The organism is Pseudomonas syringae group sp. J254-4, assembly GCF_032586855.1.
GTDB classification, from domain to species: Bacteria; Pseudomonadota; Gammaproteobacteria; order Pseudomonadales; family Pseudomonadaceae; genus Aquipseudomonas; species Aquipseudomonas amygdali.
In genome coordinates this window covers 1-115,343 of the sequence record NZ_JAWHOO010000002.1, presented here as the reverse complement: position 1 = coordinate 115,343, position 115,343 = coordinate 1, and the positions used below count along the sequence as shown (strand labels likewise).

General features: G+C 58.7%; 105 protein-coding genes (2 of these 105 only partly in view). 61 read left to right on the top strand and 44 right to left on the bottom strand.

Going from position 1 to position 115,343, the window contains the following annotated elements:
• Positions 1–13 carry the 3' end of an amino acid ABC transporter permease gene (locus tag RYB09_RS03720; protein WP_032074436.1) on the top strand. It extends 638 nt beyond the left edge of the window, so 13 of the gene's 651 nt are visible here — the last part of the coding sequence; its start codon lies off the left edge, out of view; it ends in the stop codon at positions 11–13.
• A protein-coding gene (locus RYB09_RS03715) for an amino acid ABC transporter ATP-binding protein (protein WP_003317352.1) crosses the window boundary here: on the top strand, positions 1–734 show its 3' portion. Its footprint begins 1 nt before the window's first position; 734 of the gene's 735 nt are visible here — the last part of the coding sequence; its start codon straddles the left edge of the window (only 2 of its three bases are visible, at positions 1–2); it ends in the stop codon at positions 732–734. Before RYB09_RS03720 ends, RYB09_RS03715 begins: the two co-directional genes overlap by 14 nt.
• A 645-nt stretch (positions 735–1,379) precedes the next feature.
• Positions 1,380–2,882: an exopolyphosphatase gene (gene ppx, locus RYB09_RS03710; RefSeq protein WP_005731673.1), complete on the top strand. Its 1,503-nt coding sequence runs from the start codon at positions 1,380–1,382 to the stop codon at positions 2,880–2,882.
• Here ppx and ppk1 read toward each other — a convergent pair.
• Both ppk1 and hemB read right to left on the bottom strand, forming a co-directional pair.
• On the bottom strand, positions 2,869–5,079 hold the full coding sequence (gene ppk1, locus RYB09_RS03705; RefSeq protein WP_058408235.1) for a polyphosphate kinase 1: 2,211 nt from the start codon (positions 5,077–5,079) through the stop codon (positions 2,869–2,871). The genes ppx and ppk1 overlap by 14 nt on opposite strands.
• A gap of 16 nt (positions 5,080–5,095) precedes the next feature.
• Complete coding sequence (gene hemB / locus RYB09_RS03700; RefSeq protein WP_122281541.1) at positions 5,096–6,106, bottom strand: porphobilinogen synthase; 1,011 nt, start codon at positions 6,104–6,106, stop codon at positions 5,096–5,098.
• A gap of 231 nt (positions 6,107–6,337) precedes the next feature.
• On the opposite strand from hemB, the gene RYB09_RS03695 reads away from it, so the two are divergent.
• The 5 genes from RYB09_RS03695 (at position 6,338) to RYB09_RS03675 (ending at position 11,641) form a co-directional block, all read left to right on the top strand.
• Positions 6,338–7,000 carry a DedA family protein gene (locus RYB09_RS03695; protein ID WP_004655204.1) on the top strand — a complete coding sequence of 221 codons (663 nt, stop codon included), beginning with the start codon at positions 6,338–6,340 and terminating at the stop codon, positions 6,998–7,000.
• A 207-nt stretch (positions 7,001–7,207) separates the two neighbouring features.
• Positions 7,208–7,876 carry an isoprenoid biosynthesis glyoxalase ElbB gene (elbB, locus tag RYB09_RS03690; protein ID WP_122281540.1) on the top strand — a complete coding sequence of 223 codons (669 nt, stop codon included), beginning with the start codon at positions 7,208–7,210 and terminating at the stop codon, positions 7,874–7,876.
• A 123-nt stretch (positions 7,877–7,999) separates the two neighbouring features.
• Complete coding sequence (locus RYB09_RS03685; protein WP_002551548.1) at positions 8,000–9,058, top strand: PA0069 family radical SAM protein; 1,059 nt, start codon at positions 8,000–8,002, stop codon at positions 9,056–9,058.
• A gap of 205 nt (positions 9,059–9,263) precedes the next feature.
• A complete protein-coding gene (locus RYB09_RS03680; RefSeq protein ID WP_003432243.1) occupies positions 9,264–10,004 on the top strand; it encodes a carbonic anhydrase in 741 nt (246 codons plus the stop codon).
• Positions 10,005–10,108: 104 nt separating this feature from the next.
• Positions 10,109–11,641 (top strand): SulP family inorganic anion transporter, encoded by a 1,533-nt coding sequence (locus RYB09_RS03675; RefSeq protein WP_003403858.1) that lies wholly within the window; start codon positions 10,109–10,111, stop codon positions 11,639–11,641.
• 118 nt (positions 11,642–11,759) lie between these two features.
• Here RYB09_RS03675 and RYB09_RS03670 read toward each other — a convergent pair whose 3' ends face one another.
• Positions 11,760–12,410, bottom strand: coding sequence for a hypothetical protein (locus RYB09_RS03670; RefSeq protein ID WP_002551545.1), 651 nt, complete (start codon positions 12,408–12,410; stop codon positions 11,760–11,762).
• 269 nt (positions 12,411–12,679) lie between these two features.
• Between RYB09_RS03670 and RYB09_RS03665 the strand changes: the two genes are divergently transcribed.
• Together RYB09_RS03665 and RYB09_RS03660 are read left to right on the top strand one after the other, a co-directional pair.
• Entirely contained in the window at positions 12,680–13,168 is a 489-nt protein-coding gene (locus RYB09_RS03665; protein WP_316887548.1) for a cytochrome c oxidase assembly protein, read from the top strand.
• 63 nt (positions 13,169–13,231) lie between these two features.
• On the top strand, positions 13,232–13,864 hold the full coding sequence (locus RYB09_RS03660) for an SCO family protein (RefSeq protein ID WP_316887615.1): 633 nt from the start codon (positions 13,232–13,234) through the stop codon (positions 13,862–13,864).
• 234 nt (positions 13,865–14,098) lie between these two features.
• Here the strand turns inward: RYB09_RS03660 and RYB09_RS03655 are convergent, their stop codons facing one another.
• Genes RYB09_RS03655 through RYB09_RS03645 form a run of 3 tightly spaced genes read right to left on the bottom strand, consistent with a single transcriptional unit; the run spans position 14,099 to position 16,603 of the window.
• Positions 14,099–14,872: a MetQ/NlpA family ABC transporter substrate-binding protein gene (locus RYB09_RS03655; RefSeq protein WP_002551542.1), complete on the bottom strand. Its 774-nt coding sequence runs from the start codon at positions 14,870–14,872 to the stop codon at positions 14,099–14,101.
• A gap of 49 nt (positions 14,873–14,921) precedes the next feature.
• Positions 14,922–15,596, bottom strand: a complete 675-nt coding sequence (locus RYB09_RS03650) for a methionine ABC transporter permease (protein WP_004666537.1) — start codon at positions 15,594–15,596, stop codon at positions 14,922–14,924.
• Positions 15,596–16,603, bottom strand: a complete 1,008-nt coding sequence (locus RYB09_RS03645; RefSeq protein WP_002551540.1) for a methionine ABC transporter ATP-binding protein — start codon at positions 16,601–16,603, stop codon at positions 15,596–15,598. The genes RYB09_RS03650 and RYB09_RS03645 overlap by 1 nt, the downstream gene beginning before the upstream one ends.
• 306 nt (positions 16,604–16,909) lie before the next feature.
• On the opposite strand from RYB09_RS03645, the gene katE reads away from it, so the two are divergent.
• Entirely contained in the window at positions 16,910–19,060 is a 2,151-nt protein-coding gene (gene katE / locus RYB09_RS03640; RefSeq protein ID WP_316887546.1) for a catalase HPII, read from the top strand.
• Positions 19,061–19,212: 152 nt separating this feature from the next.
• Here the strand turns inward: katE and RYB09_RS03635 are convergent, their stop codons facing one another.
• The 4 genes from RYB09_RS03635 to RYB09_RS03620 are packed head-to-tail and all read right to left on the bottom strand — an operon-like array spanning position 19,213 to position 22,028.
• Entirely contained in the window at positions 19,213–19,929 is a 717-nt protein-coding gene (locus RYB09_RS03635; protein ID WP_058402758.1) for a PA5502 family lipoprotein, read from the bottom strand.
• 38 nt (positions 19,930–19,967) lie between these two features.
• Positions 19,968–20,756 carry a zinc ABC transporter permease subunit ZnuB gene (gene znuB, locus RYB09_RS03630; protein ID WP_058402757.1) on the bottom strand — a complete coding sequence of 263 codons (789 nt, stop codon included), beginning with the start codon at positions 20,754–20,756 and terminating at the stop codon, positions 19,968–19,970.
• The gene (gene znuC, locus RYB09_RS03625; protein WP_122258906.1) at positions 20,749–21,546 is read right to left on the bottom strand and encodes a zinc ABC transporter ATP-binding protein ZnuC; all 798 of its coding nucleotides are present in this window, start codon (positions 21,544–21,546) and stop codon (positions 20,749–20,751) included. The genes znuB and znuC overlap by 8 nt, the downstream gene beginning before the upstream one ends.
• Positions 21,546–22,028, bottom strand: coding sequence for a Fur family transcriptional regulator (locus RYB09_RS03620; protein WP_002551451.1), 483 nt, complete (start codon positions 22,026–22,028; stop codon positions 21,546–21,548). Before RYB09_RS03620 ends, znuC begins: the two co-directional genes overlap by 1 nt.
• A 67-nt stretch (positions 22,029–22,095) precedes the next feature.
• Between RYB09_RS03620 and znuA the strand changes: the two genes are divergently transcribed.
• Positions 22,096–23,037, top strand: a complete 942-nt coding sequence (znuA, locus tag RYB09_RS03615; RefSeq protein WP_122281537.1) for a zinc ABC transporter substrate-binding protein ZnuA — start codon at positions 22,096–22,098, stop codon at positions 23,035–23,037.
• A 249-nt stretch (positions 23,038–23,286) separates the two neighbouring features.
• Here znuA and RYB09_RS03610 read toward each other — a convergent pair whose 3' ends face one another.
• Together RYB09_RS03610 and RYB09_RS03605 are read right to left on the bottom strand one after the other, a co-directional pair.
• A complete protein-coding gene (locus RYB09_RS03610) occupies positions 23,287–24,237 on the bottom strand; it encodes a homoserine kinase (protein ID WP_316887543.1) in 951 nt (316 codons plus the stop codon).
• 36 nt (positions 24,238–24,273) lie between these two features.
• Entirely contained in the window at positions 24,274–24,561 is a 288-nt protein-coding gene (locus tag RYB09_RS03605; protein ID WP_058402755.1) for a DUF2782 domain-containing protein, read from the bottom strand.
• Between the two features lie 74 nt (positions 24,562–24,635).
• On the opposite strand from RYB09_RS03605, the gene polA reads away from it, so the two are divergent.
• Complete coding sequence (gene polA / locus RYB09_RS03600) at positions 24,636–27,401, top strand: DNA polymerase I (RefSeq protein ID WP_316887542.1); 2,766 nt, start codon at positions 24,636–24,638, stop codon at positions 27,399–27,401.
• A gap of 241 nt (positions 27,402–27,642) precedes the next feature.
• Here polA and yihA read toward each other — a convergent pair whose 3' ends face one another.
• The gene (gene yihA / locus RYB09_RS03595) at positions 27,643–28,278 is read right to left on the bottom strand and encodes a ribosome biogenesis GTP-binding protein YihA/YsxC (protein ID WP_005731658.1); all 636 of its coding nucleotides are present in this window, start codon (positions 28,276–28,278) and stop codon (positions 27,643–27,645) included.
• A 294-nt stretch (positions 28,279–28,572) separates the two neighbouring features.
• Between yihA and RYB09_RS03590 the strand changes: the two genes are divergently transcribed.
• The 4 genes from RYB09_RS03590 to RYB09_RS03575 all read left to right on the top strand — a co-directional run bounded on the left by RYB09_RS03590 (position 28,573) and on the right by RYB09_RS03575 (position 33,034).
• Entirely contained in the window at positions 28,573–29,217 is a 645-nt protein-coding gene (locus tag RYB09_RS03590) for a thiol:disulfide interchange protein DsbA/DsbL (protein ID WP_316887541.1), read from the top strand.
• 9 nt (positions 29,218–29,226) lie between these two features.
• The gene (locus tag RYB09_RS03585; protein WP_122258911.1) at positions 29,227–30,102 is read left to right on the top strand and encodes an endonuclease/exonuclease/phosphatase family protein; all 876 of its coding nucleotides are present in this window, start codon (positions 29,227–29,229) and stop codon (positions 30,100–30,102) included.
• The gene (locus tag RYB09_RS03580; protein ID WP_122258912.1) at positions 30,099–32,159 is read left to right on the top strand and encodes a GGDEF domain-containing protein; all 2,061 of its coding nucleotides are present in this window, start codon (positions 30,099–30,101) and stop codon (positions 32,157–32,159) included. The genes RYB09_RS03585 and RYB09_RS03580 overlap by 4 nt, the downstream gene beginning before the upstream one ends.
• A 95-nt stretch (positions 32,160–32,254) precedes the next feature.
• Positions 32,255–33,034 (top strand): N-acetylmuramoyl-L-alanine amidase, encoded by a 780-nt coding sequence (locus RYB09_RS03575; protein WP_122281535.1) that lies wholly within the window; start codon positions 32,255–32,257, stop codon positions 33,032–33,034.
• A gap of 68 nt (positions 33,035–33,102) precedes the next feature.
• Here RYB09_RS03575 and RYB09_RS03570 read toward each other — a convergent pair whose 3' ends face one another.
• Both RYB09_RS03570 and algB read right to left on the bottom strand, forming a co-directional pair.
• Positions 33,103–34,890 (bottom strand): KinB sensor domain-containing domain, encoded by a 1,788-nt coding sequence (locus RYB09_RS03570; protein ID WP_122258914.1) that lies wholly within the window; start codon positions 34,888–34,890, stop codon positions 33,103–33,105.
• 10 nt (positions 34,891–34,900) lie between these two features.
• Positions 34,901–36,247 (bottom strand): sigma-54-dependent response regulator transcription factor AlgB, encoded by a 1,347-nt coding sequence (gene algB / locus RYB09_RS03565; protein WP_005744816.1) that lies wholly within the window; start codon positions 36,245–36,247, stop codon positions 34,901–34,903.
• Between the two features lie 197 nt (positions 36,248–36,444).
• Between algB and RYB09_RS03560 the strand changes: the two genes are divergently transcribed.
• From RYB09_RS03560 to RYB09_RS03545, 4 genes are all read left to right on the top strand, one after another.
• Positions 36,445–37,284: a BON domain-containing protein gene (locus RYB09_RS03560; RefSeq protein ID WP_005731654.1), complete on the top strand. Its 840-nt coding sequence runs from the start codon at positions 36,445–36,447 to the stop codon at positions 37,282–37,284.
• A gap of 228 nt (positions 37,285–37,512) precedes the next feature.
• Positions 37,513–37,800, top strand: a complete 288-nt coding sequence (locus tag RYB09_RS03555; RefSeq protein ID WP_002555680.1) for a hypothetical protein — start codon at positions 37,513–37,515, stop codon at positions 37,798–37,800.
• A 57-nt stretch (positions 37,801–37,857) separates the two neighbouring features.
• The gene (locus RYB09_RS03550; protein ID WP_002555679.1) at positions 37,858–38,022 is read left to right on the top strand and encodes a DUF1328 domain-containing protein; all 165 of its coding nucleotides are present in this window, start codon (positions 37,858–37,860) and stop codon (positions 38,020–38,022) included.
• 2 nt (positions 38,023–38,024) lie between these two features.
• Complete coding sequence (locus tag RYB09_RS03545) at positions 38,025–38,492, top strand: inhibitor of vertebrate lysozyme family protein (RefSeq protein ID WP_044319611.1); 468 nt, start codon at positions 38,025–38,027, stop codon at positions 38,490–38,492.
• A gap of 244 nt (positions 38,493–38,736) precedes the next feature.
• On the opposite strand, the gene RYB09_RS03540 is transcribed toward RYB09_RS03545, so the two are convergent.
• Both RYB09_RS03540 and ompR read right to left on the bottom strand, forming a co-directional pair.
• Positions 38,737–40,047, bottom strand: coding sequence for an ATP-binding protein (locus tag RYB09_RS03540; protein ID WP_004655259.1), 1,311 nt, complete (start codon positions 40,045–40,047; stop codon positions 38,737–38,739).
• 163 nt (positions 40,048–40,210) lie between these two features.
• Entirely contained in the window at positions 40,211–40,951 is a 741-nt protein-coding gene (gene ompR, locus RYB09_RS03535) for a two-component system response regulator OmpR (RefSeq protein ID WP_002555676.1), read from the bottom strand.
• Between the two features lie 299 nt (positions 40,952–41,250).
• Between ompR and RYB09_RS03530 the strand changes: the two genes are divergently transcribed.
• From RYB09_RS03530 to gshA, 3 genes are all read left to right on the top strand, one after another.
• A complete protein-coding gene (locus RYB09_RS03530) occupies positions 41,251–43,572 on the top strand; it encodes a Tex family protein (RefSeq protein WP_316887536.1) in 2,322 nt (773 codons plus the stop codon).
• Complete coding sequence (locus tag RYB09_RS03525; protein ID WP_005731649.1) at positions 43,572–43,955, top strand: PaaI family thioesterase; 384 nt, start codon at positions 43,572–43,574, stop codon at positions 43,953–43,955. The genes RYB09_RS03530 and RYB09_RS03525 overlap by 1 nt, the downstream gene beginning before the upstream one ends.
• 242 nt (positions 43,956–44,197) lie before the next feature.
• Positions 44,198–45,790, top strand: a complete 1,593-nt coding sequence (gene gshA / locus RYB09_RS03520) for a glutamate--cysteine ligase (protein WP_058402747.1) — start codon at positions 44,198–44,200, stop codon at positions 45,788–45,790.
• Between the two features lie 266 nt (positions 45,791–46,056).
• Here the strand turns inward: gshA and argA are convergent, their stop codons facing one another.
• Both argA and argE read right to left on the bottom strand, forming a co-directional pair.
• Positions 46,057–47,355 carry an amino-acid N-acetyltransferase gene (gene argA, locus RYB09_RS03515; RefSeq protein WP_002555672.1) on the bottom strand — a complete coding sequence of 433 codons (1,299 nt, stop codon included), beginning with the start codon at positions 47,353–47,355 and terminating at the stop codon, positions 46,057–46,059.
• A 126-nt stretch (positions 47,356–47,481) separates the two neighbouring features.
• The gene (argE, locus tag RYB09_RS03510; RefSeq protein ID WP_058408226.1) at positions 47,482–48,630 is read right to left on the bottom strand and encodes an acetylornithine deacetylase; all 1,149 of its coding nucleotides are present in this window, start codon (positions 48,628–48,630) and stop codon (positions 47,482–47,484) included.
• A 163-nt stretch (positions 48,631–48,793) separates the two neighbouring features.
• Between argE and RYB09_RS03505 the strand changes: the two genes are divergently transcribed.
• Positions 48,794–50,161, top strand: coding sequence for an inorganic triphosphatase (locus RYB09_RS03505; protein WP_058402828.1), 1,368 nt, complete (start codon positions 48,794–48,796; stop codon positions 50,159–50,161).
• 467 nt (positions 50,162–50,628) lie between these two features.
• Here RYB09_RS03505 and RYB09_RS03500 read toward each other — a convergent pair whose 3' ends face one another.
• Positions 50,629–51,108, bottom strand: coding sequence for an Lrp/AsnC family transcriptional regulator (locus RYB09_RS03500; RefSeq protein WP_053481053.1), 480 nt, complete (start codon positions 51,106–51,108; stop codon positions 50,629–50,631).
• 124 nt (positions 51,109–51,232) lie between these two features.
• On the opposite strand from RYB09_RS03500, the gene RYB09_RS03495 reads away from it, so the two are divergent.
• From RYB09_RS03495 to RYB09_RS03485, 3 genes are all read left to right on the top strand, one after another.
• On the top strand, positions 51,233–51,580 hold the full coding sequence (locus RYB09_RS03495) for a hypothetical protein (protein ID WP_316887534.1): 348 nt from the start codon (positions 51,233–51,235) through the stop codon (positions 51,578–51,580).
• 110 nt (positions 51,581–51,690) lie between these two features.
• Positions 51,691–53,475 (top strand): GspE/PulE family protein, encoded by a 1,785-nt coding sequence (locus RYB09_RS03490; protein WP_058402743.1) that lies wholly within the window; start codon positions 51,691–51,693, stop codon positions 53,473–53,475.
• Positions 53,476–53,617: 142 nt separating this feature from the next.
• Complete coding sequence (locus tag RYB09_RS03485) at positions 53,618–53,938, top strand: DUF2388 domain-containing protein (RefSeq protein WP_002551535.1); 321 nt, start codon at positions 53,618–53,620, stop codon at positions 53,936–53,938.
• A gap of 69 nt (positions 53,939–54,007) precedes the next feature.
• Here RYB09_RS03485 and gcvH read toward each other — a convergent pair whose 3' ends face one another.
• From gcvH to RYB09_RS03460, 5 genes are all read right to left on the bottom strand, one after another.
• Positions 54,008–54,394, bottom strand: coding sequence for a glycine cleavage system protein GcvH (gene gcvH, locus RYB09_RS03480; protein WP_316887533.1), 387 nt, complete (start codon positions 54,392–54,394; stop codon positions 54,008–54,010).
• Positions 54,395–54,437: 43 nt separating this feature from the next.
• Positions 54,438–55,520 carry a glycine cleavage system aminomethyltransferase GcvT gene (gene gcvT / locus RYB09_RS03475; RefSeq protein ID WP_122302920.1) on the bottom strand — a complete coding sequence of 361 codons (1,083 nt, stop codon included), beginning with the start codon at positions 55,518–55,520 and terminating at the stop codon, positions 54,438–54,440.
• A 152-nt stretch (positions 55,521–55,672) separates the two neighbouring features.
• Entirely contained in the window at positions 55,673–57,289 is a 1,617-nt protein-coding gene (locus tag RYB09_RS03470) for an iron ABC transporter permease (RefSeq protein WP_316887531.1), read from the bottom strand.
• Between the two features lie 261 nt (positions 57,290–57,550).
• Positions 57,551–58,552, bottom strand: a complete 1,002-nt coding sequence (locus tag RYB09_RS03465; protein ID WP_058402827.1) for an extracellular solute-binding protein — start codon at positions 58,550–58,552, stop codon at positions 57,551–57,553.
• A 109-nt stretch (positions 58,553–58,661) separates the two neighbouring features.
• A complete protein-coding gene (locus RYB09_RS03460; RefSeq protein WP_002551530.1) occupies positions 58,662–59,369 on the bottom strand; it encodes a Crp/Fnr family transcriptional regulator in 708 nt (235 codons plus the stop codon).
• Between the two features lie 81 nt (positions 59,370–59,450).
• Between RYB09_RS03460 and RYB09_RS03455 the strand changes: the two genes are divergently transcribed.
• The gene (locus tag RYB09_RS03455) at positions 59,451–59,975 is read left to right on the top strand and encodes a DUF962 domain-containing protein (protein ID WP_316887528.1); all 525 of its coding nucleotides are present in this window, start codon (positions 59,451–59,453) and stop codon (positions 59,973–59,975) included.
• 27 nt (positions 59,976–60,002) lie between these two features.
• Here RYB09_RS03455 and RYB09_RS03450 read toward each other — a convergent pair whose 3' ends face one another.
• From RYB09_RS03450 to dadA, 6 genes are all read right to left on the bottom strand, one after another.
• On the bottom strand, positions 60,003–61,943 hold the full coding sequence (locus RYB09_RS03450; RefSeq protein ID WP_316887525.1) for an acetyl-CoA hydrolase/transferase C-terminal domain-containing protein: 1,941 nt from the start codon (positions 61,941–61,943) through the stop codon (positions 60,003–60,005).
• Between the two features lie 114 nt (positions 61,944–62,057).
• Positions 62,058–62,381 (bottom strand): c-type cytochrome, encoded by a 324-nt coding sequence (locus RYB09_RS03445; protein WP_122258923.1) that lies wholly within the window; start codon positions 62,379–62,381, stop codon positions 62,058–62,060.
• A gap of 24 nt (positions 62,382–62,405) precedes the next feature.
• Positions 62,406–62,954, bottom strand: coding sequence for a cupin domain-containing protein (locus tag RYB09_RS03440; protein WP_004655316.1), 549 nt, complete (start codon positions 62,952–62,954; stop codon positions 62,406–62,408).
• Between the two features lie 124 nt (positions 62,955–63,078).
• Entirely contained in the window at positions 63,079–64,152 is a 1,074-nt protein-coding gene (gene alr / locus RYB09_RS03435) for an alanine racemase (protein ID WP_316887522.1), read from the bottom strand.
• A gap of 87 nt (positions 64,153–64,239) precedes the next feature.
• A complete protein-coding gene (locus RYB09_RS03430) occupies positions 64,240–64,593 on the bottom strand; it encodes a RidA family protein (protein ID WP_058402734.1) in 354 nt (117 codons plus the stop codon).
• A complete protein-coding gene (gene dadA, locus RYB09_RS03425; protein WP_316887519.1) occupies positions 64,565–65,866 on the bottom strand; it encodes a D-amino acid dehydrogenase in 1,302 nt (433 codons plus the stop codon). The genes RYB09_RS03430 and dadA overlap by 29 nt, the downstream gene beginning before the upstream one ends.
• Positions 65,867–66,023: 157 nt before the next feature.
• On the opposite strand from dadA, the gene RYB09_RS03420 reads away from it, so the two are divergent.
• On the top strand, positions 66,024–66,512 hold the full coding sequence (locus tag RYB09_RS03420) for an Lrp/AsnC ligand binding domain-containing protein (RefSeq protein ID WP_004655323.1): 489 nt from the start codon (positions 66,024–66,026) through the stop codon (positions 66,510–66,512).
• A 5-nt stretch (positions 66,513–66,517) separates the two neighbouring features.
• On the opposite strand, the gene RYB09_RS03415 is transcribed toward RYB09_RS03420, so the two are convergent.
• On the bottom strand, positions 66,518–66,871 hold the full coding sequence (locus RYB09_RS03415; protein WP_316887517.1) for a YkgJ family cysteine cluster protein: 354 nt from the start codon (positions 66,869–66,871) through the stop codon (positions 66,518–66,520).
• Positions 66,872–66,976: 105 nt separating this feature from the next.
• Here RYB09_RS03415 and RYB09_RS03410 point away from each other — a divergent pair, with 105 nt between their 5' ends.
• Positions 66,977–68,293: an FAD-binding oxidoreductase gene (locus RYB09_RS03410; RefSeq protein WP_316887515.1), complete on the top strand. Its 1,317-nt coding sequence runs from the start codon at positions 66,977–66,979 to the stop codon at positions 68,291–68,293.
• Between the two features lie 5 nt (positions 68,294–68,298).
• On the opposite strand, the gene RYB09_RS03405 is transcribed toward RYB09_RS03410, so the two are convergent.
• On the bottom strand, positions 68,299–68,550 hold the full coding sequence (locus tag RYB09_RS03405) for a DUF1127 domain-containing protein (protein ID WP_004655331.1): 252 nt from the start codon (positions 68,548–68,550) through the stop codon (positions 68,299–68,301).
• Positions 68,551–68,725: 175 nt separating this feature from the next.
• On the opposite strand from RYB09_RS03405, the gene RYB09_RS03400 reads away from it, so the two are divergent.
• Both RYB09_RS03400 and RYB09_RS03395 read left to right on the top strand, forming a co-directional pair.
• The gene (locus RYB09_RS03400) at positions 68,726–70,147 is read left to right on the top strand and encodes a PLP-dependent aminotransferase family protein (RefSeq protein WP_002551520.1); all 1,422 of its coding nucleotides are present in this window, start codon (positions 68,726–68,728) and stop codon (positions 70,145–70,147) included.
• 72 nt (positions 70,148–70,219) lie between these two features.
• Positions 70,220–71,800, top strand: coding sequence for a phospholipase D family protein (locus RYB09_RS03395; protein WP_122258925.1), 1,581 nt, complete (start codon positions 70,220–70,222; stop codon positions 71,798–71,800).
• On the opposite strand, the gene RYB09_RS03390 is transcribed toward RYB09_RS03395, so the two are convergent.
• The gene (locus RYB09_RS03390; RefSeq protein WP_316887510.1) at positions 71,797–72,945 is read right to left on the bottom strand and encodes an MFS transporter; all 1,149 of its coding nucleotides are present in this window, start codon (positions 72,943–72,945) and stop codon (positions 71,797–71,799) included. The two genes, RYB09_RS03395 and RYB09_RS03390, sit on opposite strands and share 4 nt — an antisense overlap.
• A 238-nt stretch (positions 72,946–73,183) precedes the next feature.
• Positions 73,184–74,677, bottom strand: a complete 1,494-nt coding sequence (locus RYB09_RS03385) for an aldehyde dehydrogenase (protein WP_316887508.1) — start codon at positions 74,675–74,677, stop codon at positions 73,184–73,186.
• Between the two features lie 239 nt (positions 74,678–74,916).
• On the opposite strand from RYB09_RS03385, the gene RYB09_RS03380 reads away from it, so the two are divergent.
• Positions 74,917–75,285, top strand: coding sequence for a cupin domain-containing protein (locus RYB09_RS03380; RefSeq protein WP_004666557.1), 369 nt, complete (start codon positions 74,917–74,919; stop codon positions 75,283–75,285).
• Between the two features lie 81 nt (positions 75,286–75,366).
• On the opposite strand, the gene rpmG is transcribed toward RYB09_RS03380, so the two are convergent.
• Both rpmG and rpmB read right to left on the bottom strand, forming a co-directional pair.
• Entirely contained in the window at positions 75,367–75,522 is a 156-nt protein-coding gene (gene rpmG / locus RYB09_RS03375) for a 50S ribosomal protein L33 (protein WP_002551515.1), read from the bottom strand.
• A gap of 11 nt (positions 75,523–75,533) precedes the next feature.
• Positions 75,534–75,767, bottom strand: a complete 234-nt coding sequence (gene rpmB / locus RYB09_RS03370; protein WP_002551514.1) for a 50S ribosomal protein L28 — start codon at positions 75,765–75,767, stop codon at positions 75,534–75,536.
• 364 nt (positions 75,768–76,131) lie between these two features.
• On the opposite strand from rpmB, the gene RYB09_RS03365 reads away from it, so the two are divergent.
• On the top strand, positions 76,132–77,718 hold the full coding sequence (locus RYB09_RS03365) for an ABC transporter substrate-binding protein (RefSeq protein ID WP_005778508.1): 1,587 nt from the start codon (positions 76,132–76,134) through the stop codon (positions 77,716–77,718).
• A gap of 155 nt (positions 77,719–77,873) precedes the next feature.
• Here RYB09_RS03365 and radC read toward each other — a convergent pair whose 3' ends face one another.
• Complete coding sequence (gene radC / locus RYB09_RS03360; protein ID WP_002551512.1) at positions 77,874–78,548, bottom strand: RadC family protein; 675 nt, start codon at positions 78,546–78,548, stop codon at positions 77,874–77,876.
• A gap of 135 nt (positions 78,549–78,683) precedes the next feature.
• On the opposite strand from radC, the gene coaBC reads away from it, so the two are divergent.
• From coaBC to argB, 4 genes are read left to right on the top strand one after another with little or no spacing between them, the layout of a single operon-like run.
• Positions 78,684–79,892: a bifunctional phosphopantothenoylcysteine decarboxylase/phosphopantothenate--cysteine ligase CoaBC gene (gene coaBC / locus RYB09_RS03355; RefSeq protein ID WP_316887614.1), complete on the top strand. Its 1,209-nt coding sequence runs from the start codon at positions 78,684–78,686 to the stop codon at positions 79,890–79,892.
• Positions 79,893–79,898: 6 nt separating this feature from the next.
• Positions 79,899–80,354, top strand: a complete 456-nt coding sequence (gene dut / locus RYB09_RS03350) for a dUTP diphosphatase (RefSeq protein ID WP_316887506.1) — start codon at positions 79,899–79,901, stop codon at positions 80,352–80,354.
• Between the two features lie 51 nt (positions 80,355–80,405).
• Positions 80,406–82,991 (top strand): phosphomannomutase/phosphoglucomutase, encoded by a 2,586-nt coding sequence (locus tag RYB09_RS03345; RefSeq protein ID WP_316887504.1) that lies wholly within the window; start codon positions 80,406–80,408, stop codon positions 82,989–82,991.
• Positions 82,992–83,019: 28 nt separating this feature from the next.
• Positions 83,020–83,925: an acetylglutamate kinase gene (gene argB, locus RYB09_RS03340; RefSeq protein WP_002551508.1), complete on the top strand. Its 906-nt coding sequence runs from the start codon at positions 83,020–83,022 to the stop codon at positions 83,923–83,925.
• Positions 83,926–84,136: 211 nt separating this feature from the next.
• Here the strand turns inward: argB and RYB09_RS03335 are convergent, their stop codons facing one another.
• Positions 84,137–84,769, bottom strand: coding sequence for a DUF4124 domain-containing protein (locus tag RYB09_RS03335; protein ID WP_316887502.1), 633 nt, complete (start codon positions 84,767–84,769; stop codon positions 84,137–84,139).
• Between the two features lie 10 nt (positions 84,770–84,779).
• Positions 84,780–85,421, bottom strand: coding sequence for an orotate phosphoribosyltransferase (pyrE, locus tag RYB09_RS03330; RefSeq protein WP_316887500.1), 642 nt, complete (start codon positions 85,419–85,421; stop codon positions 84,780–84,782).
• Between the two features lie 82 nt (positions 85,422–85,503).
• On the opposite strand from pyrE, the gene RYB09_RS03325 reads away from it, so the two are divergent.
• A complete protein-coding gene (locus RYB09_RS03325) occupies positions 85,504–86,283 on the top strand; it encodes an exodeoxyribonuclease III (RefSeq protein WP_002551505.1) in 780 nt (259 codons plus the stop codon).
• A gap of 69 nt (positions 86,284–86,352) precedes the next feature.
• Here the strand turns inward: RYB09_RS03325 and RYB09_RS03320 are convergent, their stop codons facing one another.
• Both RYB09_RS03320 and rph read right to left on the bottom strand, forming a co-directional pair.
• Positions 86,353–86,721 (bottom strand): DUF4870 domain-containing protein, encoded by a 369-nt coding sequence (locus tag RYB09_RS03320; protein ID WP_044344530.1) that lies wholly within the window; start codon positions 86,719–86,721, stop codon positions 86,353–86,355.
• 20 nt (positions 86,722–86,741) lie between these two features.
• Positions 86,742–87,464 (bottom strand): ribonuclease PH, encoded by a 723-nt coding sequence (gene rph, locus RYB09_RS03315; RefSeq protein ID WP_002551503.1) that lies wholly within the window; start codon positions 87,462–87,464, stop codon positions 86,742–86,744.
• 310 nt (positions 87,465–87,774) lie between these two features.
• Here rph and RYB09_RS03310 point away from each other — a divergent pair, with 310 nt between their 5' ends.
• The 6 genes from RYB09_RS03310 to RYB09_RS03285 all read left to right on the top strand — a co-directional run bounded on the left by RYB09_RS03310 (position 87,775) and on the right by RYB09_RS03285 (position 93,070).
• Entirely contained in the window at positions 87,775–88,638 is an 864-nt protein-coding gene (locus RYB09_RS03310) for a YicC/YloC family endoribonuclease (RefSeq protein WP_002551502.1), read from the top strand.
• A 13-nt stretch (positions 88,639–88,651) separates the two neighbouring features.
• The gene (gene gmk / locus RYB09_RS03305; RefSeq protein WP_002551501.1) at positions 88,652–89,296 is read left to right on the top strand and encodes a guanylate kinase; all 645 of its coding nucleotides are present in this window, start codon (positions 88,652–88,654) and stop codon (positions 89,294–89,296) included.
• Positions 89,297–89,443: 147 nt separating this feature from the next.
• Positions 89,444–89,707, top strand: coding sequence for a DNA-directed RNA polymerase subunit omega (rpoZ, locus tag RYB09_RS03300; RefSeq protein ID WP_002551500.1), 264 nt, complete (start codon positions 89,444–89,446; stop codon positions 89,705–89,707).
• 60 nt (positions 89,708–89,767) lie between these two features.
• A complete protein-coding gene (gene spoT / locus RYB09_RS03295) occupies positions 89,768–91,873 on the top strand; it encodes a bifunctional GTP diphosphokinase/guanosine-3',5'-bis pyrophosphate 3'-pyrophosphohydrolase (protein ID WP_002551499.1) in 2,106 nt (701 codons plus the stop codon).
• Between the two features lie 24 nt (positions 91,874–91,897).
• Positions 91,898–92,278 carry a RidA family protein gene (locus tag RYB09_RS03290; RefSeq protein ID WP_044319282.1) on the top strand — a complete coding sequence of 127 codons (381 nt, stop codon included), beginning with the start codon at positions 91,898–91,900 and terminating at the stop codon, positions 92,276–92,278.
• Between the two features lie 54 nt (positions 92,279–92,332).
• Positions 92,333–93,070, top strand: a complete 738-nt coding sequence (locus RYB09_RS03285) for a hypothetical protein (protein WP_057402761.1) — start codon at positions 92,333–92,335, stop codon at positions 93,068–93,070.
• A 51-nt stretch (positions 93,071–93,121) separates the two neighbouring features.
• Here RYB09_RS03285 and RYB09_RS03280 read toward each other — a convergent pair whose 3' ends face one another.
• Positions 93,122–93,967, bottom strand: a complete 846-nt coding sequence (locus RYB09_RS03280; protein WP_058402722.1) for an SDR family oxidoreductase — start codon at positions 93,965–93,967, stop codon at positions 93,122–93,124.
• Positions 93,968–94,176: 209 nt separating this feature from the next.
• On the opposite strand from RYB09_RS03280, the gene exbB reads away from it, so the two are divergent.
• From exbB to RYB09_RS03215, 13 genes are all read left to right on the top strand, one after another.
• Entirely contained in the window at positions 94,177–95,130 is a 954-nt protein-coding gene (gene exbB, locus RYB09_RS03275; protein WP_005731620.1) for a tonB-system energizer ExbB, read from the top strand.
• Between the two features lie 3 nt (positions 95,131–95,133).
• Complete coding sequence (gene exbD / locus RYB09_RS03270) at positions 95,134–95,559, top strand: TonB system transport protein ExbD (protein WP_002551495.1); 426 nt, start codon at positions 95,134–95,136, stop codon at positions 95,557–95,559.
• On the top strand, positions 95,556–96,302 hold the full coding sequence (locus RYB09_RS03265) for an energy transducer TonB (protein WP_058402720.1): 747 nt from the start codon (positions 95,556–95,558) through the stop codon (positions 96,300–96,302). The genes exbD and RYB09_RS03265 overlap by 4 nt, the downstream gene beginning before the upstream one ends.
• A gap of 92 nt (positions 96,303–96,394) precedes the next feature.
• Positions 96,395–97,318: a hydrogen peroxide-inducible genes activator gene (locus tag RYB09_RS03260; RefSeq protein WP_002551493.1), complete on the top strand. Its 924-nt coding sequence runs from the start codon at positions 96,395–96,397 to the stop codon at positions 97,316–97,318.
• 11 nt (positions 97,319–97,329) lie between these two features.
• On the top strand, positions 97,330–99,405 hold the full coding sequence (recG, locus tag RYB09_RS03255) for an ATP-dependent DNA helicase RecG (protein ID WP_219170746.1): 2,076 nt from the start codon (positions 97,330–97,332) through the stop codon (positions 99,403–99,405).
• Between the two features lie 86 nt (positions 99,406–99,491).
• Complete coding sequence (locus RYB09_RS03250) at positions 99,492–100,889, top strand: aminoacyl-tRNA deacylase and HDOD domain-containing protein (RefSeq protein WP_044324611.1); 1,398 nt, start codon at positions 99,492–99,494, stop codon at positions 100,887–100,889.
• A 423-nt stretch (positions 100,890–101,312) separates the two neighbouring features.
• Positions 101,313–102,620: a CitMHS family transporter gene (locus tag RYB09_RS03245; RefSeq protein WP_057402756.1), complete on the top strand. Its 1,308-nt coding sequence runs from the start codon at positions 101,313–101,315 to the stop codon at positions 102,618–102,620.
• Between the two features lie 677 nt (positions 102,621–103,297).
• Positions 103,298–104,461, top strand: coding sequence for an acetyl-CoA carboxylase biotin carboxylase subunit family protein (locus RYB09_RS03240; RefSeq protein WP_058402718.1), 1,164 nt, complete (start codon positions 103,298–103,300; stop codon positions 104,459–104,461).
• Positions 104,462–104,487: 26 nt separating this feature from the next.
• Positions 104,488–105,573 (top strand): cupin domain-containing protein, encoded by a 1,086-nt coding sequence (locus RYB09_RS03235; protein WP_058402717.1) that lies wholly within the window; start codon positions 104,488–104,490, stop codon positions 105,571–105,573.
• A gap of 5 nt (positions 105,574–105,578) precedes the next feature.
• Complete coding sequence (locus tag RYB09_RS03230; protein ID WP_316887491.1) at positions 105,579–108,947, top strand: ATP-binding cassette domain-containing protein; 3,369 nt, start codon at positions 105,579–105,581, stop codon at positions 108,945–108,947.
• 37 nt (positions 108,948–108,984) lie between these two features.
• Positions 108,985–109,920 carry a hypothetical protein gene (locus RYB09_RS03225; protein WP_057402752.1) on the top strand — a complete coding sequence of 312 codons (936 nt, stop codon included), beginning with the start codon at positions 108,985–108,987 and terminating at the stop codon, positions 109,918–109,920.
• Between the two features lie 12 nt (positions 109,921–109,932).
• Positions 109,933–110,820 (top strand): hypothetical protein, encoded by an 888-nt coding sequence (locus RYB09_RS03220; protein WP_058409290.1) that lies wholly within the window; start codon positions 109,933–109,935, stop codon positions 110,818–110,820.
• 48 nt (positions 110,821–110,868) lie between these two features.
• Entirely contained in the window at positions 110,869–111,717 is an 849-nt protein-coding gene (locus tag RYB09_RS03215; protein ID WP_316887489.1) for an aminotransferase class IV, read from the top strand.
• A gap of 60 nt (positions 111,718–111,777) precedes the next feature.
• Here RYB09_RS03215 and RYB09_RS03210 read toward each other — a convergent pair whose 3' ends face one another.
• On the bottom strand, positions 111,778–113,271 hold the full coding sequence (locus tag RYB09_RS03210) for a YifB family Mg chelatase-like AAA ATPase (RefSeq protein WP_316887487.1): 1,494 nt from the start codon (positions 113,269–113,271) through the stop codon (positions 111,778–111,780).
• Between the two features lie 177 nt (positions 113,272–113,448).
• On the opposite strand from RYB09_RS03210, the gene RYB09_RS03205 reads away from it, so the two are divergent.
• Entirely contained in the window at positions 113,449–113,991 is a 543-nt protein-coding gene (locus tag RYB09_RS03205; protein ID WP_058409293.1) for a GNAT family N-acetyltransferase, read from the top strand.
• A gap of 322 nt (positions 113,992–114,313) precedes the next feature.
• The coding region (locus RYB09_RS03200; protein ID WP_316887485.1) for a toxin VasX at positions 114,314–115,343 on the top strand (1,030 nt) is incomplete at its 3' end.

Sequence of the window (115,343 nt, the reverse complement as noted above, 5' to 3'; positions counted from 1 at the left end):
TGCCTCTGCTTAGAATTTCCGCCCTGCATAAATACTATGGCGATCATCACGTGCTCAAAGGCATCGATCTGTCGGTCGAGGAAGGCCAGGTCGTGGCGATCATCGGTCGCAGCGGCTCGGGCAAAAGCACCCTGTTGCGCACGCTCAACGGCCTGGAGTCGATCAACGATGGCGTGATCGAGGTCGATGGCGAATACCTGGACGCCGCACGCGCCGATCTGCGCACCCTGCGCCAGAAGGTCGGCATGGTGTTTCAGCAGTTCAACCTGTTCCCGCATCTGAGCGTGGGCGAGAACGTAATGCTCGCGCCGCAGGTCGTGCAGAAAGTGCCGAAGGCCGAAGCCGCGAAGCTGGCGAGAAAGATGCTGGAGCGTGTCGGGCTGGGCGAGAAGTTCGACGCCTTCCCGGATCGCCTGTCCGGTGGCCAGCAGCAACGCGTAGCGATTGCCCGCGCACTGGCGATGTCGCCCAAGGTGTTGCTGTGCGACGAAATCACCTCGGCGCTGGACCCGGAGCTGGTCAACGAAGTGCTCAGCGTGGTGCGCCAGCTGGCCGCCGACGGCATGACCCTGATCATGGTGACTCACGAAATGCGCTTCGCCCGTGAAGTGGGCGACAAGCTGGTGTTCATGCACCAGGGCAAGGTGCATGAAGTGGGCGACCCGAAAGTACTCTTCGCCAACCCGAAAACCCCGGAACTGGCGAACTTCATCGGCACCGTAGAGCACGCGTGACAAGAGCGAACGCAGAGCGTCCAGAACTGCATGCGACGCGGAGCGTCGCACGATAGTTGAGGTTATCGTTCCGCACGCTCCAGCGTGAGAATGCCGTTCGTGACGCTCCGCGTCACAAATCTGCGCCGCGCCACGCCCTCAAGACAGGACGCAGAGCTCCCAGAACTGCATGCGACGCGGAGCGTCGCACGATAGTCGGGGCCATCGTTCCGCACGCTCCAGTGGGAATGCCGTTCGTGGCGCTCCGCGTCACAGCTCTGCGCCGCGCCGCAACCTCAAGACCGGACGCAGAGCGTCCAGAGCTGCATGCGACGCGGAGCGTCGCACGATAGTTGAGGTTATCGTTCCGCACGCTCCAGCGTGGGAATGCCGTTCGTGACGCTCCGCGTCACAGATCTGCGCCGCGCCGCGCCCTCAAGACAGGACGCAGAGCTCCCAGAACTGCATGCGACGCGGAGCACCGCACGATAGTTGGGATTATCGTTCCGCACGCTCCAGCGTGGAATGCCTAGCAATGTTGATCAGATAGCTATGCGCCACGTTCAAGAGTAATACCGGGTATTTCCGCTGCCTGGACAGCTTCGCGTTGGCGGCAGGCATGGATCGTGGCACGATGGTCCGGTTATCGAACTGGATTTCCTGACCATGCCGCACTCAACACCCAAGAATTTTTCACTGATCGCCGCCATCGACCTGGGCTCCAACAGTTTTCATATGGTTGTGGCGAAAGCCAATCAGGGCGAAATTCGCATTCTTGAGCGCCTGGGCGAGAAGGTGCAGTTGGCCGCTGGCATCGACGAAGAACGCCAGTTGACCGAAGAATCCATGCAGCGCGGTCTCGACTGCCTGAAACGCTTTGCCCAGCTGATCAATGGTCTACCGCCCGGTGCCGTACGCATCGTGGGCACCAATGCGCTGCGCGAAGCCCGCAACCGCAACGACTTCATTCATCGCGCCGAAGAAATTCTCGGCCATCCGGTGGAAGTGATCTCCGGCCGTGAAGAGGCGCGCCTCATTTATCTGGGCGTCTCGCACACACTGGCCGACACCCCCGGCAAGCGTCTGGTCGCCGACATCGGCGGCGGCAGTACCGAATTCATCATCGGCCAGCGCTTTGAGCCGCTGCTGCGTGAAAGCCTGCAGATGGGCTGCGTGAGTTTTACTCAGCGCTACTTCCGCGACGGCAAGGTGACACCCGCGCGTTACGCACAGGCCTACACCGCCGCCCGTTTGGAAATCATGAGCATCGAACATGCGCTGCATCGCCTGAAGTGGGATGAAGCCATTGGTTCGTCAGGCACCATTCGCGCTATCGGCCTGGCGCTCAAAGCCAATGGTTACGGCGCTGGCGAGGTCAATGCCGAAGGGCTGGCCTGGCTCAAGCGCAAGCTGTTCAAGCTGGGTGACGTCGAAAAGATCGACTTCGACGGCATCAAGCCAGACCGTCGCGCGATTTTCCCCGCAGGCCTGGCGATTCTGGAAGCGATCTTCGATGCGCTTGAGCTCAAGCGCATGGATCACTGCGAAGGCGCCCTGCGTGAAGGCGTGCTGTATGACCTGATGGGCCGTCATCATCATGAAGACGTGCGTGAGCGCACGCTCAGCTCGCTGATGGAGCGCTACCATGTTGATCTGGAACAGGCCGCACGCGTCGAAGCCAAGGCGCTGCATGCGCTGGAGCAAGTCGCCGAGAGCTGGGAATTGCAGCACGAGAGCTACGCCGAACTGCTGAGCTGGGCGGCCAAGGTGCATGAGATCGGCCTGGACATTGCTCACTATCACTACCACAAGCACGGCGCGTACCTGATCGAGCATTCTGACCTTGCCGGTTTCTCACGCGAAGATCAGCAAATGCTCGCTCTGCTGGTGCGCGGTCATCGCCGCAATATTCCCAAGGACAAGTTCGCCGATTTCGGCGCAGAAGGCATCAAGCTGATTCGCCTGTGCGTGTTGTTGCGCTTTGCGATTCTGTTTCACCACATTCGTGGCACCCAAGAGATGCCACGTGTGATCCTGCGTGCCGACGGCCCGAATCTGGACGCCGAGTTCCCCACAGGCTGGCTGGAAAACAACCAGCTGACTCAGGCCGACTTCGCGCTGGAAGCGGAGTGGCTGACCCGAGTCGGCATCGTCTTCAGCGTACGCTGAGAACCGGGTTGCTCAGGCGCTCCAGCAGGGTCGCCTGGGCGCTTCGGGCGTTCTGATTGCCGGTCGGCGTGCTGCGCACGTAACGCCCGTCTGGCTGCAACAGCCAGCTGTGGGTGTTGTCGGTCAGGTAGCTTTCCAGCTCCTTCTTCACACGCAGAATCAACTTCTTGCCTTCCACCGGGAAGCAGGTCTCGACACGCTTGTCGAGGTTGCGCTCCATCCAGTCGGCACTCGACAGGAACATCTGCTCGTCGCCGCCGTTGAGGAAGTAGAACACGCGCGTGTGCTCCAGGAATCGGCCGATGATCGAGCGCACATGGATGTTGTGCGAAACCCCGGCGATGCCCGGACGCAGGCAGCACATGCCGCGCACCACCAGATCGATGCGCACACCGGACTGACTGGCCTTGTACAACGCGCGAATGATCTTCGGATCGGTCAGCGAGTTGAACTTGGCGATGATGTGCGCTGGCTTGCCATCGAGCGCAAACTGCGTCTCGCGGGCAATCATGTCGAGCATGCCTTTCTTGAGCGTGAACGGCGCATGCAGCAGTTTCTTCATGCGCAGCGTCTTGCCCATGCCGATCAACTGGCTGAACAGTTTGCCGACGTCTTCGCACAACGCATCGTCAGAGGTCAGCAGGCTGTAGTCGGTGTAAAGACGCGCGTTACCGGCGTGATAGTTACCGGTACCTAGGTGTGCATAACGCACGATCTCGCCAGCTTCGCGACGCAGGATCAGCATCATCTTGGCGTGGGTCTTGAAGCCGACCACACCGTAGATCACCACCGCACCGGCAGCCTGAAGACGGCTGGCCAGTTGCAGGTTGGACTCTTCGTCAAAACGGGCGCGCAGTTCGATCACCGCGGTGACCTCTTTGCCGTTACGCGCCGCATCGACCAGCGCATCGACGATTTCCGAGTTCGCACCGCTGCGGTACAGCGTCTGGCGCACAGCCAGAACGTGTGGATCCTTTGCCGCCTGACGCAGCAGGTCGACAACCGGCGTGAACGACTCGAAAGGATGCAGCAGCAGAATGTCCTGCTTGCTGATCACGCTGAAAATGTTTTCGCTGTTCTGCAGCAGTTTGGGGATCGCTGGCGTGAACGGCGGGTATTGCAATTCAGGGTGGCTGTCCAGGCCAGTAATGCTGAACAGGCGCGTCAGGTTGACCGGCCCGTTGACCTGATACAGCTCGGACTCGTTCAGGTTGAACTGCTTGAGCAGGTAGTCCGACAAATGTTTAGGGCAGGTATCCGCCACTTCCAGACGTACCGCATCGCCGTAGCGACGCGAGAACAGCTCACCGCGCAGGGCACGTGCCAGGTCTTCCACGTCTTCCGAGTCCAGCGCCAGATCGGCGTTTCGGGTCAGACGGAACTGGTAGCAGCCCTTGACCTTCATGCCCTGAAACAGGTCGTCGGCGTGAGCGTGGATCATCGACGACAGGAACACGAAGTTGTCGCCTGGGCCACAAACCTCTTCCGGCACCTTGATGACACGCGGCAGCAAACGCGGTGCCGGGATGATCGCAAGACCCGAGTCGCGACCGAAGGCGTCGATACCTTCAAGCTCGACAATGAAGTTCAGGCTCTTGTTGACCAGCAACGGGAACGGGTGCGTCGGGTCCAAACCGATCGGGGTGATGATCGGCGCGATCTCGTCACGGAAGTAGCGACGTACCCAGGCCTTGAGCTTGGCCGTCCAGTGACGGCGACGAATGAAGCGGACCTGATGCTTTTCCAGCTCCGGGAGCAGAATGTCGTTGAGGATCGCGTACTGGCGATCAACGTGACCATGCACCAGCTCGCTGATTCTGGCCAGCGCCTGATGCGGCTGCAAACCGTCGGCACCGGCCTGTTCACGGGCAAAGGTGATCTGTTTTTTCAGACCTGCGACACGAATCTCGAAGAACTCATCGAGGTTGCTCGAGAAGATCAGCAGAAACTTCAGCCGCTCCAGCAACGGGTAGGACTCATCGAGCGCCTGTTCCAGTACCCGAATGTTGAACTGCAATTGCGACAGTTCACGGTGGATATACAGGCTGCTGTCGTCCAGGTTCGGAGCGACGATAGCGGGCACCGCAGCGGCAGGCGCCTCAATGGCCGGGATTACTTCGATGTCAGGTTCAACCGCGGGCGTCGCCTGCGGCACATCGACTTGAACAGCGGCTTCGATGAGTGCTTCGGTATTCATGAATGATCCTGTGAGGCTATTGCCCCTTCAACAGTTGAGCGGCGCGAACAGCGAAGTAGGTAAGGATGCCGTCGGCACCGGCGCGTTTGAAGGCTGTGAGGGACTCGAGAATAACCCCTTCACTCAGCCAACCATTCTGGATTGCTGCCATGTGCATCGCGTATTCACCACTGACCTGATAGACAAAGGTCGGCACTTTGAACTCATCCTTGACCCTGTGCAGGATGTCCAGATAAGGCATGCCTGGCTTGACCATCACCATGTCGGCACCTTCAGCCAGGTCAGCTGCAACTTCGTGCAGTGCCTCGTTGCTGTTGGCCGGGTCCATCTGATAGGACGCCTTGTTGGCCTTGCCCAGATTCAGCGAAGAACCCACCGCGTCACGGAACGGCCCGTAATAGGCACTGGCGTATTTGGCCGAGTAGGCCATGATCCGCACGTTGACGTGCCCGGCCAGTTCCAGCGACTCACGGATGGCCTGGATGCGACCGTCCATCATGTCCGACGGCGCGATCACCTGAGCACCCGCATCGGCGTGCGACAAGGCCTGCTTCACCAGTGCGTCGACAGTGATGTCGTTCTGCACATAGCCCTCTTCGTCGAGGATGCCGTCCTGACCATGGGTGGTAAACGGGTCCAGTGCCACATCAGTGATGACGCCCAGCTCCGGGAAACGGTCACGCAGGGCGCGGGTGGCGCGTTGCGCAATGCCATCCGGGTTCCAGGCTTCAGCACCGTCCAGAGATTTTTTCTCGGTCGGCGTCACCGGGAACAAGGCCAGTGCAGGAATGCCCAGCGCAACCCAGTGCTCGGCTTCCTCAAGCAACAGATCGACACTGAGACGCTCGACGCCAGGCATCGAGGCGATGGATTCACGACGGTTTTCACCATCGAGGACAAATACGGGGAGAATCAGATCATCAACGGTGACAACGTTTTCACGCACCAGCCTACGGGAAAAGTCGTCGCGGCGATTACGGCGCAGACGAGTGAGAGGAAACAGGCGGTTTGCGGGGGTAAAGCTCACGGCGAGACTCCTGAGCCCGCTTACGCGGGCAAGCGCGACAGTTATAAGCCGCCATTATGACCAATGTGTGACAGTCATGGTTCGACCTGCGACTGCACGTCGCGGTCATGGCCCTTATGAGGATCCGACCATTGTGGTTGCAAGAATCTTTAACGTCGAGACACATATCGACACTTTCATCATTGCCTTGGGCGCGTTAGGCTGCGCGTTCATTTCGCCAGCATCCAGACAATGCTCCAGAATTTCTTGAACGAATTCGGCTACTTTGCCCTGTTCCTCGGCACCTTTTTTGAAGGCGAGACCATTCTGGTTCTCGCCGGCTTTCTGGCGTTTCGCGGATACATGGACCTCAATATCGTCATCCTCGTTGCCTTCTGCGGCAGCTATGCGGGCGACCAGTTGTGGTATTTCATGGGGCGCAAACACGGCCGCAAGCTCCTGGCTCGCAAGCCCCGCTGGCAACTCATGGGCGACAAGGCCCTGCGGCTGGTGCGCAAGCACCCGGACATATGGGTACTGAGCTTCCGCTTCGTGTATGGCCTGCGAACGGTCATGCCGGTGGCCATCGGCCTGTCAGGCTACCCACCGGGGCGTTACCTGCTGCTCAACGGTATCGGTGCGGCTGTCTGGGCGGCAGCGCTGGGTTCGGCGGCCTACCATTTCGGCGCGGTTCTCGAGGGCTTGCTGGGCAACGTCAAGAAATACGAACTCTGGGTGCTCGGTGCGCTGATACTGCTCGGCCTTGGTCTGTGGCTGCGCCGACGCATCAAGAACGCGCGTATTGCCCGTGAAGAGCGTGAAGAAAAGAGCCGCTTCTGTGCATCTGCAGCGGCGTCCGATCTGGATACACCTGTCCCCGTGCCCGTCGACCTGACGAAAAAATCAGACGAGTAATTTCTCCGTTTCCTTCCCCGAGTGCAGGCTGACAGGCCTCACTCGGCGGCAGCGCGCAGCCGCTGCCTGACCTCGCAAGCACCGCCCTTCCCCACGCATTTTTGCGTAGCCTGTAAAGCGTGAACTGAACACTCGGCCTGTAAAGCGATCAATTAATGGACGAATTAAAAGAAGCCTTAGATTGCTCAAGTACAAGGAGCCGAATCGATGCAGAAAAAAGTGGCTGTAATCCTGTCCGGCTGTGGCGTCTATGACGGTGCCGAAATCCATGAAAGCGTCCTCACCCTGCTTCGTCTGGATCAACGTGGTGCGCAGGTCCAGTGCTTTGCGCCGAACATCGCCCAGCATCACGTCATCAATCACCTGACTGGCGAGGAAATGCCCGAGTCGCGCAATGTCCTGATCGAATCTGCGCGCATTGCACGGGGCGAAGTGAAAGACATCCGCGAAGCAAATGCAGAAGACTTTGACGCCCTGATCATCCCGGGCGGTTTCGGCTCGGCGAAGAACCTTTCCGACCTTGCCCTGCAAGGCTCTGCCTGCCAGGTGGAAGCCGGGCTGCTGGAACTCGCAGAGGCGTTCGCAGAAGCAGGCAAACCGGTCGGGCTGATCTGCATCACCCCGGCACTGGCGGCCAAGATCTACGGTCCCGGCGTTACCTGCACCATCGGCAACGACCCGGATACCGCTGCGGCCATTACCAAAATGGGCGGTAGCCACGCGCCATGCGCTGTCGATGACATCGTCGAAGACGAAGCACGAAAACTGGTCAGCACGCCCGCCTATATGGTTGCCAAAAGCATCAGTGAGGCTGCATCGGGCATCAACAAGCTGGTTGACCGCGTGCTGGAGCTGACGCACGAGGGCGATGCCTGACCTGCCGCCGGACGAACCCAATGCACCGCCCGTCAGACGAGCGGTGTTTTACAAGCCAGCCATAGTGATCCATCACGGCCTTATGCTTTACTGTATGTATAAACAGTATTTGAGTAATGCCAGATGTCCAGCCCCTATCCGGTTCGTGGCCGCGGTACTGCCAGCAATCCGCATAACCGCTTTGCACCCAGCCAGTCCGTGGCCGAAGACGACGGCTGGTATCAGGAAGTGCCACTTACCCAAGGCACTCAGGTCACCAGCGAAACCGCCAAAAGCATCATTACCCGCAACAGCTCGCCGGATATCCCCTTTGATCGTTCGATCAACCCTTACCGGGGCTGCGAGCACGGCTGCATTTATTGTTTCGCCAGGCCCAGCCATGCCTACTGGGACATGTCGCCGGGCCTTGATTTCGAAACAAAGCTGATCGCCAAGACAAACGCCGCAGCGCTGCTGGAGCAACAGCTCTCCAAGCCAGGCTACCGCTGCGCGCCCATCACGCTGGGAGCCAATACCGACCCGTATCAGCCTATCGAACGTGAATACCGCATCACTCGCGCCACGCTTGAGGTGCTGCTGCGCTATCGGCACCCGGTCAGCATCATTACCAAGGGCTCGCTGATCCTCCGCGACCTGGACCTGCTCGCAGAGATGGCCAGACTTCGGCTGGTGTCAGTCTTCATCAGCCTGACTACACTGGATGACGAGCTCAAATGCATCCTTGAACCCAGGGCAGCAGCGCCCAAGGCTCGCTTGCGGGCCATTCGGGTGTTGCGTCAGGCGGGCGTACCCGTCGGGGTGCTGTGCGCACCCATGATTCCGATGATCAATGACAGCGAACTGGAGGCGCTGCTGAGCGAGGCGAAAGCTGCAGGCGCGCTAAGCGCAAGTTACGTGATGCTGCGCCTGCCGCTGGAGGTCGCGCCGCTGTTCGACGAATGGCTGAAGACGCACTACCCGCAACGTGCCGAACATGTGATGAGCCTGATTCGTCAAAGCCGCGGCGGAGCGCTGTACGACAGTCAGTTTGGCTCAAGGATGCGCGGTGAAGGACCGTTTGCCGATCTACTGGCTCAACGCTATGCCCTGGCAATCAAACGGCTTGGATTGAACAAACGTGGCGGTTTCGCACTCGATTGCGATGCTTTTTGTCCGCCAGGAGGACAAATGTCACTGCTGTGACGAACTTGGTACTATCGTGCAAACCCGCGTCCCAGAGCCATCGCATTCAGTTTCGCTTAAGCTTGGGCGATTAGTCTGTAACTCGGAGTGTCACCAGCGATAGCGCTCAAGGGATTTGTTCGTGATGCCATTTACAGGGATCACATCCGGCTCTGGTCAAACAGGCATGAAGAATCCATATCAATCCGTCAGAGAGGATGAAGACATGACAGACATCGGTAAACAGCATTCGGCTACGTCGTCCAGCACATCAAGCCATTCAGACAGCGCCGACGTAGCGTTGAAACACATCGTCGATGGCTTTGTACATTTTCGTAACGAGGTCTTCCCCCAGCAGGAAGAACTGTTCAAGAAGCTGGCGACTGCCCAATCGCCACGGGCCATGTTCATCACCTGCGCCGACTCGCGCATCGTGCCCGAATTGATCACCCAAAGTTCGCCTGGCGACCTGTTCGTCACGCGTAACGTCGGCAACGTCGTCCCGCCGTATGGCCAGATGAACGGCGGCGTGTCCACCGCTCTGGAATACGCAGTGGTTGCACTGGGCGTGCAGCACATCATCGTTTGCGGACACTCTGACTGCGGCGCCATGCGCGCAGTGCTCAACCCTGACAGCCTGGACAAGATGCCTACGGTAAAAGCCTGGTTGCGTCATGCCGAGGTTGCCCGCACGGTAGTCGAGCAGAACTGCAGCTGCAGCGGCGAACTGGAAACCATGCAGGTCCTGACTCAGGAAAACGTGATTTCCCAGTTGCAACACCTGCGCACCCACCCTTCGGTCGCAGCAAAAATGGCCAGCGGCCAATTGTTCATTCACGGCTGGGTCTACAGCATCGAAACCAGCGAAATCCTGGCTTATGACGCCGAACTCGATCGTTTCATACCGCTCGACGGTTCGGGACCGACGCCGATGGCTTCACCGAAAGCACGCTTTTCAGCCGACTGATCACCAGTCCGACTGACGGCAAGCCCTTCTTTATCAGCTGATGGCGGCTGCGCAGGATGCGCGTCGCCCGTCTTGCCTCGTCTGAAGAATTCCGGAGAAGCGTCATGGGTATTACAGCATTGAAAACCGCTTTACCACGGGAGCTGCTCGCTTCCGTGGTCGTGTTCCTGGTCGCCCTGCCGCTGTGCATGGGGATCGCCATCGCATCCGGCATGCCTCCGGCCAAAGGTCTGATCACCGGCATCGTGGGCGGGCTGATAGTCGGCTGGATAGCCGGTTCTCCGTTGCAGGTCAGCGGACCCGCAGCCGGTCTGGCAGTACTGGTTTTTGAAGTGGTACGCGAGCACGGCATGGCCATGCTGGGTCCTATTCTGGTACTCGCCGGGTTACTTCAGCTGCTGGCAGGTCGATTCAAGCTTGGCTGCTGGTTCCGGGTCACGGCGCCTGCGGTGGTCTATGGCATGCTCGCCGGTATCGGCGTGTTGATCGTACTGTCACAGGCACACGTGATGTTCGACAGCGGTCCCAAACCTTCCGGGCTGGACAATCTTATCGCCTTCCCTTCCACACTGATCCAGGCATTCGGACCAGGCACCGGCATGCAAGCCGGTATGCTCGGTCTGGGCACCATGCTGATCATGTGGGGCTGGGAAAAACTTCGTCCGCAGTCTTTGCGCTTCGTACCCGGCGCGCTGCTGGGCGTGGGTATCGCCACCGGCATCAGCCTGTTCATGGCCTTGCAGGTCAAGCGTGTCGAAGTGCCTGACAACCTGGCCGACGCCATCGACTGGCTTCGCCCGGCCGACCTGATGAACCTGGCCGACCCGGCCATTCTGGTTGCCGCTATCGTTGTGGCGTTCATTGCCAGTGCCGAAACGCTGCTCTCTGCCTCGGCGGTTGACCGCATGCACAGTGGCCAGCGTTCGGACTTCGACAAGGAACTCAGCGCTCAAGGCGTGGGCAACATGCTCTGCGGCGTGCTCGGTGCGTTGCCGATGACCGGCGTTATCGTGCGCAGCTCGGCCAATGTTCAGGCCGGTGCCACCACGCGCTTCTCGACGATCTTCCACGGTCTGTGGCTGCTGGCGTTCGTGTTGCTGCTGTCGAGCGTACTGCAGAGTATTCCGGTCGCGAGTCTGGCTGGCGTGCTGGTTTATACCGGTCTGAAGCTGGTCGACCTGAAGGCGTTTCGTGGTCTGGGTCGCTATGGCCGGATGCCGATGTTTACCTATGCGGCGACTGCCGTGGCGATCATCTTCACCGACCTGCTGACCGGTGTACTGGTCGGTTTTGGTCTGACCCTGGTGAAGCTGGCGTTCAAGGCTTCGCGCCTGAAGATCAATGTGGTCGAACTGGCGGGCGAGAAGGAATTCGAGCTGCGCCTGGTCGGTGCCGCAACGTTCCTCAAGGTGCCGGCGCTGACTCAGGCTCTGGGCACTATCCCGCAGGGCAGCACCGTGCATGTGCCTCTGGGCAATCTGTCCTACATAGACCACTCGTGCCTGGAGCTGCTGGAAGAGTGGGGACGTTCCAATGCCGCGCATGGCACCCGACTGCTCATTGAGCCGCGCGGGTTGAAGCGTCGTCTTGAAGGGCGGATCTACACAACAACGGGGATAGGCTCGGGCGCGGCCTGATAGTCAAAGCCTTGGGCTACAGCCTGGAATGATGGGAGCCGGATGGGTCTTCGCGTAGCAGCGGAGCGATATCCGGCTCCTTCCATTGCGGGCGAAGACATTGATTCGGGCCTCTGAATCAGATGACGGAGCGTTCCAGCTCCAGGCCGATACCCAATTGTCGTGACAGGCTCGGCCAGCGCTTCCACGCTGCACCTGTATCAGGACTGGTCAGTTTTTCGCGGTAAGCCTCGACGGAGTCCAGCGCGAAACTTTCATCATCAAGCAGCTTGTCGACGGCATGGTGAACCGCCTCGTCCAGCTGGTTGGCAAATTGCTCGCCGATCAACTGGTGGGCAATCACGCTGGCAACCGTGGTATTTGACGGTATCAGCGGCTGACCAAAATGCTTGATGTACAGATCGTTCACCTCCTCGACCAGTCTGTGTGCCAGATAGGCCTCGTCCAGCAGGCTTTCCAGCCCTTCATGTCCGTCCATGATGGAAGGGGGTGCTGCGAAAAAATGCTCTGCGATTTTCAGTACCGGTTTAATCTGCCCTTCGATACCGGCTTCTACGGCGACCTCGTGAGCAGCGTCCAGCAGGTCGGGGACCAAGTCGATGTAAGCAGTGACGAAACGCGTCAACACGTCCTTCGCGTCGACATCCGGGAGGTGAATGGCAGGATGAAGATGTGGGAGCTTCTGTTCCAACTGTTGCAGCAAGTGGCCGGTCTCGGCTTCATGTTGATGGGCTAGTTGTATCTGCTCGCGCAATGCGGCGGTGTTCATGGCAGTGGGGACTCCTGAGGGCATTAAACCCCGTGGTTTGGTTATGGAGAGTCATACGTTAGCTCGGTTAACTAAATGCCTAAGACATTTTTGCTATAACCGAAACGCATTTATATGCATTGGCTATATCAAGGCGTTTTTTGCTCAGTTTCTGACCATTTGCCTACAGTGGCGCATAAATACGGCACCTTGCGCTGATGTAAGCAGGCTACTCTGAAGCCGCCCGCAGACCTTTCGACACGCTGTCTGACATAAAAAGTGAGCCCGGCATGACTCAGCCTCTTTTATCCAAGCGGCTTGCTCTGCGTTTGATCTGTTTGCTGGTGATCATGTTCATCTGCGGATTTGCATTGCCGTCGCTCTATGGTTTGCTGACCGGGCATAACGGAAACCGCGATCAGGACGCTTCGCGGCAGATCGAGGTGCAGTTCACCGCGACAAACTCTGCGGGGATGGTCTGGGCGTTCTACCCGCGCGCCAGCCAGATGCAAATCAACCCTGGTGCCCTCAACGAAATGATTTTCGTGGCGCAGAACCCTACTGACAAACCGATGAAGGCCCAGGCTGTACCGGGTATTTCGCCGGGGAAGGCGGCAGAGTGGTTTCACAAGACCGAATGTTTCTGCTTCACCCAGCAGACCTTACAGCCGGGTGAGCGTGTCGAGATGCCCGTGCGCTTCATTGTCGACCGCGACTTGCCCAAAGAGGTGAAACGCCTGACGCTGGCCTATACGCTGTTCGATGTCACTGCGCCCTAGGCGCTCGAAGCCATATAGGCCATCATCCCCAGCCGCATGCCGATCACTACCCGCGTTGATGCCATGACCCGTATCCAGAAAACCGTTTTTATCGCTGCCGCCATTGTTGCCCTCGTTCTGGGCCTGATCCTCAGCCAGTTGCTGCCGGGCAGCGGGTCTGAGGATCAGGCGGCACTTAACGATGCAGGTATTGTGCTGCTACCGAAAAGTCGCCAGTTGCCAGCCTTGAGCATGTCGGACCAGAACGGCGCAGCGGTGGCCCTTGATGACTTGAAAGGCAAATGGACGCTGATGTTCTTCGGCTACACCTTCTGCCCGGACATCTGCCCCACTACCCTGGCGCACATAAAGCAGATCAGTACCGAGCTGCCTGAAAAGGTGGTCGAGCGCATGCGTGTGGTGCTGGTCAGCGTCGACCCTGACCGCGACACGCCGCAGCAGCTCAAGCAATATCTGGGTTATTTCGACAAGCAGTACATTGGTCTCACGGCACCTGTCGCAGATATCCAGAAGCTGGCCAACGCAGTGAGCATCCCGTTCATTCCGGCCGATACCAGCAAACCGAACTACTTTGTCGACCACAGCGGCAACCTGGCTTTAATCGGGCCGGACGGCACCCAGCGAGGCTTTATCCGCGCGCCGCTGAACAACCAGAAGCTGGTGAAGCAATTGCCGGGGCTGCTGGAAAGGGATTAGGGCCTGTGAGATTACTGCGGGAGTGACCGGGGCGGCGATCCGCATTGCTCACGAAGACTTGGTCCAAACGCTCTATTTTCTGGAGGCTTTACCGGCCTCTTCGCGAGCAAGCTCGCTCCCACGACGCGCCTGTATAACTATGAGCACAGAGCGTGGGAGCGATAAGTTGTTCCCGACGCTCTGCGTCACAAGGGACGCAGAGCATCGGCACGAGAACCACAAGGTGCGATCAGATCAGAACGCCGGAACCACAGCGCCTTTGTATTTCTCGGCCAGGAAGGTTTTCACTTCAGGACTCTGCAGGGCCGCTACCAGCTTTTTCATCGCGTCTGAATCCTTGTTGTCCGGGCGGGCAACCAGAATGTTCGCGTAGGGCGAATCGGCACCTTCGATGATCAGTGCGTCCTTGGTCGGCTCAAGCTTGGCGCTCAAGGCATAATTAGTGTTGATCAGCGCCAGATCGACCTGAGTCAGTACGCGCGGCAACGTAGCTGCTTCCAGCTCACGGAACTTGAGGTCTTTCGGGTTATTCACGACATCCGAAGGCTTGGACAGGATATTGGTCGGATCCTTCAAGGTAATCAGACCTGCCTTGGCCAGCAGCAGCAAGGCACGGCCTTCATTGGTGGCGTCGTTTGGCAGGGCGACGTTGGCACCGTTGGGCAGTTCTTCCAGCTTCTTGAACTTGTCCGAGTACGCGCCGAACGGCTCTACGTGAACCTTGGCTACGGCCACCAGATCTGTGCCCTTGCCCTTGTTGAACTCATCCAGATACGGCTGGTGCTGGAAGAAGTTCGCGTCCATACGGTTCTGCGACACCTGTACGTTCGGCTGGATGTAGTCGTTGAACACCTTGATGTTCAAGTCCACGCCCTCTTTGGCCAGCGTCGGTTTGACGAACTCGAGAATCTCGGCGTGCGGCACGGCAGAGGCCGCGACGGTCAGGGTTTCGTTGGCCTGCGCGGACAAGGCAGTAACAGCGGCAAATATGGCCAATAGTTTTTTCATGCAACAACTCCTTTGGGCCCGCACAGGCGGGCCGATACCAACGGTTCGATCAACGATGTGTGAAATGCGCGACCAGTCTGTCGCCGATGGTTTGCAGAATCTGCACCAGCACCAGCAACAATACGACCGTCACGAACATCACATCGTTCTGGAAGCGTTGATAACCATATCGGATGGCCAGATCGCCCAGCCCGCCAGCACCCACGGCACCGGCCATGGCGGTGAACGACACCAGCGCAATGGCGGTAACGGTGATTGCAGCCAGAATGCCGGGGCGAGCTTCAGGCAGCAGCGCCTTGACGATGATCTGCCGAGTCGTCGCGCCCATGGCCTGCGTGGCTTCGATGATGCCGCGATCCACTTCGCGCAATGCTGTCTCTACCAGACGCGCAAAGAACGGCGTGGCGCCAGCGATCAGCGGCGGCAACGTGCCGAGAATGCCCAGTGACGTGCCGGTAATGATTTCGGTGAGCGGCATCATCACGATCAGCAGGATGATGAACGGCAACGCACGCAGCATGTTCACAATCAACCCGACCGTGGCGTACAGCTGCTTGTGTTCCAGCAACTGCCGCGGCGAAGTGAGGAACATCAGCACACCCAGCGGCAGGCCAAGCAGGATGGTGAAGCCCAGCGAAACACCGAGCATGATCAACGTGTCGCCGGTGGCGACCCAGATCTCGTACCAGTCGACATTGGAAAACAGGTTCAGAAAAGCGTCCATCAGCGCAGCACCTCCATATGAACGTCGGCGGCGGTGAAGCGCGCAAAAGCAGCGTCCATATCGCCGCCGGTGATGGCCAGCGTCAACTGCCCGTAAGGGGTGTCCTTGATGCGGTCGATGCGTCCGGCAAGGATGCTGTAGTCGACGCCGGTTTCGCGGGCCACGGTGCCCAGCAGAGGCGCATACGTCGCATCGCCCTGAAAGGTCAGGCGCACGATACGGCCTTGAACATGAGCGAAATCGTCACGCTGTTCATTTTCATCGATCTGGTCATCTTCCTGCACAAAACGCTTGGTCGTCGGGTGCTGCGGATGCAGAAACACATCGGCGACCTTGCCTTGCTCGACAATCACGCCAGCGTCCATGACCGCCACCTGGTCACAGACGCGACGAATCACGTCCATTTCATGGGTGATGAGCACGATGGTCAGCTTCAGTTCGCGATTGATCTCGGCCAACAATTGCAAAACCGACGCAGTGGTCTGCGGGTCCAGCGCGCTGGTGGCTTCATCGCACAGCAGGATTTTCGGCTTGGTGGCCAGGGCGCGGGCGATGCCGACGCGCTGCTTCTGGCCGCCGGACAATTGCGCCGGGTATTTTTTCGCATGATCGGACAATCCAACCCGCTCCAGCAGCTCAGCCACGCGCTGGTCGATCTGCTTGCGGGGCATGTCACCCGCCAGCGTCAGCGGCATCGCAACATTGTCGGCCACGGTTTTGGAGGCCAGCAGATTGAAGTGCTGGAAGATCATCCCGACTTGTTGGCGGAAGCGGCGCAGGCCATTGGCATCAAGCGCCGTGACGTCTTCACCGTCAACCACGATCTGTCCACCGCTCGGGGTCTCCAGACGGTTGATCAGGCGCAGCAAGGTACTTTTGCCAGCGCCGGAATGGCCGATGATGCCGAACACCTGGCCGCCGTCGACGCGCAGGCTGGTAGGGTGCAGGGCCGGTATTTCCTTGCCTGCCACCCGATAGGTTTTGTGGACGTTATGAAACTCGATCACGGAGCGAACCTTGTGGGGCGCGTTAAAAAATCAGCGCAGTGGCAGGACGCCACCTGCTTCGTTACCTCGGCCGGGTAAAGCCGGGCGCGCATTTTAGCCTGTCCGGCCCGCTGTGCTTAGCATTTATTTGCAGGCTGCCCTGCGCAACAGGCATAACGCGACCGTTGGTAAAGATGTGCGACAAATAAAGGGAACGGCTGTTTTAGGCCTCGGTCACTTCTTGGATACCGTGATTTCCCGCTTACGCCAGGGAAGTCGTATTCAGCGAACCCAACTCAATGATTGGGGCGAGATAAGGAGTCTCTGATGGCTAGCAAGAACGCACCACCTGTAACCGCAACGCCCAAGAGCGAATTGGCAGGTACCGACACCCTGGACCGTGGCAATACCAACGACAAGCTGGAAAGCCTTGAGCAGTTCCGCTCGGACGCGACCCAGCAGGCCCTGCGCACCAATCACGGTGTCAAGATTTCCGATAACCAGAACACACTGAAAGTCGGCAGCCGCGGCCCATCGCTGCTCGAAGACTTCATCATGCGTGAAAAGATCACGCACTTTGACCATGAGCGTATTCCGGAGCGTATCGTTCACGCCCGCGGCACCGCGGCACATGGTTATTTCCAGACCTATGAAGACCATGGCGCGCTGAGTAAAGCGGGCTTCCTGCGTGATCCGGGCAAGAAGACCCCGGTGTTCGTGCGCTTCTCTACCGTTCAGGGCCCGCGCGGCTCGGGCGATACCGTGCGCGACGTGCGTGGCTTTGCGGTCAAGCTCTACACCGAAGAAGGCAACTTCGATCTGGTCGGCAACAACATGCCGATCTTTTTCATTCAGGACGCCATCAAGTTTCCTGACTTCGTGCACGCGGTAAAACCAGAGCCGCATAACGAAATCCCGACCGGGGGCTCGGCTCACGACACCTTCTGGGACTTCGTTTCGCTGGTGCCGGAATCTGCACACATGGTGCTGTGGACCATGTCCGACCGTGCCATTCCGAAAAGTCTGCGCACCATGCAGGGCTTTGGTATCCACACCTTCCGCTTTATCAACACCGAAGGTAAGTCGAGCTTCGTGAAGTTTCACTGGAAGCCAAAGTTCGGCGTGTGCTCGCTGGTATGGGACGAAGCGCAGAAGCTGGCTGGCAAGGACACCGATTTCCACCGCCGCGACCTGTGGGAATCCATCGAGATGGGCGACTACCCGGAATGGGAACTGGGCGTGCAGATCGTTGCCGAGGAAGACGAGCACAAGTTCGACTTCGACCTGCTCGATCCGACCAAGATCATTCCCGAAGAACTGGTACCGGTCACTCCGCTGGGCAAGATGGTCTTGAACCGTAACCCGGACAACTATTTCGCCGAGACCGAGCAGGTTGCCTTCTGCCCGGGCCACATCGTGCCAGGTATCGACTTCTCCAATGACCCGCTGCTGCAAGGTCGCCTTTTCTCCTACACCGACACGCAGATCAGCCGTCTGGGTGGGCCGAACTTCCACGAGATCCCGATCAACCGTCCGATTGCGCCGAACCACAACGGTCAGCGTGACGCACAGCATCGCACCACTATCGACAAGGGCCGCGCTTCTTACGAGCCGAACTCGATCGATGGCGGCTGGCCGAAAGAAACCCCTGCCGGCCCGGTAGATGGCGGCTTCGAGACCTACCCTGAGCGCGTTGAAGCGCACAAGGTTCGTGAGCGCAGCGAATCGTTTGGCGACCACTTCTCGCAGGCCACATTGTTCTTCCAGAGCATGAGCCATCACGAGAAAGAGCACATCATCGCGGCCTACAGCTTCGAGTTGGGCAAGGTCGAGCGCGAGTACATTCGTGCCCGTCAGGTCAACGAAATTCTGGCCAATATCGACCTGGAACTGGCCAGCCGCGTAGCCGCCAATCTGGGCTTGCCAGCACCGACTGCCGGGACCGTACCGGTGCGTCAGACCTCGGTAAAAGAGTCTCCGGCGCTAAGTCAGGTCAATCTGTTGTCTGGCGATATCGTTTCGCGCAAGGTTGCCATTCTTGTGGCAGACGGCGTGGACGGCAAAGCGGTCGAAGCCATGAAAGCCGCACTGACTGCCGAAGGCGCACACGCCAAGGTATTGGGCCCGACCTCCGCACCGGTCAAGACAGCTGACGGCAAGAGCCTGCCAGTGGACGCATCGGCTGAAGGCCTGCCTTCGGTAGCGTTCGACGCAGTCTTCGTGCCGGGCGGCAAGGCTTCGATCGAGGCGCTGAAAGGCGACGGCGTGGCATTGCACTTCATCCTGGAAGCCTACAAGCATCTCAAGGCCATCTCCGTAGCCGGGGAAGCCAAAGATCTGCTGAGCTTGTTGCGTCTGGAGGAAGATGCGGGCCTGCTGGTGGTATCCGATATCAAATCGTTCAAACCGTTCTTCAACGCGATTGCTCAGCACCGTGTATGGGATCGTGAAGTGAAAGCCAAGGCTGTACCGGCTTGATCTGACGCGGCTACATCGCTCCCACGCTCCGGCGTGGGAGCGCCTTTCTGAATACTCTCACCCTTCGCATAGACTCCCGAACACTTCTCGTTCCTCACGCTGCGCGTAGGAATGCAGTTCTGGACGCTCTGCGTCCGCTTTGAAGGGTCGGCTCAGGACTTCGCAGGCGTCAGTACGATGTGCGCTTTTTCATTGCGCTCGATCTGGCGGCGCAATTCCAGCTCAAAATCCGGATTGGCTTTGACCACCCGCTTGGTCAGCAATGTAGCCAGCCACGGGTAATCTTCGGTGCGTGGCACCACCAGCAGCACTTCACAGTTGAACGCTACGGTATCTGCTGCGATATCGTCCAGTTGACGGCGCAGTGCGCGCATATCGCCGATTTTAAGATCAATCGTGGTTTTCTCTGCTGACGGATCAACCAGCTTCGCCACTCTTCTGTCTTCCGCCGCCTTCAAATCTGCTTCGGCTTTTTCCAGCTCGGCCTTGCGTGCATGCGCGATAGCGCCGTTGACGCCACTGGTCAGCGCCGGTGCCTTGGGCATCAGCGCGCGCGCACGAGTCAGTGCGTTGGCCGCCGCATTCATATCACCCTTCTGCAGGCTGATCTGGCTGCGGCTCAGATAGGCTTCAGCCAGACGACGCTGAAAAGGTTCGAGGCGGATATCGGCAGGATTGGCGGCCTGCAACGCGGCCAGTTGATCCTCGGCCGTCGCCAGCTCATTGCTGACGATGTTCTGCTCCAGCTGAGCGAACGCGTCAGGCTGAACATCGGAGGCAGGCGTCTCGGCAGTGGGCGCACTCTGGCAGGCACCCAGCAGGATGGAAAATGCGACAAGCAGCAGATAGCGTGGGGCGAACGGCTTCATTCCTGCGATTCTCTAGTTTGCGCAAAAAACGAGCAAGTCTACACCGCTCGCCTGGGTAGAACAAAGCTGAGCAAAAACAACGCTGCAGCGGATACCACTATAGACGGTCCGGCCGGGGTGTCCTTGAACCATGACAATGATAGCCCGACACACACGGCGATCACGCCCAGCAGGCTTGCACCCAAGGCCATCTGCTCCGGCGAGCGGGCGTGACGCTGTGCCGCAGCGGCAGGAATGATCAACAGCGACGTAATCAGCAGAACGCCGACAATCTTCATCGCCACGGCGATTACCACGGCGATCAGCAGCATCAGCGCCATGCGCAATGCCGCGACGGGCAGGCCTTCGACCCGTGCCAGTTCTTCATGGACGGTCATTGCCAGCAACGGGCGCCACAGCGCAACAATCAATACCAGCACCAGCGCGCTACCGCCCAGAATCCAGGCCAGATCAGCCGGGCTGATGGCCAGCAGGTCGCCGAACAGATAAGCCATCAGGTCGATACGCACTTCATGCATGAAGCTGAGCACCACCAGGCCGAGCGACAGCGTGCTCGGTGCGAGGATCCCCAGCAGCGTGTCCGAGGCCAGCGGCTGGCGCTGTTGCAGCGTGACCAGCAGCACCGCCAGCAGCAGGCAGCCGACCGTCACCGCGATGGTCGGGCTGATATCCAGCAGGAAGCCAAGCGCCACGCCGAGCAATGCCGCATGGGACAGCGTATCGCCGAAGTACGCCATGCGCCGCCAGACCACGAACGACCCCAGCGGGCCAGCGACAACAGCCAGAGCAACGCCTGCGAGCAAGGCATACAGTAAAAAATCAGCCATGCTTGCAGTGGTCTCCGTGAACATGAGTGTGAGTAGGTGACGAAGTCGCCGGGGCATCATTCACCACAGCGCCATGCAGATCATGAGCGTGGTCGTGATGGTGGTGGTAGATCGCCAGGCTTTGCGCGTTTTTGCCGAACAGCTCGACAAACGCCGGATCATGGCTGACCTGCTCGGGATGCCCGGAGCAGCAGACATGGCGGTTCAGACAGACCACCTGGTCGGTCGTGCTCATGACCAGATGCAGATCATGAGACACCATCAGCACACCGCACTGGTGGCGGTCGCGCAAGCGGGTGATGAGGCCGTACAGCTCGGCCTGGCCTGCCACGTCGACACCCTGCACCGGCTCATCGAGCACCAGCAATTCAGGCTTGCGCAACAAGGCTCGGGCCAGCAGAACGCGCTGCATCTCGCCACCGGAAATGCCTTGAATCGGGCTGTCGATGACCTTCTCGGCCCCGACTTCTTCCAGGGCCGACTCTGCAGCCATGCGGTCCACGCCCGGAACCAGACGCAGAAAGCGCAGCACCGACAGCGGCAGCGTCTGATCCACATGCAGTTTTTGCGGCATGTAACCGATACGCAGCTTCGGCTTGCGCCAGACGGTTCCGGAGTCAGGCTTGAGCAGCCCCAGCACTGCACGCACCAGCGTGGTTTTGCCAGCACCGTTAGGGCCGATCAACGTAACGATTTCGCCGGGCTTTACGCTCAACTGGATGTTGTCCAGAACGCTTTGCCCGGACAGCGTTACAGCGACCTGTTCCAGACGTATCAATGCATCCGTCATCAAGCCGCCTTGCAACCGGCGCATACACCCACGATCTCGACCGTCTGGCCTTCGACCGCGAAGCCAACGCCTGCAGCGGCATCGATGACGGCATTGCTGATGGCCGGGTGCTGCAGCTCGATCGCCGCGTGACACAGGCGGCAAATCAGAAACTGGCCCTGGTGCGCATGAGTGGGGTGATTGCAGCCGGTGAATGCGTTGAGCGAAGCGATGCGGTGCACCAGACCGTTTTCCAGCAGGAAATCCAGTGCGCGGTAAACGGTTGGCGGCGCGGCGCGGCGACCGTCTTCATCACTCAGCACCGCGAGGATGTCGTAGGCACCCAGCGGTTTGTGGCTTTGCCAGACCAGTTCCAGCACGCGACGGCGCAAGGTGGTCAGGCGCAGCCCCTGTTTGGCGCACAGGGCATCCGCTTCGGCGAGTGCCGAATGCACGCAGTGAGAGTGGTCATGGGGGCGACTGGCCAGGGGAGTATTGGGCATGAGCAGCGACGATATTGGCTAGAGACGTTATTATGTTACCTGTTCCTGGCTTATATGAGTGATTCGAGTGCGCCGTCTTTTAAATCTTGTTGCTGTTTTGTGGGTCAGTCTGCTGGTCATTTCCCCTGTTCAGGCCGAGGTCCGGGTGCTGACCAGTATCAAGCCATTGCAGCTGATTGCGGCGGCTGTGCAGGATGGCGTCGGTACACCGCAAGTGCTGTTGCCACCGGGTGCCTCACCGCATAACTACGCGCTGCGCCCGTCCGACGTACGGCGCGTGCAGGAAGTCGAGTTGCTCTACTGGATCGGCCCGGACATGGAAACTTTCCTGCCGCGCGTCATTCAGGGCCGCAAACTGCCTGCGGTTGCCGTGCAGTCGCTGCCCGGCATGCACCTGCGCCACTTCGGCCAGGACAATGCCTCGCATGATGACCACGAACATGATCACGACAACGATTCAGACGAACATGATCATGATCACCGGCCCGGCAGCCTGGATTCACACCTGTGGCTGTCGACCGTCAATGCCCGGGTGATTGCTGCGAAGATGGCCACAGACCTGAGCGCTGCCGACTCTGCCAATGCAGCCCGTTATGCGAGTAACGCTGCCGCATTCAGCAAACGCCTTGATGCGCTGGATGCTCGGATCAAGGGTCGGGTGAGTGCAGTGGCAGGCAAGCCTTACTTCGTCTTCCACGAGGCGTTCGATTATTTCGAAGAGGCTTACGGGCTCAAACACGCCGGGGTATTCGCCATCGCCGCCGAGATCCAGCCCGGTGCACAGCATGTCGCCGCCATGCGTGAACGCCTGAAGGCTGCGGGCAAGACCTGCGTATTCAGTGAACCGCCACTGCGCCCGCGTCTGGCTGAAACCTTGAGCGCAGGCCTGCCGGTCAAGCTGGCGGAGCTGGATGGACTGGGCGGCTACACCCCGGCCACCGCGCAGGGTTACGAGCAGGTATTGCAGAAGCTGGCTGATGACCTGGCAGGTTGCCTGAGTAGTCTTTGACTGCCACCGCCCACATCGCAGCACTGCTGTGTGACGCGGAGCGTCACGAACTGCATTCCCACGCTGGAGCGTGAGGAACGATAGTCGTCAGGGATAACACTCTCGTGCCCATGCTCCGCGTGGGCATGCCGGTCTGGACGCTTCGCGTCCTCTTGCGACGCGGAGCGTCACGCACTGCATTCCCACGCGGAGCATGGGAACGAGAGTCAACCGTCCGACTGGTTCAGACGCGCGGAGACAGGTCTGGTCTCATAGCGCAAACGGCAAGGCTATGTGCGCTTCCTGGCGCTCAGCCAGACGGTGCTCGAATTCCGCAGGATCATGAATCAGCACGTCCTGACCGGCGAAGGTTTCGGCGGCGATCAGACGTGACAGCCAGAAACGTACGCAGGCGATGCGCAACATGGTCGTCCAGAGCTTCGACTCCGCCGCAGTGAATGGTCGCAAACCCGCATAAGCCCCCAGCAGCGCACGGGCGCGAACAGCATCGAGCTGGCCGTTTTCACGCGAGCACCAGTCATTGAGGGCAATCGCCAGATCGTAGAGCATCGGCCCGGAACAGGCGTTATAGAAGTCGATCAGCCCGGTCAGGTGCGTGCCTTCGAACAGGACGTTGTCGCGAAACAGGTCCGCGTGCAGGTTGGCACGCGGCAACGCCATGATTTGCGGCTTGAAGTCTTCGATCTCTTGAAGGCTCTTTTCCAGCAAGGCTCGCTGGGTTTCGCCCAGATGCGACAGGAAATTGCGCCCCTCACTCAGCATCCAGTCCAGACCTCGATCGGTCTTGCGCTCCAACACCTGCTCACGGGTCGCCAGATGCAGGTTGGCCAACAGCTCGCCAATCTGTACGCAGTGCTGGGTATTGGGCTCGCTGATGTGCTTGCCCGGCAAACGTGGCTGCAGAAGCGCCGGTTTGTCCGCCAGTTGCCGCAGGGCCTCACCGTCGGTGGTGCGCAATGCGTAAGGCACCGGCAAATCGGCATCGTGCAGCACGTCGAGCAGTTCGATGAAGAATGGCATCTCCTGCACCGGGCCGCGTTCGACCAGTGTCAGAACAAATTCGCCCTGCTCCAGACTGATGAAGTAATTGGTGTTTTCGCTACCGGCGGCAATGCCCTGATAGTCAAGCAGACGGCCGAGCCCGTAAGGGGCGAGAAATGCTTCCAGCTCGGGCCGGGCCAACGGGGTAAAAACGGACATGTCAGAACTGCCAGCAATTAAAGTGAATGTAGGTGGCTACCATTCGAATATTTTCCACTCCGGGATCAGCATGTCCGGTTGGTCCGAACGGATAAAATTGGGACTTGTACCATCGGATCGCACCAGAAAATAGGGCTTGCCGTGCTTGGGGGTAATCTTTACAGCATACAGAAAGCCGTTCTGGCGGTATTCCTGAATGGTTTTGTCCCCGTCGGTGCGGATAGTAACGTCCGGGGCCGCCGAAGGTGGATCCTCTGCTGAAACTGCGAGCAAAGGACAAAGTGCCAACAGGCCGGTCAATATCAGTCGATTTACCTTGCTCATGATAACCTTGTCCCTTTGTCGTCAATGGTCCGCGCATTCTAGCGCCGACCCCGCCGAAAAGGTTGATTCTGCTCATGACCCAAGCGCCGCTCGTCCTGATAGACGGTTCCTCTTACCTCTATCGCGCCTTCCACGCACTGCCACCACTGACCACGTCCAAAGGATTGCCGACGGGTGCCGTCAAGGGCGTGCTCAACATGCTCAAAAGCCTGCGTCGCCAGTACCCGGACAGCCCGTTTGCGGTGGTCTTCGATGCCAAGGGCGGGACTTTCCGCGACGCGCTGTATACCGATTACAAAGCCAATCGGCCCAGCATGCCGGATGACCTGCGCGTGCAGGTCGATCTGCTGCATGCCTGCGTCAAGGGCATGGGCTATCCGCTGCTGTGCGTGGAAGGCGTTGAAGCAGACGACGTGATCGGCACACTGGCGCGCAGCAGCGCGGCGGCAGACCGTCCGGTGATCATCTCCACCGGTGACAAGGACATGGCGCAGCTGGTCGACGGACACATCACCCTGGTCAACACCATGACCGGCAGCGTGCTGGACGTGGCTGGCGTGAAAGAGAAGTTCGGCGTCGGTCCGGAGCACATCATCGACTACCTCGCACTGATGGGCGATAAGGTCGACAACATACCTGGCGTCCCCGGCGTCGGCGAAAAGACTGCCGTCGGCTTGCTGGTTGGCGTGGGCGGCGGAATCAAGGAGCTTTACGAACGCCTCGAAACGGTCGCGACCCTGCCTATTCGTGGGGCCAAGACCCTGGCGGCCAAGCTTGAAGAGCATCGTGCGATGGCCTTCCTGTCCTATGAACTGGCAACTATCAAGATCGACGTGCCACTGGACATCGAACTGGACCAGCTGCATTGCGGCGAGCCGGACCGCGACAAATTGATGGAGCTGTACGCCGAGCTGGAATTCAAAAGCTGGATCGAAGACCTGCAACGTGATGCCAAACGCGCCGGGCAGGAGCTGGCCGTCGAAGAGCCAACCGTCGAGGCAAAGCAAGCCGCCTATGAAGTCATTCTTGAACAGAGCCAGTTCGACGCGTGGCTGAAGAAGCTCAACGCCGCGCCGCTGTTCGCCTTTGTGACCCAGAGCAACGGCACCGACGCCCAGCGCGCGCAACTGGTAGGTTTGTCTTTTGCCATTCAAACCCATGAAGCCGCCTACATTCCGCTGACCCACTCCTACATGGGGGTGCCGCAGCAACTGGACCGCGACACAGTACTCAAGGCGCTCAAGCCGCTGCTTGAAGACCCGGATAAAACCAAGGTCGGTCAACACGCCAAGTTCGCTATCAACCTGCTTGCCAACTGCGCGCTCGACGGCGATCAGACCCAAGGCATCGACCTGCAGGGCGTCAGGTTCGACACTATTCTGGAGTCCTACGTTCTGGACTCCACCGCCACTCGCCACGACCGCGACAGCCTGGTGGCCAAGTACCTGACGCACACGCCGATCAACTTCCAGGAGATCGCCGGCAAAGGCGCCAAGCAGTTGACCTTCGACCAGATCGCCATCGAACAGGCTGGCAATTACGCTGCAGAAGAAGCCGACCTGACCCTGCGCCTGCATGAAGTCTTCGAAGCGCGTCTGGCCGCAATTCCAACCCTGCAGCCGGTCTTGAACGACATCGAGATGCCGCTGGTGCCCGTCCTGGCAGGTATCGAACGCCAGGGCGCACTGGTTGATGCCAACCTGCTGGGCATCCAGAGCGTGGAACTGGGCGACAAGATGACCGCGCTGGAGCGCGAAGCCTTCGCCATTGCCGGTGAAGAGTTCAACCTGGGCTCGCCCAAGCAGCTTGGTGTGATTCTCTACGAAAAACTCGGCATGCCGATCCTCAGCAAGACCGCCACCGGCCAGGCATCGACTGCCGAGGCCGTGCTGGCCGAACTCGCCGAGCAGGACTTCCCGCTGCCCAAGGTACTGATGCAATACCGCTCGATGAGCAAGCTCAAGAGCACTTACACCGACCGCCTGCCGGAGCAGATCAACCCGCGCACCGGGCGTATTCACACCTCCTATCATCAGGCAGTGGCGGTGACCGGGCGCCTGTCATCCAGCGATCCGAACCTGCAGAACATCCCGATCCGTACCGCTGAAGGCCGGCGCATCCGTCAGGCATTCGTGGCCCCCAAGGGCTACAAGCTCCTGGCGGCCGACTATTCGCAGATCGAACTGCGCATCATGGCGCATCTGGCACAGGACGAAGGCTTGCTGCATGCCTTCCGCAACGACCTGGACGTTCACCGCGCCACGGCAGCGGAAGTCTTCGGCGTCGAGCTGGAAAACGTCACCACTGACATGCGCCGCAGCGCCAAAGCGATCAACTTCGGCCTGATCTACGGCATGAGCGCGTTTGGCCTGGCCAAGCAGATTGGCGTGGACCGCAAACAGTCACAGGCTTACGTCGACCGCTATTTCGCCCGCTATCCCGGCGTGCTGGATTACATGGAGCGCACACGTGCGCAGGCCGCCGAGCAGGGTTTTGTCGAGACCATTTTCGGCCGTCGCCTGTACCTGCCGGACATCAACGCCAAGAACCAGTCGCTGCGCAAAGGTGCCGAGCGCATGGCGATCAACGCGCCGATGCAGGGCACCGCAGCGGATATCATCAAGAAAGCCATGGTGGCCGTGAATGGCTGGCTGGAAGAGTCCGGTCTGGATGCGCGGGTCATTCTGCAGGTGCATGACGAACTGGTGCTGGAGGTGCGCGAAGACCTGGTCGATCAGATCAGTGAACAGATCCGTCCACACATGAGTGGCGCAGCAGACTTGGCAGTGCCGCTGCTGGTGGAAGTCGGGGTCGGCAACAACTGGGACGAGGCGCACTGAGTCTGAAAAGGCGAACCTGTCAGCAGGTTCGTCAAACCCTGTAGGAAATGTGAACTTTTCTTCATTGCTGGAACTTAACCGTTTGGACAGGAGTCAGACGTCCCGATTGATTGAAAAATCGATCGTGCTCCTAGTTGTGTTAAGTGTTGGCAGTTATCCAGATCCCACCCTAAGATCTGGACCTTAAGCCCCGGAACTTCCCCCTCCCCATGCGAAGTCCGGGGTCTTTTTTGCCTGCGATTTACTCCGCAGGTGCCTTGTCTTCCAGCTCCATCCAGTCGGCCAGCACGGTGTAAGCCTCTTCCAGCCCCATGCGCTTGGGAGCCGAGAACAGCTGGATGCTCACTGCATCGCCCCAGCCTTTGCGAATTTCGGCCTGAACCTTGAGCAGCGTGTTCTTCGCAGCGCCATAGGTCAGCTTGTCGGCCTTGGTCAGCAGAATGTGCATCGGCATGTTGCTGGCGATGGCCCAGTCCAGCATCAACAGGTCGAAGTCGGTCATTGGATGACGGATATCCATCATCAGGATCAGACCTTTCAGGCTTTCGCGACTTCCCAGATAGGCTTCCAGGTGGCGCTGCCAGTGCAGTTTGAGCGGGATAGGCACTTTGGCGTAGCCGTAGCCGGGCAAGTCGACCAGACGTCGATCTTCATCCAGCCCGAAGAAGTTCAGCAACTGAGTGCGCCCCGGTGTCTTGGAGGTGCGCGCCAGGCTGGCATGGGTCAGGGTGTTCAGCGCGCTCGATTTGCCCGCATTGGAGCGACCGGCAAAAGCGACTTCAAACCCTTCGTCGTCGGGACATTGGTCGACCTTGGCGGCGCTGAGCATGAACGTGGCCTGTTGGCACAGACCGAGGATGGGGTTTTTGAGTTGCATGTGATTTCCGGTGAAGGCCCTGCCTGCAAAGGGAGCGGCAAGAGGTGTCGGTTTCGTTTGGATGCGTACGCATATAATGACACACCTGCCCCCCGGCCCACACTGGCACTGTATCGGGCCGCTCTGGCTGGCGGCTGGAACATTCAGACATGACCTGCTTCACTCCTTATGCAAAAAGGCCGTCCGTGGTCGCCCATTTTTACAACCTCAGCGTTACACTAACGAACTCAGGCTTTCGCGTTCGGTCGAAACCACCGTCGCTTGAAGGCGATTCAATCTGTTCAGGAGTAAAGCATGCGTAATCTGATCATCAGCGCCGCTCTGGTTGCCGCCAGTCTGTTCGGTATGTCCGCCCAGGCTGCCGAGCCCATCGAGGCCGGCAAACAATATGTCGAGCTGAAAAGCGCTGTGCCTGTAGCAGAGCCGGGCAAAATCGAAGTCGTCGAGCTGTTCTGGTATGGCTGCCCGCATTGCTACGCGTTCGAGCCAACGATCAATCCGTGGGTTGAAAAACTGCCGTCCGACGTCAAGTTCGTACGCATTCCGGCCATGTTCGGCGGCCCTTGGGACGCCCACGGCCAGTTGTTCATCACCCTCGACACCATGGGTGTCGAGCACAAGGTTCACGCCGCCGTATTCAAAGCTATTCAGAAGGATGGCAAGCGCCTGACCGACAAGAATGACATGGCTGATTTCGTAGCCACTCAAGGCATCAACAAGGACGATTTCCTCAAAACATTCGACTCCTTCGCCGTGAAAGGCAAGATCGCGCAGTACAAGGAACTGGCCAAGAAGTATGAGGTGACTGGCGTTCCGACCGTGATCGTCAACGGCAAGTATCGCTTCGACCTGGGTTCTGCCGGCGGTCCGGAAAAGACCCTGGAAGTTGCCGACCAATTGATTGCCAAAGAGCGAGCGGCTGCTACAGCCGCCAAGTAAGCGCCCGCCATGCGCCGCTGGGGCAAGGGCAGCACCCGTATCGTTGGCCTGCATGACCCGCAGGTCAACGAACATCATCTGACGCAAAACGGTCTGCCGGAAGACGGCAGGCTGCGTTTGCTCAGTTTCAATATCCAGGTGGGTATCAGTACCCAACGCTACCACCACTACCTGACGCGCAGCTGGCAGCATCTGCTGCCACATGGCGGCAGGGCGGGCAACCTGCAGAAAATTGGCGATCTGATCCACGATTTCGATCTGGTCGCATTGCAGGAGGTCGATGGCGGCAGCATGCGCTCCGGCTTCGTCAATCAGGTCGAGCACCTTGCTCAACTGGGTGGCTTTCCGTACTGGTATCAACAGCTCAATCGCAATCTCGGTCGCCTCGCCCAACACAGCAATGGTGTGCTGAGTCGCTTGCGCCCGACCAAGATCGAGGATCATCCGCTGCCGGGTCCGGCCGGGCGCGGGGCAATTCTTGTCCGCTTCGGCGAAGGCGAGGATGCGCTGGTGGTGGTCATGATGCACCTGGCTCTGGGCACTCGTACCAGAACCCGGCAACTGGCTTACATTCGCGACCTGATCGGCGGTTATCGCCATCAAGTGCTGATGGGCGACATGAATACCCACGCCAATGACCTGCTGGAACACTCGCCGCTACGCGATCTGGGCCTGTTGGCACCCCAAATCGAAGCGACCTTTCCGAGCTGGCGGCCACAACGCTGCCTTGACCACATTCTGCTCAGCCCGACCCTCACGCTTGAACGCGTACAGGTACTGGCGCAGCCCATTTCCGATCACCTGCCGGTTGCTGTCGAGATTCGCCTGCCAGATTCACTGCGTGGGGACTCACTGCCTGTGCCCTCTGGTGGAAGCCTTGCATGAGCGACGACGCAGAGCGTTGGAAAGAGAAGTACCTCAAGGGAATCGAGCAACAGGATAAGCTCGAAAAGCGCTGGGATGCGCGGCTCGATTTGTTGCGACGCGGTCTGGTACGCAGCAGTCTGGCGGCGGAGGGCTCTGACCGCGCCGTCGATGAATGCATGAAGGAAATGCGCGAAATTGTCCGCAAGGACGATATGGACGCCGGTCTGGCAGCCTTGATTCCGCGCCTCGAAAAGGCCGTGCTGGACTCCGAACATCGCCGTGAAGTGCGGGTCGGGCAAATTGGCTCGGCACTGACCGCACTGGTTTCACAACTGCAGGCGCTGCCGCTGCCACGAGAGGTACGCAAGCCACTCAAGCGCTTTGCCAAGGACCTTGAAGAACGTGCATCGCAGGCGCGCGAACTGCCCTTGCTGCTCAGCGAATTGAGTGGTTTGCAGGGCCAGGCCCTGACCCTGCTCGAAAAGCACGAAGAGGGTCCACGCCAAGGGCTTCTGCAGCGTTTGTTCGGTTCGCGGGACGAACATGGCAATGAGCACCCTCCCGAGGCTGCCCACCCCGAAAACGCCTCTTCTGCTCAGGAAACGCATGAGACGCACGTGGAGCCTGAGGCCGAGAACGCTCACGCCCCGATAGACGTTGCCGCATCTGAAGTCGAAGCTGCCATTGTCCCCGACATCGCCAACCAGAAGACAAAGGACGCATACACACTGCCGCCGCCGGTTTCCGAAGCCGAAACCATTGTCGTTACGGCAACTGAAACACCTGTGCCATCGCCAGCCGCAGCAGCCCTTGCTCCAGCCCTGGCCGAAACAGTCACCGAACCTGCGGTTGTCCCTGTCGAGCCGATCGATTACACCGACCTGCTGGGCCCCGTTCCTTCAGTGCCCTACCAGCAACGGCCTGCGCCAATCATCCAGGCACTGGAAGAACCGCAAGAAGATGCCGAATCAGAAGCCGAGACGGTAGACGGCGAAGAGGGTTATTCGTTGCCCTCGTCGCCAGAACCCAGCTACAGCTCGGTGGCCGCACACATCGAGGAAACGCTGCTGGGCCTGCTCGATGACCTGACCTTGTCGGAGCACTTCCGCCCGCAGGTCGAGGACATGCAGTTACGTTTGAAACATGGGCTCAACTGGTACGAATTGCTGCCTATCCTCGACGATCTGGCAGTTCTGATGCTGGCAATCAACAACGGCGGCCAACAGGAATTCAGCACCTACCTCAAGCAGCTCAATGAGCGGCTCGAATCGTTTCAGAGCCACTTGCAGGCTGCCAGTGAAGATCATGCCGAGGATCAGTCCACAGCCCGCGACCTGAACGAACAGTTACGCGAACAGGTGGGCGGCCTGCAAATCAGTGTTCAGGACGCCTCCGACCTGACCAGTCTCAAGCAGGTACTCGACAACCGCTTTGAAGGCTTGCTCAGCACCATGGACCACTATCAGCTCAAGCGTGACGCGCGCGAGCGGGAAGTTGCCTCGCGGCTGCAGGGTCTCTCGGCCCGCGTTGCGAGCATGGAGCAGGAAGCGCTGGGTTTCAGGACTCACCTGGAAGAACAGCGCCAAAAGGCCTTGATCGACCCGCTCACCGGCCTGCCCAATCGCGCAGCCTGGGGCGAACGCCTCGAACAGGAGATGACCAGGTGGCAACACGAGAAAAACAGCCTGCTGGTGTGCATTCTGGACCTGGACCACTTCAAGCGCATCAATGACGGCTATGGCCACCTGGCGGGCGATAAAGTGCTGAAGATCGTCGCCAACGTTTTCAGGAAACGCCTGCGCAGCGACGATTTTCTTGCCCGGTTTGGCGGTGAGGAATTTGTCATGCTGCTGCCTGCGACACCTCCCGGCACCGGGCTGACGTTGCTCGACGAACTTCGAGCTGCGGTGGAGTCATGCCCGTTTCACTTCAAGGGCGAGCGCGTGACGATCACCGTATCTATTGGAGTGACGGCTTTTCGAACGGCTGAACGCAGTGACACTGCGATCAAGCGCGCCGATCAGGCGCTGTACAAGGCCAAGGAAAATGGCCGAAACAGGGTCGAACAAGGCTGACTGAAACATTTTGACCTGAACGAGCACGTCAATGCCGAAGCTATTTGTACGCATGTTGTTATGATATTGCATTTCCCGCTGACGCTGCCGATCCCATGAAACTGTATTTCTCTGCCTTTGTGCTGCTCATCCTCACTGCCTGCGCCAGTGGCCCCAGGCTGGACACCAGCCATCCATCGGTGAATTTCGATGGCCGGGTTCAGTACGTGATCATGCATTACACCTCCACCTCGATGGAGAAATCCCTCCAGCTTCTGACCCATGGCGAGGTCAGCAGCCACTATCTGATTGGCGATGACAGCAAGGCCACGATCTACAAGCTGGTCGATGAAAGTGCCCGCGCCTGGCATGCTGGCGAAAGCGAATGGGAAGGCCGTACCTGGCTTAATTCCAGCTCGATCGGCATCGAAATCGTCAACCCCGGCTTCAAGGACACACCGACAGGCCGGTTGTGGTACCCCTACACTGAAGCCCAGATCCAGTCGATCACGGTGCTGCTCAAAGACATTGTCAAACGCAACAAAATCGATCCAAAACACATCATCGGCCACAGCGACATAGCGCCGACGCGCAAACAGGACCCTGGCCCGCTGTTCCCCTGGAAGCGCCTTGCTGCCGAAGGACTCGGCATCTGGCCTGACGAACGCCTGGTTGCCCAGCGTCAGGCATTGCTGGCAACCAACCTTCCGAGCATCAGCTGGTTCCAGCAACAACTGGCACGTCTGGGTTACAGCACCCCGCAGACCGGGGAGCTCGACACCGCCACGCGTCAGGTGCTGGCGGCATTCCAGATGCACTATCGCCCGGCACGCTTCGACGGCGAACCTGATGCACAGAGCGCAGCCATCCTGCAGGTGCTTAACCGCGTCAATTGATCAGGGCACAACCTGATATTTGATGCGCTTATGAAGGGCAGACATGCAGCGCCTTCAAGGCCATGCCGTTACAGCGGCAGAGCCATATAGAACTGCGTGCCCTGCCCCGGCCGTGAATAAACCCCCATGCGACCGCCGTGCAGCTGGACGATCTCCTTGCACAGCGCCAGCCCGAGTCCCGCCCCGCCTTTTTTGCGACCGACCTGCACAAAGGGTTCGAAGATTCGTCCCTGCTGCCCGTAGGCAATGCCCTCACCGTTGTCTTCAACGCTGATGATCGCCCGCTCGCCATGACGCCTGGCCTGCAGACGAATCAGACCGTTCTGCGGCGTGTGCCGCAGCGCATTGTCCAGCAGGTTGTCCAGCACCCGCTCCAGCTGGGACTGATCGGCATGCAGGCGCGGCATGGGCTCCTGCATATCCAGCATCAGTACGATGTCCTGCTCAAGGGCCTTGTCCTCGAATCGCGCCCTGGCTTCTTCGAGCAAGGTTTCGATGGAGCACGGTGCCAGTTTGAGTTTCTGCAGACCGTTCTGGTAACGCGAGAAATTCAGCAGGTCATTGATAAGTTGCATCAAGCGCTGCATTTCTTCGGTGACCGTATTGAGCAGATCGGCCTCACGGGTTTCGGGGGCGAAATGCAGGCGCTCCTGGAGAAGACCGAATGCCATGTGCATACCCGTGACAGGCGTGCGCAGCTCATGCGAAGCGCGCAGGACGAACTCACTGCGTACCCTCTCGAAAGCACGCTGTTCGGTGACGTCATGCAGCACCATCACCGCACCGAGAATATGGCCTTTGGTATGACTGACCGGCGTCATGCTGTAGGTCAGCAGGCGCGATTCACCGTCGATTTCGATGGCCAGGTCTTCCGGCGCCCGCTCCAGCGTCCCGCCACGCAGTACCAGATGCAATTGCTCATCAAGCTCGGGGCGGCCCAACGCATCTCCGAGGCTCTGCCCGAGGCGACTCTCGTCCCAGCCGAGCTGACGCTGGGCCACCGGGTTCAAGTGCTCCAGATGCCCTTGGCGGTCAATCATCAGCAGACCATCGTCGATACTGTCGAGAACCGCTTGCAGACGCTGCTGGCCAGCCAGTAACTCATCAATATTGGTCGCCTGATGCTGACGCAGGGCTTCGGCCATGATGCCGAATCGCCGGGTCAGCAGGTTCATCTCGGCGGCCGAGGAGATGGGCAGCGTGACTTCGTAATCTCCTTCCCCGATGCGATCGGCGGCCTTGGCCAGCGCCTCGATAGGCGCACCGAAACGCCGAGCGATACCGTGCGCGGTCACAAAACCGATACACAGCACCGCCAGCCCGACCAGCCCCAGCAACCCCGCTATCCACAGTGCACGATCACGGGAGTTGATCTCGGCGCTGCTGATGTTCTCCAGCGCCTTGCGGTGCACCGTCAGCAAGCCGTTACGCAGGTTGTCGAAGCTTTCACTCAGTTGCGGGACGCCGCGTATCCCTCGCGCATCGTTGCCGTATTGTTTCCAGGTATCGATGAATTGCCGGTAATCGCCCTTGGTCTTTTCGAAACCATTGCGTACGTTTTGCTGGGTATCCTGTACCGAGCCTTCTTCCAGCAGCTCTTCAAACTGATTCTGGATTCTTTCCAGCTCAGCCTGATCGCGGTTGGCACCCGTCATCAACACCAACTGATCACCCAGGTTCTGGCGCAGCTTCAAACCCAGATCCAGAATGGCGAAGTTATGCTGGATCAGTGATTCCTGAGTCCGGGCCATTTGCATGACGCTGACGAGCCCCAGCAGCAGTCCGAGCAAAGCAACGGTGATCAGTGCCGAGATACTCAGAAAGAGGCGGGTGCGCAGTTTCATGGCCAGCTTCATTTGAGGCCTTTCACAGGTTGTACTGTTTACGTTTGCGGTAAAGCGTCGACGCATCGATACCCAGCGTCTTGGCGGCCTGATCAAGGGTTTCACTGGTCGCCAGCACGGCTCCGATGTGCGCTTTTTCAAGCTCGTCCAGGCTCAAGGCGGCGCCGACACGCGGCGCATTGTTCGCCGGTTGCTCGGCCATACCCAAGTGGCTGATCTCCACACGCTCCTGCGGACAAATGATGCTGGCACGCTCAATGACGTTGCGCAGCTCACGAATGTTGCCCGGCCAGCGGTAGTTGAGCAGCGCTGCGCGGGCCTCTTCACTGAACCCTCGGGCCGGGCGAGCGTATTCCTTGACGAAGCGCGCCAGAAACCGGTCCGCCAGGGTCAGGATGTCTTCGCTGCGCTCACGCAGGGCCGGCAGGTGCAGAGTGATCACGTTCAGGCGGTACAGCAAATCCTCACGGAAGCGTCCGCTGCGCACCATGTCTTCGAGATTCAGGTTGGTGGCGGCCAGGATACGCACATCGGCACGTCGGGTAACCGGGTCACCCACACGCTCGTATTCCTTGTCCTGAATGAAGCGCAGCAACTTGGGTTGCAGCGTCAGCGGGAAATCGCCGATCTCGTCGAGGAACAGTGTGCCGCCGTCCGCCTGATTCACACGGCCCAGAGTGCTCTCACTGGCGCCGGTGAAGGCCCCGCGACTGTGGCCGAACAGTTCGCTTTCCATCAGTTCTGCGGTGAGCGATGGGCAGTTGATCGTGACGCAGGACTTCTTTGCCCGCTTGCTCCAGCCGTGAATAGCCCGAGCCAGCTCGCCTTTACCGGTCCCCGACTCACCCAGAATAAGGATGTTGGCATCGGTCACGGCAACCTGACGGGCAGTTTCCAGAATGGCCATCATTGAAGGACTGTGGGAATCCAGTCCGTCTTTGGGCTTGCGGACCTCGCCTTCCAGTGCCTCAAGGCGAGCAGACAGTTGGCGCACTTCAAGCTGTTTGGCGGTAGCAAGACGCAGCTGATCGGGGCTGCACGGCTTTACCAGATAGTCGGCTGCGCCCGCCTGAATGGCATCAACAGCCGTATCGACCGCAGAGTGTGCAGTCACGATGACCACACGCATCCACGGCGCCTGAATACGCATCTGCGCCAGTACATCCAGGCCGTTATCTTCACCCAGACGCAAATCGAGAAAGCACAGGTCGAAAACCTGGCGCTGCATGAGCGTGTCAGCCTGGGCTGCGCTGTTGGCAGTGGCGACACTGTAGCCTTCGTCTTCCAGACAGTACCGGAAAGTGCGGAGGATGGCGGACTCATCGTCCACAAGCAGAATACGGCCCTGATTCTCAGTGGCTGCTTCCATTTTTCCTACGCTCCTTAATGAATTGTCTCAGTTAGTCTCGGAATCATCGGGCAAGTTGCATGGTCAATTCTGATTGATTCTTCGGCATGCATGGTAGCTTTCTGAACGCCCAATGGCGAACAGCCTGATTAATCCGCGTTTATGTCGTTAAAGCCGTCCACTCGGAGACGAAATCCCATCTCAAAAGGAACGCTCATATGTTTTCACTGAAAAAGATTGCTCTGATCACCGCCGCCGCTGCGCTGCTTGGCAGCGGCCCGGTACTCGCCCAACCTGATTTGCCCACCCAACTCGCCGAGGCGCGTCAGGAAGGTTCGATCTGGACAGCTTTCGCGCTGAACAAACATCTGAGCCCGTTCAAGATCGATGTAAACGTCGACCAGGGCACTGCGACTCTGAAGGGCAAGGTTGAAAACGAGGTTGATCGTGAGCTGGCCGAACGCATTGCGCTGGATACCAAAGGCATCGAAAAGGTCGACAACCAGCTGGAGGTAGACCCTGCCGTTGCCAGCGAGCCTGGTACGCGAACCAACATGGCCCAGCGTTTCGAAGATGCCACGCTGGTCGCGACGGTGAAATCCAAATTGTTGTGGAGCAGCGTGACTGAAGCGCTGACCATCGATGTTGATAGCAAAGATGGCGTGGTCACCCTCAAAGGTCGCGCGCAAAGCCCCGAGGCCAAAGAGCTGGCGGGCAGCCTGGCAAGCAATACTGACGGGGTGATCAGCGTCAACAACCTGATCAGCCTGAGCGCAGCCGACTCGATCGCTGCCAAGACCCAGCCCCAGACATTGACCCCAACCGAGGAAATGAGCGACGCCTGGATCACCAGCAAGGTGAAGGCGAGCCTGATTTACAGCCGGACGCTGGACGGACTCAACATCAAAGTGGATACCAAAGCCGGTGTGGTAAGCCTGAACGGCGTGGTTGCCAACTTTGCAGAGAAGGAACTGGCTGTGGAAATCGCGCGCAACATTCGTGGCGTCAAGGGGGTGAATGGCGACGCTCTGAAGGTCATGGCGCGTAGCGCAGGCTGATCACCCAGGCGCACAACGCTGAACGCTTCGTGCAGAACGCACGATTACAAAGGTGTAATCGTGCAGCTTGCTGGTAGGACGTCTCTGCAAAACTCCGCAGGCCATTGATTTTAAAGGATTTAAATTACACCAACAAACTGGCATGCAGTCTGCAATAACCCATTCAACAAGGTCGATATACAACGACCCATCAGATTGAATGCCCACTCAGGCCAGGGGAGTTTGCAGATGAACAGCCAGCGTATTGCACAATTGCGTATCTCCCCCCTGCACATTCAGCAAGGTCTTTTTCTACTCCTTGCACTGCTTGTCACTCTGATCGCCATTCAGCAGTTCCAGCGTTGGAATCAAGCCAACGAAGCAACTCAAGCCAGACAGCAATTCATCCAGACCAGCAGCATTTCTTACCGCGGCGTAAGCGCCCCAGCGGTCAAGGATGCGTCTTCGAGCCTTCGCCCTGTCGATGGCTTGGTGTCTGTAGATGAAGTCGCACCGCAGCAAAAATGGGTTTTCTGACCCGACCTGAAAAATCGCAGCATTCACATTAAAACGGCACCAAAAAGGAGTATCACCATGTTGAGTTGGGCAATCACGTTTCTGATCATCGCCATTGTCGCTGCAGTACTGGGCTTCGGTGGTATCGCGGGCACGGCTACCGGTATCGCCAAGATCCTGTTCGTCGTCTTCCTGGTGATGTTCGTTGTGTCGTTCTTCTTCGGTCGTCGCGGTCGAGGCTGATAATGCACACGTCATTTCGCACACTGGCCGCCGCCCTGTTGATGGGCGGCAGCGCCATGGTCATGGCAGCCAATGATGGACAGTCTCGGGTCAACGAGCTTTTAAGCTCCGCTCCCGAGTACCGCACAACCTGGGCGAAGGTCGTCAAGAAGGAAGAGCGGTTGCCGGATTGGGTGATTAACCTGTCCGGAGCTTCCGAGCAGCAGATGACAGCGGCCACCGAAGACGGTGACAAGTATCTTGTCGGGCCGCTTTGCGAAACTGCCGATACGTGCAAAAGCAAACGCCTGATCGTGGCTTTCAGCCTCGACAAGGAAGATGCTTACGCCATGTTGGTTGAAGTACCTGCGGGCTTGCCTGCGGATAAATCACCAACTCGTCACGCAACTTACCGCTACCTGGGTAAGCCTGACGAGGGCATGCAAAAGCTCTTGAATGAAGAGCTGCGCAAAGACCCGAACTGGTATTGATTCAGAAGAAGGTATCGGCTCCAGAAGCCGATACCTCTCTTGTTTGTGCGGCCTGAGGAAGGTGCGCGCATGACCAAGGGGCCGGGATGCGTTGATCGAATGGATCGGCGTGACCTAGGGGTACAGGGAGTACCTCCGCCAAGGGCCGGGTCAGGCAAGCTGCCGTGCAAGTCCTCAAGAATGCGTCGACCTGTCGAACATTTTCCATGACCCGCACGGCGCTTTATGCCCTTTACGATTCTTTCTAGATAGCATCCCTCGGCAGCATCAGCCCTAAAGGCAGACGCACCCGCGCCTCCAGGCCACCCCCCGAACGATTTCTCAACTCGACGTTGCCGCCGTGCATGGCAGCGATACGCTTGACGATCGCCAGCCCCAGGCCGGTCCCTTTGCCGCTGCGTGCGCGGTCACCGCGAATGAACGGATTGAAGATGGTATCAAGCTCGGACGGATCGATGCCTGCGCCCCTGTCCAGTACGCTCAACACCACGTACGGCGCGTTTCTGTCACCGGATACATAAGCGGCCACTTCGATACCGTTACCGGCATGATGCCTTGCGTTGCCAATCAGATTGGTCAACAGACGCTTCATCGATACGCGCCTTAGCGGGAACGGCGGAATAGGTTCCAGACACAGACGGATGCTGTCTTCATCGTTATTGAAGGGTGCAACCACGTCGCGCACCAGATGCCCCAGATCGACCTCTTCAATCTCTTCATCACGCCCATCGCGAATGAACGCCAGGAATTGATCAAGAATGGCATCCATGTCCTCGATGTCCCGCACCATGCCTTCGGAGAACTCATTGTCGTTCATCAGTTCCAGAGACAGGCGCAGACGCGTCAGTGGTGTACGCAAGTCATGGGAGACGCCAGCCAGCATCAGTTCGCGTTCCTGCCCGGCCTGTTCGACGTCTTCGGCCATCTGATTGAAGGCCCGATAGACTTCGGTCATCTCGCTGGGTGTGTCACTGACCGGCAAGCGCACGCTGCGCCCCTGCCCCAGCTGTCGAGCCGCAAAGACCAGACGCTTGAGCGGCTGATTCAGTTGACGCACAAAAATCCACGCCGACGCCGTGGAGAGCAACCCGATGGCCAGGAACCAGCCCAGCACACTCCAGATCTTCTGGCCGCGCAACGGGTGCGGGTAAAGCGGCACTTTCAGCCAGCCATCCCCAAGGCTCGGCGCCCTTACCCAGAGCGCGGGCGGTGCGTGCACACGCAAACGCACTTCCGTATCGGCACCCAGCTCGGCCTGCATCTGCCGCTGGTAGATCTCACTGTACGGCCAGTGCTGCTCACCTTCCGGCACGCCACCGCCCACGACTCGAATCAGACCGGCCGCTTCGGCAATCGCCTCACGATCATTTTCATCGGCTGCCCAATACGCTCGCAGCGTCAGCGCAACGCCGTGGCTGTATTGCCTGTCGACCAGCACGTCTTCGTTCATCAACAGATAAACCAGCGTCAGGGCCTTGGAAAACAGCACGACGATGAGCACCAGCCAGAGCGTGCGAGAGAAAAAGCTTTGCGGAAACCAGAGCGGAGTCTTCATAACTGCAGCCATACACTTTGCAAGGCGAGCGAGGCTCGCAGGTTTGCCGAACGCGGGCCGGACCCGATGGACGAACGCAAAAAACCAGTACGCCGATAACCTTGAAAGAGATTATCGACGTAACTGGCGGGAATGACGGACTTCTGTGCTGACAACCGGCTTATCAGCGATTACCGGCACCATCCGGAACGAATACATAGCCTACGCCCCAGACGGTCTGGATATAGCGGGGCTTGGAAGGATCCGGCTCGATCAGGCGACGCAGACGGGAAATCTGTACGTCGATGGATCGCTCCAGCGCATCCCACTCCCGGCCGCGGGCCAGGTTCATCAGCTTGTCACGGGTCAGCGGCTCGCGAGCGTGCATGACCAGAGCCTTGAGTACCGCGAACTCACCCGTGGTCAGCATATGCACCACGTCGCCACGCTTGAGTTCGCGGGTTGCCAGGGAGAGCTCGTAGTCGCCGAAACTGACCGACTCGTCTTCACTGCCGGGCGCGCCGGGTACAGGCGCAGCCTGACGACGCAGAACAGCCTTGACCCGCGCCATCAACTCGTCCGGGTTGAACGGCTTGGCCAGGTAATCGTCAGCACCCAGTTCGAGCCCCTTGATGCGGCTCAGCTCATCGCCCTTGGCGGTCAGCATGATGATCGGTACCTGATTGTTCGCGGCTCGCAGACGACGGCAGGCTGAAAGGCCGTCTTCTCCGGGCAGCATCAAGTCCAGCACCACAAGGTTGAACACCTCGCGGGCCAATAGTCGGTCCATTTGCTCCACGTTTGCCACGGCGCGGGCCCGGTAGCCCTTGCTGGTGAAAAAACGTTCCAGGAGACTGCTCAGCCCCGGATCGTCATCGACAATAAGGATTTTTTCGCCTTCAGCATTTTGTGCGGTGCTGCTCATCGGATGCTCCTCTGATCTCGGGGCGCATTATGGCGTAGCTGCGGTGATGCGCACCTTGTGCATTGTTAGCAGATTTTACTGGAGGCGGCACTTGTGCAGGCTTTTTCGCCGAAAAAAGACCACATTTGTCGGCCGATCCCCTAATCCGCCTTCGCCGGGTATAATGCGCCGCCCTCAAAGTCAGGCAATGCTGGCCTTGTGGCGGTTCGCCAGCGCTGAAAATAAATGCTGGCGGACGATATTCAGGCAAGGCAATTCGTACATAGCCCAGTTTTTTGCTCACAACTCCAGGTGGTTTTATGGACAGCATCAACAGCCGCATCGCCGAAGAACTCGGCGTACGCCCACAACAGGTCGCAGCGGCCGTAGCACTACTGGATGAAGGCTCGACCGTGCCCTTCATTTCCCGCTACCGCAAGGAAGTGACCGGCAGTCTTGATGACACGCAATTGCGCCATCTGGAAGAACGCCTGCGCTATCTGCGTGAGCTGGATGACCGGCGTGTCAGCATTCTTGCCAGCATTGAAGAGCAAGGCAAGCTGACCCCGGAGCTGGCTCGCGACATCAAGCTGGCCGACACCAAGACCCGCCTTGAAGATTTGTACCTGCCTTATAAGCAGAAACGTCGCACCAAGGGCCAGATCGCCCTTGAAGCCGGTCTGGGCGAGCTGGCCGACGGCCTGTTCAACGACCCAACCCTGACCCCGGACGCCGAAGCAGCCCGTTTTGTCGACGCCGAGAAAGGCGTGGCCGATGTCAAGGCTGCGCTGGAAGGCGCCAAGTACATCCTGATGGAGCGCTTCGCCGAAGACGCATCGTTGCTCGACAAGCTGCGCAGCTTCCTCAAACAGGAAGCGGTAATCAGCGCACGCGTGGTGCCGGGCAAGGAAGAGGAAGGCGCCAAGTTCCGCGATTATTTCGAACACGACGAGCCGCTCAAGAGCATGCCTTCGCACCGTGCACTGGCGATTTTCCGCGGCCGCAACGAAGGTTTTCTCAGCTCCGCACTGAAAGTCGGTGAAGAACTGCCGGGTGCCATGCACCCTTGCGAACTGATGATCGGTGAACGCTTCGGCATCCAGAACCAGAACCGCCCTGCAGACAAATGGCTGGCCGAGGTGGTGCGCTGGACCTGGAAGGTCAAGTTGTACAGCCACCTGGAAACCGACCTGCTGGGCGAGCTGCGCGACGGCGCGGAAACCGAAGCCATCAACGTTTTCGCCCACAACCTGCACGACCTGCTGCTCGCCGCCCCGGCTGGCCAACGCGCCACACTGGGCCTGGACCCGGGCCTGCGCACCGGCTGCAAGGTCGCTGTGGTGGACGCCACCGGCAAGCTGCTCGACTACGCGACCGTTTACCCGCATGTGCCGAAAAACCAGTGGGATCAGACCATTGCCGTGCTGGCTGCCCTGTGCGCCAAGCACTCGGTCGACCTGATCGCTATCGGCAACGGCACCGCCAGCCGCGAAACCGACAAGCTGGCCGCCGACCTGATCAAAAAATACCCAGGTCTGAAAATGACCAAGGTCATGGTTTCCGAAGCAGGCGCATCGGTTTATTCCGCGTCGGAACTGGCCGCCAAGGAATTCCCGGACCTCGACGTATCGATCCGTGGCGCAGTCTCCATCGCCCGTCGCTTGCAGGACCCGCTCGCCGAGCTGGTGAAAATCGATCCGAAGTCCATTGGTGTCGGTCAGTATCAGCATGACGTCTCGCAGCTCAAACTGGCGCGCGGTCTGGACGCGGTGGTTGAAGACTGCGTGAACGCTGTGGGCGTGGACGTGAACACCGCTTCGGTAGCATTGCTGGCACGGATTTCCGGCCTTAACACCACACTGGCGCAGAACATCGTTGCGCATCGCGATGAAAACGGCGCGTTCAAGACGCGTGCAGCGCTGAAGAAAGTCAGTCGTCTGGGCGAAAAGACCTTTGAGCAGGCCGCAGGCTTCCTGCGCGTGATGACCGGTGAAAACCCGCTGGACTCTTCTGCCGTTCACCCGGAAGCCTACCCGCTGGTACAGCGTATTGCGGCAGAAACCGACCGCGATATTCGCTCGTTGATTGGCGATGCGAGCTTTCTCAAACGCCTGGACCCGAAGAAATTTACCGACGAGACCTTTGGTCTGCCGACCGTGACCGACATTCTGCAGGAACTCGAAAAACCGGGTCGCGACCCGCGTCCGGAGTTCAAGACGGCAGAGTTTCAGGACGGTGTCGAAGAACTCAAGGACCTGCAACCGGGCATGATTCTCGAAGGCGTGGTCACCAACGTCACCAATTTCGGTGCGTTCGTCGATATCGGCGTGCATCAGGACGGTCTGGTACACATCTCGGCACTGTCCGAGAAGTTCATCAAGGACCCGCGTGAAGCGGTCAAGGCCGGCGATGTGGTGAAAGTGAAGGTCATGGAAGTCGACATTCCGCGCAAACGCGTCGGCCTGTCGATGCGCATGAGTGACACGCCTGACGAGAAGGTCGACGGCGCACGCGGTGCCCGTCCAGGTTCTTCGCCTCGCCAGCAGAACAGCGCCCCGCGCAAGGAAACCCCTGCACCCGCGCCCATCAACAACGCAATGGCTTCGCTGTTTGCCAATGCCAAGCAGTTGAAGAAGCGCTGATGGATATTCCTGAAGATCTGACCCAAAGCGCTTACTTCAAGATGCTCGGCTGCGAACTGCGGCGTCTGGACGAAGGCGTGGCGGAGGTTGCGTTGCCGCTGGAGGCGCATCTGCGCAATCGCGGCAACGTGATGCACGGCGGGGCAATCTTCAGTCTGGTCGATATCGCCATGGGGCTGGCCTGTTCCAGCTCCCATGGTTTCGACCAGCGCAGCGTGACCATCGAGTGCAAGATCAACTACGTGCGTGGCGTCTCCGAAGGCGAAGTCCTGTGCATCGCCAAGGTGCTGCACGCGGGTCGTCGCACGCTGGTGGTCGAGGCTGAAGTCGTTCAGGGCGACAAACTCGTCGCCAAAGCCCAGGGCACATTCGCAGTCATCTAGACTGCGTTAAAGGCTGATGAAAGCAATCACTGTGAACAGAACCTAGCCGTATCGACATCATTTAGGTTAATTTCGGCACCATTAGCGTGGTGCCGAGTCCATTTGGGTGGTACGACATAGAGCAGTGATTGTGAACAGGCGCTACAGACCCACCAGGCGACTACGCCAGTTCCTTTCTTCACCCTTGTAGACCGTCAAGTCCACCCCCATATCGGGGCGACCGATGCGTGAAGGATTACACCTTGAGCGAACTTTTAAACCGTCGTCTTGCATTGCTCGGCGAGCGCAACAACCTCTCTCTGCTGGAGCAGTGCCTGCACGGTATCGAGCGCGAGTGCCTGCGCGTTACTGCAACGGCAGAACTGGCACAGACGCCTCACCCGCAAGCTCTGGGTGCTGCACTGACCAACGGTCAGGTCACGACCGACTATTCCGAATCGCTGCTGGAGTTCATCACGCCTGCGCTGAAGAATCCGGCCGAGACCATCGACAGCCTGGACAAGATCCATCGCTTCGCCTACAGCAAGCTGGGCGACGAGTTGCTCTGGAGCCCGTCGATGCCCTGCCCGCTGCCCGATGAAGAGCATATACCGATTGCCTATTACGGCACGTCGAACATTGGCAAGCTCAAATACGTGTACCGCAAGGGCCTGGCGCTGCGCTATGGCAAGACCATGCAGTGCATCGCTGGCATTCATTACAATTTCTCGTTGCCGGAAGACGCCTGGGCGCTGCTCAAGCAGACCGAAGACTTCGCTGGCGACGCGCGCGACTACCAATCGCATTCCTACATCGCACTGATCCGTAACTTCCGCCGCTACAGCTGGCTGCTGATGTACCTGTTCGGTGCTTCGCCAGCGCTGGATGCGGGCTTTCTGCGCGGCCGCCAACATCAACTGGAACAGCATTTCGACGCCGATACCCTGTATCTGCCGTACGCCACCAGCCTGCGTATGAGCGATCTGGGCTATCAAAGCGACGCCCAGGCCGACCTGACCCCTTGCTACAACGACTTGGTCAGCTACACCGACAGCCTGCGCAAGGCCGTGGCAACGCCTTATAAGCCTTACGTCGATGTCGGCACTCATGACCAGAACGGCGAGTGGATTCAGCTAAACACCAACGTGCTGCAGATCGAGAACGAGTACTACTCCAACATTCGCCCCAAGCGTGTGACCTATAGCGGCGAGCGCCCTATTCAGGCGCTGGTGGCCCGTGGTGTGCAGTACGTCGAGGTACGCTGCCTGGACATCAACCCGTTCCTGCCTACCGGCATCAGCCTGGAGCAATCACGCTTCATCGATGCGTTCGTGCTGTACTGCGCGCTTGAGGAAAGCCAGCAACTGGCCAGCCATGAGTGTTCCAATGCAAGCTCGAACTTCTTGGCAGTGGTCAAGGAAGGTCGCCGTCCGGGCCTGAACCTGCTGCGCAACAACAGCCCTGTTGATCTCAAGACCTGGGCAACCGAGCTGCTGGAAAAAATCACACCGATTGCCCGACTGCTGGATCAGGCCCAGGGCATCGACGAGCACATCAAGTCGATTGCCGTGCAACAGGCAAAGATCGACGATGCGTCGCTCACACCTTCGGCCCAGGTGCTGGCCAGCATGAAAGCGCATAACGAGGGCTTTACTGCTTTCTCTTTGCGCCAGAGCCAGGCCCACGCCGAATACTTCCGCACTCACCCGCTGAGCGCTCAGGAACAGGCAGATTTCGAAGCCCAGGCCAAAACCTCGATCGAAGAACAGGCCGAACTGGAAGCGACCGAGGAAGTGGTGGAGTTCGACACGTTCGTGGGGTCGTATCAGGCGAGCATTCTGTCGATCAGCAACTGATCGTGCAATTACTGTGGGGAGCTTGCTCTCGAAGGTGCCGGTGCAGGCGCGACTATCGTGCGGCGCTCTGCGTCGCATGCCTTTCTGGACGCTCCGCGTCCTCTTGACGACGCAGAGCGTCGAGAACTGCATTCCCACGCTGGAGCGTGAGGAACGATCATCTCAACTATCGTGCCCAATGCTCTGCGCTTCTGCCCGAAGGGCGTGGGTGAGCTTGCTCACTCCCACAAAATATAGCCAAGAGTGCTCTGCGTCCGCCCCCAGGCTTAAATCGCCTTTTCGAAGATCTTCGAATTACGCTGGTAGTTGTACAGCGACGCGCGGGCGCTTGGCAGGCGGTCGACGCTGCTGGGCTCGAAGCCACGCTCACGGAACCAGTGCGCGGTACGGGTGGTGAGGACGAACAGGGTCTTGATACCCAGCGCTCTGGCGCGGTTTTCAATGCGCTCCAGCAACTCGTCCCCGCGCCCACCGTGGCGATATTCCGGATTGACGGCCAGGCATGCCAGTTCGCCTGACTCCGAGTCTGCAATCGGGTACAGCGCCGCGCAGGCAATGATCAGTCCTTCCCGCTCGACCACGCTGAACTGAGTGATCTCGCGCTCCAGCACTTCGCGGGAACGACGTACCAGAATGCCCTGCTCTTCCAGCGGCGTGATCAGGTCCATCAAGCCGCCGACGTCCTCAATGGCCGCTTCGCGCACCAGCTCGAACTGCTCCTGCGCAACCAGCGTACCGCCACCGTCGCGGGTAAACAGCTCGGTCAGCAGTGCGCCATTCTCGGCATAGCTGACGATATGGCTGCGCGCCACGCCACCGCGGCAGGCCTCGGCCGCTGCATCGAGCAATTCAGCCTGATAGTTGGCGCCCAGACGCTGCAAGTGCGCAGGCACCTGTTGCGGACGCAGCTCGCGCACCAGTCGGCCCTGCTCGTCCAGCAACCCGGTTTCAGCACCGAACAGCAGCAGTTTGTCGGCAGCCAGATCAATGGCCGCGCGCGTGGCGACGTCTTCACAGGCCAGATTGAAAATCTCGCCGGTCGGTGAATAACCCAGCGGCGACAGCAGCACGATATGACGCTCATCCAGCAGGCGATTGATGCCCTTGCGGTCAACCCGACGCACTTCGCCGGTGTGCTGATAATCGACACCTTCCAGCACGCCGATAGGCCGCGCAGTTACCACGTTGCCACTGGTCACCCGCAGCCGCGAGCCCTGCATCGGTGAAGCAGCCATGTCCATCGACAGGCGCGCCTCGATCGAAATGCGTAGTTGACCCACAGCATCGATCACGCACTCCAGGGTTTCGGTATCGGTGATGCGCATGTCGCGATGGTAACGCGGCGTAATGCCGCGCTGGGCCAGACGGCTTTCGATCTGTGGGCGCGAGCCGTGCACCAGCACCAGTCGCACACCCAGGCTGTGCAGCAGCACCAGGTCGTGGACGATATTGCCGAAGTTAGGGTGCGCAACGCCGTCGCCGGGCAGCATGACGACGAAGGTGCAATCACGGTGAGCATTGATGTACGGAGACGCGTGGCGAAGCCAGTTGACGTATTCGGGCATGACAACAAGAGCCTGTAGAGAAAATGGACGAAGAGAAAAAGCACGCACAACGGTGTGGTGGTTATCGTCGGGACAGGCTTGGCAACACGCGCAATCTCCTTGTATTCAACGTTGGTAATACCGGGCTCACTGGGGAGTCAGGCAATAATGTTCGATCAATTGACGTAACAGACGCACTGTAGGGTCCAGACGTGACATTTCGAGGTATTCCCCCGGCTGATGCGCACAAGCGATATCGCCCGGGCCGAGCACCAGCGTTTCACAGCCAAGGCGCTGAAGATAAGGCGCTTCGGTGCCGAATGCTACTGCTGCAGCCGTATGACCGGTCAGTCGTTCAGCAACGCGCACAAGTTCAGCGTCAGCAGCCTGTTCGAAGGGCGCACACTCGGGGAACAGCGGCGCATAGTCGATCCGTACCTGGTGCAGCTCGGCCAGCGGCTCAAGCTTATGGCGAATGGCTGCCCGCAGCACCTCCGGGTCCATGCCCGGCAATGGGCGCAGGTCGAATTCCAGCGAGCACTGGCCACAAATCCGGTTCGGGTTGTCGCCACCATGAATGCAGCCCAGGTTCAAGGTCGGTTGCGGCACCGTGAACTGCGGGTTGCGGTATTGCGCCTGCCATTGCGTGCGCAGACCCTTGAGTTCGCTGATCGCGTCGTGCATGGCCTCCAGCGCGCTGTGGCCAAGGCTCGGGTCTGAAGAATGGCCGCTGCGCCCGAGGATGTGGATGCGTTCCATCATTACGCCTTTGTGCAGGCGAATCGGCTTGAGCCCGGTCGGCTCTCCGATAACTGCTGCGCGGCCCAGCGGACGTCCGGCCTCTGCCAGCGCGCGGGCGCCAGCCATCGAGCTTTCTTCATCGCAGGTGGCGAGGATCAGCAGAGGCTGTTTGAACGGCTGATCGATAAGCCCACGCACCGCCTCGATGATCAGCGCAAAGAAGCCTTTCATGTCGCAGCTGCCCAGCCCGACCCAGCGGCCATCGACTTCGGTGAGCTTCAACGGGTCGGTTTTCCACAGCGCTTCGTCGAAAGGTACGGTGTCGCTGTGGCCCGCCAGTACCAGACCGCCAGGGCCTGTTCCGTAGGTCGCCAGCAGATTGAACTTGCCGGGGGAAACCTGCTGGATGTCGCAGGCAAAACCCAGATCCCCGAGCCATCCGGCGAGCAGGTCAATGACAGGCCGGTTGGTCTGGTCCAGAGAAGGCTGCGTGCAGCTCACCGAGGGTGCGGCGATCAAGGCGGCGAACTGGTCTTTCATGGACGGCAACGGCATGGACGCTTCCTGTAATCAAGACGAAACACGGCCCATCATAGGGCCATAGCAACCCAGGAATAAACCGTTTCGGGCCATGTCCTGTACACTGACGGCCTTAGCAGCCGTTCAGTCATGGGCTGCGCTCCCGTTTATCAGTATCAGCGTTTGGATTCCCCCGGCCATGCAAAAAGAAACAGAAATCAAACTCCGCGTCAGCCGCGAGACCCTCGCTGCACTGCGCGAACACCCGTTGCTCAAGAAACGCAACAAGAGTGGCTGGGAGCGCCTTGAACTGTCGAACCAGTATTTCGATACCCCCGAGGGCGAGCTGGCACAGGCCAAAGTCGCCCTGCGCATCCGTCGCGATGGCGATCAGATCATCCAGACCATGAAGACGCGCGGGCAAAGTGTTGCCGGCCTGTCCGAGCGCAATGAATACAACTGGGATCTGAGCAAAGCCAAGCTCGACCTGAAAAAGCTCGAAGGCGATTGCTGGCCCGAGCAATTGGCCGGGCTGGACAAGAAAACCATCAAGCCGTTGTTCACCACCGATTTCATCCGTGAAAAGGCCGAAATTGCCTGGGGTCGTGGCAAGGCCAAAGTGGTGATCGAAGCTGCGTTGGACCTGGGCCAGGTGGTTGCGGGCAAGCAGAAGGAAGAAATCTGCGAGCTGGAGCTTGAGCTGCGCGAAGGCGAACCTGCCGCGCTGCTGGAACTGGCCGCCGAGCTGGCAGCGACGCTGCCGTTGATGCCGTGTGACATCAGCAAGGCGGAACGCGGTTATCGCTTGCTTGATGCCAGCAGTTACTCGCTGAGTCTGCCCGCGCCCGCCCTGAACGCTGAAACTCCGCTCGACGAGGCCTACTCGGCGCTGGCCTGGCACCTGCTGGGCAGCAGCCAGCGTCTGGCTGAGCAATACCGTTTCAACGGTCACTGGCGCTTGCTGCAGGACTGGGTCGAGATGCTCGCCGAGTTGCGTGCCCTGACCAGCAGCCTTGGCCAGGCCGCGCCACGTACCTCGACCGCGCAACTGCGTACCTCGCTGGACGCGTTGCTGGAGGACTGGCGCCCGCTGGTTCAGGCCGGGCAGGAAGATGCCGATGTACGCGGTGCCGCCCACGAGCAGTTTCTGGAAGAGTTGCAGGACACCCGTTGGGGCGAGTTCTCGCTGAACACTTCGCGCTGGTTGCTGGCGCGCAGCTGGACCACAGAGCGCAACACCCGCGGCAATCGTCAGGGCGCTGCGCTGTTGAGCAGCTGGCTGCCGCGCCTGCTGGGTGAAGAAGCTACGTCGCTGCAGCTAAGCCGCTATCAGCAGCAACCGGAAGACCTGGCCGAACAACTACCGCGCATCGAGCGCATCCAGGCCTGGCTGCACTGGGCACGCGGCGCGCTGGACCTGCCGGAGCTGGACCGCCTGTACGGCGAACTACGCAAGCTGGAAGAGCTGGCCAATCTGGACATCAGCGATGAAGTCCTTGATGCACGCGTGCAACAGGCAATCACCGTATTCCAGAGCCGCGCGTGGAAAACCCTGTTGCGTTTGTAACGGCTGGATTTCGTGGCGTTGATTATCGTCCCCACGCTCCGCGTCCGATCTTGAACATGTGGTGCGGCGCAAACTTTTGACGCAGAGCGTCACGAACTGCATGCCAACGCGGAGCATTGGCACGATAGTCATCTTGATACGTCAGTTAACTATCGTTCCCACGCTCCGCGTGGGGACGCCGTTCTGGACGCTCTGCGTCCGATCTTGAGTATTCGGTGCGGCGCAAACTTGTGACGCAGAGCGTCACGAACTGCATGCCAACGCGGAGCATTGGCACGATAGTCATCTTGATCCTTAGGTTAACTATCGTTCCCACGCTCCGCGTGGAGACGCCGTTCTGGACGCTCCGCGTCCGATCTTGAGTGTGCGGCGCGGCGCAAACTTGTGACGCAGAGCGTCACGAACTGCATGCCAACGCGGAGCATTGGCACGATAGTCAAAAGCGCACCTCGGCATCCGGTATGAGTTCAGCCTCCCTGGCGCAGCAGCGGCAGGCTGGTGGTGGATTTGATCTCTGACAGCGCCACTGTCGAGTTCACTTCCTGGATACCGGGCACCAGCGAGAGCTTTTCGAAGAAGAACCGCTCGTATGCCTCAATGTCCGGCGTCACGATGCGCAGCAGAAAATCCACCGACCCCATCAGTACATAGCACTCCAGCACCTCCGGAAAACCACGAATCGCGTCGGTGAACTCGGTGAAGTTGGAGCGCCCGTGGGCGTTAAGTTTTACCTCGGCGAAAATCTGTGTGTTCAGGCCGATTTTCTTGCGATCCAGCAACGCAACCTGACGACGAATGACCCCTTCATCCTTGAGCCGCTGAATGCGCCGCCAACAAGGCGATTGCGAGAGGCCGACCTGCTCGGCAATCTGCGCGCTGGAGAGCGACGCGTCCTCTTGTAGCAGCGCCAGAATCTTGCGGTCGTAAACGTCCAGCTCGGTTTGCATAATTAATTTTCCGCATTGGCTTTTTACGCATTAACAAGTCCAATCAAGCCTAATCCAGATGATGATGGACCAGAAATTTCTTTTTTGGCATGTAAAGATTCTCCCACTGTTCTGGAGTATCCACATGCCTGACCTTGAAGCCGTTACCGCCCCGTTGCAGCGTCCCGACAACTGGTCATCCCGGAATGCGGCATGCTGTGCGCGCTACCAAATTGTTGCTGCAGCCGAGCCTGCATTGCTTTGTCAGGTGCTGAACCTGTTTGCAATGCAGTACCTGATTCCCGACCAGCTCAGTGTGGCGCGACAAGAGAAGACGCTGCTCATAGACCTGCAAGTTGCCAGCCTGAGCTGGCACAGAGCGCAGGTGATCGGCGAAAAAATGCGCAACCTGATCGATGTCTGCTCGGTGGAGGTCGAACAGGTCGACGTTCAGAACAGCCCACAAACACATGTGGCGCTGGCGACCGGCTGAATCAATTTAGCCGCTCCGGTAATTCCCGGTCGCATAGAACGAGTAACGCTGTCACGCTTGGCGTCTACTCTTGTTCATCGCCCAATGACGAATTGCCTCAAGGAGCGCACATGGCAGCCCTGGCCCCCTCTTCACAGGATCGCTGGCTTGATCTGAATGATGTGCTGCGAGATCTGGTTGCCGAAGGCTATCTCGGCCAGGACGACGCAGAAACGGCACTCACCCAGCGTCGCAGTGCGGTGAACATCCAGCTGCATCCTCTCGAATTTCTCGCTTCGCTGCAGTTTGACGACTTGAAGCGGCCTGGCAAGAAGCTCGACCTGGAAACCCTGACCGCTTGGCTGGCCAAAGCCTGTGGCCAGCCCTACATGCGCATCGACCCGCTGAAAATCAATGTGGCAGCCGTCACGCCATTGATGTCCTACGCCTTTGCCCAGCGCCACAAGATTCTGGCCGTGGCGGTTGACCGCGAGTCGGTGACCATCGCCAGCGCCCAACCCTACGTGCGCTCCTGGGAAGGCGATCTTGCGCATGTGCTCAAGCTGCAGATCAAGCGTGTGGTCGCCAACCCGACAGACATTCAACGCATGGCGATGGAGTTTTTCAGGCTGGCCAAGTCGGTCAGCGGTGCCAGCGCGTCCGATCAGAAAATGAGCAACATGGGCAACTTCGAACAGTTGCTCAAGCTTGGTGCCAGTGATCAGGAGCCGGACGCCAACGACGCGCACATCGTCAATATCGTCGACTGGCTGTTCCAGTACGCATTTCAGCAGCGCGCCAGCGATATTCATATCGAGCCGCGCCGCGAACAGGGCACCGTGCGGTTTCGCATCGACGGGGTGCTGCATAACGTTTACCAGTTTCCGGCGCAGGTGATCATGGCGATTGTCAGCCGCCTGAAAAGCCTTGGCCGGATGAACGTCGCTGAAAAACGTAAACCGCAGGACGGACGGGTCAAAACCACCACACCCGAGAATCGCGAAGTGGAGCTGCGCCTATCGACCCTGCCGACGGCGTTCGGCGAAAAGATGGTCATGCGGATCTTCGACCCCGAGGTGCTGCTCAAGGACTTCGACCAGTTGGGCTTTTCCAGTGATGATCTGCGTCGCTGGCAGGAAATGACCCGTCAGCCCAACGGCATCATCCTGGTCACTGGCCCGACCGGTTCGGGCAAGACCACCACGCTGTACACCACCCTCAAGAAACTGGCGACCTCCGAGGTCAACCTGTGCACCATCGAAGACCCCATCGAGATGGTCGAGCCGGCCTTCAACCAGATGCAGGTGCAGCACAACATTGATCTGAACTTTGCCGCTGGCGTGCGCGCCTTGATGCGACAAGACCCGGATATCATCATGATCGGCGAAATTCGCGACCTGGAGACGGCTGAAATGGCCATTCAGGCGGCACTCACCGGGCATTTGGTGCTGTCGACGCTGCACACCAACGATGCACCCAGCGCCATCAGCCGCATGCTCGAGCTTGGTGTGCCGCATTACCTGCTCAAGGCAACCATCCTTGGCGTCATGGCCCAGCGTCTGGTGCGGACCCTGTGTCCGCACTGCAAGGCACCGATCAATCTGAACGAAACCGACTGGCAAACCCTGACCCGCCCGTGGCAGGCCCCCGTACCGCCCGGCGCGCATCAGGCGGTCGGTTGTGTGGAATGTCGCGATACCGGCTATCGGGGCCGCGCCGGGGTTTACGAGATCATGGTCATGTCTGACAACATCAAGGCGTTGATTTCCGCGGACCTGGACCTGACCGCCATGCGTCGTCAGGCCTTTAAGGAAGGGACGCGCAGTTTGCGTCTGTCCGGCGCCCAGAAAGTCTCGGCAGGGCTTACTACACTTGAGGAAGTGCTGCGAGTGACACCGCAGAGCGAGCAACGCTGATCAGGGTTGAAAGCGTTGTTCCAGACGGCCATGCATCGTGGTGATGCCAGCTAAAGTGAACTACTTGGTACACCTTGATTGAACTAGTTCGTGGCTTTGGCTATCCAACCCCTCAGAACAACCACAGTTGGAGTAACTCATCATGCGTCTCAAGTTTGCTGTCGCCACCGTAGCCTTGCTTTCCATCCCAATGGGTTCAGCGATGGCTGACACCTTCTGGCGTAATGTATTGTCCTCGGGTGCCACTACCGGTTCGACTTACCTGACCTTCAAGGATCACAAGCTGATCGTTGCCGCACAGGATGACGCAGGCAGCTTCGTTGCCAGCGACGGCGGCATCCGCGGTCCGTTCCTGGAAGCGGCCATCGAACAGGTGCGCAAAGACAATCCAGGCCTGAAAGCCACCGACATGGAACTGGCCAACGCGATCCTGGATAAAAACCTGGTCGCTGAAAACCAGTAAGCCCTGCAGGCAAATACTGCGCATAAAAAATGCCGCTCGATGAGCGGCATTTTTTTGTCCGGCAATCGGTTATTCGCCGATCGCGCTTTTGTAACCTGCAGCATCCAGCAATTTGGCCAGATCGGCTTCAGCGGCAGTTGGCTTGAGCTTGAAGATCCAGGCGCTGTACGGCTCGCTGTTGAGCGACTCGGGCGAATCGCCCAGTGCTTCATTGACCTCGACCACCTCGCCAGCAACCGGCGAGTAGATATCCGAAGCAGCCTTTACCGACTCGACGACACCGGCGGTGTCACGGGCAGCGAACACTTTGCCGATTTCCGGCAGCTCGACGAAGACCACATCGCCCAGTGCTTCCTGTGCATGGTCCGAGATGCCGACGGTCACGGTGCCATCTGCTTCAAGACGTGCCCATTCATGACTTTCGGCGAAACGCAGCTCGGCGGGAATATTGCTCATTTAGTCATCCTCAACATCGGGTCAGCGGAAAACCCGCCATAGGTTAAATCAGGGTCTTGCCGTGGCGCACAAACGCTGGCTGCACCACCCGCACCGGATACCACTTGCCGCGGATTTCCACCTCGGCCCGGTCAGCGGTTGCCATCGGAACGCGCGCCAGAGCAATGGATTTGCTCAGCGTAGGAGAGAAACTACCACTGGTGATCTCTCCTTCGCCAATTTCTGCGACACGTACCACCTGATGCGCCCGTAAAACGCCGCGCTCTTCGAGCACCAATCCCACGAGTTTGAAGGCGGTTCCTTCAGCCCGTTCGCTCTCCAGCGCCTTGCGACCGATAAAATCACGGTCGGCAGGCTCCCAGGCAATGCTCCAGGCCATATTCGACGCCAGCGGTGAAACATGCTCGCCGATGTCCTGACCATACAGGTTCATGCCTGCCTCCAGACGCAACGTATCGCGAGCGCCCAGACCGATCGGGGAGATACCCGCGCCGACCAGTTCATTGAAAAAACGCTGGGCCTCTTCGGCAGGCAGCATGATTTCCAGGCCGTCTTCACCGGTATAACCGGTGCGCGCGATGAACCAGTCGCCATCATCAAGACCTTCAAACGGCTTGAGCTGGTGGATCAGTTCGGCGCGGGCGCTTGAAACCAGCTCGGCGATACGGGTTCTGGCCTTTGGCCCCTGAATCGCGAGCATCGCCATTTCGCTGCGCGCGATCAGTTGTACATCGAAGTCGCCCAGCTGCGACTGCATCCAGGCTAGATCCTTGACCCCGGTCGCGGCATTGACCACCAGCCGATAACCTTCGGGCGTGAGGTAGACGATCATGTCATCGATGACCCCGCCTCTTTCGTCCAGCATGGCGCTGTACAAGGCTCGACCCGGGGTCTTCAGTTTTTCCACATCGTTGGCCAGCAGGTAACGCAGCCAGGTTCTGGCTTGACGGCCAACCACATCAATCACGTTCATGTGAGAGACATCGAAGACCCCACAGTCGCGACGCACCTGATGGTGTTCCTCGACCTGCGATCCGTAATGCAACGGCATGTCCCAGCCACCAAAATCGACCATTTTCGCGCCAAGGGCGAGGTGCAGGTCGAACAGGGGGGTACGCTGTCCCATGGGTTTCTCCTTCCGGGCGTGGCGAAGGTGCGGGCAGAAAAGATCGGCAAGCCCCCAATAAACCGGAGTTTGCAGCACTTACAGCTGGCCGAATTTTCTGTCAGACCGCACCAATTGCGGCGCATTGTAGCCGCAAGGTGAAGGACCCGCACCTAGCCAATCTGACGGGCAGAGCGACGAATCAACCCGATGACGGGTAATAATCCTACAAGCACCAGCGACAAAGCTGGCAATGCCGCTCGTGCCCACTCCCCCTCGCTGGTCATTTCAAACACGCGTACCGCCAGCGTATCCCAGCCAAACGGGCGCATCAGCAGGGTCGCAGGCATCTCTTTGAGTACATCGACGAATACCAGCAACGCAGCACTCAAGGCTCCCGGAACCAAAAGCGGCAGATACACGTTGAGAAACAACTTTGGTCCGCTGACCCCCAGACTGCGTGCGGCTTCAGGCAATGAGGGACGGATACGCGACAGGCTGTGCTCCAGCGGGCCGAAGGCGACCGCGATGAAACGTACAAGGTAAGCCAGCAGCAGCGCCGAAAGGCTGCCCAGCAACAACGGCTTGCCTGCACCGCCCAGCCAGCCGGAAAGCGGAACGACCAGCTCACGGTCCAGATAACTGAACGCCAGCATGATTGAAACGGCCAGTACCGAACCCGGCAGCGCGTAACCGAGGTTGGCGAGGCTGACGCCAGAGCGGATCGCAGGTGTGGGTGCCATGCGCCGCGCGAAGGCCAGAATCAGCGCCACGCTGACAGTGATCAACGCCGCCATACCGCCCAGATAAAGCGTGTGCAGAATCAGGCCGGTATAGCGCTCGTCGAGGTCGAATCGGCCGCGCTGCCAGACCCAGACAATCAATTGCAGCATCGGCACGACGAAGGCACAGAGAAACACCAGCCCGCACCATAAGCTGGCTCCCCAGGCCTTGATACCGCTAAGCGGATAAAGCGCAGCGCCACGCGGCCGTTCATTGGTCGGTCGGCTTGCACCGCGGGCGCGACGCTCGCCATACAGCAGCACCAGGACTGCCAACAGCAGCAGGCTGGCCAGTTGCGCAGCGCTGGACAGGCTGAAGAAGCCGTACCAGGTCTTGTAGATGGCGGTGGTGAACGTGTCGAAATTGAACACCGATACCGCACCGAAATCGGCCAGGGTCTCCATCAGCGCCAAAGCTACGCCCGCACCGATGGCTGGACGCGCCATTGGCAGCGCCACACGCCAGAACGCCTGCAAGGGCGTGTTGCCCAACACTCGTGCAGCTTCCATCAGCCCCTTGCCCTGCGCCAGAAACGCCGTGCGCGCCAACAGGTAGACATAGGGATAGAAGACCAGCACCAGCACGATGATCACCCCACCGGTGGAGCGCACCCGAGGCAGGCGCATGCCGGAGCCGAACCATTCACGCATCAGGGTTTGCACCGGGCCGGAAAAATCCAGCAGCCCGACAAATACAAACGCAAGCACATAGGCGGGGATAGCGAAAGGCAGCATCAGCGCCCAGTCCAGCCAGCGCCGCCCGGGAAATTCACACAGGCTGGTCAGCCACGCCAGACTCACCCCCAGCAGCGTCACACCCACACCGACACCCAGCACCAGAATCAACGTATTGCCCAGCAGACGGTACATCTGGGTTTCCAGCAGATGTGACCATATCTGTTGGTCAATGGTCTCCCACGACAGCAGCAGCACGCTCAGCGGCAATAACACCAGCGCAGCGATGGCGAAGACCAGTGGGTACCAGCGACGTTGGACAGGATGGGCCACGGTGTTCTCGAAATCGGGATGGATGAGTGAGTGACAAGTCTCTGCGTCATTGGTCTACGGCGCTGGAGCGCCCACCGTTACACACCCGGAAAATGGGGGGGATGAACCGTAGTACCAGGCCGGACATACACCTTTGTGGGAGTGAGCTTGCTCACGAAAGCAACAGTCCAAACACCTCATTTACGGGGCTGTGCCGGCCTCTTCGCGAGCAAGCTCGCTCCCACGAGTCTTATGTATAACGATAAGGCACTGGGTATTAAATCAATTCCAGCCCGCGCGATCCATCATGCGGATCGCTTCTGCCTGACGCTTGCCTGCCACTTCGACCGGAATGGTGTCGGCCTTGAACTGGCCCCAGCTCGCCACTTCTTCCGAGGGTGCCACTTTCGGGTTGGCCGGGAACTCCTGATTGACGCTGGAGAAGATCTTCTGCGCATCCGGACCGGTCATCCACTCGACCAGCGCCTTGGCAGCCTCAGGGTGCGGGGCGTACTTGGTCAGGCCGATACCCGACAGGTTTACGTGTACACCCCGGTCCGCCTGATTCGGCCAGAACAGCTTCACCGCCAGGTCAGGTTTTTCCTTGTGCAGGCGACCGTAATAGTAGGAATTGACGATGCCCACGTCGCACTGCCCGGCGTTGATCGCCTCAAGCACTGCGATGTCGTCGGAAAAAACATCGGTGGACAGGTTGTTCACCCAGCCCTTGAGGATTTTCTCGGACGCTTCGGCGCCATGGGTTTCGATCAATGTAGCGGTCAGCGACTGGTTGTAGACCTTCTTCGCGGTGCGCAGGCACAGGCGCCCTTCCCAGTTCTTGTCGGCCAGCGCTTCATACGTGGTCAGCTCGACAGGTTTCACCCGGTCAGTGGAGTAGGCGATGGTTCGTGCGCGAAGGCTCAGGCCGGTCCAGCCGTGAGTGGATGAGCGGTATTGCGGCGGAATGTTGGCTTCTATCACCGGTGAGGTGAATGGCTGCAAAATGCCCATCTGTTCGGCTTGCCAGAGGTTACCGGCATCGACCGTCAGCAACAGGTCGGCAGTGGCATTCTCGCCCTCGGCCTTGATGCGCTGCATCAATGGCGCTTCCTTGTCGGTGATGAACTTGATCTTCACCCCGGTCTTGGCCGTATATGCATCGAACACCGGCTTGATCAACTCGTCGATCCGGGACGAATACACCACCACTTCATCGGCAGCCTGAGCGGTACTGCCCAGTAAAGTCAGTGTCAGAGCAGCCAGAAGACGCTTGCTTGCCTGCATCGGGGTATCTCGCGTTCGCAAATGAGGCGAAATGGTAGTGAATCCCATTTGCTATCTCAATCGAAGCGGCAGCGGAGCCGTTACCGGATGTTTCTGGCTGACAGCCTGATCAGCAAACGGTCCTGGCTTTGGAAAAGTTCGCAACCCTGCGCAGCTTGTCCACATCGAACACTTCCAGCTGCCCTTCTCCCAGGCGCACGATCTTGCGTTCATGCAGATCCTGAAGCACTTCCAGCAAGGCCGGCGGGGATAGCGCGAGGCACTCCACGGCCTGAATGTCCTCCAGCACAATCAGGCGGCGTGCATGGCTCAACGGGCCATAACCCTCACTGAGCATCAACAGACGCCATGCGACCCTCGCTCTGGGAGGCAGTCGGCGCATTTTCTCGGGGTTCTGCAGCGGCAAACCGATTTTCTGGCTGAGTAACGCGGCAAACCAGCGCCAATATTCCGGGTGCCTGTCGAGCAATTCGAGCAGAAATTGCTGAGGGACATGCAGAAAGATACTTTGCTCCAGTGAGCAGACCTCGAAACGGCGCGGCAACCCGTCGAACAGCGAGACTTCGCCAAACCACATAGGCGCACGCATCGGCTCCACACCCGAAAGCCGCTGCTCATGGGCAGCGCCGATACGCACACAGCCCTCCAGCAACACATAAAGACCGCAAGGCAGATCGCCTTTCTCGAACAGCGTCCTGCCAGGCGTCCTGCGCTGCTGGCGAGCAGCGTCCAGCAGGCTATCCTGCAAACCGGCAGGTAAATGAGAAAACCAGTAATCGGATAGCAGTCGTGACCGCCACGACACTCCATTTGTCATTTTTGCTCCCTTTTATTTCAGGCATGCGTGTTGTACAACAATCCTGGCTCAAGCCGATCATCGTCTCAGGCAGGAATAATAATGAAAACCCTTGTCGATCATCTCAGCCAATACGCTGCGTATCACCGTGATTCACGCAATATCGTGACGCACTTCGTGGGCATTCCATTGATTGTACTGGCCGTGGCGGTACTTCTGTCGCGTCCCGGCTGGACTGTAAGCGGCGTGTGGGTTTCGCCTGCGGCCCTGCTAGCCCTGGGTTCGACGATTTTCTATCTGCGCCTGGACCGTGCACTGGGCGTGGTCATGGCAGTGCTACTGGCACTGTGCATCTGGGCCGGGGCCAACCTTGCGCAACAGGCAACCATGGTCTGGCTGAGCGCGGGCGTCGGGCTCTTTGTGATCGGCTGGATCATCCAGTTCATCGGCCATTACTACGAAGGGCGCAAACCGGCGTTTATCGATGACGTGACCGGCCTGATCATCGGCCCGCTGTTCGTGATCGCAGAGCTGGCGTTCCTGATGGGCCTGCGCAAACCGCTGCAACACGCCATCGAAGAACGCTCCGGCCCGGTGGGGCGCAATACCCGCAAGGCTGCGATTTAGCGACCGTTAACGATCAGTCTCCGCGCCTTAGCTCGTCAGTCCGCTGGTCCCGCTGGTGTTGTGCAGCCCGGCCAGCAGCAGTCGCTGATACAACTCTTCGCGCAAGCCCTGAGGCTGGTCGAGTTGCATTCGTTGCAAGTGCTCCGGGAAGGCTTCGGGGTCGGGAGCGTCCAGAGTGGCCTTGCCCAACTCGAGGATTTCGGTGAGTTTGAGCTTGCTCTTCAGCCAGTTCAACGCACGCATCAGGTCGCGCTCTTCGCCCGTAAAATCGCACCCCAGCGGGTATTCAGTAAACAGCGACGGATAGCGCGATGCCGTGTCCTTGAGGCGTTCCGGGGTGTTCTCTGTGAAGCGTGGATCAAGGCGGAAGTCCCTGGGCAGCTTCCCGGCCTTTTGCGCCTGCTCGATCAAGCCGGGTTGAAACCGCGAGTCAGTGATGTTGAGGATGCGCTCGATCACCGTGGCGTCGGTCTGACCGCGCAGATCGGCAATGCCGTATTCGGTCACGACAATATCGCGCAGGTGCCGGGGGATAGTGGTGTGGCCGTACTGCCAGACGATATTGGAGCTGACCTCGCCACCGGACTCACGCCAGCTACGCAGCATCAGGATCGAACGAGCGCCCTCCAGGGCATGAGCCTGCGCCACGAAGTTGTATTGGCCACCCACACCGCTGAGCACTCGGCCATCTTCCAGCTGATCGGCCACGGCTGCGCCCATCAGGGTGACGGTGAACGCACTGTTGATGAAGCGCGCATCGCGGCGTTGCAGGCGTTTGAGTTCTTCCTGACCGTAAAGCTCGTTGATATAGCTGATGGCAGTCATGTTGAACTGCGCCAGTCGCTCGGCGGGCAGCTCGCGCAAGCGCTCGTAGAAACTGCTCGGGCCAAGGAAAAAGCCGCCGTGCACCACCACGCCATCGGGATGGGCGTCTTCATCCAGCGTGCCCAGATTGGCCAGCCGCTGCAGCTCTGCGTCGGCATACACCTTGCGGCGCACGATGCCGGCATCGGCCAGTACCAGCAGACCGTTGACGAACATTTCGCTGCAACCGTAAAGACCGCTGGCGAACGGCTGAAGGCCGCCTTCGCGGTCGATCAGGGTCTGCCAGTTACTCATGTTCAACTCGGCCAGCAGGTTGCGCCAGGTATCGTTGTCGGCTTGCCTGGCCAGCAGTGCGCCGGTCAGCGCATCGCCCATCGAGCCGATACCGATCTGTAGCGTGCCGCCGTCACGCACCAGTGTGCTGGCATGCAGGCCGATCAAATGGTCTTGATAACCCACCGGCATGTTCGGGGTGGAAAACAGCGTGCTGCGCTCATCTTCATCAATCAGCAGATCAAAGGCTTCGATATCCAGCTCCGAGTCGCCCGGCATGTAAGGCAGGTCGGCGTGCACCTGACCCAACATGAGGATGGTTTCTCCGGCGGCGCGGCGTTTGGCGATCATGGGCAGCAGGTCGAGGGTCACGTCCGGGTTGCAACTCAGGCTAAGCTTGCCCGGGTGCTGATCGTCACGGGCCACCAGTTGCGCGACCAGATTCAGGCCGTTGGCATTGATATCGCGGGCGGCATGACTGTAATTGCTGCTGACGTAGTCTTGCTGGGCTGACTCACTGTTCAGCAGGCTGCCCGGCTGCATGAAGAATTGCTGCACGCGAATGTTGTGTGGAAGTTTGTCGCGGCGCAACGCGGCCAGAAAATCCAGTTCCGGATAGTCACCGAAGACCCGCTCCAGAAACGGTTCCAGAAACCGCGCCTGCAAACCCTCTCCCGGCGTTGGCCGCCCGAGTGTCAGCGCGGTGTAGATCGTCAGTCGTCGCTCGGGCAACTGGCTGATGCGCTGGTACAGCGCGTTGACGAACCGATTGGGCTTGCCCAGCCCGAGCGGCATGCCGAGGTGAATATGCTCGGGCAAATGCGCCAGAACGTGATCGACAGCGTGCTCGATGGAACAGGAATACGGCATCCCAGCTCTCCTGAATTGTTATTGGTGCAGCTTGGACCGGTGGCAATCTGAAATTGCTGCATGCTCGCTGCGCAACTATCGTTCCCACGCTCCAGCGTGGTAACGAGACAGCGCTTACTTCAGACCCGACATGCTCTGAATGGCGCTCTTCAGTTCGTCGTCAGTGCAATCGCCGCAGGTGCCTTTCGGCGGCATGATTCCCAGGCCTTTGATGGTGCTGGCCAGCAGGCCGTCAAGGCCGCCTTTTTGTCTGGCACGTTCTTCCCAGGCGGCCGTATCACCGGTTTTCGGCGCGTTGAGCAGGCCGACGCTGTGACACGCGACGCAATGGGCGGCGATGATGTCGTCAGGGGCTCGGGCGGTATCGGCGGCTTGCACATTGAACACCCACAACGTCAGAACGCCTGCGGTGCTCAGAATCTTCCGGGTCAGCTTCACGCATCACTCACTGCAAGGGGCGGGTCAGAAATTGGCTGGCGTTGCCGCACTGATCAATCGTGCCGGGACGTCGAACGGGTTGCGGAAGCGGTGCGGCCGGGTGCTTTCAAAATAATAGCTGTCACCGGCCTCCAGCACGTAGGTGTCGAGACCCACTACCAACTCCAGTCGCCCCTCGACGAGGATTCCGGTTTCTTCACCGTCGTGGACGAGCATTTCTTCACCGGTATCGGCACCCGGCGGGTAGGTTTCGGTAAGAAAGGCGATGGCACGGCCCTGGTGCGACTTGCCGACCAGCTTCATGGTCACGGCACCGTCCGAGATATCAATCAACTCGCTGGCCTTGTACACCACCTGCGCTGCGTTTTCCGGAACGGTTTCTTCCGAGAAAAACTCGACCATGGACATGGGAATGCCGCCAAGCACTTTGCGCAGCGAGCTGATCGAAGGGCTTACGCTGTTTTTTTCGATCATGGAGATGGTGCTGTTGGTCACGCCTGCGCGCTTGGCGAGTTCACGCTGGGACAGGCCCTTGAGCTTGCGGATCGATTGCAGTCGTTCACCCACGTCCAATGCGATATTCCCCCAGGTTTTGTCAGGTCTAGTCGAGATGAACGCCATCATGGCAACAGCGTTCAATATTTACAACACTTCGACAGACACCAGACATACAGCGGCCTGACGGACAGGGGCTCGATCAGTCTTGGGAATAGATACGCGGAACGCGACGCAGATTGCAGAAGATTTCGTAGGGAATCGTTTCTGCCCGTGTGGCCACTTCACTGGCGAGCACGTGCTTGCCCCATAACTCGACCCGGCTGCCAAGCCCGGCCTGCGGTACGCCGGTCAAGTCTACGCAAAGCATGTCCATGGACACTCGCCCGAGCAGCCGGGAGGGCTGACCGTCGATCTGCACAGGCGTGCCGGTCGGCGCATGACGCGGATAGCCGTCAGCGTACCCCATCGCCACCACGCCAATACGCAATGGCCGATCACAGACAAACGTCGCGCCATAGCCCACGGCTTCACCGGCAGGCAGCTCACGCACACTGATGATCTTCGATTCAAGGGTCATGACCGGTTGCAGGCGGTCAGCCAGCGGGTGCGCCTGACCAAACGGCGTAGCGCCGTAGAGCATGATGCCGGGGCGCGACCAGTCGCTTGGAATATGCGGCCAGCCCAGAACGGCCGGGGAGTTTTTCAGGCTGGTTTCTGCAACCAGGCCTTTGCGAAAGCTCTCGAATACAGCGAACTGTTCATCACTGCATCCACTGTTCAGTTCATCGGCGCGGGCGAAGTGGCTCATCAGGACGATTCTGGCTACTTTGCCGGTTACCAGCAGGCGCTGATAGGCGGCCTGATATTCATGCGGGTACAGACCGACGCGGTGCATGCCGGTGTCAATCTTGAGCCAGACCGTTAAAGGTTTGGCGAGCTGCGCCTGCTCGATGGCCTCCAGTTGCCAGGTCGAATGCACGACCGTCCAGAAGTTGTGCTCGACAATCAGCGCCAGTTCATCGGCTTCGAAAAAACCTTCAAGCAGCAGAACAGGTGCGCGGATGCCTGCCGCGCGTAGCTCGAGCGCTTCTTCGATGCAGGCCACTGCGAAACCGTCGGCCTGGGCTTCCAGTGCCTGGGCAACACGTACCGCACCGTGACCATAGGCATCGGCCTTGATCACCGCGAGCGCTTTGCCGCCGCTGTTTTCACGAGCCAGTTGGTAGTTGTGACGCAGTGCCTGAAGATCAATAAAGGCGCGGGCTGGACGCATGATGACGTTTCTTGCCTGAAGGGTGAAAAGGGTCAGAAAAGCCCGACGCAGAGATGCGTCGGGCACAACAGTATGAAGGCAGCAGACTCAAGGCAGCGCGGCGACAACCGACAGCTCGACAAGGATTTCCGGCTCGCACAGCTTGGCCTCGACGGTTGCACGCGCAGGCGCGAAACCCTTGGGCAGCCATTTGTCCCAGACGCTGTTCATGCCGGCAAAATGAGCATCGATGTCTTTCAGATAGATCGTGACCGACAGAATGCGAGTCTTGTCAGTGCCGGCCAGGTCGAGCAGGCGCTCGATACTGTTCAGGACCTCGCGGGTCTGTTGCTCGACACCTGCAGTCATGTCATCGCCGACCTGGCCCGACAGATAGACGGTGCCGTTGTGGACAACGACCTGACTCATGCGCTCATTGGTGAGCTGGCGCTGGATTGACATGCTGTGCATTCTCCTGAGTGCTGCCGTAACGAGAGATATCGAGGCCTTCGGCACTGATACGGGGTGTCTTGCGGGCAATGAGGTCTGCCAGCAAACGACCGGAACCACACGCCATCGTCCAGCCCAATGTGCCATGGCCGGTATTGAGGAACAGGTTACGGAACGGTGTTGCACCCACAATCGGTGTGCCATCGGGAGTGGTCGGACGCAACCCGGTCCAGAAACTGGCCTGGGTCAGGTCGCCACCCTGAGGATAGAGGTCACCGACGATCATCTCCAGTGTTTCGCGTCGACGCGGGTTGAGCGACAGGTCAAAACCGGCTATTTCCGCCATGCCACCGACCCGGATCCGGTTGTCGAAGCGGGTGATGGCGACCTTGTAGGTTTCATCGAGAATGGTCGAGGTCGGAGCCATGGCCGGGTCAGTGATGGGCACCGTCAGCGAATAGCCCTTCAGCGGGTAAACCGGAGCCTTGATGCCCAGCGGTTTGAGCAGTTGCGGAGAATAGCTGCCCAGCGCCAGCACGTAGCGGTCGGCTGTTTCCAGCTTGCCGTCGATCCACACACCATTGATGCGGTCGCCAGCGTGGTCGAGGCGCTCGATGTTCTGTCCGTAGCGGAACTCGACACCCAGCTCGACGGCCATTTCTGCAAGGCGCGTGGTGAACAACTGGCAATCGCCGGTCTGGTCATTGGGCAAGCGCAGTGCACCGCTGAGAATGCCGGTCACACCGGCCAGCGCGGGCTCGACACGGGCGATGCCGTCGCGATCCAGCAGCTCGTACGGAACACCGGACTGCTCGAGCACGGCGATATCCTTGGCGGCGTTGTCCAGTTGCGCCTGAGTGCGGAACAACTGGGTAGTGCCCAGGCTGCGCCCTTCATAGGCAATGCCGGTTTCCAGGCGCAGTTCATCGAGGCAATCACGGCTGTATTCGGACAGGCGCACCATGCGCTCTTTGTTCACGGCATAGCGGCTGGCGGTGCAGTTGCGCAGCATCTGCGCCATCCACAGGTATTGATCGATATCTGCCGTGGCCTTGATCGCCAATGGTGCGTGGCGCTGCAGCAACCATTTGATCGCCTTCAGCGGAACACCCGGCGCGGCCCATGGCGAGGCATAGCCTGGCGAGACCTGCCCGGCATTGGCAAAGCTGGTCTCCATGGCGGCGGCTGGCTGGCGATCTACCACGGTCACTTGAAAACCGGCACGCGCCAGATAATAAGCACTGGTTGTACCGATTACACCACTTCCAAGGACCAGAACGCGCATGTAGATGACCTCATCGCGGATATCCGCTGACGTTTTGAAGTTTTAAGCAAGAATGTGCGCAGTATATTGAGCAATGGGCAGTGCTTCTCACTGTATAAACATCTATATTTGGCGTTTATTCCCGGCGATAAACGCTTTGGTAGAGGGGAAATAACCCATGCGCACTCAACACCAGTCAAATCGTGAACTGGACAAGATCGACCGCAATATCCTGCGCATCCTCCAGGCAGATGGGCGTATCTCGTTTACTGAACTGGGCGAGCGCGTCGGCCTGTCGACCACACCCTGTACCGAGCGGGTTCGCAGGCTGGAACGCGAAGGGATCATCATGGGCTACAACGCCCGCCTGAACCCGCAAAGCCTGAAGGCCAGCCTGCTGGTGTTTGTGGAAATCAGTCTGGACTACAAGTCTGGCGACACCTTCGAGGAGTTCCGCCGTGCGGTGTTGAAGCTTCCGCATGTGCTGGAGTGCCACTTGGTATCAGGCGACTTCGACTACCTGGTCAAGGCGCGCATTTCCGAGATGGCGTCCTACCGCAAACTGCTGGGCGATATCCTGCTCAAACTGCCGCACGTGCGCGAGTCCAAGAGCTATATCGTGATGGAAGAAGTGAAAGAGAGCCTGAACCTGCCGATTGCCGACTGATTGCGCTAGACCAGCACTTGTCGGGTGGAAGCCATGTATTCGTGTATCTGCTTCTCTACCCGCGGGTGAATCAGTTCGACCGGGCGACGGCCATTCGGGCATGGCAGGCTTTCGGTGGTGCCGAACAGACGGCAGATCAACGGGCGTTCGTCATACACGGTGCAGCCCTGCGAGCCAAGGTGCACGCAATTGAGCTCATTGAGCGCGGCGTCCTGTTCGGCGGCAGTCTTGCGCGGCAGACGCGACATTTCTTCGGGCGACGTGGTAACCGGGCCGCAGCAGTCGTGGCAGCCAGGCACACACTCGAACGAGGGAATCTGGCGGCGCAGATCACTTATTTTCTGACGGTTGCAGCTCATTGAATCAACCATTCCTACACAATGCGCTGAGTTTGCCCCAGTTGGCAGGCTCATGACAGCGGCTTATCCTCCCCACACGCAAACCGCCACCAACAGGACCCGCTCATGAACGCCCGCGTTCAGCACCCGACTCTTCACGACGACCAGCATGTTGCCTCCTACTACGCCGCCAGCAGCCATCCGCAACCGGATCACCCTGCGCTGCAAGGCGAGGTGAAGGTTGATGTGTGCGTGGTGGGCGGCGGATTCTCCGGCCTCAACACTGCCATCGAGCTGGCCGAGCGCGGGCTGAGTGTCGCGCTGCTTGAGGCACGCCGAATTGGCTGGGGCGCCAGCGGACGCAATGGCGGCCAGCTGATTCGCGGGGTCGGTCACGGCGTCGAGCAGTTCGCCAATGTCATCGGCAGCGAAGGTGTGCGCCAGCTCAAGCTGCTGGGCATCGAGGCGGTCGAGATCGTGCGTCAGCGCATCGAACGGCATGCTATCGATTGCGACCTGAAATGGGGTTATTGCGACCTGGCCAACAAGCCGCGCGACTTGCACAGCCTGGCCGAAGATGCCGATGAACTGCGCAGCCTGGGCTACCGCCATGAGCTTAAGTTGCTGCAAGCCGATCAGATGCGCAGTGTCGTGGGCTCCGACCGGTATGTCGGCGGTTTGATCGACATGGGGTCCGGGCATCTGCACCCGTTGAATCTGGCTTTGGGAGAAGCTGCCGTAGCGCAGTCACTGGGCGTTCGGCTGTTCGAACATTCTGCGGTGACGAGAATCGACTACGGCCCGCAGGTCAAGGTGCATACGGCCCAGGGGACGGTGCTGGCGAAAACGCTGGTACTGGGCTGCAACGCTTACCTCAACGACCTGAATCCGGAAATAAGCGGCAAGGTATTGCCCGCAGGCAGTTACATCATCGCGACCGAGCCCTTGAGCGAGGCTCAGGCCCGGGAAGTGTTGCCGCAGGACATGGCGGTCTGTGATCAACGCGTGACAGTGGATTACTACCGACTGTCAGCGGATCGCCGTTTGCTGTTCGGGGGCGCCTGTCACTATTCGGGCCGCGACCCGCAGGACATCGCCGCGTACATGCGACCGAAGATGCTCGATGTGTTTGCGCAACTGGCCTCAGTGAAGATCGATTACCAGTGGGGCGGAATGATCGGCATCGGTGCCAATCGCCTGCCGCAAATTGGCCGGCTCAAGCAGCACCCCAACGTGTTTTATGCTCAGGCCTACTCCGGCCATGGGCTGAACGCAACACACCTTGCGGGCCGCTTGCTGGCCGAAGCCATCGCCGGGCAACACAGCGATGGCTTCGAGTTATTCGCCAAAGTGCCACACGTGACCTTTCCGGGCGGCAAGCACTTGCGCTCGCCGTTACTGGCATTGGGCATGCTCTGGCACCGGCTCAAAGAACTGCGCTGAAAGGCTCAGGGCCTCCAGAACGGTTTCATCGCTTCGACCCGCGCCTGCTGGAAATCCAGCCCGATGTCGCGCAACTGATCGTCCGTCAGCTCCAGCAAGGTGCGGCGGGAGGCCCAGCGGTGACGATACAGCGCCCAGCGACCCATGCCCGCCAACAGATCGGCCTTGTTTGAGCGGACCGTTCTGACCGCAGTTGGTCGATAGTCATTCAATTCCTGGCTGTGAAGCGCAAGGCGTACATCGCTGAACCCGTTCATTTCCGATTCCCTCATCCTGGGTGGGTGTGGGTCTATGATGAAACGAACGGCCAGACCATTACAGATTCAAAAACAGGTTATATTTTCCATACAGATGAGGCGAAAACAGCACTGAATGCTATATTTTTGCCCAATCTGTATTGCTATACCACGCTCACCAGCCTGAGAGTACGTCATGACGCTTTACGTCAACCTCGCCGAACTGCTCGGCTCGCGGATCGAAAACGGCTTCTACCGCCCCGGCGACCGCCTGCCATCGGTGCGTGCGTTAAGTGTCGAACATGGCGTCAGCCTGAGCACCGTGCAGCAAGCGTATCGGGTGCTGGAGGACAACGGCCTGGCAGCGCCGAAACCCAAATCCGGCTATTTCGTATCGGTCAGTCGAGCGGCACCTGCGCTGCCTGCTGTCGGGCGACCGGTCCAGCGGCCTGTGGATATCTCTCAATGGGATCAGGTGCTGGACCTGATTCGGGTGGCACCTCTCGAAGCGGTCACGCAACTGGGGCGCGGAATGCCCGATGTCACCAGCCCTACCCTGAAACCGTTGATGCGCGCGCTGAGTCAGCTGAGTCGTCACCAAGACATGCCGGGGCTGTATTACGACAACATCTACGGCGTACGCAGGCTGCGTGAGCAAATCGCCCGACTGATGCTCGACTCGGGCTGCAACCTGACCGCCAATGATCTGATCGTCACCAATGGCTGCCATGAAGCGCTGTCAGCGAGTGTCCGGGCCATCTGCTCGCCGGGTGACATCGTTGCAGTGGACTCGCCCAGCTTCTTCGGGGCCATGCAGACGCTCAAGGGCGTGGGCATGAAAGCCCTGGAAATCCCCACAGACCCATTGACCGGCATCAGCCTCGAGGCGCTGGAACTGGCCCTTGAGCAATGGCCGATCAAGGTCATTCAGCTGACGCCCAATTGCAACAACCCGCTGGGTTACGTCATGCCCGAAGCTCGCAAACGTGCCTTGCTGACGCTGGCACAACGTTTCGATGTGGCGATCATCGAGGACGATGTGTATGGCGATCTTGCTTACAACTACCCTCGCCCGCGCACCATCAAATCTTTCGATGAGGATGGCCGTGTCCTGCTGTGCAGCTCGTTTTCCAAGACCCTGGCACCCGGCCTGCGGATTGGCTGGGTAGCGCCGGGGCGGTATCTGGAGCAGGTGCTGCACATGAAATACATCGGCACCGGCTCGACTGCACCGCAGCCCCAGCTGGCCATCGCCGACTTCATCGAAGGCGGCCATTACGAGCCGCATGTGCGGCGCATGAGAACCCAATACCAGCGCAGTCGCGACCAGATGATCGACTGGGTGATGCGCTACTTTCCCGAAGGCACCCGCGCCAGCCGCCCGCAAGGCGGTTTCATGCTGTGGGTGGAACTGGCCGAAGGCTTCGACACGTTGCGTCTGAACCGCGCCCTGCTGAGCAAAGGTGTACAGATCGCGGTGGGCAGTATTTTTTCCGCCTCGGGCAAGTACCGTAACTGCATGCGCATGAACTTCGCGTCCAAACCGAGCCGCGAAATCGAGAACGCTGTGCGTACCGTGGGCGAGACAATTGCACTACTGAATGCGCAAACTGACTGACGCAGGCAAATCTTTCCCGGTTTTTTGGGTCATAACGCCAAGTCGAGCCATGTACAGACGCGGAAGATCAATTTGAATAACTCATGGGCCTTGCCCTTTTGCCTGCTGGTTGCACTGTGCGTCAGCGGTTGCGCGCACCAGCAAATTGCCAGCGAGCCAAGCCAGGCCATGCCGCCCTCGAGTTCTGCTTTCGGCCGTTCTATTCAAGCCATGGCGATGCCCCACGACGGGCGTTCCGGCTTTCGCCTGCTGCCCGACAGCAGCGATGCATTCAAGGCGCGCGCCGAACTGATCCGTAACGCCAAAAGCAGCCTCGACCTGCAGTATTACATCGTCCATGACGGCCTTAGCACGCGCGCTCTGATCGACGAACTGCTCAAAGCGGCAGACCGTGGCGTGCGGGTGCGCATTCTGCTGGACGACACCACCAGCGACGGGCTGGATCAGGCCATCGCCACCCTCGCCGCGCACCCGAACATTCAGATTCGCCTGTTCAACCCGCAAAATCTGGGGCGCGAGACCGGCATCACGCGCAGCCTGGGGCGCTTGATGAACCTGTCGCGTCAGCACCGACGCATGCACAACAAGCTGTGGCTGGCCGACAGCAGTGTGGCCATCGTTGGCGGGCGCAATCTGGGCGATGAATACTTCGACGCCGAACCGAACCTGAACTTCACCGATATCGACATGCTCAGCGTGGGGCCGGTCGCCGAACAGCTCGGCCACAGCTTCGATCAATACTGGAACAGTACGCTCAGCAAGCCCATCGATGCGTTCATGTACTTCCTGCCCGACGGTGAGGATCTGGCCCAGGCACGGCAGCGGCTGGACGATTCGCTGGAGCAGGCGCATCAGCAACACAAGGCCCTGTATGAGCGATTGATGGCCTACAAGACTCAGCCACGCATGAAGACCTGGCTCAACGAGCTGGTCTGGGCGCACAACCAGGCATTGTGGGACGCACCGACCAAGGTACTGGCGCAGGGTGATCCGGATCCGCACCTGCTGCTGACCACGCAACTGGCCCCCGAACTATTGAACACTCGCAAGGAACTGATGCTGATTTCGGCGTACTTTGTACCGGGCCAGGAAGGTTTGCTGTACCTGACCGGCCGTGCCGATGCCGGCGTCAACGTCAGCCTGCTGACCAATTCACTGGAAGCCACCGACGTGCCTGCCGTGCATGGCGGCTACGCGCCTTACCGCAAGGCGCTGCTGGAGCACGGCGTGAAGCTGTTCGAACTGCGCCGCCAGCCTGGCGATACCGAAACCATGCGCGGCAGCGGTCCGCACTTGTTCAAGAAAAGCAGCTCGTTGGCCAGTTCGGAATCAAGCCTGCACAGCAAGGCGATGATCTTCGATCGGCAGAAAGTATTTGTCGGCTCATTCAATTTCGACCCGCGTTCTGTGCTGTGGAACACCGAAGTCGGCGTGCTGGTCGACAGTCCGCAACTGGCCGAAGAGCTGCGCGAACTGACGCTTCAGGGTATGGCTCCCTCGCTCACTTACCAGGCGAAGCTTGAGGATGGCAAAGTGGTGTGGGTGACCGAAGACAATGGCCAGATCCACACGCTGCACACCGAACCCGGTGACTGGTGGCGGCGTTTCAACGCGTGGATGAGCCGTGCCATCGGCCTGGAAAGAATGCTTTAGGCGGGCGCAGCCTGGGCAACCCCGAACGCTCCACGTCGCCTGATCAGAATCAGCAGGCCAAAGGCACCTGCCGCCATGAGCAGCGGCAAGGCCTCACCGCTGACCCACTGGCTGCCCGCGCCTGCTATCAGGGGCCCGATCAGGCACCCGATGCCCCACAGCTGAGCGACATGCGCATTGGCGCGGACCAGTGAGTCATCGCGATAACGCTCGCCGATCAGGATCAGCGACAGGGTAAACAGCCCCCCAGCACTGGCACCGAACACTGTCCAGAGCGGCCAGATCAGAACGGTATCGATCAGTAACGGCACCAGCAGACTGGACGTCAGCAACAAGGCGGCGCATCCGGTAAACATTGCGCGGCGCGAGATGCGATCAGCGAGCATGCCGATCGGCAACTGCAGTAACGCGTCACCTATCACCACCACACTGACCATGATCAGGGCGATTTCCGGGGTGAACCCGTGGCGTATGCAGTAGAGCGGCAGCAGCGTGAGGATCAAGGCTTCGAATGCAGCGAACAGCGCCACCGCCCAGGCGATAGCGGGCATGCCGCGACAGAAGCCCGCCAGATCAGTGAGGGTCACGTTGCAGGATTCAGTCGATGGCGCCCCCGTGCGACCCAGCAGCAGGAACGGAGAGCCGACCAGTAGCAGCACGCCAATCCAGAAGCCGTAGTCGGCCTGAGTGCCGATAACGCCCAGTAACAGCGGGCCAGCCAGTTGGCTCAAGGCGTAAGTGCTGCCATACAGCGCTACCAGCCGTCCGCGCAGACGCTCGATCAACAGTTGGTTGATCCAGCTTTCACCCAGCACGAAGACGATGGTCAGAATCACCCCGAGCGCCAGGCGCAAGACCAGCCAGACCCCGTAATACGGCAGCAGCGCCAGTGCGCCGACCGAAACGGCGCCGCCCCACAGGCACAGGCGCATCAGGTTAGCCGTACCGAAGCGCGCGGCGAGACGACTGGCCAGCGCCGCACCCACCAGCACACCCACCGCAGGCATCGCCGCCATGATGCCAATGGCAAACGAGCCGTAGCCCCAGTCTGCCAGACGCAATGAAACCAGCGGCATGCTGACGCCCATTGCCAGCCCGACGCCCAACACGGACGCCAGCACGGCAAAATAAGTACCCCAACGCATTTTCAAGCTCCTGCCTGCCCTCACTGCACAATCAAGACCGGACGCAGAGCGTCCAGAACGGCATGCGACGCGGAGCGTCGCACGATAGTTGAGGTTATCGTTCCTCACGCTCCAGCGTGGGAATGCCGTGCGTGACGCTCCGCGTCACAAATCTGCGCCGCGCCGCAGACGCGAGACCGGACGCGGAGCGTCCCAGAACTACACGCCCACGCAGAGCGTGGGTGCGATAAGCAAATGACTACAGCTTGATCCAGGTGGATTTCAGCTCAGTATATTTGTCGAAGGCATGCAGCGATTTATCACGACCGTTGCCTGACTGCTTGAAGCCACCGAACGGGGCAGTCATATCGCCGCCGTCGTATTGGTTGACCCATACGCTGCCTGCGCGCAGTGCTTTGGAGGTCAGGTGTGCTCTGGAGATATTTGCAGTCCACACGGCAGCAGCCAGGCCATAAGGCGTGTCGTTGGCTATCTGTATCGCTTCTTCGTCGCTGTCGAACGTCAGCACTGAAAGCACCGGGCCGAAGATTTCTTCCTGAGCGATTTTCATCGCGTTGTTCACACCGTCGAAAATGGTCGGCTCAACGTAGGTGCCGCCGGTCTCCTGCAGAATGCGCTTGCCACCCGCAACCAGCTTGGCACCATCGGCGTGGCCCGCTTCGATGTAGGACAACACGGTATTCATCTGCTGGGTATCGACCAGCGCGCCCACGTTGGTCGCAGGGTCCAGCGGGTTGCCGGGCTTCCAGGTGGCCAATGCCTCAATCACCATCGGCAGGAAGCGCTCCTTGATAGAGCGCTCGACCAGCAGCCGCGAGCCGGCAGTGCAGACTTCGCCCTGGTTGAAGGCAATTGCGCTGGCGGCTGCTTCGGCGGCGGCCTGCAGATCAGGCGCGTCGGCAAAGACGATATTCGGGCTCTTGCCACCGGCTTCCAGCCAGACGCGTTTCATGTTCGACTCGCCTGCGTAAATCATCAGTTGCTTGGCGATTTTGCTCGAACCGGTAAACACCACGGTATCCACGTCCATATGCAGCGCCAGCGCCTTGCCGACGGTATGACCGTAACCCGGCAATACGTTGAGCACGCCCGCAGGAATGCCTGCCTCGATGGCCAGTTGCGCAATACGAATGGCGGTCAGCGGAGATTTCTCCGACGGTTTCAGGATCACTGAGTTGCCGGTGGACAATGCAGGACCAAGCTTCCAGCAAGCCATCATCAACGGGAAGTTCCACGGCACGATGGCGGCGACGACACCCACCGGCTCGCGCGTTACCAGACCCAGTTGGTCATGAGGCGTTGCCGCGACTTCGTCATACAGTTTATCGATGGCCTCGCCGCTCCAGCTCAGGGCTCTGGCGGCACCGGGAATGTCGACGCCGAACGAGTCGCCAATCGGCTTGCCCATGTCCAGGGTTTCAAGCAAAGCCAGCTCTTCGGCATTTTGCTTGAGCAGCCCGGCGAAACGGATCATGATTTCCTTGCGTTTGGCCGGAGCCAGTCGCGACCAGGCACCTGAGTTGAAGGCGCTGCGCGCACTGTCGACAGCGCGTTGCGCGTCAGCGGTGTCGCAACTGGCGACCTTGGCAAGCATCCGGCCATCGACCGGGCTGATGCAATCAAACGTCTCGCCGGAGGAGGCTGCGGTGTATTCACCTTGAATGAAGGCACGGCCTTCGATCTTCAAATTCTGGGCGCGTTGCTCCCAGTCAGCACGAGTCAGGGTGGTCATTTGCATGTCCTCCTCTTGTTGAATGTGGGTGTGTCATGGTTGATTAAAGACACAATCTGAAATTTTTCAGGAAGGCCGTTACCCTAAACCAGCGGCCCGACAAAACCAATATATTTGACATAAATAGCCGCTACGGTGCTTTTATGTTGATTTTATTAAACAGCTCCGCACGCGCGCCGAGGCACTAACGCACAGCACGCACGTCAAACCCTCAACGCATTCAGGACAAGGGGCCCATCATGAGCATCGAAAGCATCGTCGACTTCAGTGAAGCCAGCACCGCCGCCGAGCACTATCGCCCTGCACCGGAAAAAGTCTTTAAGGGCGATCCGGCACAAACCCTCTACAACCACTACAACAGCCCCTGCGGACAGATGAGCGCGGGGGTCTGGAATGGCGAGCCCGGGCAGTGGCAGGTGAATTACTCGGAGCATGAGTATTGCGAGATTGTGCAGGGTGTTTCAGTCCTGCGCGACGAGCAGGGCAACGCGAAAACCCTGCGCGCAGGCGACCGTTTCGTGATTCCGGCCGGCTTCAAGGGCACTTGGGAGGTGCTGGAAACATGCCGCAAGATTTATGTAGTGTTTGAAGCCGCTGCGGATAAATAAGTACTGCCCTTGCAGCTATGCCAGGAGCGCAGACACAAAAAAACCCGCCGAGGCGGGTTTTTTTGTAGCCGACAGAATCAATTACTTGATTTTGCCTTCTTTGTAGATCACGTGCTTGCGTACAACCGGATCGAATTTTTTGATTTCGATTTTATCCGGGGTAGTACGTTTGTTCTTGTCGGTGGTGTAGAAATGGCCTGTACCAGCGCTCGACACCAAACGGATCAATTCACGCATGATTCTCTCCCTTAAATTTTGCCGTCGCGACGCAGTTCAGCGAGCACAACTTCAATGCCACGCTTGTCGATGATACGCATGCCTTTAGCAGATACGCGCAGACGAACAAAACGCTTCTCGCCTTCAACCCAGAAGCGGTGATGCTGCAGGTTTGGCAGGAAACGACGACGGGTTTTGTTGTTTGCGTGGGAAATGTTATTCCCAGTCACCGGACCCTTACCGGTAACTTGACATACTCTCGACATGCCTCAGCCCTCTAAAACCACATGCCCAACCCGGCATGGGTTGGCCGCTTAATCTCTCAGTCATTTGGCGCCAGGCGCCGCGTTTCTTTAAGGGTCTTACCGGCTACACCTACAGTGAAGGAACCGGGCCCCTAGAAAAGAGCGCTGCTTTATACCAGAAACCCTTGGACGCAACAACAGGCAAAGCACTTTGACCCGAATGAATCCGCTCTGCGCGGCGGTATGCTCAAGCAATGCGGGGGCACAGGCAAATCGACCGCTCGTCGCACCGTGACGATTGTTCTACGCCAGTACATGGTCTAGGGTTAGTCCCTCACCAGACTGCGCCGGCAGATGGGGCCCTTTCTGAACAGGAAATAACGCCATGCGCCTAGCTGCACTCCCTTTTTTGCTTGTTCCGTTGCTGCTTCCGATTGCCGCCCAGGCATCGAGCCTTGTGGTTTGTACCGAAGCCAGTCCCGAAGGCTTCGACGTTGTGCAGTACAACTCACTGACCACCACCAACGCATCGGCCGACGTGCTGATGAACCGTCTGGTGGACTTCGATGCCCAGAGCGGCAAGCTGGTACCGAGCCTGGCAGAAAGCTGGACCGTATCCAAAGACGGCCTGACTTACGACTTCAAGCTGCGCTCCGGAGTGAAATTTCATACCACAGACTATTTCAAGCCGAGCCGCGAGCTGAGCGCCGATGACGTGCTGTTCAGCTTCCAGCGCATGCTCGACCCGCAGAACCCGTGGCACAAGATTGCCCAGAGCGGCTTCCCGCATGCGCAATCCATGCAGTTGCCCGCGCTGATCAAGAGCATCGAAGCGCCTGACGCGCACTCCGTCCGCTTTACACTCAATCGGGCGGACTCGACCTTCCTGGCCACGCTGAGCATGGGTTTTGCGTCGATCTACTCGGCCGAATATACCGCGCAACTCCTGAAAGCCGGCACACCGGAAAAACTCAACAGCCAGCCGATCGGCACCGGGCCGTTCGTGTTCAAGCGTTTCCAGAAAGATGCCGTGGTGCGTTATGAGGCGTTCAAGGACTACTTCGCCGGCAAGTCTGATGTCGACACCTTGGTGTATGCCATCACAGCGGACGCCAATGTGCGCCTGCAGAAAGTCCGTCAGAACGAATGCCAGATAGCGCTCTCGCCCAAGCCTCTGGACATTCAGGCGGCCAGCGAGGATGACTCGCTCAAGGTCGAGAAGACTGAAGCATTCATGACCGCGTTTGTCGCGATCAACAGTCAGCACCCACCATTCGACAAGCCTGAAGTTCGTCAGGCCATCAACCTGGCGTTCGACAAGGCCAATTACCTGAAGGCCGTGTTCGAAGGTACCGCCGCGGCGGCCAATGGCCCTTATCCGCCCAACACCTGGAGCTACGCCAAAGACCTGCCCGGCTATCAGCACGATGTCGCCAAGGCCAAGACTTTACTGGCCAAAGCCGGTCTGAAGGATGGTTTCAAGACCACTATCTGGACCCGGCCTTCCGGCAGCCTGCTTAACCCCAACCCAAGCCTGGGCGCTCAACTGCTGCAGTCTGACTTGAAACAGATCGGTATTGATGCCGAGATCAAGATCATTGAATGGGGCGAATTGATTCGCCGTGCCAAGGCTGGCGAGCATGACCTGCTGTTCATGGGCTGGGCGGGCGACAATGGCGACCCGGACAACTTCCTGACCCCGCAGTTCTCGTGTGCAGCCGTGCAGTCGGGCACCAACTTCGCCCGTTATTGCGACAAGACACTGGACAAGCTGATCACCGATGGTAAGTCCGTCAGCGATCAGGGCGAACGCAGCAAGCTGTACCATCAGGCGCAGCAGCAGATCCAACAGCAGGCACTGTGGATACCCCTCGCCCACCCGACCGCAGCAGCCTTGGTACGCAAGGACGTCACGGGTTATCAGGTCAGCCCGTTTGGCAGGCAGGATTTCTACAAGGTGCAGGTCAAGTAAATCGCCAGACCTAGGCCTGTCTGCGTAACTGGCGTGCCAATGCCCTGCATTGGCACGCCCCACCTCAAGACCGGACGCAGAGCGTCCAGAACGGCATTACCACGCAGAGCGCGGGAACGATAAGCCGAATCCCGCCCTATCGCTCCGCGTGAGCGCTACATCAACCCGCGCTCGACCATCGACAGTGGCTCGCCGTCGCCCACGATGACGTGGTCCAGCACATGAACATCCACCAGCATCAGTGCTTCCTTGAGGCGCTTGGTCAGGTCTATGTCGGACCGGCTGGGCGTGGTGATGCCGGAAGGATGGTTGTGGCAGAGGATCAGGCTGGCGGCGTTGTGAGCCATCGCTCGCTTCACCACCTGGCGCGGATGCACATAGGAGGCGTTGATCGTCCCGCGAAACAGTATCTCGAAGGTCATGACCCGGTGTTTGTTGTCCAGAAACAGGCAGGCGAAAACTTCATGCTGTTCATGTCTGAGCTGAGCTTTCAGGTAGTTGCGCACCTGAGTGGGGTTTTCCAGCGCTGAGTCACGGCGCAATGACTCGGCCATGTGCCGGCGCGCCATCTCCATGACAGCCTGCAACTGAGCAAATTTGGCAGGCCCCAGCCCGAGTTGGGAGGTAAACGTGGACAGGTCAGCATCCAGTAACGATCTGAGCCCGTCGAATTGATTCAGAAGATGACGGGCAAGGTCTACGGCGCTTTTTCCGGCCACCCCGGTGCGTAAAAAGATAGCCAGCAACTCGGCGTCGGAAAGGCTCCCCGCCCCCAACTCCAACAAGCGTTCCCGCGGGCGTTCGGCCGCGGGCCAACTGCGAATACTCATAGCACCTCCATGTGATTGGGCACCGCTGTTGCGGTGCAGTCGCTGTGCTATCTTAGCCCATCTTTTTTGCGCGACGGCCTGGCCTGGGGAGGCGTCATGGGCGTCGCGTATTCACTCGACCAAAAAGGCAGGTCTATGCAGCGGCTGTATCGAAAACGCATCGTTCTTGGCGTCGGCGGCGGCATCGCGGCTTACAAGAGCGCCGAGCTGGTCCGCCGCCTGCGCGATCAGGGCGCTGAAGTGCGTGTCGTCATGACCAAAGGCGGAGCAGAGTTCATTACGCCGCTGACCATGCAGGCCCTGTCCGGGCACCCTGTGCACCTGGACCTTCTCGACCCGGCCGCAGAGGCCGCGATGGGCCACATCGAACTTGCCAAATGGGCCGATCTGATCCTGATCGCTCCGGCCACCGCCGACCTGATCGCGCGCCTGGCGCAAGGCATCGCCAACGACTTGCTGACCACCATCGTGCTGGCAACCGATGCCACCGTCGCCATCGCACCGGCGATGAATCAGGCAATGTGGCGTGACGCCTCAGTGCAAGCCAATACCCGGCAGCTTGAAGAGCGTGACTTTCGTGTGTTTGGGCCAGCGTCCGGCAGTCAGGCCTGCGGCGATGTCGGCTTCGGGCGCATGCTGGAGGCCGACGATCTGGCCCAGTGCGCAGCGGACTGTTTCCAGCGCCTGAGCCTGACCGGCAAGCATGTGCTGATCACCGCTGGCCCGACCCAGGAAAACATCGATCCGGTGCGCTACATCACTAACCACAGCTCCGGAAAAATGGGCTTTGCCCTGGCCGAAGCGGCTGTGGAAGCCGGTGCGCGCGTCACGCTGATCACCGGGCCAGTCAATCTGACGACGCCGGATCGCGTCTCGCGCATCGACGTGGTCAGCGCCCGCGACATGCTGGCGGCGTGCGAGACTGCCATCCCCTGTGACCTGTTCATCGCCTCGGCAGCGGTGGCTGACTACCGTCCGGAAGTTGTCGCCCCGCACAAATTGAAGAAAGATCCTTCAAACGGTGACGGCTTGCTGCTGCAGATGGTCCGCAATCCGGATATTCTGGCGACCATCGCAACCCGCCCGGATCGCCCTTTCAGCGTCGGCTTCGCCGCCGAGACCGAACACCTGCTCGACTATGCTGCCCGCAAGCTCAAGGACAAGAACCTGGACCTGATTGTCGCCAACGATGTCGCCAACCCCAGCATCGGCTTCAACAGTGAAGAGAACGCTTGCAGCGTGATTGACCGGGCGTTGCACGCAACGCTTTTTGCCCAGACCAGCAAGGCCAAGATTGCCCGCCAGCTGATCACTTTTATCGCCGACCGCATGAATCAGGTTTAACTACGAATGCACGCTCTACAAGCCAAGATCCTCGACCCTCGCATTGGCAACGAATTTCCACTCCCGGCCTACGCCACTGTTGGCTCGGCAGGCCTGGACCTGCGTGCCATGCTCAAGGAGGATACCGTCCTCGAGCCCGGCCAGACCCTGCTGATCCCTACCGGCCTGTCGATTTACATTGGCGATCCGGGCCTTGCCGCGTTGATCCTGCCGCGCTCCGGCCTGGGTCACAAACATGGCATCGTGCTGGGTAACCTGGTGGGTCTGATCGACTCCGATTATCAGGGAGAATTGATGGTGTCGTGCTGGAACCGTGGCCAGACTGCATTCAACATCGCGGTCGGCGAGCGTATTGCGCAACTGGTGCTGGTGCCTGTGGTGCAGGCGCACTTCGAGCTGGTTGAAGCATTCGACGAAAGTCAGCGTGGCGCAGGCGGCTTCGGCCACTCCGGCAACCATTAATCGTCATTCGGCACATAATCCGGGTTCGGAAAAAGGCTCAGGGAGAGGTCGGTGAAAGGCAGTCAGCACAGCGCTCCAAAACACGCTATTGCGGCCGATAACTCTCCCCCTGCAGCGAGCCTGAAAGGGCTTGCTCCAGGCCTTGTGCCTGCGACAATCGGCCTGATAATCGCCGCGGCGCTGGTCTGGGTTGCGCTGATATCCAGCCCCCAGCAGCAGGATCAGCTTGTTCAGGCATGGGGCGGCAGTCAGGCGGCAGCCATTGGTCTGGCGCTGCGGCAGATCAATGCCGACACTCGATCGGCCGCCTCCGGCGCAACACTTGTACAGACGCTTCAGAGCAATGATGCCTCCGCATTGCTGGCAGCACAGGATCGCTTCACTCGCTGGGACGGCCTGGCAGGCGCGCGGCTTTACCCCAAAGGCCTGGCTGACGTCGATACGCAGGGCGCGTTGCCGTTAAGTTTTGCCACGCTGGATATGCTCAACAAGGCTGCACAAGGCGAGGTCGTCGCCCCGGAGGCTCGCAAGGCGGGCGAGCGCTGGTTGATCTACAGTGCTGCGCCGGTACGTGCCGCGCCAACTCAGCCGGTGGTGGGCACATTGCTGCTGGCCTTTGACCTGCAGCGCTTGCTCAATGCCTTGCCGGCACTGCCTGCCGAAGCCGGGCAAGTGGTGCTCAGCCAGCAGTTTGGCAACGGACCTGCGCAGGTTTTCCTGCAGCGCGGTCAGGCCGACGGCGGCAAACCGCAGGTGTTCGATACCGGCTATTCAGGCTGGAAACTCGAATTCACGCCCGGCCCCGGCCTGAAAACTTCGCCCTCCGTCGTACTTTTGCTGCTGGCGCTGGTTATCGCTGCAGCGGGCGTGCTGCTTGGCTTGCATCGCAGCGAGAGAGCTCTGCAACGGCGTATTTGCGCCGACGCACGACAACTGGATCAGTTGCTCCAAGAACTCTCACGCGGAAAAGCCGTCAAACCCTTCGGTTTGAGCCTCCCGGCCCTGAGTGGTCTGGCCCAGGCCCTTGCTCGTGTCTCGCTTCGCAGTCAACCCCAGGCAGTACCTGCGTTGGTTGCCGGTGAGCAGCGCGATGCAGATATTGTCAAAGGCAGTGCTCCGTCCACAGTGGCTGCATCACGCACCGACTGGACCGATCCACTGTTTCAAGATACCGATATCCTTGATATCGACCTTCTCGATGAAAACCAGGACTTCCTGAGATCGGAGCATCCCCTCGCTATGAACAGCCCAGCATCCGTGGCACCCAACCTTCCCGAGACTATTTTCCGCGCCTATGACATCCGTGGCGTGGTCGGGGACACCCTCAACGCTGAAACGGCTTACTGGATCGGCCGCGCCATCGGCTCCGAAAGCCTGGCGCAGAACGAACCCAACGTCAGCGTCGGTCGCGATGGTCGCCTTTCCGGTCCGGAACTGGTGCAGCAACTGATTCAAGGCCTGCACGACAGCGGCTGCCATGTCAGCGATGTGGGCCTGGTGCCGACGCCTGCACTGTACTACGCCGCCAACGTGCTGGCAGGCAAGACCGGTGTGATGCTGACCGGCAGCCACAACCCCAAGGACTACAACGGTTTCAAGATCGTCATCGCGGGCGACACTCTCGCCAACGAGCAGATCCAGGCGCTGCACGAGCGTATCAAGACCAACAACCTGACTTCGCAGAAAGGCAGCATCACTAAAGTCGACATCCTCGATCGCTACTTCAAGCAGATCAAGGACGACATCGTCATGGCCCGCAAGCTGAAGGTCGTGGTCGACTGCGGCAACGGCGCGGCAGGCGTGATTGCCCCGCAGCTGATCGAAGCGCTGGGTTGTGAAGTGATCTCGCTGTTCGCGGAAGTGGACGGCAACTTCCCCAATCACCACCCGGACCCGGGCAAGCTGGAAAACCTGCAGGATCTGATCGCCAAGGTCAAGGAAACCGGCGCCGATCTGGGCCTGGCGTTCGACGGTGACGGCGACCGTGTCGGTGTCGTGACCAACGCAGGCAACGTGGTGTACCCGGACCGCCTGTTGATGCTGTTCGCGCTGGACGTGCTCAAGCGCAACCCGGGTGCCGACATCATTTTCGACGTCAAATGCACACGTCGCCTGACTCCGCTGATCAGCGAACATGGCGGTCGTCCGGTGATGTGGAAAACCGGCCACTCGCTGATCAAGAAAGAGATGAAAAAGAGCGGCGCGCTGCTCGCAGGTGAAATGAGCGGCCACATCTTCTTCAAGGAGCGCTGGTTCGGTTTTGACGACGGCATCTACAGTGCGGCACGTCTGCTGGAGATCCTCAGCCAGGAGTCAGCCAATGCCGAAGACCTGTTCGAAACCTTCCCGAACGATATTTCGACGCCTGAAATCAACATCAAGGTGACGGATGTCACCAAGTTCAGCATCATCAAGGCCCTTGAAACCGACGCGCAGTGGGGCGACGCCAAACTGACCACCATCGACGGTGTCCGCGTGGACTATCCGAAGGGTTGGGGTCTGGTTCGTGCGTCCAATACCACGCCGGTACTGGTGCTGCGTTTCGAGGCCGAAACCGAGGCTGAGTTGCAGCGCATCAAGGACGTGTTCCACGCTGAGCTGAAAAAAGTTGCACCGGATCTCGACCTGCCATTTTGATTGTTTTTCCTTTTGACTGGAGCCCTGAATGACCCTCGAACGTGATGCCGCCTCTAATGTAGCCAAGGTCCTTTCCGAAGCGCTGCCTTACATTCGCCGCTTTGTCGGCAAGACGCTGGTTATCAAGTACGGCGGCAACGCCATGGAGAGCGAAGAGCTGAAAACCGGCTTTGCGCGCGACATCGTGTTGATGAAGGCGGTGGGCATCAACCCGGTGGTGGTTCACGGCGGCGGGCCGCAGATCGGTGATCTGCTAAAGCGCCTGTCCATCGAGAGCCACTTCATCGATGGCATGCGCGTGACCGATGCGCAGACTATGGATGTGGTGGAGATGGTGCTGGGTGGCCAGGTCAACAAGGACATCGTCAACCTGATCAACCGTCACGGCGGCAGCGCGATCGGCCTGACCGGCAAGGACGCTGAGCTGATTCGTGCGAAGAAACTCACCGTCACGCGCCAGACGCCGGAAATGACCAAGCCCGAAATCATCGACATCGGTCAGGTCGGTGAAGTGGTCGGGGTCAACACCGGGCTGCTCAACATGCTGGTCAAAGGGGATTTCATTCCGGTCATCGCGCCTATCGGCGTGGGCCCGGACGGCGAGTCGTACAACATCAACGCCGACCTGGTCGCAGGCAAGGTTGCCGAAGCCCTCAAGGCCGAGAAGCTGATTCTGCTGACCAACATCGCCGGCCTGATGAACAAGCAGGGCGAAGTCCTGACTGGGCTGACCACCGAGCAGGTCGACGGTCTGATCGCCGACGGCACGATCTATGGCGGCATGCTGCCGAAGATCCGTTGCGCGCTGGAAGCGGTTCAGGGTGGGGTCAATAGCTCGCACATCATCGATGGACGAGTGCCCAATGCGGTCCTGCTGGAAATCTTCACCGACAGCGGTGTAGGTACTCAGATCACCAACCGCAAGCGGCACTGATTCAGGCGTAACACCCAAAGGCCCCGTGAGCTGACGCTGACGGGGCCTTTTTGTTGGTTGATGATGATCGCTGATTATCGTTCCCACGCTGGAGCGTAAGGAACGACAGGTGTCTGGCTTCGACCCCTTTCGCGAACAAGTTCGCTCCTACGGCCTTCGGCCAGAATCAAAAACAGGCGTGGGCATGCGCTTCTGGACGCTCTGCGTCCGGTCATTGAGTCAGGCGCTGGACGCGTGCACGATCGACGGCGAAATCTGCTTCAGCCTTCACCCGTGCGGCCTGATACCCGACGATATCGGTTTGCAGCTTCTGCTGCTGATCGCGCAAGTCATTCAACTGATCGACCAGCCCCTGCTGAACCGGACGCCCCGCACGCTCCAGGTCGGCTGCCTGGCCTTGCAGGTTGCGCTGCTGAGCCGCCAGCCCCTGAATATTGCCTTGGGCGACGCCAATCAGCGCATCCAGCTCGGCCAGTTTGCGGGCCTTGACGCGGTCCACCTCAGCGACGCTGCTGTAGAGGCTTAACAGCTGTGCATCGGCAGCGGCCTGGCGTTTTTCTGCTTCGGATTGGCGAATCTGCTCGGCCGTTGGCGCAGGCGGTACGACCTGAACCACCCGACCACGACTGTTGAGCACTTCATAGCCTTTGGCAACGTAGTCGGGCGGCACGCCTTGCGTATCGATCACGGTCACGCCACGGCTGTCGACGTAGCGATAAAGTCGAGCTTCAGGCGCATCAGCCGCTTGAGCGAGCAAGGGCGCAAGCATGCCAAGAGCCAGCCAGAACCCCAAAACGCTCAGTACGCCTGAAACCGAAGCCCGCTCCGTGCCGCTGACTGCCATAGGCTCGTCCTCAGATTCCGTATTGCGCGCGATAGGCTTCGACAGCAGGCAGATGCTGCTTGAGTTGCGGATCGTCGGCCAGGAACTCGAGCACCTGATTCAGCGACACGATACTCACCACCGGAATCCCGAAGTCACGCTCGACTTCCTGAATCGCCGACAGCTCGCCATTGCCACGCTCCTGACGATTGAGCGCGATCAGCACGCCCGCAGCTGTCGCGTCCTGGTCCTTGATGATCTGCATGACTTCACGAATCGCCGTACCCGCCGTGATCACGTCATCGATAATCAGCACATTGCCCGCCAGCGGCGAACCCACCAGGCTGCCGCCCTCGCCGTGCGCTTTGGCTTCCTTGCGGTTGAAACACCACGGTAGATCACGGTCATGATGCTCGGCCAGCGCCACAGCAGTGGCCGAGGCGAGCGGAATACCCTTGTAGGCCGGGCCGAACAGAACGTCGAAGGCAATACCGCTTTCAACCACCGCTGCTGCGTAGAAACGCCCCAGCTGTGCCAGTGCGGAACCGGTGTTGAACAGCCCGGCATTGAAGAAGTACGGGCTGGTGCGCCCGGACTTGAGAGTGAACTCACCGAAGCGCAGAACACCGCGATCGATGGCAAAACGAATGAAATCGCGCTGATACGCTTGCATGGAAAAAGCTCCGGATACCACGGATTTAGCTAATTAGGTAGAGCTCGGGTATCATACACGCACGTGATTTTTGGGGCCATTTATGCGGATCATCAGTGTGAACGTAAATGGCATTCAGGCTGCAGTCGAGCGTGGTTTGCTCAGCTGGCTGCAAGCTCAGAATGCCGACGTCATCTGCTTACAGGACACCCGCGCCTCCACCTTTGAACTGGATGATCCAGCCTTTCAGCTGGATGGTTACTTCCTCTATGCCTGCGAAGCCGAGGTTCCCGCTCAGGGTGGTGTGGCGCTTTATTCGCGGTTGCAGCCGAAGGCGGTAATCAGCGGCCTCGGTTTCGAGACAGCCGACCGCTACGGGCGCTACCTGCAAGCAGATTTCGACAAGGTCAGTATCGCTACCCTGCTCTTTCCGTCAGGGATGAATGGCGATGAAGACCTGAATCAGAAATTCAAGCTCATGGACGATTTCGGCAAGTACATGGACAAGCAACGCCGCAAGCGTCGCGAATACATCTATTGCGGATCGCTCTATGTCGCGCAGCAGAAGCTCGACATCAAGAACTGGCGTGATAGCCAGCAGTCTCCTGGCTTCCTGGCGCCTGAGCGCGCCTGGATGGACGAGATTGTCGGCACCATGGGCTATGTCGATGCCCTGCGTGAAGTCAGCCGCGAAGGTGATCAGTACAGCTGGTGGCCGGATAACGAACAGGCCGAGATGCTGAATCTGGGCTGGCGCTTCGATTATCAGATCCTGACTCCAGGTCTGCGCCGCTTCGTGCGCAGCGCTCGCCTGCCACGTCAGCCGCGCTTCTCGCAGCACGCGCCCTTGATCGTGGACTACGACTGGACCCTGACTATCTGATAGTCAGGCGAATAACGCATACGAAAAAGCCGACTTCAAGTCGGCTTTTTGCGTTGCTCGCGCTATGCGTTATTTCAACAGGCGCCAGGTGAAGGGGTAACGATATTCCAGTCCGTTGTTTGCCTTCACCCCGGCGATAACCGTGAGTATGAAAGCACCAAGGCACACCAGCATGAACAGTGCGATGCCGATTACCACGAACATCAGCATTATGCATATCAGGCCTGCAATCGCGGCAGTGATCTGAAAGTTCAGCGCTTCTTTGCCCTGCGAATCAATGAACGGGTCTGTCTCCCTCTTCATTTGCCAGAGAATCAATGGCGCAAGGAGATTGCCAAAGGGGAAGACCAGTCCAATGAGAGCGGATAAATGACAGAACATCGCCCACTGACGGGCTTCCCGGCTGGGTTTGTATAAGGGCTGCGGACTGTCATTCATCATCAAACGCTCCTTATTTATCAATCGGCCAGTGCGGCACGCTGCAGTTCAAACAACTCGGTAATGCCCTTCTGTGCCAGCGCCAGCATCGCGTTCAGCTCTTCAGGCTGGAATGGCGCGCCTTCGGCAGTGCCCTGAACTTCAATGAAACCGCCTGCACTGGTCATGACCACGTTCAGGTCGGTTTCGGCAGCCGAGTCTTCGAGGTAGTCCAGGTCGAGCACTGGCTCACCCTGATACATGCCGACCGAAACGGCCGCGATCATCTGCTTGAGCGGGTCGCCGCCTTTCAGGCCGCCGCGCTTCTTGATCACCTTCAGCGCATCCGCCAGAGCAACCATCGCACCGGTAATAGAAGCCGTACGAGTGCCACCGTCAGCCTGAATGACATCGCAATCGACGTACAGGGTAACGTCGCCCAACTTGGACATGTCCAGCGCAGCGCGCAGCGAACGACCGATCAGGCGCTGGATTTCGAGTGTACGACCACCCTGCTTGCCACGGCTGGCTTCACGCTGATTACGCTCGCCTGTAGCGCGTGGCAGCATGCCGTATTCGGCGGTCAGCCAACCCTGGCCCTGCCCTTTGAGAAAGCGTGGTACGCCGTTTTCGACGCTGACGGTGCAAATCACCTTGGTATCACCAAACTCGACCAGTACAGAACCCTCGGCGTGTTTGGTGTAGTTGCGGGTGATGCGGATCGAGCGGAGCTGATCGGCGGCGCGACCACTTGGACGTTTCATCTGGGATACCTGTACTGAGACGGAAAACTGCTGGGCATTATAGAGGTCACAGCTGCTACTGGGCATCTCTAAAAGCCACCAATGCCGATTTGCTCCGAATAGGAGGCTCTGGATCAACGCTTCCGACGCTCTCGCGTGATCGCCGCGAATGCCTTGCGTCACTTGTCACGCTGCCGGATTGGGAGCCTGCGTCGCACTGCGCTACAATCCTGCGCCTCTGCAGCCAGTCGGCTTTCACGACACCCATGAACGCCGAGCCTGTGCATTCATGGGTTGAATCACGTTCCTGAATCGATAAGAGGTACTTCCCATGGTGCACAGCATGACTGCCTTTGCCCGCGTAGAGCGAGCCGGTGCCCAAGGCACACTGAGCTGGGAACTGCGCTCGGTCAATCACCGCTATCTGGAGCCGCACCTGCGCCTGCCGGAGTCGTTCCGTGATCTGGAAGGTGCGATTCGCGAAGCGCTGCGTCAGGGGCTGTCGCGCGGCAAGGTCGAATGCACATTGCGTTTTGTCGAGGAAACCGCTGGCAAACCGCTGCAAGTGGATCTTGAGCGTGCAGGCCAGTTGATCGCCGCAGCCGAATCGGTTGCCGGCCTGATCAAACAGCCTGCCGCGCTGAACCCCCTTGAAGTTCTGGCATGGCCCGGCGTACTTGTGGCTGATGCCAGCGATCCGCAGGTGTTGAACACCGAAGCACTGAAGCTGTTCAATGATGCGCTGACTGAATTGAAGAGCGGGCGCGGGCGCGAAGGTGCAGACCTGGCCAGACTGCTTGATGACCGGCTGTCTTCCATCGTCGAGGAGGTTGCCACCCTGCGCACCCTGGTGCCGCAGATGCTGGCAACTCAGCGCCAGAAAGTACTGGATCGCTTTGCTGACATGAAAGCCGAACTCGACCCTCAGCGTCTGGAGCAGGAAATGGTTCTGTTGGCACAGAAAAGCGATGTTGCCGAAGAACTGGACCGCCTCAGCACACACGTCACCGAAGTGCGTCGCGTACTCAAGGCTGGCGGTCAGGCAGGCCGGCGCCTTGATTTCCTGATGCAAGAGCTTAACCGCGAAGCGAATACACTGGGCTCCAAGGCCTTTGACCCACGCAGCACGCAGGCTGCCGTCAACCTTAAAGTGTTGATCGAGCAGATGCGCGAGCAAGTGCAGAATATTGAGTAAGGCTGAACCTGACATGACCCATATCACTGGCACCCTGTATATCATTTCCGCCCCGTCCGGCGCGGGCAAGACCAGCCTGGTCAAGGCCCTGATGGACGCCCAGCAAGAGCCTCAGCACGGCGCGCAGGCGAAGATCCGCGTCTCGGTCTCGCACACCACCCGGGCCATGCGCCCCGGCGAAGTGAACGGCGTGAACTACAACTTCGTCGATCGTGCCGAGTTCGTGCGCATGATCGAGCACGGCGACTTTCTTGAGCAGGCCGAAGTCTTCGGCAATCTGTATGGCACCTCGCAGAGCCACCTTCAGCAGACCCTGGACGAAGGCCACGACCTGATTCTGGAAATCGACTGGCAGGGTGCCCGGCAGGTTCGTGCGCAAATGCCGCAGGCCCGGTCGATCTTCATTCTGCCGCCTACCCAGCAGGCATTGCGTCAGCGCCTGACCAATCGCGGCCAGGACAGTGACGAGATCATTGAAGCGCGGATGCGTGAAGCGGTCAGCGAAATGAGCCACTACAACGAGTATGAATACGTTGTGGTCAATGACGATTTTGCCGGTGCACTGGAAGACCTCAAGGCGATATTCCGCGCCAATCGCCTGACCCAGCAGCATCAGCAAGAGCAATACAGCGAGCTTTTTCAGGAGTTGCTGGCTTGATCGAGTCGTTTCCAGACATCAGGCAACAGGTTAAAAGCATGCCGTTGGTGGCTTGCCGCTTGATGCCTGGTGCTGTCCGCTTGTAAACTATCGAGTCCGCTCGCCCATCCGGGCATCGCGCATCCGCATTTGCTACGAGGAATACCCATGGCCCGCGTAACCGTTGAAGACTGCCTAGAACACGTGGATAACCGCTTTGAGCTGGTCATGCTCTCTACCAAGCGTGCCCGTCAACTGGCAACCGGCGGCAAAGAACCAAAGCTGGCCTGGGAAAATGACAAGCCTACCGTTATGGCACTGCGTGAAATCGCGGCTGGCCTGATGGATTACGCTGTAATCGCAGAAGCCGAAATCGTTGAAGATGAACCATTGTTCGCAGCGTTCGAGGACGAGTCCAACGAGGCCGTCTAAGCCTATGCCAGGTCGACGTAGTACGGCGCAGGGTAAAAGCCATTGGCAAGGGGTAGCGCCTTGCCGAGCATAGACGCCCTCGCCGAAAGACTGTCGGCCTACCTCGGCAAGGACCAGGTCAACCTGGTTCGCCGAGCGTATTACTATGCCGAACAAGCCCACGATGGCCAGCGCCGTCGCAGTGGTGAAGCCTACGTTACGCACCCTCTTGCGGTAGCGAATATTCTTGCCGACATGCACATGGACCATCAGAGCCTGATGGCTGCGATGCTGCATGACGTCATCGAAGACACCGGGATTGCCAAGGAAGCGCTCAGCGCCCAATTTGGCGAAACCGTCGCCGAACTGGTCGACGGGGTCAGCAAACTGACCCAGATGAATTTCGAGACCAAGGCCGAAGCCCAGGCAGAAAACTTCCAGAAAATGGCCATGGCCATGGCGCGCGACATTCGCGTGATCCTGGTCAAACTCGCCGATCGCCTGCATAACATGCGCACGCTGGAAGTGCTGTCGGGCGAAAAGCGTCGGCGCATCGCCAAGGAAACCCTCGAAATCTACGCACCCATCGCCAATCGGCTGGGTATGCACAGTGTGCGCATCGAATTCGAGGACCTGGGTTTCAAGGCGATGTACCCGATGCGCTCCTCGCGAATCAACCAGGCGGTCAAGCGCGCCAGGGGTAATCGCAAGGAACTGGTCAACAAGATCGAAGAGTCCCTCAGTCATTGCCTGGCCGTTGACGGCATCGAAGGCGACGTGAGCGGGCGGCAGAAGCATCTTTATGGCATCTACAAGAAGATGCGCGGCAAGCGTCGCGCCTTCAACGAGATCATGGATGTCTACGCATTCCGCATCATCGTCGACAAGGTCGATACCTGTTATCGCGTGCTGGGCGCTGTACATAATTTGTACAAGCCGCTGCCCGGCCGCTTCAAGGACTACATCGCAATCCCCAAGGCCAACGGCTATCAGTCCCTGCATACGACGTTGTTCGGTATGCATGGCGTACCGATCGAAATCCAGATCCGCACCCGCGAAATGGAGGAGATGGCCAACAACGGGATCGCTGCGCACTGGCTGTACAAATCCAGCGACGACGAGCAGCCCAAGGGCACTCACGCCCGTGCAAGGCAGTGGGTCAAGGGCGTGCTGGAAATGCAGCAGCGTGCGGGTAACTCTCTGGAGTTCATTGAAAGCGTCAAGATCGACCTGTTTCCGGACGAGGTTTACGTTTTCACGCCCAAAGGCCGGATCATGGAGCTGCCCAAAGGCTCCACGGCGGTGGATTTCGCCTACGCGGTACACACCGACGTCGGCAACAGCTGCATCGCCTGCCGGATCAACCGCCGACTGGCGCCATTGTCCGAACCGCTGCAAAGCGGCTCGACCGTCGAGATTGTCAGCGCCCCAGGTGCACGTCCGAATCCGGCATGGCTGAACTTCGTCGTGACCGGCAAGGCGCGTACGCATATTCGCCACGCGCTCAAGCTGCAACGCCGCTCCGAGTCGATCAACCTTGGCGAGCGCCTGCTGAACAAGGTGCTCAACGGCTTCGAATGCAGTCTCGACAAGATCACTCAGGAACGCATTCAGCTGGTGCTCAACGAGTACCGGGTCGAAGTGCTGGAAGACCTGCTCGAAGACATCGGGCTGGGCAATCGCATGGCCTATGTCGTCGCTCGCCGCCTGCTGGGCGAGGGCGAGCAGTTGCCAAGCCCTGAAGGTCCGCTGGCGATTCGTGGTACCGAAGGCCTGGTGCTCAGCTACGCCAAATGCTGCACGCCAATCCCTGGCGACCCTATTGTCGGCCACCTGTCGGCAGGCAAGGGCATGGTTGTGCATCTGGATAACTGCCGCAACATCAGCGAAATCCGTCACAACCCGGAAAAATGCATCCAGTTGTCCTGGGCCAAGGATGTCACCGGCGAATTCAACGTCGAGCTGCGTGTCGAACTCGAGCATCAGCGCGGCCTGATCGCTCTGCTGGCCAGCAGCGTCAACGCGGCCGACGGCAATATCGAAAAAATCAGCATGGACGAACGCGATGGTCGCATCAGCGTGGTCCAACTGGTGGTCAGCGTGCACGACCGTGTGCATCTGGCTCGTGTGATCAAGAAACTGCGCGCCCTGACAGGTGTCACACGCATCACCCGGATGCGCGCGTAGGCCATCCCATCATCAGGAGTTCTCATGACCAAGACTGTCATCACCAGCGATAAAGCCCCTGCGGCCATCGGCCCATACTCTCAGGCCATCAAAGCTGGCAATACCGTCTACATGTCCGGACAGATCCCGCTGGACCCGAACAGCATGGAGCTGGTCGAAGGCATCGAAGCGCAGATCACCCAGGTCTTCGAAAACCTGAAGTCTGTTGCCGAAGCGGCGGGCGGATCCTTCAAGGACATCGTCAAACTGAACATCTTTCTGACCGATCTGGGCCACTTCGCCAAGGTCAACGAGATCATGGGCACCTATTTCACCCAGCCTTATCCGGCTCGCGCCGCCATCGGCGTTGCAGCATTGCCGCGTGGCGCCCAGGTTGAAATGGACGCGATTCTCGTCATCGAATAATCCCCCGACGGAGCGTGCCTTGCGCTCCGTTCTCCCTGAAGGAAGGAATCCGTTATGCGCTCCGCGCTCGCCATCTCGCTGCTCGCCGTCATTCTGGGCGGCTGCGCCAGCCACGCCGACCGCAATCCGGACGGCACCTGGATCAACCAGACCGCCATCGACGCCGCCGTCAAACAAGGCAACTTGCGTCAGGCACTGCTCGCCAACGGCCCCAATCTGGAGTGGAAAATAAACTCCAAAGCCAATCAGGCCATTTACTCCAACGGTTTCGAGCTGGGTGAAGGCAAGATCGTCAGCGCTGCCGAAGGCAAGCTGCACATCGACTTCTACGGCAACTTCTTCGAAGACCTGAGCGTGAAGGGTGATGAACTGGTTCAAGCGGCCAGCGAGTCAGGCCCTGAACAGCACTTCCAGAAGCCGGAAAACCCGGCACCGGAAGGCGCTCAGCCTGGCACCAGCTTCGAGAAAGCCTTGTATAGCGCCTACATGGGCGGCAAATGGACTGTCGTGGAAGGCGATGGCCAAGGCAGCACCGTGCAGTTCATGCCTGACGGCAGTGTGCAGGGGCTTCCCGAAAACGATCGCTACGCACTATGCCTGGCGGGCGATTGCGCAGCCATGAGCGGCGAATACGACAGTATGTGGCTGGAGAAAGCCGAAAAAGGCAACCCGTGGATCTTTGCCCGCAAAGGCAAGCAACTGGAGATATTCCAGGCTATGAACAATGCCGGTGCTGACCAGATGCCCGAGCTGCGTCCAGGCCCACGTCGCTGGTTGCTCGAACAGCAGTAAGCAACTCAAGCCTCGGGAGCGCCCTTCAAGGCGCTCCTGACTGCGACGTTTCTACCCCAACAAAGCCGCATAGCCAGCCCGATAATCCGGGTACATTGGCGTCCATCCCAGTGCGCGCGCCCTGGCATTGCTGCAACGCTTGCTGCCCACGCGCTGCACGCTGACCTCCTCCGACCATTCGCTCACCCCCAGATATTCACGTATCCACGCCACCACATCGGCCAGCGCAGCCGGATCGTCGTCAACGCCTAGATAGCAATTCTCCAGTGCCACACCTCGTTGATCCGCCTGAAGCAGATGCTCCAGCAAACTGGCGGCATCGTCGGCATGAATGCGATTGGCATAGACCGGAGGATCAACTCTGACACTGTGCCCCTGACGCACGCGGTTCGACAGATCACTGCGTCCGGGCCCGTAGATACCGGTCAGCCTCACCGCCGTGGCTGGCAGTCCGCTGTTCAGCGCTAGCTGCTCGGCTTCCAGCATCACAGTGCCGGTGTAGTTGGCCGGTTCGGTGACGGAGTCTTCATCAACCCACTCCCCATTCTGCTGACCGTAGACACCGCTGCTTGAGACGAAGATCAACCGCTTTGGACGCTGCCCGGTCTGCTCAAGCCAGCTCAATACATTGCGCAGCCCCTCGACATAAGCCATCCGGTAACCCGCTTCGTCACGCTGCGAAGGCGTCGCGCAATACACCACATAGTCCACCGCAGTGGGCCACAGGGCAGGCTTGCGGGTATCGAACAAGTCACCCGCCACACCGTGAACACCGGCAGGCAGCTCGGAAACAGTGCGCCGCAGCCCATGCACGGTCCAGCCGTGACGCAGCAGGCGGGTCGCAAGTCGCGAACCAATGTCACCGCAGCCGGCGATTAGAAGCGAAGGGGCAGTCATTCGGTATCTCCATAACAGGTGGTGTCAGCGCCGTACAAAATGATCATCGGCAGGCGAAAATTCGGGCGAATATGTAAAAAAGATACTGTATTACTTTTGTTAACAAGAACGATTTGCAATAATGGCGACCCATTTGTTCCCTGTGAGCGTCGAGAGCACTGAGCGACGCACTGGAACCATCCCCTATTTTTCTCTCAGGTCCGGCCAGCATGACACGCATTCAATCAATCGCTTCGCCTACCCGGATGCCTCGCCTGCCTCGTGCATGGCGCGGTGTCGCAGCCCTCGTCTTGAGCCTGATGTTCGTACCCATGGCCCTTGCAGATCAATCGGCGCCGACTGCGGCCCCTGCAACCTCTGCCGCACCTGCGGCGACAGCTCCTGTCGCGCCTGATGCCGCAGCCCCCGTGCAGGCTCTGGAGCCTGCAGCCGAAGACAACAGCCTGGGCATGGCCCATGACCTGTCGCCATGGGGCATGTACCAGAACGCCGACGTCGTGGTCAAAGCGGTCATGATCGGTCTGGCCATCGCATCGATCATTACGTGGACCATCTGGATCTCCAAGGGTTTCGAACTGCTGGGCGCCAAGCGCCGGTTGCGTGGTGAAATCGTCAATCTGAAAAAAGCCCGCTCCCTGAACGAAGCGAGCTCGACCGCCAGCAAGGAAGGCACACTCGCCCATCTGCTGGTGCATGACGCCCTTGAAGAGATGCGCCTGTCGGCCAACAGCCGTGAACGCGAAGGGATCAAGGAGCGTGTCAGCTTCCGCCTCGAGCGCCTGGTTGCAGCCTGCGGCCGCAACATGAGCATGGGCACCGGCGTACTGGCGACCATCGGCTCTACCGCACCGTTCGTGGGTTTGTTTGGTACGGTATGGGGCATCATGAACAGCTTCATCGGCATCGCCAAGACCCAGACCACCAACCTCGCTGTAGTGGCACCGGGTATCGCCGAGGCCCTTCTGGCCACGGCACTGGGTCTGGTTGCCGCAATTCCTGCGGTAGTGATCTACAACGTCTTCGCCCGCTCCATCGCCGGTTACAAGGCTCAGGTTTCCGATGCTTCGGCGCACGTTCTGCTGCTGGTCAGCCGCGACCTGGATCATCTGCCAGAACCGACCGAGCGCAATCAACAGCAACCGCACATGGTCAAGGTGGGCTAACACGTGGGCCTGCATCTTAACGAAGGCGGCGATGATCTCGCCGAGAACCATGAAATCAACGTGACGCCGTTCATCGACGTCATGCTGGTGCTGTTGATCATCTTCATGGTGGCTGCGCCGCTGGCGACCGTAGACATCAAGGTTGATCTACCGGCGTCTACCGCCACACCGCAGCCCAGGCCCGAGAAGCCGATCTTTCTCAGCGTGAAAACCGACAAGAGCCTGTACCTGGGCGAAGAGAAGGTTGCCCGCGAGCAGATCGGTCAGGTGCTGGACGCCCGCACCAAGGGCAAGAAGGACACCACGATCTTCTTCCAGGCCGACAAGGGCGTGGACTACGGCGATCTGATGGAAGTCATGAATACGCTTCGGGGTGCGGGTTACCTGAAGGTCGGTCTGGTGGGTCTTGAGACGGCTGGTAAGAAATGATCAGTACGCGCCAAAAACTGACGCGCTACAGCGGTAGTCTGTTGTTGGTGCTGGCCGTGCACGCTATCGCGATCATCATCGCCGTTCGCTGGCCCGCCTCTCAGGCGATCGAGCTACCGCCAGCGGCCATGATGGTCGAGCTTGCGCCTCTGCCCGAGCCCGCACCGCCGCCACCACCAAAAGTCGTTCAGCCACCTCCGCCGCCAGCCCCTGAAGAGCCAGAGCCCATGCCGGAAGTCGCGCAAGCGCCGAAGCCGGAAATCGTGGTGCCCAAAAAGGTTGAAAAGCCCAAGCCAAAACCGCAGCCGCCAAAGCCGCAGAAGAAGCCTGAGCCACCTCAGGAAAAGCCTGCTGACGAAAAACCGGTCGACACGCCGCCTACGACTGCCAAACCGGAAAAAGCAGCTGCTCCGAAGCCCGCTCCTGCGCCTTCGCCGCCCAGCAATGCACTGCCAAGCTGGCAGGGTGACCTGTTAAGTCATCTGGGCAAGTACAAGAAGTATCCAGAGGATGCGCGTCGTCGTGGCATGCAGGGTGTTGCCCGCCTGCGCTTCGTTGTCGATGCTGACGGCAACGTCCTGTCTTACTCGATTGCCAACAGTTCAGGCAGCCCGGCGCTGGATCGAGCGACCATGGAAATGATCCGTCGCGCTCAGCCGCTACCCAAGCCGCCCAAGGAAATCCTCAACAACGGCACCATTGAAATCCTCGCACCGTTCGTTTATTCACTGGATAAACGCTGAATTGTACTTTTGTTACTTGTGAGTGCTTCTGATAACGTGCGTCTATCGATCGCACCCGCTATGCTGGGGTCGCAACTTCATGGACGCACGTTATGACTCTTACAGAATTACGCTACATCGTCACGCTTGCCCAGGAGCAGCACTTTGGTCATGCTGCTGAACGCTGCCACGTCAGCCAGCCAACGCTGTCGGTGGGTGTCAAGAAACTCGAAGACGAACTCGGTGTGCTCATTTTCGAGCGCAGCAAGAGCGCCGTGCGCCTGACACCGGTCGGTGAAGGCATCGTTGCGCAAGCGCAGAAAGTGCTGGAGCAGGCTCAAGGTATTCGTGAGCTGGCCCAGGCAGGCAAGAATCAGCTGACCGCGCCGCTGAAAGTCGGTGCTATTTATACCGTCGGCCCTTACCTGTTCCCTCACCTGATTCCACAACTGCACCGGGTTGCGCCGCAGATGCCGTTGTATATCGAAGAAAACTTCACGCATGTGCTGCGCGACAAGTTGCGCAACGGTGAGCTGGATGCCGTCATCATCGCCTTGCCGTTCAACGAAGCCGACGTGCTGACCCTGCCGCTTTACGACGAGCCGTTCTCCGTTCTGATGCCGGCCGATCACCCCTGGACTCAGAAAGAGACCATCGACGCCTCGGCACTCAACGACAAGAGCCTGTTACTGCTGGGCGAAGGTCACTGCTTCCGTGATCAGGTTCTGGAAGCCTGCCCTACCCTGGGCAAAGGCAATGAAGGCGCCAAGCACACGACTGTGGAATCCAGCTCGCTGGAAACCATTCGGCACATGGTCGCTTCCGGGCTGGGTATTTCGATCCTGCCGCTTTCGGCCGTCGACAGTCACCACTACGCGCCCGGCGTGATCGAAGTCCGCCCGCTTACGCCGCCTGTGCCTTTCCGCACGGTCGCCATCGCCTGGCGCGCAAGCTTCCCGAGACCCAAAGCCATCGAAATTCTCGCTGACTCTGCACGTCTGTGCTCGGTGGCACGTCCGAAAACAGTCGCAAGTTAGGCAGAAAAGAAATGAGCGAGCTTTCCAGGGTCTCGGTCACGGCGCTCAAGGGCGTCGGTGAAGCGATGGCAGAAAAGCTGGCCAGGGTCGGGCTGGAAACCCTGCAGGACGTGCTGTTCCATCTGCCGCTGCGTTACCAGGACCGGACCCGAGTAGTACCGATTGGTGCATTGCGCCCCGGCCAGGATGCCGTGATCGAAGGCGTGGTCAGCGGTGCCGATGTGGTAATGGGCAAGCGCCGCAGCTTGCTGGTAAGGCTTGGCGACGGCACCGGTGTTGTCAGCCTGCGCTTCTACCACTTCAGTAACGCGCAGAAAGAAAGCATGAAGCGTGGCACGCATTTGCGCTGCTTCGGCGAAGCGCGTCCCGGTGCTTCCGGACTGGAAATCTATCATCCGGAATATCGGGCGATTACCGGTGATGAGCCCGCGCCCGTCGAACAGACCCTCACGCCGATCTATCCCACGACCGAAGGCCTCACCCAGCAGCGCCTGCGTCAGTTGTGTCAGCAAAGCCTGGCGATGCTCGGCCCCCAAAGCCTGCCGGACTGGCTGCCGGATGAGCTGGCCCGCGACTATCAACTGGCCCCGCTGGATGATGCGATCCGCTATCTGCATCACCCGCCCGCCGATGCCGATGTGGAGGAACTGGCCCTCGGGCATCACTGGGCGCAACACCGGCTGGCTTTCGAGGAACTGCTTACCCACCAGCTTTCCCAGCAGCGTCTGCGCGAAAGTCTGCGCTCACAGCGCGCACCGGCGTTGCCTGTTGCGAAAAAACTGCCGAAACAATTTCTCGCCAACCTTGGCTTCGCGCCCACGGGTGCCCAGCAGCGGGTCGGCAAGGAAGTCGCCTATGACCTGAGCCAGCCTGAGCCGATGCTGCGGTTGATCCAGGGTGACGTCGGTTCGGGCAAGACCGTGGTCGCCGCGCTGGCTGCCTTGCAGGCGCTGGAAGCGGGTTATCAAGTGGCGCTGATGGCCCCCACCGAAATTCTCGCCGAGCAGCACTACATCAATTTCCAGCGCTGGCTTGAGCCGCTGGGCGTGGGCGTGGCCTGGCTGGCGGGCAAGCTCAAGGGCAAGGCGCGTGTCGCGTCTTTGGAGCAGATCGCCAGTGGCACGCCCATGGTGGTGGGCACCCATGCGCTGTTTCAGGACGAAGTGCAGTTCAAGAACCTCGCGCTGGTGATCATCGACGAGCAGCACCGGTTCGGTGTTCAGCAACGTCTGGCGCTGCGCAAAAAGGGCGTCGGCGGCCTGATGTGTCCGCATCAATTGATCATGACCGCCACACCGATTCCACGCACGCTGGCGATGAGCGCCTACGCCGATCTGGACACGTCGATTCTGGACGAACTGCCGCCCGGGCGGACGCCGGTCAATACCGTGCTGGTTGCCGACAGCCGCCGCCTGGAAGTCGTGGAGCGTGTACGCGCTGCTTGCGCCGAGGGTCGCCAGGCCTATTGGGTATGCACGCTGATCGAAGAATCCGAAGAACTGACGTGCAAAGCCGCTGAAACCACCTACGAAGAACTGAGCAGTGCCTTGGGTGAGGTTCGCGTCGGGTTGATACACGGACGCATGAAGCCCGCAGAAAAGGCCGCGATCATGGCCGAATTCAAGCAGGGTGCGCTGCAATTGCTGGTGGCAACCACAGTAATCGAAGTTGGGGTCGACGTGCCGAACTCCAGCCTGATGATCATCGAAAACCCCGAGCGCCTCGGTCTGGCTCAATTGCACCAGTTGCGCGGGCGCGTCGGGCGCGGCAGTGCGGTCAGCCATTGTGTGCTGCTCTACCACCCGCCGCTTTCACAGATCGGACGGCAGCGGCTGGGCATCATGCGCGAAACCAACGATGGCTTTGTCATCGCCGAAAAGGACCTTGAACTGCGTGGTCCCGGTGAAATGCTGGGAACCCGACAAACGGGCCTTCTGCAATTCAAGGTCGCCGACCTTATGCGTGACGCAGACCTGCTACCGGCCGTACGCGACGCGGCTCAGGCGCTGTTGGAGCGTTGGCCCCAACATGTCAGCCCACTGCTCGACAGATGGCTGCGTCATGGCCAGCAGTATGGCCAGGTGTGATGCAGGCTACGCTTTGAACACCACGTGCGACCGAAAACGAATAACGTGGTTATACTTCAAAAAATGTAGGAATTTGGACATAGCTCATGACAGAAGTCGCCCACGTCAATGATCCGCAGCATGCGCCGTCGGTAATCCGGCAGTTGCTTGAAAAATTGGCTATCAGCTACAACGAAGTCATGGACGACAAAAGCTTGCCCCCGGCGCGCAAGGTTCAGGCTGTGCTGGTCGAGGACGCTGTCGGTGCGCTGCTTATCCTGTTCCCGCAGAGCCAGTTGCTCGACCTCAGCCGAATCACCGAGCTGACCGGGCGCCAGCTGACCGCTGTGCCGCATGATCGCTTGCAGCGCATGCTCACCAAGCACAACCTGCAAGTGCTGCCGGGGCTCCCGGCACTGACCAGCTCACCGTGCCTTTACGATGATCGCCTGCTGCAAGAGCCGACACTGCTGGTGGGCTCGGGTGAAAAGGGCCTGTTGCTGGAAATCAGCAGTGACGACTTCAAAGGCATGCTGAGCAAGGCCAGTGCCGCGCACTTCGGCCAGTCGGTCGCAGCCATTCGTCCGAACCTGGATCGTCCTGACGACGATCCGGCAGAAATCACCCAGGCCATGCACGTTTTCACGGCGCGTCGTATCCAGCAGCGTCTGGAAGCGACCCTGGAAATACCACCGCTGGCCGGAACTGCACAGAAAATCATCAAGCTGCGGGTCGACCCCGATGCGACCATCGATGACATCACCGGCGTAGTCGAAACCGACCCTGCGCTGGCGGCACAGGTCGTGAGCTGGGCGGCATCGCCCTATTACGCGTCCACCGGCAAGATCCGCTCGGTAGAAGATGCAATCGTTCGCGTGCTGGGCTTTGATCTGGTGATCAATCTGGCGCTGGGCCTCGCACTGGGCAAAACCCTGAGCCTGCCCAAGGACCAGCCGCAACAGACCACGCCGTATTGGCAGCAATCGATCTACACCGCTGCAGTGATCGAAGGCCTGACCCGCGCCATTCCCCGCGCCAGTCGCCCGGAAGCTGGCCTGAGCTACCTCGCCGGTTTGCTGCACAACTTCGGGTACCTGCTGCTGGCCCATGTGTTTCCGCCACACTTCACGCTGATTTGCCGCCAGCTGGAAGTTAACCCGCACCTGCACCACAGCTTTATTGAGCAGCATTTGCTGGGTATCAGCCGCGAGCAGATCGGTGCCTGGCTGATGCGCTATTGGGACATGCCCGATGAACTCGCCATCGCGCTACGCTTCCAGCACGACCCCCACTACAAGGGCGAACATCACGTCTACGCCAACCTGGTTTATCTGGCCGTACGCCTGTTGCGGGTGAACGGCATCGGTGCCGGGCCAGAGCAGGAGATTCCTGACGAGTTGTTCGAACGCCTGGGCCTGTCCCGCGAAAAAGCCAACGAGTCAGTGAAAAAAGTGCTGGAGGCCGAGGTGCTTCTGCGCGAACTGGCTTCGCAGTTCAGCAAGTAATCAGTCGGCACAATTAATCTGTCGGTAATAGTGCCGACAGATTTGATGCCGGCGCTCAATTCTCAGCCTCATCCCCCAACAGGTGGTTGCCCAGGCGCAGCCAGCTAAGCCGCCTGTATCTCGCTCGTTCGCGCTTCTCCGTTTATGCGCCACAACCCTTGTGACAATAAATCTCCACAAAGGCTGATTGAAAGGTCGGTGAAAGCTTGGCCAATTAGCATCGCCTCACTTCCGGCAAAAAGACCGGCTAGCCAGGAACGGATTCCAACGTGTTTCAGGCCCAATTAACAACAATAATGGTGATTCCGATGCTTGCTGACTTCTCGTTCCATACCCTCCTTGCGCCTCCACTCCACGTACCGATCTGCTGAGCTGACTCGTTCATTTCACGTTCTGTAGCCGTATGACGTCTGGAGTATTCCCATGCTGACTTTCCTTGGCTTTGCCATGGTTATTGCGTTCATGTACCTGATCATGAGCAAGCGCCTGACTGCGCTGATCGCCCTGATCCTGGTTCCGATCATCTTCGCCCTGTTCGGTGGCTTCGCAGCCCAGATCGGCCCGATGATGCTGGCGGGTATCACCAAGCTGGCGCCAACCGGCGTGATGCTGATGTTCGCCATCCTTTATTTTGCGCTGATGATCGACTCCGGCCTGTTCGACCCGGCCGTGCGCAAGATCCTGAAAATGGTCAAGGGCGACCCGATGCGCATTTCGGTCGGCACCGCCGTGCTGGCGCTGGTGGTGTCCCTCGACGGTGACGGCGCGACCACCTACATGATCTGCGTTGCCGCCATGCTGCCGCTGTACAGCCGCGTCGGCATGAGCCCGCGCATCATGGCCGGCCTGATCATTCTGGCCGGTGGCGTGATGAACATGACCCCGTGGGGTGGCCCGACCGCTCGTGCGGCCAGCGCCCTGCATGTCGACGCATCCGACATCTTCGTACCGATGATCCCGGCAATGCTGGCCGGTGTGGTTGCGATTCTGGCAATTGCCTACTTCTACGGCAAACGCGAACGCGCTCGTCTGGGTGAACTGCAACTTAAGGGTGATGAAGTCGATCACAGCGAAATCAGCGTCTCGCAGTTCCCGGATGCACGTCGTCCAAAGCTGATCTGGTTTAACGGCGCGCTGACCTTCGCACTGATGGTCGCCCTGATCATGGGCCTGCTGCCGCTGCCGGTACTGTTCATGATCGCGTTCAGTATCGCGATGATCATCAACTACCCGAACCTGCAGGACCAGAAGGACCGCGTATCAGCCCACGCAGGTAGCGTTCTGGCAGTGGTCGGCCTGATCTTCGCCGCAGGTATCTTCACCGGTATTCTGTCTGGTACCGGCATGGTCGACGCCATGTCGAAAAGCCTGCTGGCAGTGATCCCGGATGCGCTCGGCCCGTACCTCGCCGTCATCACCGCGCTGGTGAGCATGCCGTTCACCTTCTTCATGTCCAACGACGCGTTCTACTACGGCGTACTGCCGGTGCTCTCCGAAGCCGCTGCCCACTACGGCATCAGCCCGGTTGAAATGGCCCGCGCCTCCATCGTCGGTCAGCCGGTCCACTTGCTCAGTCCTCTTGTGCCATCGACCTACCTGCTGGTTGCCCTGGCCGGTATCGAGTTCGGCGACCATCAGCGCTTCACCCTGAAATGGGCGATTCTGGTCTGCATGTGCATCCTGGTTGCCGCGCTGCTGATGGGGATCTTCCCGTTCTATAGCAGCATGTAAAACGCAGTACCTGTCACAAAGGCTCGCCGTCGACTTGATCGTTGACGGCGAGTTTTTGCGTTTGGGCGGTCAATTGGTCGAAGGGCGATACTGCAACGCCTCGGCCAGATGGCTGATCTCGCGGTTGATTCTGATTACACTTCTGACGGGTGTAAAAGGCCCGCCGAGGATCGCAGGCCCGGCGCATCGATTGTCATTAGCCCATTTCTATACTTGCCGAGGGATAGCCCATTCAGTTGGCAGACAGCGTTGACATTCAAACTAAACAATGAAACCATAGATGGCGCGTATGGAAAGCGCAAATAATTATAAATATCTAAAGGAATAGCATGCTTTATACCCTGCGTTCTCATTTGCACTCCCCTCAATTCAAGTGGCCCTCGAAAGTATCTCGTATACTGTCGAGCTCTGTGCGTCTCTCTTTCAACGATTATTATCATTCCGCCACCGGGGCGAGTTGATTTTCGACTGACTGAAATCTACTCACTATACAAACTCTCTACCGCATAGCGTTCTGCTATTTGTACGGTCGTGCACGCTACGTTTCTGTCGCAGAAACGTACGGCAACCGGTATTGGAAAAATATCAATACCGCCGCGTATAAACCACGGCAGAGGCCCAATGCGTTATTCCCTATGCGTTAATTTATTGGTCGGTTCGACCATGAAAGGTAGTGTATGAAGACTGTCGTAATGATCGGTGGCCATGATGAAACTTTTATGCATTATGATGGCTTGGGTTTTGACTTTACCGTGCTGCAATTGCCGGACTCGGTAGGTCCTAACCTCACCGCACTCACAGACAAAATTCATCTTGTCAGCGATTTCTCCGAAGCCACCGTACTCGGCAAAATCGATGAAATCCTTAAAAAGCAGACAGTCGATTTCATTTTTTCGTTCACCGAAGACGGACTGCTGGCAGCGGCACGAGCGAGCCAGCATTATGCTATTCCCGGCATGGACTTTGACGCATGCGAAGTCTGCATAAACAAGGCGCTGATGCGCACCAGGCTGGAAAATACAGAGTTTGCGGTCCATAGCGCAATCTGCAGAACACGCGCTGACGTTGAGCATTTTTTCAATTCCCGCAATGGCCCGATTGTCCTGAAAGACCCCAAAGGCTCCGGGAGCGAAAACGTATTCATCATCAAAGATGCTACGTCTTTGCAGAGCACGCTGGAGGGGTTTTCTCAGGAAAATTTCGTTATGTTGGCGGAGGAGTTTCTGAACGGTCGAGAGGTCAGTGTCGAAACGTTGACCATCGACTCACAACATCGTGTTCTTGCCGTCACCAACAAGCGACTGTACAAGACCTCCCTGGCGGAAGAGCAGCACATCATCTCGCCAGATAATCTGGAGGCCGCGGTGTTCGAGCAGTTAGCTGGCTATTGCGAGCGGTTGTTGACTGCCCTCAATCATACACACGGCCCCTGCCATATTGAGGTGACCATCGCGGATGGACAGTTTCATCTCATAGAGGTCAATAACCGGGTCGGCGGCGATTATATTGGCTTGCTGGTTGAACTGACTACAGGCGTTGACCTGTTCAGGGAGACTTTGCAGTTCCATAGCTGTGCGGTGGATAAAAACAGTTTCGAACAGCCGGCCCGTTACACGTTCGCGGGCTCTCATCTTTTTTATGAGCCGCTGGACACTGCACTTCTTAATGATGTTTTACAGGAAGTGGATATCATCAGGTTGATCATGGGCGAAGCCAATCCGCCATTGAACAGATCGCACACCAATGATGACAAGGTCGGCATGGTGGTCATCGCTAGTCATGACCGGGAAAAGTTCTACGCCGCCATCGAACGTCTCAACACACTGAGTTCCGCCAACTAAGTTTATTACGCAAAGGAATAGCAGATATGGAAGTCATCTCTCGTAACGATATCGAGACCCTCAACAGCGTAGTGGTTGATGGCGCCTTGCACGATTTAGGCGTTGTGAAGATATTCTCCCAGCACCCTGCGCTGGCTGAATTCATCCCGTCCAACAGTGAGCTTGCTATCAGTTGGGTCCGGCTCGAAAAGGATCAGGAACTGTCGGTTCATCAGCATCCCGAAGCAAGCCTGATACTGATTTGTGATGGTTCGGGGGAAACGTTGGGGGCGACCGAGCGTGCGATAGAAGCGGGTGACATGGTTTTAGTGCCACCTCATGCCCTGCATGGCTTCAAAGGCACCCAAAATGGTTTTTGGGCACTTTCCATTCAGTTCAATGGCAAGGCCCTGTACGAAGACACGTCGCGACCGAGCGTCGTCTTCAAATCACAGGAATCCGATACCGCGAAGCCTGCCGATGTGCTGTTACGAGACAATCAGGCTTACCTGGATAGCTTCAAGAATAGTCGGCTGTTGTCGCTCATCAATTCGCCATCCATTGATCGACCGCAAGTGCGCGAAAAACTCCTCGACTGCCTGCAGACCTGGTCAGATATGTTTCAGGATTTGCTGCATATCCGAGTGGCGATGACGCTTGATCAGGCTCACAAAAAAATTGCTCTTGAGCACTTGATAGAAGAGCTGGGTCATAACAATAACCTGCGTCTTCAGCGCAACACCAACCCTTCCCCGGTTTCGGATGCAGCCTTTCATTCCACTATGGAATGGTTCAGGCACCAGATGCTTTATAAAAGCGATATGGTCAAGACGCTCTTGATGCACGTCGTACTGGAAGGCAGCGGTGAAATTTTCCACAGCGAAGCCGCTCGGGTATTCGCTGGCATGCCGCACTTTCAGGAACATGGCGAAGACGATGGTCATCACGTCAGTATGGGCATAGCGCTGCTGAACGACGCGTCGCCAAGAGAAGTCGAGGATTTACGCGTAGCGTTAAGTGAAGGCTGGGAGATGATCACACTGCTTTGCGATCGATTTGCCGATATTGCCTGTCAAGACTCACTGGGACGTGAGACCGTCACGGATCTTCAATCTGTGCCGGTATATAACTGATTCCTATGAAGATTGCAGAAGTCTTGAAAACCGCCCTTTGCTTCCGTACGCCTGAAGGAGCTCGAGGAGCGCATTCGGTACACGCCTACCGCTGGCAACGCTGGTGCAAGGCCGCGATCGATGATGCAAGTAGAGCCGGAAACAGACGGCTTCATATCGAGATTTTTGCAGCCCTCAAACGGGATGTCATGTTAGCGCTGGTTGCAATCGGGGTGCATACCGCGGCGGCTTTTGGTGCCGCAGTCACCTTGAAATCATTGCTGATCCAACTGATGCGGGCTGACTCGTCCGTGCTCTCGAATATCACCCAAGGCACCACCTGTCTTCTGCTGATTTACTGTGCCTGGCTGGCGCTCAACCACACTTTCTTTCTGGCTGAGCTAGTCGGCGTAGGCAGTCGCTCCTATGTGGAACAAAGGGTATTAATCAAAAGGACTGTTGCGCAAAACGGCGTCTTTGCGCTCAGCCTGACAACGTTGCTCGACCGAGAGGCCGCGCGTGTCGAATCCTCATGGTCAGGATTGATTACGATAGCGCTTGCGCTGGCAACGGTGCTTTTCACCTCCGCTTTTTTCTTTCTTGCTCTGGGCGCTAGTGCGGTGGCTGCCCTTGCGGTCATCGCTGGCAGTTCAATGATCGTGTTCTGGGTTGCTCAACGACTGGGCGCAACCTATGAACAGTTATCGTTGAGTGCGACTCAGCGCATAGAGGTGGGGGTATTCGCAACGAAAAATCGGCGTCAAGCCTGGCTGAGGAACTGGAATGCCGAACTGATCCGTGAATACGCCGCCAAACGAAACCTCGAAGAGGGCTCCTTGAAAAAAGCTGCTCGCCTGGTCGCGGCCATTAGTCTGATCTCGACCATGACGCCGATTACCGCACTGTTAAGCTCGGCGCTGCTACAACTAATTTATCTGGGCCAAGTCGATACACCAGGGGTGCTGGCCGCCATCGCGTTGATTGGGGGACTGAAGTCAGTCGCCAATAATATTCCAGACATTGTGCAAAGTATTTCCCAAGGCTTTGTAGGCCACCGTCATATCGAGCAATACCTTGACGCCCCTGAGCCCGTTACCCCCCCTTGCGCAACATCAATACCGCCCTCCACGAAGGCAAAGCATATTGCCATTGTCGGCGCCGCAGGCAGTGGCAAGACATCTATGCTGAGAAACTGTGCGCAACGCTTTCCCGGGGCTGACGATCAGGCGATTTTCATTCCGGACGAACCGTGGATATTCGCTGGCGGTCTTGGCGAAAATCTGAGTATCTATCGGCGTGAATTTTCAGACGAGGAGGTACAGGAGGCGATTGCGCTCGCACGCCTGCCCGGGGACTTTTATCTCGACTACATCAGAGAGCGGGATTGCGGCGCAATCAAGCAATGGGACGTTTCCAGAGGCCAGGGAAAACGAATAGAACTGGTCCGCGCCCTAGTGGCACGCACAGACTGGATCTACATCGACCAACCGACCTCAGGGCTGGATGACGCGCTGGCTGCGGGATTGTTGAGAACACTGCTGGACGGCCCATGGCGTGATACAAACGTAATGTTCGTCACGGATAAGCCGGAGGAAAGAGACACTGCCGAAGAAATCTGGACTGTTTCTGGCGGTAGGATTATCGACATAAAAACTCACCACGCTTGCGCTTCTTCGCGACCTCTCGCTTCACCGGTGGCAAGCTCTTTCTCTGCGTCCTCGCCGCCAAAGGCAGTACACAGTAAAAATGATTCGACAGAACAGCCTGAGCGGGTTTCCAGATCAATCACCAGCAGCCTGATAGCGTTCGGCACGGGCGCCATCACGTTGGTCGCATTCACCCTGATGGCACTCAAAGAAGTGCTCACTATTGCAGGCGACTACCTGATCGCTAGCGGTTATCTGGGTACGCATCTGAATGCATCTTTGCTCGGGCTGGCCGGCGTTTTGCTAGTGAGTGCTTTGCTTTCGATTTCCGGGGCGTTGGTCACGGCGAAGAAATGTATTGAGGCGGCGTCTGCACACTGCAATCGATACCTTTCTTATTTAATGAACCCGGGCCTTGATGAGCGCCTGACCCAGAAAATCAATCACGACAGCCAAAACAAGCTGACATGGGATCAGCGGCGCGTCGATGAAGTATTGCCCGTTCTGTTGCTGGAAACCATCGGCGCGGCAACCTTGCTGTCGGTCACGGCAGGGTATGTTGTGCTGAATAACATTTACGTACTGTTTCCGTTTGTTTTCATCAGCCTGTGTTATTGGCGGGGAGCACGACGCTCCGGCGAGTTGCTAAAAAAATCCAACACTCGGGAAATCGACACCACCGCCCTATTGTTCACACGCATTCAAGCACTGAGTTGGGACGGCGGTCGATTTGAAAGCATGGCCAGAAACTCCAGCATCTTGAACTGGTTGAGCGGCAACCTGGCCGCTCGAGCGTTTGCTTCTCTGGATAATGCTGCGATGCGTCGTTGGTATAGCTACAAACTGGATTTGATGGGTGTTTTCTTTCTTTCCGGCATCGTGGCATCAACCATTTACTTTCACGCCATCGGCGTAGCCACGATGGCGAACGTTCTGGCTGTGAGTCTTTCATACAGCCTGATTGCGATTTTCGCGCGCTTGGGAAGGTGCGTGGTGGAGTTGCGACAAGTCCTCGACAGTGCCGATCGCCTGGTCGTGGCTGGCCTCTTGCCAACGGCAGCGCCTAGATGCCAATACGTTCAAAATGGTGCGCCATTGGTATCGTTTTCAAACGTCACATTCGTTAACCCTCACAGCGGAATAACGGTGCTAGAAGATTTCGACCATGCGTTTCACGAGAATGATGTCGTGGTGATCATGGGGGCAAGCGGTGTCGGTAAATCAACCTTCGCCAGTCTGGTAGTGGGCAGCCTGCTGCCAAGTCAAGGTCAGGTATCGACGCTGGGTGACACTATCGGGTATCTGACACGGCCACATGCCGAAGACGTTCAGTTATTGACCTCCAGCCCGATATTCAAGCCGGGACCGCTGTTTGAACATTTCAATAGCACGTCTCAGGAAGAACTTTATCAGCAGGCCTCTTATCTGGGCCTCTCGAGCATTATCGAACGCCTGCCGGAGGGCTTCAATCAAGAGGTTGCCTGGAGTGGTGACGTTAACCTGAGCAAGTCAGAGCTTCAACGACTTGCGCTGCTTGATTTGACCATCAATGCACCGTCCATCGCCATCCTCGACGAGGCCACCTCCGAGCTGGACAGCGTCGAAGAACTTCAGCTCATCAGAAAGTTGATGGCAGCCCTGCCAAAAACCTTGTTTTTCATCATTACTCATAACGCTGAGCTTTCTGCGCTGGGAAACAGAAACTTTACCTTCAACTCTGAAAAGCGATTGGTTGAAAAAACTATATAAGCCTATTCTCACACATTGTTATACAAGGATCGTAAGTATGGAGTTGCCTGCGCAGCGGGAGGCGTTTTGCATCAGTTATGGCGTCTCTAACCCACAGCTGCCCTTGAGCGGTATTGCCCACTGGGAGTCAATGCTCAAAGGGCTCGCGGAGCAAGACGGTATCCTGCATGAAGAGCAGGCCTATGTCGCACCCGGCTTCTTTTATATGCCTGTTACTGCGCAGCCGGACCCACCGTTCCTGAAGCAATTGATACGTCAGGCACATACAGCCGACTGGCTGTTGGTTCCCTCCCTGAAGAAAACCGATCACTCGCTGCGCCAGCAATATGAAACAGACATAATAGTGGTTCCCTTCATGCAGGTTGCCTATCTGCATGTTGAAGGAGAACTTGACGCTTGTTTGCTGACTGCCATGGGCAGAAAAGCATACAAGGAGATGGTACGCCTTACCCGAAGGACTGAAGAACTGTGCCATACGCGACTCTATCGCTTGGACGAACTGGTTGAAAACAATCAAGTATTGGAAGCGTTTTCAACACTGCAGTCGTTAAACGTGGACAAATACCAGCACGTGAGGAACCTGTACGCTCTTGAAACACTGCAGGCACTGGCACGCTCAACTGAAGGTCCAAAATACTATATAAAAATGAATTATGAAAAATTGAATAATGTCGCTGTCTACGGCTCCCTAAGCTACGCTGATCAGCAACAGGGCGTTTTCTCTCAGCTGGTGCAAGGTCAAGACCGCAGCCAGGTACCCCCCGGGCTCAACTTGTACGTCAGCGATTACTATCAACTTTATAAAGTGGCTGATGAGCTTGGATTCAAGACAAGCTGTCTTGGCCGCGGCGCCATCGATATGAAAAAACGAATGGGTGCCAACCGGGTAGTCGACCTGGACAACTGGCTGATTCCTGTCAGAACGAATCGGCAAAAACAAATGCATGCATTTTCAGTCAGAGCATACGGTTAATAAGGAATTTTCGTGTCTTTCTTTGATCTCAATCGGCAACTTGATAGCCAGCACATAATAGAGAATGGTATCTCGATTATGGACTACTCGACATCGACCTTCGATTTGGCTGGTACACTTCAAAAAACGCTCGTCGGCCGCTATAAGCTCAGGGCTAACTTCCCGCTGGACAAGATTCACGAATGCCTCGAACACGAAGAAATCCAACGCCACCGAAAAGAGTCTGGCCACTGGTATGACCCGTTACAAACGCTGGGTGAGCCAATGATCAATGAATACTACACCTTTGTGAATGGGCTCAGTCAGCGTCTGGGTTTCGACTTTGTGTTCGAACATAACCCGCTGGTGCGCTACCACATTCCCACGACACTGGATGACCGTTACAGACTACCGGACGGCGAGTTGTTTACTCACCACTCGGATACCTTACTGGGCGACTATTTCCAGCAAATCAATATATGGTTACCGTTCTGCGACGTTAAAAATACCGCAGCACTCAGCGTTTGCTCGAAGCGTGCCAGTCTGCGCGCTCTAAAAACGTTCGCCCATGAGCAGAGTTATAGCTACGACGAATATAAGGACAGTCGAATCGATTTCTTCGATTATGCAAAGCAACGTCCGCAGTTCATATCGGACCTCAGGATGGATGCCATGCCGACCAACCTTCGCTACGGCCAGTGCCTGATGTTTGATCCACGCGTACTGCACGGGACGGCAGAGAACACGGAGAATGTAACGCGTGTGAGCATGGATTTCAGGATTATCCCGGTGGATGATTACGAGTCCATCATCAAGGAACTCCAGCTTCAAGGGGGTCGCCCTAATAGCTACGAAGGCGAAGGTTTGATCAAGGGCGAGTTCTACAACGCATTGACTGCACGTGAAGTCGTCAGCCGCTGATTCCTCTGCACTGTCATAACACCTCAATAATTAACCCGAGAACGGATCATGACGACGACAATCGCGTGGCTGGACGGCCAGTACCTCGAGATAGACAAAGTATCTTTTTCACCCGTCACTCACTCGCTTTCTTATGCGTCATCAGTTTACGAGGGTATGCGCAGTTACGGCTCAAGCATTTTCAAATGCGAGGAGCACTTGCAACGTCTGCAACGGTCAGCGCAGGTATTCAAACACGAAGTGAATTACAGCAACGCCATGCTGGCGGAAGCCTGTCATGAACTACTGAGACGAAATGAACTTGTAGACGCTTACATTAAAATCGTCGTGTTCTATGACGATGTCGACGTCAGTTTTATGGGCCGAAACTGTCGCAGCAAAGTGGTAATATTTGTCCTTCCATTCGCCCCCAAATCCGCGACCACGCCTTACCGGCTGACGATAGCCAATTGGCGTCGAGCCCCTGCTGCTTGTCATCCCTACCAAGCAAAAACCTCATCTACCTATGCGCTCAGTTTTTTGAGTTTTCGTGACAAGGGCGAGTGTTTCGACGACGTGCTGTTTCTTTCTACGATGGACACGGTCTGTGAGTCCAGCGGCTCGAACGTCTTTTTTGTGAAAGAAAACCTACTCATCACGCCGACCACTGACATGGCATTGGCGGGAATAACGCGCCAGGTTGTCATCGACGAGCTGTCTCAGTTACTGAACTTGCAAGTTGTGCAGCGGGATATTTCAAGCTTGGAGCTGAACCAGTTTGACAGTGCCTTTCTGTGCGGTACCGCTATGGAGATCACAGAGGTCAGTTGTATTGATGACGTCATCTACAAGAAAAATTCATGGGTCGAGTTATTGGCTACCGCGTATAAAAAAATGGTGATGAGCGCGTCGGGTTGACCCACGCAGAAGCGAGTGCGCCCCTGTTGTTTATCCATGGTGGACTTACATTCTGCCGAGTCAATTATTCGAAGGCCGATATTGCAACGCCTCGGCAAGATGACTGCGGCTGATCGCGTCCACCTGCTCCAGATCCGCCAGCGTCCGTGCCACTTTCAGCAGTCGATGCGCCGAACGTAATGAGAGGGTCAGACGCTCGCAGGCCGTCTCCAGCCAGCTTTCATCGACACTGGACAGCGCGCAGTGCTCGCGCAGCCCCGGCAGGTCGAGAAAAGCATTGGCACAGCCCTGACGACGTTGCTGACGGTCTCTCGCCTCAGCGACCACGGCTGCGGCACTGGCAGTGTTTTCACTGGTGGTCGGGTCAGGGTTGAGGGCGGTGGCTTCGCGGGCGACGGTCAAGTGCAGATCGATCCGGTCCAGCAGCGGGCCGGACAGCTTGTTGCGATAGCGCTGCACCTGCTCGGTGGAGCAACGGCAGCGCCCGGTCGGCTCACCAAGATATCCACAGGGACACGGGTTCATCGCTGCCACCAGTTGGAACCGCGCCGGAAAGCGCACGCGATCCCGCGCCCGGGAAATCACGATATGCCCGGACTCCAGCGGCTCACGCAAAACCTCCAGCACGCGGCGATCGAACTCCGGCAGTTCATCAAGAAATAAAACGCCGTGATGCGCCAACGTGATCTCGCCAGGTTGCGGACGACTGCCACCGCCCACCAGCGCAGGCCCGGACGCCGAGTGATGTGGCTGGCGAAACGGCCGCTGCGGCCAGCTGGTCAGCGGCACCTGACTGGCAACCGACTGAATCGCCGCCACCTCCAGCGCTTCGTGCTCGTCCAGCGGCGGCAACAAACCCGGCAACCGACTGGCAAGCAGAGTCTTGCCGGTGCCAGGCGGCCCGCTGAACAGCAGGTTGTGCGCCCCGGCAGCGGCAATCACTAGCGCACGTTTTGCAGCCGTCTGGCCCTGCACTTCGCTGAGGTCCGGATACGGCTTGGGCTGATGCAGCAGGCCGCTGGACTGATACGGCGCAATCACCGTGCGCCCGTTGAAATGCGCGACCAGCTCCAGCAAGTGATTCACCGCAATCACCCGCAGCCCCGAGGCCAGACACGCTTCCTCAGCGTTCACCGCAGGAATAATCAGCGTCCGCTCCGCCGCACGTGCCGCCAGTGCAGCAGGCAGCACACCCTGAATCGGCCGAATCGCCCCCGACAACGCCAACTCGCCCAGGCATTCAACATCCTGCAACGCAACCAACGGCACCTGCCCGCTGGCGGCCAGCAAACCCAGCGCAATCGCCAGATCGAACCGCCCGCCATCCTTGGGCAAATCAGCCGGCGCAAGGTTGAGCGTGATCCGTCGCGCCGGAAAATCCAGCCCGGAATTGAGAATGGCACTGCGCACCCGGTCCTTGCTCTCCTTGACCGCCCCCTCCGGCAACCCCACCAGCGTCAGGGCCGGCAGGCCGTTGGCCAGATGCGCTTCAACAGTAACCGCCGGGGCTTCCACCCCGACCTGGGCACGACTATGGACGATGGCCAGCGACATGGATCATTCCTTGATATGAGCGATGGGCGGGTATCGTGCTTTATTTGCGGGGTGGGGGTGAGTGGGGAATGGATACAGGGTGTGAGTGGGGCAAGAAAGACGGATATATGTTTGGTTGCGTAGAAATGCCATAAACATTGCTTTAAATGCTGAAACACACCGAGCAGGAGCATTGATATGAGCATCCGCCTTGCCCTTCCCAAGGACTCGTTGCAGATAGCGACGATTCATCTGGAGTCATGGAGAAGTGCCTATGAGGGCATCATTCCCGCTGCCTATATCAATCGGATAACGCTTGAGGCAAGGCTGTCCCACTGGACCAAGGAGATCGCTTCGGGCGAATCTGGCCTGTACGTTAAAGTCGACAGGTTAGATCGGGTCTTGGGCTGGGTGGCCACGGGGGCTGACAGGGAACATCCCGAAGACCGCAGCGTCGCAGAAATACAGGCCATCTATATCAGCCCGATGCACACACGCCAAGGTATTGGGCGAGAGCTATTCGACTATGTGATGCCTCTCTTTCAATCCGCTGGCCGCACCAGAGTTGTCGTCTGGGTGCTGGAGAACAATGCCCCTGCCATCGATTTCTACCATCAGCGAGGGTTCGCAAAAGAGCCGATCAAAACCAAGACGATCGAACGAGACAATGTCAGGTTGGTCGAGATCAAACTTGAACAGCTCATCACGACACCGCCCTCAACGTTGCCCTGCTCACCTTAGCTAAACCTGCCCCTCAATAAACACTCCGCTATCGCCGTCATGCAACGTATCGGATGCGCAGACTTTTGCGCATCCAAAGTCCGGGTGACACAGGCAGCGCTTTATATTCAAAGCGCCGCAACACACATGAAAGAATTCGCACGCATGCGCAGAAGCTTGCGCGCTTTTTCGCGGTTTCTTGATTAAACATTGACCAATCACTTCGTAGAAAATCTTTATCTATCTGTTTTTATTAGATAAAAAACTTCTCGGCACACATCTTGGAATGTACTTCTGCATACAGCAGGCGAAATTGCCCGTTTCTGCGCAGAGAGTTTCCCGCATGACCGATAAACACGGCACACACCAGCAACGACGCACCGCACTGTTCCCCAAAACCCCGGCGACAGCCACCAGCCTTTGCCCGTTCAGAGGACCCAACGTCGCCATCGTGCCGGTGCGCTACGCGCTGGATCGCTCCCGCTACGACGCCGCGCCGGAGCAACTGAAACCATTGCCGAAACAGGGCAAATGGGCGCTGATGCCGACACTGAAAACACGCAGCTACACCCTTCGCCAGCTGTATGACGGCTACGTCTATGTTTTCGACGAAACGGCCGGGACGCTGCATGAATATGTCGCCTCAGCAAACAACGGCCATCTGAGCCGCATCGTCTGGACGGACGCGCAGATCGGCAGTGACCAGCGAAGCGGTGCCAGCGATGGCAAGCCCTTCCTGCTCTACCCGAGACGTAACACACTGCACATCGCCTTTTCCCCGCAGCAATGGACGTGGCGAATTTGCGAGCACATGCGTTCCAGCGCCCCAAGCCGTGCGCTGTGGATGAAAGTACTCGACCTGGCCAGTTACTGCATCACCATGGCCGAGCCGGACACCCTGCCGTTGAACCGTATCGCCGAGGCCGTGGCGGACATCGACAAGGGCCATGTCACTGACGACGGCCGTTTCGCTGACTCGGCGATCCCCACTGCTCGCCCGCTGTCGGAAGACGCCGAAACACATCCGTTATGGGCACCACTGGGTGCTGATGTTTTTTGGCAAGGCAGCGTCGACGATCAGGACAGTTCCCTGCTCATCGCCCTTGATGACCCGCTGGCCGTTTTCAATGATCTGGGCATGCAACTGGCCGCTGATCAGGCGGCTTTTCGGGAATGGCAAAGCGCGCATGAACACAAGATCCAGATTGCCCAGACTGTCTCCGGACTGTGTGGTGCCGAGAGCGACCCGCAAAAACTGCCAGCGTCGGTGCGCGGCAATGCGGCACTCACGCACCGGTACCTGAGCGAGGTCGAAGCGTACTTCGAGCAATGCATCCTTGAAGAAGCACAGATCAGCAGCAGCAACGTTCCCG

Bases quoted from the DNA above. Each gene is read 5' to 3' on its own strand.
- RYB09_RS03555 (WP_002555680.1), top strand. From the start codon at position 37,513: ATGAACAGCCAGCGTATTGCACAATTGCGTATCTCCCCCCTGCACATT.
- RYB09_RS03225 (WP_057402752.1), top strand. From the start codon at position 108,985: ATGGAGTTGCCTGCGCAGCGGGAGGCGTTTTGCATCAGTTATGGCGTC.
- coaBC (WP_316887614.1), top strand. From the start codon at position 78,684: ATGCAGCGGCTGTATCGAAAACGCATCGTTCTTGGCGTCGGCGGCGGC.
- elbB (WP_122281540.1), top strand. From the start codon at position 7,208: ATGCAGAAAAAAGTGGCTGTAATCCTGTCCGGCTGTGGCGTCTATGAC.
- RYB09_RS03460 (WP_002551530.1), bottom strand. From the start codon at position 59,369: ATGACAAATGGAGTGTCGTGGCGGTCACGACTGCTATCCGATTACTGG.
- RYB09_RS03505 (WP_058402828.1), top strand. From the start codon at position 48,794: ATGCAAAAAGAAACAGAAATCAAACTCCGCGTCAGCCGCGAGACCCTC.
- RYB09_RS03450 (WP_316887525.1), bottom strand. From the start codon at position 61,943: ATGCCGTATTCCTGTTCCATCGAGCACGCTGTCGATCACGTTCTGGCG.
- RYB09_RS03420 (WP_004655323.1), top strand. From the start codon at position 66,024: ATGCGCACTCAACACCAGTCAAATCGTGAACTGGACAAGATCGACCGC.
- RYB09_RS03205 (WP_058409293.1), top strand. From the start codon at position 113,449: ATGAGCATCCGCCTTGCCCTTCCCAAGGACTCGTTGCAGATAGCGACG.
- RYB09_RS03665 (WP_316887548.1), top strand. From the start codon at position 12,680: ATGACTCAGCCTCTTTTATCCAAGCGGCTTGCTCTGCGTTTGATCTGT.
- RYB09_RS03385 (WP_316887508.1), bottom strand. From the start codon at position 74,677: ATGACCACCCTGACTCGTGCTGACTGGGAGCAACGCGCCCAGAATTTG.
- rpmG (WP_002551515.1), bottom strand. From the start codon at position 75,522: ATGCGTGAATTGATCCGTTTGGTGTCGAGCGCTGGTACAGGCCATTTC.
- RYB09_RS03570 (WP_122258914.1), bottom strand. From the start codon at position 34,890: ATGAAGCTGGCCATGAAACTGCGCACCCGCCTCTTTCTGAGTATCTCG.
- RYB09_RS03495 (WP_316887534.1), top strand. From the start codon at position 51,233: ATGCCTGACCTTGAAGCCGTTACCGCCCCGTTGCAGCGTCCCGACAAC.
- RYB09_RS03290 (WP_044319282.1), top strand. From the start codon at position 91,898: ATGACCAAGACTGTCATCACCAGCGATAAAGCCCCTGCGGCCATCGGC.
- radC (WP_002551512.1), bottom strand. From the start codon at position 78,548: ATGAGTATTCGCAGTTGGCCCGCGGCCGAACGCCCGCGGGAACGCTTG.
- dadA (WP_316887519.1), bottom strand. From the start codon at position 65,866: ATGCGCGTTCTGGTCCTTGGAAGTGGTGTAATCGGTACAACCAGTGCT.
- argE (WP_058408226.1), bottom strand. From the start codon at position 48,630: ATGCCGTTGCCGTCCATGAAAGACCAGTTCGCCGCCTTGATCGCCGCA.
- RYB09_RS03670 (WP_002551545.1), bottom strand. From the start codon at position 12,410: ATGAACACCGCCGCATTGCGCGAGCAGATACAACTAGCCCATCAACAT.
- RYB09_RS03410 (WP_316887515.1), top strand. From the start codon at position 66,977: ATGAACGCCCGCGTTCAGCACCCGACTCTTCACGACGACCAGCATGTT.
- algB (WP_005744816.1), bottom strand. From the start codon at position 36,247: ATGGAAGCAGCCACTGAGAATCAGGGCCGTATTCTGCTTGTGGACGAT.
- RYB09_RS03335 (WP_316887502.1), bottom strand. From the start codon at position 84,769: ATGGCAGTCAGCGGCACGGAGCGGGCTTCGGTTTCAGGCGTACTGAGC.
- ompR (WP_002555676.1), bottom strand. From the start codon at position 40,951: ATGAGCAGCACCGCACAAAATGCTGAAGGCGAAAAAATCCTTATTGTC.
- RYB09_RS03545 (WP_044319611.1), top strand. From the start codon at position 38,025: ATGCACACGTCATTTCGCACACTGGCCGCCGCCCTGTTGATGGGCGGC.
- katE (WP_316887546.1), top strand. From the start codon at position 16,910: ATGGCTAGCAAGAACGCACCACCTGTAACCGCAACGCCCAAGAGCGAA.
- gcvT (WP_122302920.1), bottom strand. From the start codon at position 55,520: ATGGGACAGCGTACCCCCCTGTTCGACCTGCACCTCGCCCTTGGCGCG.
- RYB09_RS03675 (WP_003403858.1), top strand. From the start codon at position 10,109: ATGGGTATTACAGCATTGAAAACCGCTTTACCACGGGAGCTGCTCGCT.
- rph (WP_002551503.1), bottom strand. From the start codon at position 87,464: ATGAAACGTCCAAGTGGTCGCGCCGCCGATCAGCTCCGCTCGATCCGC.
- RYB09_RS03655 (WP_002551542.1), bottom strand. From the start codon at position 14,872: ATGAAAAAACTATTGGCCATATTTGCCGCTGTTACTGCCTTGTCCGCG.
- RYB09_RS03500 (WP_053481053.1), bottom strand. From the start codon at position 51,108: ATGCAAACCGAGCTGGACGTTTACGACCGCAAGATTCTGGCGCTGCTA.
- RYB09_RS03540 (WP_004655259.1), bottom strand. From the start codon at position 40,047: ATGAAGACTCCGCTCTGGTTTCCGCAAAGCTTTTTCTCTCGCACGCTC.
- RYB09_RS03550 (WP_002555679.1), top strand. From the start codon at position 37,858: ATGTTGAGTTGGGCAATCACGTTTCTGATCATCGCCATTGTCGCTGCA.
- RYB09_RS03240 (WP_058402718.1), top strand. From the start codon at position 103,298: ATGAAGACTGTCGTAATGATCGGTGGCCATGATGAAACTTTTATGCAT.
- znuB (WP_058402757.1), bottom strand. From the start codon at position 20,756: ATGGCTGATTTTTTACTGTATGCCTTGCTCGCAGGCGTTGCTCTGGCT.
- RYB09_RS03310 (WP_002551502.1), top strand. From the start codon at position 87,775: ATGGTGCACAGCATGACTGCCTTTGCCCGCGTAGAGCGAGCCGGTGCC.
- RYB09_RS03635 (WP_058402758.1), bottom strand. From the start codon at position 19,929: ATGAAGCCGTTCGCCCCACGCTATCTGCTGCTTGTCGCATTTTCCATC.
- RYB09_RS03405 (WP_004655331.1), bottom strand. From the start codon at position 68,550: ATGAACGGGTTCAGCGATGTACGCCTTGCGCTTCACAGCCAGGAATTG.
- znuC (WP_122258906.1), bottom strand. From the start codon at position 21,546: ATGACGGATGCATTGATACGTCTGGAACAGGTCGCTGTAACGCTGTCC.
- RYB09_RS03235 (WP_058402717.1), top strand. From the start codon at position 104,488: ATGGAAGTCATCTCTCGTAACGATATCGAGACCCTCAACAGCGTAGTG.
- RYB09_RS03215 (WP_316887489.1), top strand. From the start codon at position 110,869: ATGACGACGACAATCGCGTGGCTGGACGGCCAGTACCTCGAGATAGAC.
- RYB09_RS03230 (WP_316887491.1), top strand. From the start codon at position 105,579: ATGAAGATTGCAGAAGTCTTGAAAACCGCCCTTTGCTTCCGTACGCCT.
- yihA (WP_005731658.1), bottom strand. From the start codon at position 28,278: ATGCAACTCAAAAACCCCATCCTCGGTCTGTGCCAACAGGCCACGTTC.
- RYB09_RS03610 (WP_316887543.1), bottom strand. From the start codon at position 24,237: ATGTCCGTTTTTACCCCGTTGGCCCGGCCCGAGCTGGAAGCATTTCTC.
- RYB09_RS03455 (WP_316887528.1), top strand. From the start codon at position 59,451: ATGAAAACCCTTGTCGATCATCTCAGCCAATACGCTGCGTATCACCGT.
- RYB09_RS03485 (WP_002551535.1), top strand. From the start codon at position 53,618: ATGCGTCTCAAGTTTGCTGTCGCCACCGTAGCCTTGCTTTCCATCCCA.
- RYB09_RS03325 (WP_002551505.1), top strand. From the start codon at position 85,504: ATGCGGATCATCAGTGTGAACGTAAATGGCATTCAGGCTGCAGTCGAG.
- gmk (WP_002551501.1), top strand. From the start codon at position 88,652: ATGACCCATATCACTGGCACCCTGTATATCATTTCCGCCCCGTCCGGC.
- RYB09_RS03280 (WP_058402722.1), bottom strand. From the start codon at position 93,967: ATGACTGCCCCTTCGCTTCTAATCGCCGGCTGCGGTGACATTGGTTCG.
- rpmB (WP_002551514.1), bottom strand. From the start codon at position 75,767: ATGTCGAGAGTATGTCAAGTTACCGGTAAGGGTCCGGTGACTGGGAAT.
- pyrE (WP_316887500.1), bottom strand. From the start codon at position 85,421: ATGCAAGCGTATCAGCGCGATTTCATTCGTTTTGCCATCGATCGCGGT.
- ppx (WP_005731673.1), top strand. From the start codon at position 1,380: ATGCCGCACTCAACACCCAAGAATTTTTCACTGATCGCCGCCATCGAC.
- RYB09_RS03490 (WP_058402743.1), top strand. From the start codon at position 51,691: ATGGCAGCCCTGGCCCCCTCTTCACAGGATCGCTGGCTTGATCTGAAT.
- RYB09_RS03590 (WP_316887541.1), top strand. From the start codon at position 28,573: ATGCGTAATCTGATCATCAGCGCCGCTCTGGTTGCCGCCAGTCTGTTC.
- RYB09_RS03380 (WP_004666557.1), top strand. From the start codon at position 74,917: ATGAGCATCGAAAGCATCGTCGACTTCAGTGAAGCCAGCACCGCCGCC.
- RYB09_RS03390 (WP_316887510.1), bottom strand. From the start codon at position 72,945: ATGCGTTGGGGTACTTATTTTGCCGTGCTGGCGTCCGTGTTGGGCGTC.
- RYB09_RS03245 (WP_057402756.1), top strand. From the start codon at position 101,313: ATGCTGACTTTCCTTGGCTTTGCCATGGTTATTGCGTTCATGTACCTG.
- RYB09_RS03265 (WP_058402720.1), top strand. From the start codon at position 95,556: ATGATCAGTACGCGCCAAAAACTGACGCGCTACAGCGGTAGTCTGTTG.
- gcvH (WP_316887533.1), bottom strand. From the start codon at position 54,394: ATGAGCAATATTCCCGCCGAGCTGCGTTTCGCCGAAAGTCATGAATGG.
- RYB09_RS03575 (WP_122281535.1), top strand. From the start codon at position 32,255: ATGAAACTGTATTTCTCTGCCTTTGTGCTGCTCATCCTCACTGCCTGC.
- RYB09_RS03650 (WP_004666537.1), bottom strand. From the start codon at position 15,596: ATGGACGCTTTTCTGAACCTGTTTTCCAATGTCGACTGGTACGAGATC.
- RYB09_RS03685 (WP_002551548.1), top strand. From the start codon at position 8,000: ATGTCCAGCCCCTATCCGGTTCGTGGCCGCGGTACTGCCAGCAATCCG.
- RYB09_RS03210 (WP_316887487.1), bottom strand. From the start codon at position 113,271: ATGTCGCTGGCCATCGTCCATAGTCGTGCCCAGGTCGGGGTGGAAGCC.
- RYB09_RS03620 (WP_002551451.1), bottom strand. From the start codon at position 22,028: ATGCCCAATACTCCCCTGGCCAGTCGCCCCCATGACCACTCTCACTGC.
- polA (WP_316887542.1), top strand. From the start codon at position 24,636: ATGACCCAAGCGCCGCTCGTCCTGATAGACGGTTCCTCTTACCTCTAT.
- RYB09_RS03430 (WP_058402734.1), bottom strand. From the start codon at position 64,593: ATGTCAATCCAGCGCCAGCTCACCAATGAGCGCATGAGTCAGGTCGTT.
- RYB09_RS03415 (WP_316887517.1), bottom strand. From the start codon at position 66,871: ATGAGCTGCAACCGTCAGAAAATAAGTGATCTGCGCCGCCAGATTCCC.
- argB (WP_002551508.1), top strand. From the start codon at position 83,020: ATGACCCTCGAACGTGATGCCGCCTCTAATGTAGCCAAGGTCCTTTCC.
- recG (WP_219170746.1), top strand. From the start codon at position 97,330: ATGAGCGAGCTTTCCAGGGTCTCGGTCACGGCGCTCAAGGGCGTCGGT.
- dut (WP_316887506.1), top strand. From the start codon at position 79,899: ATGCACGCTCTACAAGCCAAGATCCTCGACCCTCGCATTGGCAACGAA.
- RYB09_RS03320 (WP_044344530.1), bottom strand. From the start codon at position 86,721: ATGAATGACAGTCCGCAGCCCTTATACAAACCCAGCCGGGAAGCCCGT.
- RYB09_RS03585 (WP_122258911.1), top strand. From the start codon at position 29,227: ATGCGCCGCTGGGGCAAGGGCAGCACCCGTATCGTTGGCCTGCATGAC.
- RYB09_RS03660 (WP_316887615.1), top strand. From the start codon at position 13,232: ATGACCCGTATCCAGAAAACCGTTTTTATCGCTGCCGCCATTGTTGCC.
- exbB (WP_005731620.1), top strand. From the start codon at position 94,177: ATGACACGCATTCAATCAATCGCTTCGCCTACCCGGATGCCTCGCCTG.
- RYB09_RS03365 (WP_005778508.1), top strand. From the start codon at position 76,132: ATGCGCCTAGCTGCACTCCCTTTTTTGCTTGTTCCGTTGCTGCTTCCG.
- alr (WP_316887522.1), bottom strand. From the start codon at position 64,152: ATGCGTCCAGCCCGCGCCTTTATTGATCTTCAGGCACTGCGTCACAAC.
- RYB09_RS03525 (WP_005731649.1), top strand. From the start codon at position 43,572: ATGGATATTCCTGAAGATCTGACCCAAAGCGCTTACTTCAAGATGCTC.
- RYB09_RS03285 (WP_057402761.1), top strand. From the start codon at position 92,333: ATGCGCTCCGCGCTCGCCATCTCGCTGCTCGCCGTCATTCTGGGCGGC.
- RYB09_RS03260 (WP_002551493.1), top strand. From the start codon at position 96,395: ATGACTCTTACAGAATTACGCTACATCGTCACGCTTGCCCAGGAGCAG.
- RYB09_RS03400 (WP_002551520.1), top strand. From the start codon at position 68,726: ATGACGCTTTACGTCAACCTCGCCGAACTGCTCGGCTCGCGGATCGAA.
- RYB09_RS03680 (WP_003432243.1), top strand. From the start codon at position 9,264: ATGACAGACATCGGTAAACAGCATTCGGCTACGTCGTCCAGCACATCA.
- RYB09_RS03695 (WP_004655204.1), top strand. From the start codon at position 6,338: ATGCTCCAGAATTTCTTGAACGAATTCGGCTACTTTGCCCTGTTCCTC.
- RYB09_RS03560 (WP_005731654.1), top strand. From the start codon at position 36,445: ATGTTTTCACTGAAAAAGATTGCTCTGATCACCGCCGCCGCTGCGCTG.
- argA (WP_002555672.1), bottom strand. From the start codon at position 47,355: ATGCCCGAATACGTCAACTGGCTTCGCCACGCGTCTCCGTACATCAAT.
- RYB09_RS03465 (WP_058402827.1), bottom strand. From the start codon at position 58,552: ATGCAGGCAAGCAAGCGTCTTCTGGCTGCTCTGACACTGACTTTACTG.
- rpoZ (WP_002551500.1), top strand. From the start codon at position 89,444: ATGGCCCGCGTAACCGTTGAAGACTGCCTAGAACACGTGGATAACCGC.
- RYB09_RS03605 (WP_058402755.1), bottom strand. From the start codon at position 24,561: ATGAGCAAGGTAAATCGACTGATATTGACCGGCCTGTTGGCACTTTGT.
- RYB09_RS03530 (WP_316887536.1), top strand. From the start codon at position 41,251: ATGGACAGCATCAACAGCCGCATCGCCGAAGAACTCGGCGTACGCCCA.
- RYB09_RS03250 (WP_044324611.1), top strand. From the start codon at position 99,492: ATGACAGAAGTCGCCCACGTCAATGATCCGCAGCATGCGCCGTCGGTA.
- ppk1 (WP_058408235.1), bottom strand. From the start codon at position 5,079: ATGAATACCGAAGCACTCATCGAAGCCGCTGTTCAAGTCGATGTGCCG.
- RYB09_RS03580 (WP_122258912.1), top strand. From the start codon at position 30,099: ATGAGCGACGACGCAGAGCGTTGGAAAGAGAAGTACCTCAAGGGAATC.